General features: G+C 59.3%; 107 protein-coding genes and 14 pseudogenes (1 of these 121 only partly in view). 58 read left to right on the plus strand and 63 right to left on the minus strand.

From position 1 onward, the window contains the following. The 6 genes and pseudogenes from ATY79_RS10635 to ATY79_RS10660 form a co-directional block, all read left to right on the plus strand. Positions 1-260, plus strand: a pseudogene (locus ATY79_RS10635) (hypothetical protein); the annotation flags it as partial. 48 nt (positions 261-308) lie between these two features. Then, entirely contained in the window at positions 309-1106 is a 798-nt protein-coding gene (locus ATY79_RS10640) for a hypothetical protein (protein ID WP_088703817.1), read from the plus strand. 55 nt (positions 1107-1161) lie between these two features. Further along, positions 1162-1560 (plus strand): hypothetical protein, encoded by a 399-nt coding sequence (locus ATY79_RS31440; RefSeq protein WP_088703818.1) that lies wholly within the window; start codon positions 1162-1164, stop codon positions 1558-1560. 161 nt (positions 1561-1721) lie between these two features. Further along, a complete protein-coding gene (locus tag ATY79_RS30475) occupies positions 1722-2072 on the plus strand; it encodes a hypothetical protein (RefSeq protein ID WP_141105718.1) in 351 nt (116 codons plus the stop codon). A 36-nt stretch (positions 2073-2108) separates the two neighbouring features. After that, on the plus strand, positions 2109-2447 hold the full coding sequence (locus ATY79_RS10655) for a DUF2147 domain-containing protein (protein ID WP_088703820.1): 339 nt from the start codon (positions 2109-2111) through the stop codon (positions 2445-2447). A 37-nt stretch (positions 2448-2484) separates the two neighbouring features. Continuing rightward, the gene (locus tag ATY79_RS10660; protein WP_088703821.1) at positions 2485-3249 is read left to right on the plus strand and encodes a DUF4239 domain-containing protein; all 765 of its coding nucleotides are present in this window, start codon (positions 2485-2487) and stop codon (positions 3247-3249) included. Between the two features lie 244 nt (positions 3250-3493). Here the strand turns inward: ATY79_RS10660 and ATY79_RS31445 are convergent. The 6 genes and pseudogenes from ATY79_RS31445 to ATY79_RS10690 form a co-directional block, all read right to left on the minus strand. Further along, positions 3494-3757, minus strand: a pseudogene (locus tag ATY79_RS31445) (chromate transporter); the annotation flags it as partial. Then, positions 3750-4058, minus strand: a pseudogene (locus tag ATY79_RS31450) (XRE family transcriptional regulator); the annotation flags it as partial. The pseudogenes ATY79_RS31445 and ATY79_RS31450, both read right to left, overlap by 8 nt. Beyond that, positions 4051-4119, minus strand: a pseudogene (locus ATY79_RS31885) (antitoxin); the annotation flags it as partial. The pseudogenes ATY79_RS31885 and ATY79_RS31450, both read right to left, overlap by 8 nt. A 136-nt stretch (positions 4120-4255) precedes the next feature. After that, on the minus strand, positions 4256-5509 hold the full coding sequence (locus tag ATY79_RS10680; protein ID WP_088703823.1) for a HipA domain-containing protein: 1254 nt from the start codon (positions 5507-5509) through the stop codon (positions 4256-4258). Beyond that, entirely contained in the window at positions 5502-5813 is a 312-nt protein-coding gene (locus tag ATY79_RS10685; protein WP_088703824.1) for a helix-turn-helix domain-containing protein, read from the minus strand. The genes ATY79_RS10680 and ATY79_RS10685 overlap by 8 nt, the downstream gene beginning before the upstream one ends. Positions 5814-6056: 243 nt before the next feature. Next, positions 6057-6737: pseudogene (locus ATY79_RS10690) on the minus strand (redoxin domain-containing protein). A 182-nt stretch (positions 6738-6919) separates the two neighbouring features. On the opposite strand from ATY79_RS10690, the pseudogene ATY79_RS10695 reads away from it, so the two are divergent. After that, positions 6920-7161 (plus strand): annotated as a pseudogene (locus ATY79_RS10695) (transposase); the annotation flags it as partial. Positions 7162-7273: 112 nt separating this feature from the next. On the opposite strand, the gene arcA reads toward ATY79_RS10695, so the two are convergent. From arcA to ATY79_RS10710, 3 genes are all read right to left on the minus strand, one after another. Further along, positions 7274-8530: an arginine deiminase gene (arcA, locus tag ATY79_RS10700; protein ID WP_088703825.1), complete on the minus strand. Its 1257-nt coding sequence runs from the start codon at positions 8528-8530 to the stop codon at positions 7274-7276. Positions 8531-8544: 14 nt separating this feature from the next. Beyond that, a complete protein-coding gene (locus ATY79_RS10705; RefSeq protein WP_088703826.1) occupies positions 8545-9975 on the minus strand; it encodes a basic amino acid/polyamine antiporter in 1431 nt (476 codons plus the stop codon). Positions 9976-10082: 107 nt separating this feature from the next. After that, a complete protein-coding gene (locus ATY79_RS10710) occupies positions 10083-11510 on the minus strand; it encodes a basic amino acid/polyamine antiporter (RefSeq protein WP_088703827.1) in 1428 nt (475 codons plus the stop codon). A 605-nt stretch (positions 11511-12115) separates the two neighbouring features. Here ATY79_RS10710 and ATY79_RS10715 point away from each other — a divergent pair. Continuing rightward, a complete protein-coding gene (locus ATY79_RS10715) occupies positions 12116-12637 on the plus strand; it encodes a YqhA family protein (protein ID WP_088703828.1) in 522 nt (173 codons plus the stop codon). Between the two features lie 181 nt (positions 12638-12818). Here ATY79_RS10715 and ATY79_RS10720 read toward each other — a convergent pair whose 3' ends face one another. From ATY79_RS10720 to ATY79_RS10730, 3 genes are read right to left on the minus strand one after another with little or no spacing between them, the layout of a single operon-like run. Next, positions 12819-15902: an efflux RND transporter permease subunit gene (locus ATY79_RS10720; protein WP_088703829.1), complete on the minus strand. Its 3084-nt coding sequence runs from the start codon at positions 15900-15902 to the stop codon at positions 12819-12821. 11 nt (positions 15903-15913) lie between these two features. Beyond that, positions 15914-16984: an efflux RND transporter periplasmic adaptor subunit gene (locus ATY79_RS10725; protein ID WP_088703830.1), complete on the minus strand. Its 1071-nt coding sequence runs from the start codon at positions 16982-16984 to the stop codon at positions 15914-15916. Continuing rightward, the gene (locus ATY79_RS10730; protein WP_088703831.1) at positions 16981-18057 is read right to left on the minus strand and encodes an efflux RND transporter periplasmic adaptor subunit; all 1077 of its coding nucleotides are present in this window, start codon (positions 18055-18057) and stop codon (positions 16981-16983) included. The genes ATY79_RS10725 and ATY79_RS10730 overlap by 4 nt, the downstream gene beginning before the upstream one ends. Before the next feature lie 104 nt (positions 18058-18161). On the opposite strand from ATY79_RS10730, the gene ATY79_RS10735 reads away from it, so the two are divergent. Further along, positions 18162-18788, plus strand: a complete 627-nt coding sequence (locus ATY79_RS10735; protein ID WP_088703832.1) for a TetR/AcrR family transcriptional regulator — start codon at positions 18162-18164, stop codon at positions 18786-18788. Positions 18789-19082: 294 nt separating this feature from the next. Here the strand turns inward: ATY79_RS10735 and ATY79_RS10740 are convergent, their stop codons facing one another. The 4 genes from ATY79_RS10740 to ATY79_RS30840 form a co-directional block, all read right to left on the minus strand. Beyond that, positions 19083-19850: an ABC transporter ATP-binding protein gene (locus tag ATY79_RS10740; RefSeq protein WP_088703833.1), complete on the minus strand. Its 768-nt coding sequence runs from the start codon at positions 19848-19850 to the stop codon at positions 19083-19085. Continuing rightward, positions 19847-20911, minus strand: a complete 1065-nt coding sequence (locus ATY79_RS10745; RefSeq protein WP_210421404.1) for an iron ABC transporter permease — start codon at positions 20909-20911, stop codon at positions 19847-19849. Before ATY79_RS10745 ends, ATY79_RS10740 begins: the two co-directional genes overlap by 4 nt. Continuing rightward, positions 20908-22020 (minus strand): ABC transporter substrate-binding protein, encoded by a 1113-nt coding sequence (locus ATY79_RS10750; RefSeq protein ID WP_245312351.1) that lies wholly within the window; start codon positions 22018-22020, stop codon positions 20908-20910. The genes ATY79_RS10745 and ATY79_RS10750 overlap by 4 nt, the downstream gene beginning before the upstream one ends. 294 nt (positions 22021-22314) lie before the next feature. Then, complete coding sequence (locus ATY79_RS30840; RefSeq protein ID WP_189638002.1) at positions 22315-22692, minus strand: DUF2946 family protein; 378 nt, start codon at positions 22690-22692, stop codon at positions 22315-22317. A gap of 393 nt (positions 22693-23085) precedes the next feature. Here ATY79_RS30840 and ATY79_RS30480 point away from each other — a divergent pair, with 393 nt between their 5' ends. From ATY79_RS30480 to ATY79_RS10770, 3 genes are all read left to right on the plus strand, one after another. Next, positions 23086-23313 carry a hypothetical protein gene (locus tag ATY79_RS30480; protein ID WP_141105719.1) on the plus strand — a complete coding sequence of 76 codons (228 nt, stop codon included), beginning with the start codon at positions 23086-23088 and terminating at the stop codon, positions 23311-23313. Next, positions 23313-23507: a hypothetical protein gene (locus tag ATY79_RS10760; protein ID WP_088703834.1), complete on the plus strand. Its 195-nt coding sequence runs from the start codon at positions 23313-23315 to the stop codon at positions 23505-23507. The genes ATY79_RS30480 and ATY79_RS10760 overlap by 1 nt, the downstream gene beginning before the upstream one ends. Positions 23508-23792: 285 nt before the next feature. Continuing rightward, positions 23793-24515 (plus strand): SOS response-associated peptidase, encoded by a 723-nt coding sequence (locus tag ATY79_RS10770; protein ID WP_088703836.1) that lies wholly within the window; start codon positions 23793-23795, stop codon positions 24513-24515. 112 nt (positions 24516-24627) lie between these two features. Here ATY79_RS10770 and ATY79_RS10775 read toward each other — a convergent pair whose 3' ends face one another. The 3 genes from ATY79_RS10775 to ATY79_RS10785 form a co-directional block, all read right to left on the minus strand. Next, positions 24628-24861 carry a hypothetical protein gene (locus ATY79_RS10775; protein WP_088703837.1) on the minus strand — a complete coding sequence of 78 codons (234 nt, stop codon included), beginning with the start codon at positions 24859-24861 and terminating at the stop codon, positions 24628-24630. Positions 24862-25601: 740 nt separating this feature from the next. Then, complete coding sequence (locus ATY79_RS30485) at positions 25602-25820, minus strand: hypothetical protein (RefSeq protein ID WP_141105720.1); 219 nt, start codon at positions 25818-25820, stop codon at positions 25602-25604. Positions 25821-25844: 24 nt separating this feature from the next. Continuing rightward, positions 25845-26471 (minus strand): hypothetical protein, encoded by a 627-nt coding sequence (locus ATY79_RS10785; protein WP_088703839.1) that lies wholly within the window; start codon positions 26469-26471, stop codon positions 25845-25847. 275 nt (positions 26472-26746) lie between these two features. Here ATY79_RS10785 and ATY79_RS10790 point away from each other — a divergent pair, with 275 nt between their 5' ends. The 3 genes from ATY79_RS10790 (at position 26747) to ATY79_RS10805 (ending at position 28601) form a co-directional block, all read left to right on the plus strand. After that, positions 26747-26941 carry a hypothetical protein gene (locus ATY79_RS10790; protein ID WP_088703840.1) on the plus strand — a complete coding sequence of 65 codons (195 nt, stop codon included), beginning with the start codon at positions 26747-26749 and terminating at the stop codon, positions 26939-26941. A gap of 546 nt (positions 26942-27487) precedes the next feature. Beyond that, entirely contained in the window at positions 27488-28084 is a 597-nt protein-coding gene (locus ATY79_RS10800; protein ID WP_088703842.1) for an ankyrin repeat domain-containing protein, read from the plus strand. 13 nt (positions 28085-28097) lie between these two features. Further along, a complete protein-coding gene (locus ATY79_RS10805) occupies positions 28098-28601 on the plus strand; it encodes a YHS domain-containing (seleno)protein (protein ID WP_088703843.1) in 504 nt (167 codons plus the stop codon). 13 nt (positions 28602-28614) lie between these two features. Here the strand turns inward: ATY79_RS10805 and ATY79_RS10810 are convergent, their stop codons facing one another. From ATY79_RS10810 to ATY79_RS10825, 4 genes are all read right to left on the minus strand, one after another. Further along, on the minus strand, positions 28615-30780 hold the full coding sequence (locus ATY79_RS10810) for an adenylate/guanylate cyclase domain-containing protein (protein ID WP_088703844.1): 2166 nt from the start codon (positions 30778-30780) through the stop codon (positions 28615-28617). 481 nt (positions 30781-31261) lie between these two features. After that, positions 31262-31531 carry a hypothetical protein gene (locus tag ATY79_RS10815; RefSeq protein WP_088703917.1) on the minus strand — a complete coding sequence of 90 codons (270 nt, stop codon included), beginning with the start codon at positions 31529-31531 and terminating at the stop codon, positions 31262-31264. A 332-nt stretch (positions 31532-31863) separates the two neighbouring features. Beyond that, a complete protein-coding gene (locus tag ATY79_RS10820; RefSeq protein WP_088703845.1) occupies positions 31864-32055 on the minus strand; it encodes a DUF6494 family protein in 192 nt (63 codons plus the stop codon). Between the two features lie 200 nt (positions 32056-32255). Then, entirely contained in the window at positions 32256-32942 is a 687-nt protein-coding gene (locus ATY79_RS10825; RefSeq protein WP_088703846.1) for a peroxiredoxin-like family protein, read from the minus strand. A gap of 526 nt (positions 32943-33468) precedes the next feature. On the opposite strand from ATY79_RS10825, the gene ATY79_RS10830 reads away from it, so the two are divergent. Then, complete coding sequence (locus ATY79_RS10830) at positions 33469-34434, plus strand: hypothetical protein (protein ID WP_088703847.1); 966 nt, start codon at positions 33469-33471, stop codon at positions 34432-34434. A gap of 470 nt (positions 34435-34904) precedes the next feature. Here ATY79_RS10830 and ATY79_RS10835 read toward each other — a convergent pair whose 3' ends face one another. The 4 genes from ATY79_RS10835 to ATY79_RS10850 all read right to left on the minus strand — a co-directional run bounded on the left by ATY79_RS10835 (position 34905) and on the right by ATY79_RS10850 (position 39539). Further along, positions 34905-35729, minus strand: coding sequence for a glycosyltransferase (locus ATY79_RS10835; RefSeq protein ID WP_088703918.1), 825 nt, complete (start codon positions 35727-35729; stop codon positions 34905-34907). 535 nt (positions 35730-36264) lie between these two features. Next, positions 36265-36633: a hypothetical protein gene (locus ATY79_RS10840; protein ID WP_088703848.1), complete on the minus strand. Its 369-nt coding sequence runs from the start codon at positions 36631-36633 to the stop codon at positions 36265-36267. Positions 36634-37323: 690 nt separating this feature from the next. After that, positions 37324-38151 (minus strand): IclR family transcriptional regulator, encoded by an 828-nt coding sequence (locus tag ATY79_RS10845; RefSeq protein WP_245312352.1) that lies wholly within the window; start codon positions 38149-38151, stop codon positions 37324-37326. Positions 38152-38171: 20 nt separating this feature from the next. After that, a complete protein-coding gene (locus tag ATY79_RS10850) occupies positions 38172-39539 on the minus strand; it encodes an MmgE/PrpD family protein (protein WP_245312353.1) in 1368 nt (455 codons plus the stop codon). A 111-nt stretch (positions 39540-39650) separates the two neighbouring features. Between ATY79_RS10850 and ATY79_RS10855 the strand changes: the two genes are divergently transcribed. From ATY79_RS10855 to ATY79_RS10890, 8 genes and pseudogenes are all read left to right on the plus strand, one after another. Next, positions 39651-39956 carry a 2Fe-2S iron-sulfur cluster-binding protein gene (locus ATY79_RS10855; protein WP_088703850.1) on the plus strand — a complete coding sequence of 102 codons (306 nt, stop codon included), beginning with the start codon at positions 39651-39653 and terminating at the stop codon, positions 39954-39956. Further along, a pseudogene (locus tag ATY79_RS10860) lies at positions 39956-40855 on the plus strand (FAD/NAD(P)-binding oxidoreductase); the annotation flags it as partial. The gene ATY79_RS10855 and the pseudogene ATY79_RS10860, both read left to right, overlap by 1 nt. 70 nt (positions 40856-40925) lie before the next feature. Beyond that, positions 40926-41966 carry an FAD-binding oxidoreductase gene (locus ATY79_RS10865; RefSeq protein WP_245312362.1) on the plus strand — a complete coding sequence of 347 codons (1041 nt, stop codon included), beginning with the start codon at positions 40926-40928 and terminating at the stop codon, positions 41964-41966. A 30-nt stretch (positions 41967-41996) separates the two neighbouring features. Then, positions 41997-42878, plus strand: a complete 882-nt coding sequence (locus tag ATY79_RS10870) for a transporter substrate-binding domain-containing protein (RefSeq protein ID WP_088703851.1) — start codon at positions 41997-41999, stop codon at positions 42876-42878. Positions 42879-42936: 58 nt separating this feature from the next. Next, positions 42937-43713 carry an amino acid ABC transporter ATP-binding protein gene (locus ATY79_RS10875; RefSeq protein ID WP_088703852.1) on the plus strand — a complete coding sequence of 259 codons (777 nt, stop codon included), beginning with the start codon at positions 42937-42939 and terminating at the stop codon, positions 43711-43713. Then, positions 43706-44356 (plus strand): amino acid ABC transporter permease, encoded by a 651-nt coding sequence (locus ATY79_RS10880; RefSeq protein WP_088703853.1) that lies wholly within the window; start codon positions 43706-43708, stop codon positions 44354-44356. The genes ATY79_RS10875 and ATY79_RS10880 overlap by 8 nt, the downstream gene beginning before the upstream one ends. Beyond that, a complete protein-coding gene (locus ATY79_RS10885; RefSeq protein ID WP_245312354.1) occupies positions 44356-45072 on the plus strand; it encodes an amino acid ABC transporter permease in 717 nt (238 codons plus the stop codon). Before ATY79_RS10880 ends, ATY79_RS10885 begins: the two co-directional genes overlap by 1 nt. Before the next feature lie 63 nt (positions 45073-45135). After that, positions 45136-46851 carry a dihydroxyacetone kinase family protein gene (locus ATY79_RS10890; protein ID WP_088703855.1) on the plus strand — a complete coding sequence of 572 codons (1716 nt, stop codon included), beginning with the start codon at positions 45136-45138 and terminating at the stop codon, positions 46849-46851. 173 nt (positions 46852-47024) lie between these two features. Here ATY79_RS10890 and ATY79_RS30845 read toward each other — a convergent pair whose 3' ends face one another. Beyond that, complete coding sequence (locus tag ATY79_RS30845; protein WP_189638003.1) at positions 47025-47354, minus strand: hypothetical protein; 330 nt, start codon at positions 47352-47354, stop codon at positions 47025-47027. Between the two features lie 149 nt (positions 47355-47503). On the opposite strand from ATY79_RS30845, the gene ATY79_RS10900 reads away from it, so the two are divergent. Both ATY79_RS10900 and ATY79_RS10905 read left to right on the plus strand, forming a co-directional pair. Next, positions 47504-49444 carry a DUF4139 domain-containing protein gene (locus tag ATY79_RS10900; protein WP_088703856.1) on the plus strand — a complete coding sequence of 647 codons (1941 nt, stop codon included), beginning with the start codon at positions 47504-47506 and terminating at the stop codon, positions 49442-49444. 124 nt (positions 49445-49568) lie between these two features. After that, positions 49569-50096 carry a nucleoside deaminase gene (locus tag ATY79_RS10905; RefSeq protein WP_280950880.1) on the plus strand — a complete coding sequence of 176 codons (528 nt, stop codon included), beginning with the start codon at positions 49569-49571 and terminating at the stop codon, positions 50094-50096. Between the two features lie 689 nt (positions 50097-50785). On the opposite strand, the gene ATY79_RS10910 is transcribed toward ATY79_RS10905, so the two are convergent. The 5 genes from ATY79_RS10910 to ATY79_RS10930 form a co-directional block, all read right to left on the minus strand. Then, on the minus strand, positions 50786-51571 hold the full coding sequence (locus tag ATY79_RS10910; protein ID WP_088703858.1) for a hypothetical protein: 786 nt from the start codon (positions 51569-51571) through the stop codon (positions 50786-50788). Positions 51572-51691: 120 nt separating this feature from the next. After that, positions 51692-52198: an SRPBCC family protein gene (locus tag ATY79_RS10915; protein ID WP_088703859.1), complete on the minus strand. Its 507-nt coding sequence runs from the start codon at positions 52196-52198 to the stop codon at positions 51692-51694. Continuing rightward, positions 52198-52386, minus strand: coding sequence for a DUF2933 domain-containing protein (locus ATY79_RS10920; protein WP_088703860.1), 189 nt, complete (start codon positions 52384-52386; stop codon positions 52198-52200). The genes ATY79_RS10915 and ATY79_RS10920 overlap by 1 nt, the downstream gene beginning before the upstream one ends. After that, positions 52383-54530, minus strand: a complete 2148-nt coding sequence (locus ATY79_RS10925; RefSeq protein ID WP_088703921.1) for a copper-translocating P-type ATPase — start codon at positions 54528-54530, stop codon at positions 52383-52385. The genes ATY79_RS10920 and ATY79_RS10925 overlap by 4 nt, the downstream gene beginning before the upstream one ends. A 95-nt stretch (positions 54531-54625) precedes the next feature. Next, a complete protein-coding gene (locus tag ATY79_RS10930) occupies positions 54626-54940 on the minus strand; it encodes a hypothetical protein (RefSeq protein ID WP_088703861.1) in 315 nt (104 codons plus the stop codon). Positions 54941-55102: 162 nt separating this feature from the next. On the opposite strand from ATY79_RS10930, the gene ATY79_RS10935 reads away from it, so the two are divergent. After that, complete coding sequence (locus ATY79_RS10935; protein WP_088703922.1) at positions 55103-55639, plus strand: cytochrome c; 537 nt, start codon at positions 55103-55105, stop codon at positions 55637-55639. A 2-nt stretch (positions 55640-55641) separates the two neighbouring features. Here the strand turns inward: ATY79_RS10935 and cueR are convergent, their stop codons facing one another. Together cueR and ATY79_RS10945 are read right to left on the minus strand one after the other, a co-directional pair. Further along, positions 55642-56109 carry a Cu(I)-responsive transcriptional regulator gene (gene cueR / locus ATY79_RS10940; protein ID WP_088703862.1) on the minus strand — a complete coding sequence of 156 codons (468 nt, stop codon included), beginning with the start codon at positions 56107-56109 and terminating at the stop codon, positions 55642-55644. A 53-nt stretch (positions 56110-56162) separates the two neighbouring features. Continuing rightward, positions 56163-58640 carry a heavy metal translocating P-type ATPase gene (locus ATY79_RS10945; protein WP_088703863.1) on the minus strand — a complete coding sequence of 826 codons (2478 nt, stop codon included), beginning with the start codon at positions 58638-58640 and terminating at the stop codon, positions 56163-56165. Positions 58641-59207: 567 nt separating this feature from the next. Here ATY79_RS10945 and ATY79_RS10950 point away from each other — a divergent pair. Continuing rightward, positions 59208-60674, plus strand: coding sequence for a multicopper oxidase domain-containing protein (locus ATY79_RS10950; RefSeq protein WP_088703864.1), 1467 nt, complete (start codon positions 59208-59210; stop codon positions 60672-60674). Positions 60675-60753: 79 nt separating this feature from the next. On the opposite strand, the gene ATY79_RS10955 is transcribed toward ATY79_RS10950, so the two are convergent. Further along, complete coding sequence (locus ATY79_RS10955; RefSeq protein ID WP_088703865.1) at positions 60754-60957, minus strand: heavy metal-associated domain-containing protein; 204 nt, start codon at positions 60955-60957, stop codon at positions 60754-60756. A gap of 144 nt (positions 60958-61101) precedes the next feature. Here ATY79_RS10955 and ATY79_RS10960 point away from each other — a divergent pair, with 144 nt between their 5' ends. Then, positions 61102-61554, plus strand: a complete 453-nt coding sequence (locus ATY79_RS10960) for a DUF411 domain-containing protein (protein WP_088703866.1) — start codon at positions 61102-61104, stop codon at positions 61552-61554. A 203-nt stretch (positions 61555-61757) separates the two neighbouring features. Here the strand turns inward: ATY79_RS10960 and ATY79_RS10965 are convergent, their stop codons facing one another. Genes ATY79_RS10965 through alr form a run of 3 tightly spaced genes read right to left on the minus strand, consistent with a single transcriptional unit; the run spans position 61758 to position 64552 of the window. Continuing rightward, entirely contained in the window at positions 61758-62609 is an 852-nt protein-coding gene (locus tag ATY79_RS10965) for a TIGR01459 family HAD-type hydrolase (RefSeq protein ID WP_088703867.1), read from the minus strand. 27 nt (positions 62610-62636) lie between these two features. Next, the gene (locus ATY79_RS10970) at positions 62637-63470 is read right to left on the minus strand and encodes a DMT family transporter (RefSeq protein WP_088703868.1); all 834 of its coding nucleotides are present in this window, start codon (positions 63468-63470) and stop codon (positions 62637-62639) included. Further along, the gene (gene alr / locus ATY79_RS10975) at positions 63467-64552 is read right to left on the minus strand and encodes an alanine racemase (RefSeq protein ID WP_088703869.1); all 1086 of its coding nucleotides are present in this window, start codon (positions 64550-64552) and stop codon (positions 63467-63469) included. Before alr ends, ATY79_RS10970 begins: the two co-directional genes overlap by 4 nt. Before the next feature lie 133 nt (positions 64553-64685). Here alr and ATY79_RS10980 point away from each other — a divergent pair, with 133 nt between their 5' ends. Beyond that, entirely contained in the window at positions 64686-65849 is a 1164-nt protein-coding gene (locus ATY79_RS10980) for a hypothetical protein (RefSeq protein ID WP_088703870.1), read from the plus strand. 7 nt (positions 65850-65856) lie between these two features. Here the strand turns inward: ATY79_RS10980 and ATY79_RS10985 are convergent, their stop codons facing one another. Beyond that, on the minus strand, positions 65857-66888 hold the full coding sequence (locus ATY79_RS10985) for a C45 family peptidase (protein WP_245312355.1): 1032 nt from the start codon (positions 66886-66888) through the stop codon (positions 65857-65859). A gap of 597 nt (positions 66889-67485) precedes the next feature. Between ATY79_RS10985 and ATY79_RS31455 the strand changes: the two are divergent. Continuing rightward, positions 67486-67710 (plus strand): annotated as a pseudogene (locus ATY79_RS31455) (hypothetical protein); the annotation flags it as partial. Here the strand turns inward: ATY79_RS31455 and ATY79_RS31460 are convergent. The 6 genes and pseudogenes from ATY79_RS31460 to ATY79_RS11020 all read right to left on the minus strand — a co-directional run. Then, positions 67662-67841, minus strand: a pseudogene (locus ATY79_RS31460) (phosphatase PAP2 family protein); the annotation flags it as partial. The pseudogenes ATY79_RS31455 and ATY79_RS31460 sit on opposite strands and share 49 nt — an antisense overlap. Further along, positions 67765-68097, minus strand: a pseudogene (locus ATY79_RS11000) (MFS transporter); the annotation flags it as partial. The pseudogenes ATY79_RS31460 and ATY79_RS11000, both read right to left, overlap by 77 nt. A gap of 57 nt (positions 68098-68154) precedes the next feature. Continuing rightward, positions 68155-68904: an isoprenylcysteine carboxylmethyltransferase family protein gene (locus tag ATY79_RS11005; RefSeq protein ID WP_088703871.1), complete on the minus strand. Its 750-nt coding sequence runs from the start codon at positions 68902-68904 to the stop codon at positions 68155-68157. Positions 68905-68915: 11 nt separating this feature from the next. Then, on the minus strand, positions 68916-69743 hold the full coding sequence (gene cmoA, locus ATY79_RS11010; protein ID WP_245312356.1) for a carboxy-S-adenosyl-L-methionine synthase CmoA: 828 nt from the start codon (positions 69741-69743) through the stop codon (positions 68916-68918). Positions 69744-69933: 190 nt separating this feature from the next. Beyond that, positions 69934-70287, minus strand: a complete 354-nt coding sequence (locus ATY79_RS11015) for a response regulator (protein ID WP_088703873.1) — start codon at positions 70285-70287, stop codon at positions 69934-69936. Between the two features lie 47 nt (positions 70288-70334). Beyond that, positions 70335-71975 (minus strand): phosphoethanolamine--lipid A transferase, encoded by a 1641-nt coding sequence (locus tag ATY79_RS11020; protein ID WP_088703874.1) that lies wholly within the window; start codon positions 71973-71975, stop codon positions 70335-70337. A 524-nt stretch (positions 71976-72499) separates the two neighbouring features. Here ATY79_RS11020 and ATY79_RS11025 point away from each other — a divergent pair. The 4 genes from ATY79_RS11025 (at position 72500) to ATY79_RS11040 (ending at position 74907) form a co-directional block, all read left to right on the plus strand. Continuing rightward, positions 72500-73228, plus strand: a complete 729-nt coding sequence (locus ATY79_RS11025; RefSeq protein ID WP_245312357.1) for a LuxR family transcriptional regulator — start codon at positions 72500-72502, stop codon at positions 73226-73228. A 75-nt stretch (positions 73229-73303) separates the two neighbouring features. Beyond that, positions 73304-73933, plus strand: coding sequence for an acyl-homoserine-lactone synthase (locus ATY79_RS11030; protein ID WP_088703875.1), 630 nt, complete (start codon positions 73304-73306; stop codon positions 73931-73933). Between the two features lie 15 nt (positions 73934-73948). Then, on the plus strand, positions 73949-74158 hold the full coding sequence (locus ATY79_RS11035; RefSeq protein ID WP_245312358.1) for a hypothetical protein: 210 nt from the start codon (positions 73949-73951) through the stop codon (positions 74156-74158). Positions 74159-74460: 302 nt separating this feature from the next. After that, a complete protein-coding gene (locus ATY79_RS11040) occupies positions 74461-74907 on the plus strand; it encodes a helix-turn-helix transcriptional regulator (RefSeq protein WP_088703876.1) in 447 nt (148 codons plus the stop codon). Between the two features lie 110 nt (positions 74908-75017). On the opposite strand, the gene ATY79_RS11045 is transcribed toward ATY79_RS11040, so the two are convergent. Further along, on the minus strand, positions 75018-75488 hold the full coding sequence (locus ATY79_RS11045) for a helix-turn-helix transcriptional regulator (RefSeq protein ID WP_088703877.1): 471 nt from the start codon (positions 75486-75488) through the stop codon (positions 75018-75020). A gap of 202 nt (positions 75489-75690) precedes the next feature. On the opposite strand from ATY79_RS11045, the gene ATY79_RS11050 reads away from it, so the two are divergent. Beyond that, the gene (locus ATY79_RS11050) at positions 75691-75930 is read left to right on the plus strand and encodes a hypothetical protein (RefSeq protein WP_141105721.1); all 240 of its coding nucleotides are present in this window, start codon (positions 75691-75693) and stop codon (positions 75928-75930) included. A gap of 99 nt (positions 75931-76029) precedes the next feature. On the opposite strand, the gene ATY79_RS11055 is transcribed toward ATY79_RS11050, so the two are convergent. The 5 genes from ATY79_RS11055 to ATY79_RS11070 all read right to left on the minus strand — a co-directional run bounded on the left by ATY79_RS11055 (position 76030) and on the right by ATY79_RS11070 (position 79055). Then, positions 76030-76410, minus strand: a complete 381-nt coding sequence (locus ATY79_RS11055) for a transcriptional regulator (RefSeq protein WP_088703879.1) — start codon at positions 76408-76410, stop codon at positions 76030-76032. 17 nt (positions 76411-76427) lie between these two features. Then, entirely contained in the window at positions 76428-76739 is a 312-nt protein-coding gene (locus tag ATY79_RS11060) for a type II toxin-antitoxin system HigB family toxin (RefSeq protein WP_088703880.1), read from the minus strand. 343 nt (positions 76740-77082) lie between these two features. Then, entirely contained in the window at positions 77083-77631 is a 549-nt protein-coding gene (locus ATY79_RS30495; RefSeq protein ID WP_141105722.1) for a hypothetical protein, read from the minus strand. Positions 77632-77652: 21 nt separating this feature from the next. Continuing rightward, a complete protein-coding gene (locus ATY79_RS11065; RefSeq protein WP_141105723.1) occupies positions 77653-78426 on the minus strand; it encodes a thermonuclease family protein in 774 nt (257 codons plus the stop codon). Further along, complete coding sequence (locus ATY79_RS11070; protein WP_245312359.1) at positions 78423-79055, minus strand: hypothetical protein; 633 nt, start codon at positions 79053-79055, stop codon at positions 78423-78425. Before ATY79_RS11070 ends, ATY79_RS11065 begins: the two co-directional genes overlap by 4 nt. Positions 79056-79185: 130 nt before the next feature. Here ATY79_RS11070 and ATY79_RS11075 point away from each other — a divergent pair, with 130 nt between their 5' ends. The 16 genes and pseudogenes from ATY79_RS11075 to ATY79_RS11155 form a co-directional block, all read left to right on the plus strand. Continuing rightward, on the plus strand, positions 79186-80058 hold the full coding sequence (locus tag ATY79_RS11075; protein ID WP_088703883.1) for a lytic transglycosylase domain-containing protein: 873 nt from the start codon (positions 79186-79188) through the stop codon (positions 80056-80058). Positions 80059-80075: 17 nt separating this feature from the next. Further along, positions 80076-80414 carry a TrbC/VirB2 family protein gene (locus ATY79_RS11080; RefSeq protein WP_088703884.1) on the plus strand — a complete coding sequence of 113 codons (339 nt, stop codon included), beginning with the start codon at positions 80076-80078 and terminating at the stop codon, positions 80412-80414. Between the two features lie 89 nt (positions 80415-80503). Then, on the plus strand, positions 80504-80716 hold the full coding sequence (locus tag ATY79_RS11085) for a VirB3 family type IV secretion system protein (protein ID WP_245312360.1): 213 nt from the start codon (positions 80504-80506) through the stop codon (positions 80714-80716). A gap of 2 nt (positions 80717-80718) precedes the next feature. After that, on the plus strand, positions 80719-83133 hold the full coding sequence (locus tag ATY79_RS11090; protein WP_088703927.1) for a VirB4 family type IV secretion system protein: 2415 nt from the start codon (positions 80719-80721) through the stop codon (positions 83131-83133). Continuing rightward, positions 83130-84239: a lytic transglycosylase domain-containing protein gene (locus ATY79_RS11095; protein ID WP_088703885.1), complete on the plus strand. Its 1110-nt coding sequence runs from the start codon at positions 83130-83132 to the stop codon at positions 84237-84239. Before ATY79_RS11090 ends, ATY79_RS11095 begins: the two co-directional genes overlap by 4 nt. A gap of 14 nt (positions 84240-84253) precedes the next feature. After that, the gene (locus ATY79_RS11100) at positions 84254-84955 is read left to right on the plus strand and encodes a type IV secretion system protein (RefSeq protein WP_088703886.1); all 702 of its coding nucleotides are present in this window, start codon (positions 84254-84256) and stop codon (positions 84953-84955) included. A 4-nt stretch (positions 84956-84959) separates the two neighbouring features. Further along, a complete protein-coding gene (locus tag ATY79_RS11105; protein WP_088703928.1) occupies positions 84960-85172 on the plus strand; it encodes a hypothetical protein in 213 nt (70 codons plus the stop codon). Between the two features lie 11 nt (positions 85173-85183). Next, the gene (locus ATY79_RS11110; RefSeq protein WP_088703887.1) at positions 85184-86218 is read left to right on the plus strand and encodes a type IV secretion system protein; all 1035 of its coding nucleotides are present in this window, start codon (positions 85184-85186) and stop codon (positions 86216-86218) included. A 25-nt stretch (positions 86219-86243) separates the two neighbouring features. Further along, positions 86244-86936: a VirB8/TrbF family protein gene (locus ATY79_RS11115; RefSeq protein WP_088703888.1), complete on the plus strand. Its 693-nt coding sequence runs from the start codon at positions 86244-86246 to the stop codon at positions 86934-86936. 14 nt (positions 86937-86950) lie between these two features. Beyond that, entirely contained in the window at positions 86951-87745 is a 795-nt protein-coding gene (locus ATY79_RS11120) for a TrbG/VirB9 family P-type conjugative transfer protein (protein ID WP_088703889.1), read from the plus strand. A 26-nt stretch (positions 87746-87771) separates the two neighbouring features. Continuing rightward, positions 87772-88980 carry a type IV secretion system protein VirB10 gene (virB10, locus tag ATY79_RS11125; protein ID WP_088703890.1) on the plus strand — a complete coding sequence of 403 codons (1209 nt, stop codon included), beginning with the start codon at positions 87772-87774 and terminating at the stop codon, positions 88978-88980. After that, positions 88946-89971: a P-type DNA transfer ATPase VirB11 gene (virB11, locus tag ATY79_RS11130; protein ID WP_088703891.1), complete on the plus strand. Its 1026-nt coding sequence runs from the start codon at positions 88946-88948 to the stop codon at positions 89969-89971. Before virB10 ends, virB11 begins: the two co-directional genes overlap by 35 nt. Further along, on the plus strand, positions 89968-91950 hold the full coding sequence (locus tag ATY79_RS11135) for a type IV secretory system conjugative DNA transfer family protein (protein WP_088703892.1): 1983 nt from the start codon (positions 89968-89970) through the stop codon (positions 91948-91950). Before virB11 ends, ATY79_RS11135 begins: the two co-directional genes overlap by 4 nt. Before the next feature lie 78 nt (positions 91951-92028). After that, positions 92029-92991, plus strand: a pseudogene (locus ATY79_RS30500) (IS110 family transposase). A gap of 551 nt (positions 92992-93542) precedes the next feature. Next, positions 93543-93866, plus strand: a complete 324-nt coding sequence (locus ATY79_RS11150) for a DUF736 domain-containing protein (protein ID WP_088703895.1) — start codon at positions 93543-93545, stop codon at positions 93864-93866. A 135-nt stretch (positions 93867-94001) separates the two neighbouring features. Beyond that, positions 94002-94103, plus strand: a pseudogene (locus ATY79_RS11155) (DUF736 family protein); the annotation flags it as partial. 45 nt (positions 94104-94148) lie between these two features. Here the strand turns inward: ATY79_RS11155 and ATY79_RS11160 are convergent. From ATY79_RS11160 to ATY79_RS11180, 4 genes and pseudogenes are all read right to left on the minus strand, one after another. Then, a pseudogene (locus ATY79_RS11160) lies at positions 94149-94280 on the minus strand (DUF736 family protein); the annotation flags it as partial. Between the two features lie 270 nt (positions 94281-94550). Beyond that, complete coding sequence (locus ATY79_RS11165; protein WP_088703929.1) at positions 94551-95606, minus strand: Fic family protein; 1056 nt, start codon at positions 95604-95606, stop codon at positions 94551-94553. A 137-nt stretch (positions 95607-95743) separates the two neighbouring features. Beyond that, positions 95744-95824, minus strand: a pseudogene (locus ATY79_RS11170) (DUF736 domain-containing protein); the annotation flags it as partial. A gap of 477 nt (positions 95825-96301) precedes the next feature. Then, positions 96302-97492, minus strand: coding sequence for a DUF1173 domain-containing protein (locus ATY79_RS11180; RefSeq protein WP_088703897.1), 1191 nt, complete (start codon positions 97490-97492; stop codon positions 96302-96304). A gap of 276 nt (positions 97493-97768) precedes the next feature. Here ATY79_RS11180 and ATY79_RS30855 point away from each other — a divergent pair, with 276 nt between their 5' ends. After that, positions 97769-97933 carry a hypothetical protein gene (locus ATY79_RS30855; protein WP_189638006.1) on the plus strand — a complete coding sequence of 55 codons (165 nt, stop codon included), beginning with the start codon at positions 97769-97771 and terminating at the stop codon, positions 97931-97933. A gap of 49 nt (positions 97934-97982) precedes the next feature. Here the strand turns inward: ATY79_RS30855 and ATY79_RS11190 are convergent, their stop codons facing one another. Both ATY79_RS11190 and ATY79_RS11195 read right to left on the minus strand, forming a co-directional pair. Beyond that, positions 97983-98375 (minus strand): hypothetical protein, encoded by a 393-nt coding sequence (locus ATY79_RS11190; protein WP_088703899.1) that lies wholly within the window; start codon positions 98373-98375, stop codon positions 97983-97985. Then, positions 98372-99082, minus strand: a complete 711-nt coding sequence (locus ATY79_RS11195; RefSeq protein WP_088703900.1) for a ParA family protein — start codon at positions 99080-99082, stop codon at positions 98372-98374. The genes ATY79_RS11190 and ATY79_RS11195 overlap by 4 nt, the downstream gene beginning before the upstream one ends. A gap of 487 nt (positions 99083-99569) precedes the next feature. Between ATY79_RS11195 and ATY79_RS11200 the strand changes: the two genes are divergently transcribed. The 3 genes from ATY79_RS11200 to ATY79_RS11210 all read left to right on the plus strand — a co-directional run bounded on the left by ATY79_RS11200 (position 99570) and on the right by ATY79_RS11210 (position 102996). Continuing rightward, positions 99570-99944, plus strand: a complete 375-nt coding sequence (locus ATY79_RS11200) for a mobilization protein (RefSeq protein WP_245312361.1) — start codon at positions 99570-99572, stop codon at positions 99942-99944. Beyond that, positions 99944-102244 carry a conjugal transfer protein TraA gene (locus ATY79_RS11205; protein ID WP_088703901.1) on the plus strand — a complete coding sequence of 767 codons (2301 nt, stop codon included), beginning with the start codon at positions 99944-99946 and terminating at the stop codon, positions 102242-102244. Before ATY79_RS11200 ends, ATY79_RS11205 begins: the two co-directional genes overlap by 1 nt. Before the next feature lie 488 nt (positions 102245-102732). Then, positions 102733-102996 (plus strand): DUF982 domain-containing protein, encoded by a 264-nt coding sequence (locus ATY79_RS11210; protein WP_088703902.1) that lies wholly within the window; start codon positions 102733-102735, stop codon positions 102994-102996. A gap of 150 nt (positions 102997-103146) precedes the next feature. On the opposite strand, the gene ATY79_RS11215 is transcribed toward ATY79_RS11210, so the two are convergent. Both ATY79_RS11215 and ATY79_RS11220 read right to left on the minus strand, forming a co-directional pair. Beyond that, the gene (locus tag ATY79_RS11215; protein ID WP_088703903.1) at positions 103147-103980 is read right to left on the minus strand and encodes an FkbM family methyltransferase; all 834 of its coding nucleotides are present in this window, start codon (positions 103978-103980) and stop codon (positions 103147-103149) included. 234 nt (positions 103981-104214) lie between these two features. Continuing rightward, positions 104215-105294, minus strand: a complete 1080-nt coding sequence (locus tag ATY79_RS11220; protein WP_088703904.1) for a glycosyltransferase family 4 protein — start codon at positions 105292-105294, stop codon at positions 104215-104217. Positions 105295-105962: 668 nt separating this feature from the next. Here ATY79_RS11220 and ATY79_RS11230 point away from each other — a divergent pair. Continuing rightward, positions 105963-107930, plus strand: coding sequence for a hydrolase (locus tag ATY79_RS11230; protein ID WP_088703906.1), 1968 nt, complete (start codon positions 105963-105965; stop codon positions 107928-107930). 118 nt (positions 107931-108048) lie between these two features. Further along, positions 108049-109488: an oligosaccharide flippase family protein gene (locus ATY79_RS11235; RefSeq protein ID WP_088703907.1), complete on the plus strand. Its 1440-nt coding sequence runs from the start codon at positions 108049-108051 to the stop codon at positions 109486-109488. A gap of 20 nt (positions 109489-109508) precedes the next feature. Here the strand turns inward: ATY79_RS11235 and ATY79_RS11240 are convergent, their stop codons facing one another. The 3 genes in view from ATY79_RS11240 to ATY79_RS11250 are tightly spaced (each overlapping or abutting the next) and all read right to left on the minus strand, a layout consistent with a single transcriptional unit that may run on beyond the window. Then, positions 109509-110543, minus strand: a complete 1035-nt coding sequence (locus ATY79_RS11240) for a glycosyltransferase family 2 protein (protein WP_088703908.1) — start codon at positions 110541-110543, stop codon at positions 109509-109511. Then, positions 110540-112198, minus strand: a complete 1659-nt coding sequence (locus ATY79_RS11245; RefSeq protein ID WP_348627566.1) for a Wzz/FepE/Etk N-terminal domain-containing protein — start codon at positions 112196-112198, stop codon at positions 110540-110542. Before ATY79_RS11245 ends, ATY79_RS11240 begins: the two co-directional genes overlap by 4 nt. Further along, positions 112198-113226, minus strand: partial view of a glycosyltransferase gene (locus tag ATY79_RS11250; RefSeq protein WP_088703931.1) — the 3' portion only. The gene runs 999 nt beyond the window's last position; only the last 1029 of its 2028 coding nucleotides appear in the window; the start codon falls outside the window, past its right edge; it ends in the stop codon at positions 112198-112200. The genes ATY79_RS11245 and ATY79_RS11250 overlap by 1 nt, the downstream gene beginning before the upstream one ends.

Here is a 113226-nt window from a genome sequence, read left to right on the forward strand (position 1 = left end):
CGACCTGGGTCGACGCGCTGGCTGGTGTCCGGGGCAATTACTTTTTCACGCCCGAAATCTACGTGACGGGATGGGGCCTGGTCGGCGGCGGTGGCGCCGATCTCGATTGGGATGTCTCCCTGGCGCTCGGCTACAAGTTCACCGACACGATCTCGGCAGTCGCTGGCTACCGGGCGGTCGGCGTGAACTATAACAACGACGGGTTTGTCTTCGACGTCGTCGAGCAGGGACCGATTATCGGCGTCGCGTTTCACTTCTAGGCGGACACCTTAATCTGCTCTGATCTTGGTTCAATGGAGACGGCATCGATGGAGAAAACGGCTTACATCGCGACCCTGCTGGCGCTCGGGCTCGCTCCGGGGTTGGCGAACGCCCAGTCGAATGAAGACCTGGCGAAGAAGCTCTCCAACCCGATCGCCTCGCTGATCAGCGTTCCCTTCCAGTTCAATTACGATCACGGTTACGGCCCCGACGACGGCGACAAGGCGACGCTGAACATCCAGCCTGTCATTCCGTTCGCAATCAACGAGGACTGGAACGTCATCTCGCGCACCATTCTTCCGGTCACGTGGCAGAATGACATCGCCGGCCCATCGGGAACGCAGTTCGGCCTCGGCGATACGACACAGAGCTTCTTCTTCTCTCCTTCTAAACCAACCGAGAGCGGCATTATCTGGGGTGCGGGACCGGCGTTCCTCATTCCGACGGCGACGGACGAATTCCTCGGCACCGGCAAGTGGGGCGCGGGCCCGACCGCGGTCGTCCTCAAGCAGGAAGGGCCATGGACGGTCGGGATGCTCGGCAACCACATCTGGTCATTTGCAGGTCAGAGCGATCGGCCGGACGTGAGTTCCACATTCCTTCAGCCATTCATCGCCTACACGACCAGGGACGCCTGGACGTTCTCGCTGAATACCGAATCCACTTACGACTGGGAAACGAACGACTGGTCCGTTCCGATCAACTTCACGGTCGCCAAGCTGATCACCATCGACAAACAGCCGATCAGTCTGACGGCTGGCATTCGCTATTGGGCGGATGCGCCGGATAACGGCCCCAGTGGTCTGGGCTTCCGTGTGGCTCTGACGTTCCTATTTCCGAAGTAAGTCGTGCTACCGCCAAAGGCGGTCGAGCACCCGCTTATCCAAAGTGAGATCACTGATGAACTTTCTGAAGTCTACCGCCAATCTACTCGCAACGATATCGATTCTGACGCTAGTCTCTGCGCCAATATTCAGCCCCTCGCCCGCAGAGGCGAGACGGGCGGCCGCCGCGTGCGGACCGAGAGGCTGTGCGGCGGCGGCGTGTGGACCACGCGGCTGTGCCGCCGGGGCACGACCAGCTCCAGCCTATCGTCCGGTACCGCGCCGTGGCGTCGTTGTCGTCGCTCCCCATCGCTACTGGAGGCCAGGCGGCGCGATCGCTGCAGGCGCCGCGATAGGCTTTATCGCCGGCGCAACAGCGGTATCGATAGCCGGCACGCCTCCCAAACCGGGATATTGCTGGTATTACACAACTCCTGCCAAAACGACCGGCTTCTGGGACGTGTGCCCCTCATAAATTGGGAGGACACAGCTCGGATGAAGACTTCGCGGGCACGATATTCATGGCTCCTGACCACGCAGGCGATTGGGTCCGCAGCTCTGCTGAGCCAATGTTATCCCTTGTATACTCGGTTGCTTGACGATCCAGGTCACGTGCAGGTGTACGCGGATACGCCGATGGTCGCGGTCATTGCGCTGAGCGTCACGCTGGTGCAAGGCGCGCATTGGTATCGGGTATTCAAGGTCCCCTTGCCAGTGCGAGACACCCACGTTGTGTCGGGCCAGCTAGTCCTCTTCGTCAGCCGCCTCGCCTTCATCATCGCGAGCGCCCTGTTTTCGTTGGTGCTCTTCCGTCATCTTCCCGAGATTGATTTCGGGCTGCACGGGAACGGATTCGTCTGGCGCGGGCTCCTCCTTCTTGCGGTCCTGTTTTCGGTTTTCTGCTTCACTACCGAATTGGAACGTCTCGGCCTGGCCCTCCGAGGTCAGGAGCAAACGCCAGACAACGACGACCGTGCCCGACATTGAAACTGATTGAATTTCAATCCAACAAAGGAAAACGCCATGAAACGCATGTTCATTGCCATCGCCGCGCTCGCGGCCATCCCCACCATCGCCCATGCAGAAGATCTGATCGTCGGAAACTGGAAAACGGAGCTTGGAGACACCGCCGCGATCACGCCCTGCGGCGGCGGCTACTGCATCACCCTTAAATCCGGCAAGCATGCCGGAAAGCAGATCGGCACCTTCAGGGGCAAGGACGGCAGCTACGAAGGCAAGATCACCGATCCCGACGCCAACAAGACATACGACGGCTCTCTGACGGTATCAGCCAATGCACTGAAGCTGAAGGGTTGCGTCCTGAAGGTCGTCTGTGAATCGCAGACCTGGCCACGCCTCTGAGACCATCAGGAACCACCACGACAGGGAGATTGTGAAGATGGGCTCCATCTTGATCGGCGGGGCTGTCTTTGCGTGCCTTGTCGCCGCCACGCTGATCGGCATGGGGTTGCGTGCCCGCCTGCCGGAGCACCATCTGGACGCCGCCTCCAAAGACGTGATCCGATTGGCGACCGCTATCGTTGGAACATTGTCGGCGCTCGCGCTCGGCCTCCTCATCGCTTCTGCGAAGACCGATTTTGACAGTGCGGACGCTGAACTTCGAAGCTCGGTCGCCCGTGTCGTTCTGCTCGACCGCATCCTGGCCCAGTACGGCGAGGAGACCTCGGATGCGCGCGGTCGTTTGCATGAGCTCATCGAGACCAGGCTGAAAAGCAGTTGGAGCGGCAGGAATGAGGGCCAGGCGCCTGTCGATCCATATGACGTATCGCAGACTGTCGAGCCGGTGCAGGTCGCAATCCGGGCATTGACACCAGCGAACGAGGCTCATCGCACACTTCAGTCCCGCGCCTTGGTGGTCAGCGGCGAAATCGCGGAAGCGCACTGGATGACCGTGGAGACCGGCACGGAAGGACTCCCAACCGCGTTTCTTGTGATCTTAGTGTTCTGGCTGGCGTGGTTGTTCGCGACGTTCGGGCTTCAGGCGCCGCCGAATCTTACGGTTGTCTGCATCATCCTTGTATGTGCGGTCTCTGTTGCGGGAGCGGTATTTCTGATCGTGGACATGGCGCATCCGTACATCGGTGCCGTTCATGTCTCGGACGAGCCGCTGAGATCCGCCCTCGACCATATTGGCAAGCAGTGAAGGCGATTGGATTGGACGTTGTTCTGATCCGCGGTACGCCATCTTCTGTGCAGCCCACGGTGCAATGGCTCCGTGGCAAGACGTCCTTAGGCGTCGTCGGTCAAAACCCCTGAAATGCCTGCCGAAGTTCCACCCACAGGGGACCGCCGTGCCGTTCAAGCGAAGGCTGGGAACCTTGCATTAAGACGCATTCGCCACACACGCTAGGGCGCAAGGCATTACCGTCCAACCTCCTATTTGCGCTGGCGCTCGTCCACATCTGGCTATAGAGCGCGCCCCTAAGATATCGACGGCTGCCGCATTTGTTCCGCGCATGATCGCCTGCGCCGACGGATAGGTTCTGAAGGCGTCCCAGAAGGGCAGCGCTCCGGGAAGCAGCAGGAAGCCCGTAAAGAAAAATGAAGACAAGCTCGATCGTCGCGCCGACGATGCCGTTTGGCTCTTGGCTGGAGACGAAACCGAGATATGCGGCGGAGGAGAACACCGGACCGGGAACGGCCTGTGTTGACGGTGACGCGCGAAACGCCGAGCACGCCCGCGAACACCTCCGCGCTCAGCATATCGTCCTCAGCGAGAATCTCCGCCACGCGACGCCGTCCGCGTTCCCGTGCGGCAGCCAATGCTGCCTGAAGCTCGTCATCCGGCTCTGGCGCCTTTTCTACCGGAAACGTATTCTGATGAAGCAGCGGCCCTTTCAACGACTGAAATCGTCTGTGCTCGGGCCAGCGGATCCACCACCACGCGGAAACTGACCTGATGGCCGCCGGCCGCCTGGCTCGCTTAACCGCCCTTGCGTGCTGCCTGATCAGCTGCCAGCGCCTTTAGGCTCTGATGTTGCTGATCCGTTATGTCGATCGTCAATCGGCTCATCGGGCTACTCCGTCAACTGAGAAAACCCACATCGCACAATGCCTCTGGGGAATTCAGCAACTGCATTCCCGATCATTTCCACTCATCACGCATCGCTTCGGTGGTGGTGGGGACGTCGATCTTCACGATCACTTTTCTAGCCCGCACACGTGCCAAGGATCGGCGTCATCAGCTTCACATGTGTATCGATCCGCTCAAGCACTTTTGTCGGAACGACGTCACGCTCCGGCAGCGACCACCAAAACTGATTTACGCGCTCAACGGTCCCGGTCACTGCTTTAAGGACAGCAGCTTCCGGCAGACGTGCACGATTGGCGAAGGCCTTCCATCGCTGCGCGTTCATTGCTTTGAAGGAACGCTCGCCGGCAAGCGACAGCGCCATGGCATCGGCGGGAATATAGGGAACGGTCGAGAGTATGTCGTAGACGGGTGCGAGCGCTGGTTTGTCGCCCGCGCCACGATAGATCAGCGACCAATTCTTGAGGTGCATGTCGCCATTGCCGGTAATGGTAGCCAACGCCAACCGGCAGACGAATTCAAGCGCGGCAGCCAACGAGATGGCAACGCTCAGGGCTGCGGCAATATCGTGATAGGCAGCACCTTCATACTTGCGCGAAGGATAGATGCCGAACACCTGGGCGAAATCCTCGATGTGGATCCGCTCGCCGCCGGCGCCTCTATCGAAGCGTTTGACGAGCAGGGCTTTTCCATCAGTCAGCGTATTGAATTCCTCCGGGATTCCCTCGAATTCCGATTGCTCGACGAGCTCACGCTCCGGCACGTCCATGCCGATCGCTTCGGCCAAAGCGAGATTGGCATATTCGTTTTCCGAGACGCCGGGAAACAATGTCGATGGAAACTTGGCGATATACGAGCCTTGCTCATCCCCGAGTGGTATGGTCAGACTACCACCTTTGCCCGTGTTCTTGATGACGGAAAGCTTCATCTGCACACCCGCAAGCGAAAACCTGGCCTTCGGCTTCAAAGTTGGCAGCTCGCCCACACGAACATGCGTCCCTTCGCTGGCCATGACGCGCACGGCCCCCGGCAGATCCGACCCGAGTGCGACCAGCAGATCGAAATCGTTTCCAGCGCGAACACTGCCTGCGTGGTGCTTCTCCATCGCTTCGCGCAGCTTGTCCTCGGGAAGGAGGTTGGCAAAAAACGCCGGCAGAGCCCTGGCAACAGGTTTGGGATCCTTGCGCAGCCCTCCCGTGGCCGCGCGGAAAGACAGACTGAGCACAGGCAAGCCACCGGTCGCGCGATAGGTATCCTCGAAGCTGAACGCGTTGAAATCGCCTGGTGTCCTGACAATCGTGCCGACCTTCAGATCGTTCAGAAGCACCTCAAGTGATGAGATGGATATGGGATCAAGATATGCCTCAGGCATAGGCATCACCTTCCGGGAGGGACACGAAGGCAGGTAAGTCGTCGTCGTCATCATGCGGCTGCAGCAGAGCATTGATCGCTGGAACCATGGCCTGCGGAATGAGCATCATTTCGAGGCCGAGCGCGCGAGCAATGTTGACCAGGGTCGTCGTGCGGGCGGCTGCGCTCCCTGCCTCGATCTCGCGATACCGGGGACGCGATATGCCTGCCATGTTGGCAACCTGCTCTTGAGTTAGCCCCAGGCCTTTACGCGCCACCTTCAACAGCCGCCCAATTTCCAGCAAGGCCTCTGACTCAGGCCCCATTTTGATATCCTAGCATATCATTCTCCTCAAGATGATATGTCTGCATATCAAAATTTACACAAATGGTCAAGAAAATGATACGCAAGAGGATCATAGTGGCAAGAATGATCCGTTTGCAGTTCATCCTGATCGCTGACGATCCGGCGATTGCGAGCACCGCGGCTGAAACATCTCTCTTCGATACATATTCTATCTAAGGCAGCCTCCTATTCCCGCTCTCCCTTGGGGACGGTTCGCTGCAGGTCAGCGTCCAAGGTCGCCCGCGGCGGCGATGATCTCCGCCGCGGTCGGGAAGATGGCGAGGCTGTTCGGTCCGTCGAGCGACTCAATTTGTGCCCAGCTGATGGTGCCGTTCGCATCGACCAGGAAATGCCCGACGAGCTGGCTAGCGTGGTTCGCGAAGATCGCATTATCGGCTTCATCAAGCTCGAAGCGGTCCTTGGCGTTGAGCACCGTGTTGGCTTCCATCGGGTGTAGCGGTTCCGGCAACTCGCCCGTGGGGTTGATGCGTGCCGCCTGGAACTGCGCCATCGTCGCGCTATAAGGCCATTCGGGCTGTTCGCTGCTCTGATCGGGCAGGAACTCAGCATGCGGCACACCGTAGGCCCGATGCGTGTGGCAGTCCGGATCGCATAGGAGCGTTACTGGCGTCGGACGGTGGCGGAAATACAGGCGGGCGCGTTCCACCGGCGTGTTGATAACGGCCACCGTCTCCACCCCGGCGGCGCGCAGGGTGGGCTGTACGCCGGCAAGCTATTCTACCTGACGCCGGCAGAACGGGCAGTGCAGCCCGCGAAAGAAGCCGATCAAGAATGGGCGACCGCGCAAGTCGGCGAAAGAGACCGTTCCGTCAAAGTTGGCCGTGGCCGGTGCGAACGCGGGGGCGGTTTCTCCAGGTTGCAGCGGGCGCTTTTGGTCTCCCATGGAATAATTGCCTTCTCGTATCGTCTAAGGTGAAACGACTGAAATTTAACTATATCACTTGCCACAAGAAGGCCCATCGCTCGATGTAGAGAACGCCGAGAGTGGCTAGGCACGCTGTTCACCGCGCCGAGCGGCGTCACCAGGCCGAGCCGATGCGCACAATCCAAAGCACGCATGTTCGCGCAATGTCGGACGATCCAGACTCGGAATATTACCCGATTGCCGATTCCACCATCATCCGCGCCCATCAGCACGCCGCCGGCGCAAAAAGGCTGAAGATCAGGCCCTTGGCCGTTCGCACGGAGGACCCGGGTACCAAGATCCACATGGCAGTGCGTGGTCTTGACTGCCCGGTCCGTTTCACACTCACCGCAGGACAGAAGGGCGATGACCGCAAGCTGATGCCCTGATCGACGGCCTGCCGCCGACAGTTCCGGCGCGTCGCAACCGGCTTCGAGAAACGAAAACTACCTCGCTACCCGTTGCGGACGCCTTCAACGGCTTGCCAACGATGCCGTTGGCAAGCCTTCGGTGGGTCAATAATCGACAGGGTCCCTGATAATGGGGCAGGTCATGCAATGGCCGCCGCCCCGTCCGCGCCCAAGCTCGGCGCCAGTAATGGTGATGACCTCGATACCTTCCTTGCGCAAGAGCGTGTTCGTATAGGTGTTGCGGTCATAGGCATAGACGACGCCCGGCGCGGCGCAAACGAGATTGGCGCCGCTGTCCCACTGGGTGCGTTCGCGGACATAGTCGTTGCCGCCGGTTTCGACGACCCGAAGCTTTTTAAGTCCCAGAGCGTCACGGACCGTCTCGACAAAGCTGCCCTTGTCCTTGTGCAGTTCGACACCCCCCTTGCCGTTCGGCCGGTAGGAAAAGGCATCGATGCCATCGACAATATCCGGATAGAGCAGCACGCAATCTCTGTCCGCAAAGGTAAACACCGTGTCGAGATGCATGGCGGCGCGCAGCTTCGGCATGGCCGCGACAATCACGCGCTCGGCTGCCCCCTTCTCGAACAGCGCCGCTGCGACCTGGCTGATGGCCTGACGCGACGTGCGCTCGCTCATGCCGATCAGCACATTGCCTTTGCCAATCGGCATAACATCGCCACCCTCGAGCGTGGCAAGGCCCCAGTCCTTGGTCGGATCGCCCCACCAGATGTTGACCTTGCCAGCGAAATCCGGGTGGAACTTGTAGATTGCGGTGGTGAGGATGGTTTCTTCGTGGCGCGCGGGCCAGTAGAGCGCGTTCAGCGTAACACCGCCATAGATCCAGCAGGTCGTGTCACGGGTGTAGAGCGTGTTCGGGAGTGGCGGCAGCAGGTATTCGTTGACGCCGGCTGCATCGCGAATGAGAGATAGCTGCTCGCCTCCGATTTCCTCCGGGAACTCGTAGGTCGACAGACCGCCGATCAGCGTTTCGGCGAGATCACGGTCAGACAGGCCTTCGAGATAGGAGCGCACCTCGTCGATGAGCCCGAGGCCGATCTGGTTGGGGACGACCTGATGGTCGAGGATCCACTTCTTGGCTTCGGGCACGGCGACCGTCTGTGCCAGGAGATTGTGCATCTCCACGACGTCGATGCCGCGGTCGCGCATCTTGGTCATGAAGTCGAAGTGGTCTCGCTTGGCATTGTCGACCCACAGGACATCATCAAACAGAAGCGCATCGCAATTGGTCGGTGTCAGCCGCTGGTGGGCACGCCCGGGAGCGCACACCAGCACCTTGCGCAACTGCCCAACTTCGGAATGGACGCCAAGTGCCTGAGGGGTGGAAGTTGCAGAAGACATGCGTTTCCTCCTTTTCAGATTGTCAGGTATCCCGTGGCCAAAGCAATGATCGCGACAATGCAGCCTGTAACGGCGGCGGCGAAGATTACCCAGTCTGCGGCTGTGTTGAAGATCTGCTTGCCCTGCTCGCGCCGCGCCCAGAAGTAGAGAACTGTTCCCGGTGCATAAAGAAGGGCCGATAGCAGGACGAATTTCATGCCGCCGGCGACGATCATGAAGATCGTGTAGATGGCGGCAATGCTCGCGATGGTCAGATCCCGGTTGCGTTCCTGCGGTCTGAGGTCATAGGTCAGTCGCCGCTTTGCCAACAGGAAGCCGAATGCAGCGACAAAAAGATACGGGATGAGCGACATGGCGCTGGTGAGGTTCAGCATCAGCGCGAAGGCATCTCTGGACCAGTAGGTACTGATGACGAAGAGCTGGACGATGCCATTTGTCAGCCAAAGGGCAGCCGCTGGAACCCTGTTTTCATTTTCCGTGCCAAACAGTCGGGGCATGTCATTCGTGCGTGCGGCAATATAGAGCACCTCGGCACACACCAGTGACCAGGCGAGATAAGCGCCCAGCACCGAAACGATGACGCCGATGCTGATGAACACCGCGCCCCAGGGGCCAACGACGGCTGCAAGCACGCCCGCCATCGAAGGTTGGCTCATGGCGGCGATTTCAGGACGCTGAAGGACGGCATATGGCAAGAGCGTGACGAGGACCATCAACGCGCTGACGCCGATGAAACCCATGATCGTGGCGGTGCCGACGTCAGTGCGCGTGCGTGCGTAGCGCGAATAGTTGCTGGCCCCCTCGATCCCGATGAAGACGAACACGGTCGCCAGCATCGTGGCCCGCACCTGCTCGAGCAGCGAGGCTTCGGGCATGCCTTCGCCACCCCAGAAGTTCAGCCGGAACAGGTCAAGCTTGAAAAAAACGAAGAGGATGATGATGAAGGCGATGATCGGCACGACTTTTGCGACTGTCACAACCGTGTTGATGAGGGCCGCCTGCTGAATGCCCTTCAGGATCATGAAGTGAAACAGCCAGATCCCAATCGATGCGACGACGATCGCAACCACCGTGTTGCCGTCGCCGAAGACCGGAAAGAAGCCACCGAGCGTTGATTTGATCAGGACCCAGTAGGAAACGTTGCCGATGCAACTGCCGATCCAGTAGCCGAAGGCCGACAGGAAGCCTGGATAGTCGCCAAAGCCTTCCTTGGCGTAGGCATAAACACCGGCATCAAGGTCGGGCTTGCGTTCGGCAAGTGCCTGGAAAACACGCGCCAGCATGTACATGCCACCGCCGGCGACGCACCAGGCAATGATCGCGCCGAAAGGACCGGTTGCGATACCAAAAGTACGCGGTAGAGAGAAAATTCCGGCTCCGACCATGGAGCCGACCACCATTGCGGTCAGAGAAAACAGTGAGAACTTCTGCTGCGAGTCTGCCATTTGAGAAAACCTCTCAGTTCAAGCATTATCTCTGTTCAGCTGTCAGTTTGATGTAAGGCTTTTGCATTCTGGCAGGGCGTGGTTTTGCCCCTATGAGTTGTCTGACGCTATATGCTAATTCTCCCGTTTGCAATTTCGAATATAGTCACAGCTGCACTTAGAAATAGCAGGCCGAAAGCGGCCTTTTCCCAATGGTTAAAGACACGCTCGCCCTGCTCCCGTCTCGCCAGGGAAAAAAGAACCGTACCGGGACAATAAAGAAGAGTGGTGAGAAGCAGATGCTTTGCGCCAGCTGCATATATCAGGCCACTCGTGTAGATCAGCGCCAGCAGAGATTGCATAAATTCTGCGTGACCGGGAAATTGCCTTGTTGCCCTCCGGCTCCAGGAGAGTTTGACGCCATAGGCTGCAACAAAAAAATAGGGGATCAAGATCATTGAGCTTGTCATCGCCACCGCCAATGTGAAGGCGTACTGGGTGAAAAGCGTAAGGATCAGAAATAGCTGAACCAGGATATTTGTCAGCCACAGCGCATTGGCGGGCACGCCCTTGCTGTTTTCCCTCGATAAAAACCGGGGCATCGTTTCGTATTTCGACGCCGAGTATAAGATCTCTGCGGCAAGCAGGACCCAGGCGAGATAGGCACCGGCGACGGAGATGATCAATCCGACGCTGACGAAGACGGCACCCCACGGGCCCACGGCCGCTGCAAGGACACCTGCCATGGAGGGATTGCGAAGTTGGCCAAGCTCACCGGGTGAAAGTATGCCATATGACAATAGTGTCACGGCTAGCATCAAGCCGAGGACGATCAGAAATCCGCCTACCGTGGCGATCCCGACGTCTGACCTCTTCATTGCATATCGCGAATAGACACTTGCACCCTCGATGCCAACGAAGACGAATACTGTAACCAGCATCGTACTGCGCACCTGATTGGCGATGGCGGTGACGGTGCGATCTCCCTCTCCCCAGAAGCCGCCGCTGAAGGCCTCCCACTTGAAGGCAAGCAGCACCAGTATGATGAAAACCATGATTGGAATGAGCTTTGCGGCTGTAACGACTGCATTTAAAGCCGCGGCCTGGCGGATGCCTTGAAGGATAAGCCAGTGCATCGCCCAAAGCAGGCACGAAGAGGTCGCAACCGCAACGACCGTATTTCCATCTCCGAAGATTGGAAAGAACAGGCCGAGGGTCGATTTTATGAGAACAAAATACGATACGTTGCCCAATAGAGCAGCACTCCAGTAACCGAGCGCCGATAAGAAGCCTGCATAGTTGCCAAATCCCTCCTTGGCGTAGGCATATATGCCCGCGTCAAGGTCAGGTCGCCGCTCCGAAAGGGTCTGGAACACAAAAGCGACCATCAGCATCCCGACACCGGCAATCGTCCAAGCAATCACCGCGCCCAGCGGCCCTGTCGCCCTGCCGAAGGCTTGAGGCAGCGAGAAAATTCCCGCGCCGACCATGGAACCAACCACGATTCCCATCAGTGTCCAGGCCGAAAACTTGGTCTGAGGAGAAGAACTGGGCATCGTTGCTCCTTGAACTGGCTTTCGCCGCGCCTGACGAATGAAGCTTGGCTTGGCATTCGCAATCTTGTTTCTTGAGCCCGAACGGCCGCGTCTTGGGGCCTCGCCCGGGGTCCGGATCAGGACATTAAGACGTGGAATTGGCGCCAAACAAAGCACCGACAAGAAGACCTCCAGACACCGACACGCCATCGCCCGGCTGTGAGCCGCGCCGGCTCCGCTTGCGGCAGCCAGAGGCACCATTGCGGGCCTGATTGCCGTTGGCGAAGCCAATTTATTCATTCGCTGCGGAACCATGCCCTGAGGCTCTATTTCTGCGTGTATGAAATATTGTGCGGTGCCTTAAAAAATCAAATGCCTTGTCAGACTGTTCAAATCCGACATCAGGCCTGACGGCACCATGCGTTCCAATCAGCAGCCGGCGGCCTGGCCTTCTTCACTGCCGCCCAAGCATGACCAGCCTCGGTCGGGATATTCTGAACGAGGATGGCACCCGAGGCGGAATGGACAGCAATGGCGAGATGATGGTACTGATTGGCTCGCGCCAAACGTGATTTCGTTTTCTGAAACTGACCTGCGAGAAAGCCGCCTTCCGGGGACGAGACGAAATGATCGCTGTGTTATTGAGTTTGCGTTACGTGATGGCGCTGGCATCTGTCGGTGTCATCGCCGCGTCTTTCTTGATGTTCTGGGAAGGCCTCCTGACAATCTGGGATGCGTTCGCATACATCCGCACTGATCCGGATCAAGCCGTCGTGACTGCGGTCCTGCAGGGTACGGACAAGCTGTTGTTCGGTATCGTCCTGGTGATCTTCGGCTGCGCGATTACCGTAGGATTCGTCATCAGCCCGTCTTCGCGCAAACAATTGCCGGAATGGATGGTGATTGAAGACATCGCCGAGCTCAAGAATCTCTTTTTTCAGATGATCATTCTCTATCTCGTCGTCCATTTCGTGACATTGGTTGCCGAGACCGCCGATGCGATGCCCCAATGGAATGCGCTGGTCTTGCCTGTCGCTATCGTCTTGTTGGCCGCAGCAATGAAAATAATCGCATCGGTTTCCTCGCACCCGCGGCCGGCTGAGATCAAGACAGACGCAGCAAGTGGCGATGTCACATCAGGCGCTTAGGCCCGCCTTGCAGTCATTCCACCTGGCACCCCGGATAACGGACCTCACCGAGCCTCTTGGCGTCTCGATCGAGGCCCTCGCCTCTCCTGCTGCATCCTGTTAAAATCCGCAGCAAGCGCGACCTCGACGAAACGGATGGCGAAGGAAAGGCGGGGCGACCACAAACGGCCGCCCCTCCCTCTCAGGCATGTGCAGGCGCAGGTGCCGCTTGCCGCTTTTCGGCCTCGGCATCTCTCGGTATCCGGAACCAGGCGACGTAAAGGGCGGGGAGAAAGAGAAGCGTCAGAACCGTGCCGACAACAATGCCTCCCATCATCGCGTAGGCCATGGGCCCCCAGAAGATCTCGCGCGAGATCGGGATGAGCGCCAGCGTTGCGGCAGCCGCCGTCAGCATGATTGGGCGCATTCGATGCTCGGTCGCTTCGATGACGGCTTGCCATGGTGGCACGCCCTCGCTTCGAAGATGTTCTATCTGGACGACAAGGATGACCGAGTTGCGGATCAGGATGCCGATCAGCGCGAGCACCCCCAGTATGGCGACGAACCCCAATGGGGCATTGCTGAGCAACAGGGCGGCAACCACGCCGATCAGCGCCAGAGGTGCAACGGCAAAGACCAGGAAGAGCCTGCTGAAGCTTTGCAGCTGGATCATCAGGATCGTCGCCATGACGAACAGCATCAGCGGTGCGACGGCAGCGATCGGCCCCTGCGCCTTTGCGCTTTCCTCGACCGCGCCGCCGGTGGCGATGTGGTAGCCGGCCGGAAGCGTCTTTGTGAACGCGTCGACCTTCGGCTGCAATTCCGTGACGATGGTCGCCGGCTGTGTCGGTCCGACAACGGCAGCCTTGATGGTGATGGTCGGCGTGCGGGTTCGCCGCCAGATCGTCGGCTGCTCCAGCTCGTAGCGGAAGTTGGCAACCGCCGAGAGTGGCACGGAGTTGCCGTTTGAACCGGCCAACTGAAGGTTTTGCAGCGTCTCGATCGACCCCCGCTCCGAGGCCTGGGCACGACCGACAACATCGACGAGATAGATGTCGTCCCTGATCTTGGTGGCCGCGGTCCCCTCCACGATGCCGCTAAGCGCGGTCGCAATGTCCTGTGAGGAGACACCCAGTTGCCGCGCCTTGTCCTGAAGGACATCGACCTTTACGACGCGCGACGGTTCGTTCCAGTCGAATGTCATGTTGGAGAGCAAGGGGTGCTGGCCGACAATGCCGGCAAGTTGCTGGGCAATGTCGCGGACCTTCTGGATATCCGGTCCGCTGATGCGGTATTGCACCGGCTTGCCAACAGGAGGGCCGATGTCGAGAAGCTTTACGAATGCATCGGTTCCGGGAAAGGTTTTCGTCAGGTAGTCCTGCAGTTCGGCCTTGACCTTGTCGCGAACATCAAGCCCCTTGGTGACAATAACGGTTTGACCGACCGAGACGTCGGGGGTTTGAACATCGAACGACAGGATGAAGCGGGGAGCACCTTGTCCGACATAGGTCGTCCAGTGCTCGATGTCCTTGTTGTTGGCAAGCATCTCCTGTTCGAACCTGGCCATCTGCTTGTTCGTCTCCGAGATCGAGCTGTTATGCGGCAAGTTCCAGTCGACGATGAGTTCCGGTCTGTCGGAGGAAGGGAAGAACTGCTGTTGCACCAGGCTCATTGCGCCGATGGAAAGGGCAAATGCCGCCACAGTCGCGCCAATCGTAACCCAGCGCCAGCGCATGGCCACGCTAAGGAGCCATGTGAAGGCTCTTGCGAAGCGGCCCTTCTGATCATGATGGGACTTCATCGTCTTCGGGAGGATCGTTACGCCCAAAAGCGGTGTGAACAAAACCGCGACAATCCATGAAACCAGAAGCGAGACTGCAATCACCACAAAAAGGGTGAAGGTAAATTCGCCGGCCGCGCTGCTGTTCAGCCCAACCGGGATGAAGCCTGCCACCGTCACGAGCGTGCCCGTCAGCATCGGGAAGGCTGTCGAGGTGTAGACGTATGTTGCCGCCTTTTTGAGGTCGTCGCCCGCCTCCAGGCGGGCCACCATCATTTCAACGGCAATCATCGCGTCATCGACCAGAAGGCCAAGGGCGATGATCAGCGCGCCAAGAGAAATACGCTGCATCGAAATGCCTGAATAGGCCATGACGAGGAAGGTGATCGCCAGCACGAGCGGGATGGAGATGGCAACGACAAGCCCTGCGCGCGCGCCGAGACTGATGAAACTGATCGCCAGCACGATGATGATTGCCTCAAACAGCGCGCGCGTGAAGCCCGATACCGCCTCGTCGACGACGGCGGGCTGGTCGGAGACGCGCTTGACGTCGACGCCAACAGGCAGATCGGCAACGACCCTGTCTATCTCCTGATCCAGCGCCTTGCCAAATTCGAGGAGATTTGCGCCGACCTTCATGCCGATGGCAAGACCAATCGCCGGCTGGCCATTGTATCGGAACAGCGACGAGGGCGGATCGACATAACCGCGCTTGATCGTGGCGACATCGGTCAGCGGAAAGAAGCGGTCGTTGACACGCAGGTTGATCGATTTCAGACTTTCCTCCGATGTGAACTGGCCGCTCACCCGCAAGGCAATACGCTCGGGCCCGGCGTCGACGAAACCCGATTGTGTGACGGCATTTTGCGCCTGCAGCGTCTCGATCACGGATTGCTGGTTGATCCCAAGCGCTGCGATCTTTCGCGTCGAGAACTCCAGATAGATGGCCTCGTCCTGCGCACCGATGATGTCGACCTTGCCGACGTTTTGAACCGTCAGGACTTTTGCGCGGGCATCCTCGACGAGATCACGCAGCTGGCGTTGTGTCAGGCCGTCGCTGGTAAAGGCGTAGATATTGCCGAAGACGTCGCCGAAGCGATCGTTGAAAAATGGCCCCACGACGCCGCTCGGGAAGTCTGCCTTGATGTCGCCGATCATATTGCGGACGCGCATCCAGATGGCGTTCACATCCTTAGCCTTGGTGGTCGGCAGAAGCTCTACGAAAATCGTCGTTTGCCCGGCGACCGTCTGGCTCTTCGTGTAGTCGAGGAATTCCAGCTCCTCGAGCTTCTTTTCGATGCGGTCAGTGACTTGCTTGGTGACCTCTTCGGCCGATGCACCGGGCCACTTAGCCTGAATGATCATGGTCTTGATGGTGAAATTCGGATCTTCCTCGCGGCCAAGCCCGATATAGGAAATCGCGCCGGCCAGAATGAAGACGATCATGAAGTACCAGACGAGCGAACGGTGCTCGAGCGCCCAGTCGGAAAGATTGAATTTTTTCACGAGCTATTCCCTTAATCCACCCTGACGGCCTGGCCATCAACAAGCGTGTGGACCCCGGCGACGACGACGCGGTCGCCCGCATTGACGCCATTGGCGATCAGAACGGAGCCCTCTTCGACCATGAATTTGTCGATCGTGATCGCGCGAATGGAAACCTTGGCGGCGGCAGCGTCGACCACAAAGACATTCGCCTTTCCGTCCTTCATCAGGATGGACGAGGACGGCAGCTGGATCATCGGCTGAGCGGCAACGGTTGCGATTGCGGTGACGACCGAGCCCAGGCGAAATGCTGCTGGCGGATCGACGAGCGTTATCTTCGTGCGTCGCGTGCGCGTTGCAGCCTCGGCTTCCGGGGCGATCTCCCTGATGACGCCTTTCGTACGGATGGCCGGGTCCAATTGGAGAGCGACCTCGAAAGGCGATCCCACCTTGAGACCGTCGAAGCTTGCGACCGGTATGTCGATCACTGCGTCGCGCTGGTCGGGACGGGCAATCGTGGCGATGCTCTGGCCGGCAGCGACGACCTGGCCGACTTCCGCTGAGGTTGCCGTCACGACGCCATCGAATTCTGCGCGAAGCTGCGTATAGCCCAGCTGCTCCTCGGCCTTGTCAAGATTGGCCTGCGCCTTGGCAACCGCTGCACTCGCACTTCTGCGCCCGAGTTCAGCCTCCTCATAGGCCGCCTCGCTTCCCGATTTCGTTTCGGCAAGTGAGCGCTGGCGCTCTTCCGTGGATATTGCGTTTGCAAGCTGCGCCTGCGCGTTCGACAGTTCTGACTGGGCGCTCTTGACCGCAAGCTCCAGCGAAAGAGGATCTATGGCAGCAACGACATCGCCCTTCTTGATCACGTCGCCGACGCTGACCTTGCGGGCGATCACCCTTCCCAGCACGCGAAACCCAAGCTGGGTTTCGATCTTGGCGGCAACCGTGCCCGGCAGGCTGAGAGACGAGGCAGCGGTCGATTTGGCGACAACCGAAAGGACCGGGCGGGGTGGCTCCTTGCGCGCCTCATCCTGCTTCTGGCAAGACGCAAGCAGCACCGTTGCAAGGAGCAACAGGCCAGATGTCGAACGGATGCTCATTTTTCGGCTCCTTTGTCATATGAGACGACCTCGCCTGACCGTAAGAATTTGGCGCCGTCGACGACGACGATGTCGCCCTGGCTGACACCCGCTCTAACCGCAAAGCGGCCGGTCTCGTAGCCGGAGACATCGATTGGCCGCATCGACACGCTTGACGACGACGGATCGACGATCCAGACAGCCGGCTGGCCGCCCTTCGAGGCCATTGCCGACCACGGCAATTCGATTGCGTCTTCGGCGAGCGAGCGGAAGGAGCCGACGACTGGAGCGCCGAGCTGCATGTCTGCGGCACCTTCGAGACCCACCTTGACCCTGATCGTTCCGGTCGACGGCTCGATCGTCGGCGAGATTTCGCGTACCGAAGCCTCTGTCGTGCGAGATGACCCCGCAAGCAGGCTGACAGCAACTTTGCTTTCGAGCTTGCGCCCGAGGTACAGGGATTCAAAGACGTTGAAGACAGCGTCTCGCGGCCCGTCATGAGCAAGCGTGAATATCAGTTGCGCGGCTTGTGCGACCTGGCCGACCTCGGCATTTCGGGCAGTGATGACGCCGTCGGCATCGGCGCGTAATTCTGTATAGGAGAGCGCGTCTTGCGCCGTATCGAGCTGGGCCTCAGCCGATTTCAGGCTTCCTTGGGCTGTCAACAGCGCTTCCTGCGCCTGATCGAGTGCAGCCCGCGTCGTAACCTGCGTCCGGAAGAGGTTTTGCTGTCGCTCGAAGGCCAGCTTTGCCTGCGTTTGCTGGGCAAGCGCCGACTGGAGGCTGGCCTTGGCGACGTCGAGATCTGCCCGCTGCTCTTCGGCATCCATGCGCGCAAGCACCTGCCCCGCCTTTACGGGCAACCCGACATCGACAAGGCGCTCGACGATGCGTCCACTGACCCTGAAGGAAAGGTCGCTCTCGACGCGTGCCCTCACTTCTCCGGTGATGGCGCTGGTGTCGACGACAGGCAGAGCCTTCACCACGACGGTCTCCACCCTTTTCGGCTTTGCCTCACCTGCGGCCTGCTTTTCGCATGAGGCAAGCGCTGTCACGCTGACACAAAGCCAGACGGCAACAAGGATAGTTCTCATGAATTGATCCCTTGAATCGGTTTGCAGCGTGGATATTATTGACTTACCCGTTAGTCAATAGAAATGTCTTGACGCGACGTCGTCAATCACGCTCAAGGTGGGACATGCCCGATATGAAAAAGCTGACCCGTGCGGAGCAGAAGGCCCGCCGCCCGACACAGATCCTGGATGCGGCCTTTGAAGAGTTCATAGAGCGCGGCTACGTCGCGACCCGATTGGAGGACATCGCAACGAGGGTCGGGGTGACGAAAGGGACGATCTACGTCTATTTCGAAACCAAGGAGCAGCTTTTTGAAGCGATGATCAGGCACATTTCAGTGCCGTTCGAAGATCTCCTGGCGAGCGCACAGGAACTTAAGGGGACGGCCGCCGGGCGGCTCGAGAGACTTTTGGAACTGGTCTACAACCGGATTGTCGAGGATCGCCAATTGCGCGAACTCATGAAGTTCGTCATCGCGGAAGGATCGCGGTTTCCCCAAATCGTCGACCGGCACCACGAGGCGTTCATCGACCCTCTCGACAGCTACGTTCAATCGCTTCTCGACGAGGGCGTGGAACATGGCGAGTTCCGAGCGATGCCGGCGGCGTTCGCCGATGCCGTCGTTGCACCTGCAATCGCCTTTCTGGTCTTCAAGCTTATCTTTGACGAGCGAAGAACCCTGGACAAGGCCACGTACCTGAAAGCCCATGTCGATCTGGTTTTGAACGGCTTGTTGGTCCAGGTCGCCTGAGCGTGTGGGCGCTGCCCAGCCGTTCGTTCGAATGAAACGAACGGTTCAAACTCTACCAGTGGACGGCATGAAAGTGCCCTCCTGTTGTCACGTCTGAAGCACTTGTCGATGAGGAATCTCACCTGGCAGGCCAAGAGACGCTCTGTCGAATTCCGTGTCCGATCCTCACGGTGCTCGCGCATTTCGTCCGCCGGCAAGGATCCCCTCCGGATCAGGACTTCCACGGCGACCGTCGGCTTGCCAGGGGCTTTCGCTGTCTGAAGCCTGCGGTGACCCCGCAGGCGAGCCGGTGGTTTAATCGGATGCCAGAGCGCACGAAGAGAGCGGAACGATGAGGCGAGTTCCGGATCGCGAGACGAGGAACTCGGCCTCAATACCGTAAACGGATCGCAGCGTTTGCGGCGTGACGGCTGCGTCGAACGCACCTGACCCGGCGACCCTGCCGGAATGGAGCAAGAGCACCGTGTCGCTATAGCGGGCCGCCAGGTTGAGATCGTGGATGGCGATCAGGACGAGCGCCCCGGTTCTTGCGACGTAGTCCCGAAGCAGGCGCAATACGTGCATCTGATGGCGGATGTCGAGCGCGCTCGTCGCCTCATCGAGCAGGAGCAGTTTCGGCTCCCGCAAAAGCCGCTGCGCCAGAAGAACGAGTTGTTGCTGGCCGCCGGAGAGCGTCAGCATACGGCGTCCGGCGAGATCAGCGATTCCGAACGATTGGAGGATTGCCGCGGCAAAATTCAGCGCATCTTCGTCAATCTGCCAGCCAAGCCGCTCATGGCGCCCCAGAAGGACGACCTCGAGCGCGGTCAACTCTGCGCGAACGGCGCATTGTTGCGGCATCAAGCCGACCTCGCGGATGTCGAGGCGGTCGCCGCCCCATGTGATGGTTCCGCTGTGCGGCACAAGTCCGGCAATGGCATTCAGGAGCGTCGACTTGCCTGTGCCGTTCGGCCCGACGAGACCGACGATCTGGCCAGCGGCGACCGAGGCGGTGATGCCGGAGAGGACCGTTGCCCGTCCGCGCTGCACGCCGACGTTTTCCAGGAGAAGGTGCTTCCTCATGCCACGCCTCCCCTTCCGCGGCTCGCGATGACCGCAAACAGCATCGGCACCCCGGCAACAGCCGTGATGATACCGACCGGAATGACTGCGGCTGGCGAGATGATCTTGCCGAAGACGGAGGCGCCGACAAGGATGATCGCACCTATGATGGCCGCAAGCGGCAGGGAAAACCGGTGATCTTCGCCGACGAGCGTGCGGGCGACATGCGGGGCGATCAGCCCGACGAAGCCGATGGTGCCGACGAAGGAAACCGCTGCTGCCGTCAGCAAGGCGACGACCAGGAAGGTCTGCCTGCGCACTGCCTCGACCGACAGGCCGAGGCTCCTGGCGTTGGCGTCGCCGAGCCGCAACGTCGTTAGGGCCCAGGTCGTACGAATGACGAAAGGGACGCAGGCAAGGAGGATCAGGCCGCACACGGTCACGCTGGTCCATGTGGCCTTCAGCAGGCTGCCGAATAGCCAGAAGACGATCTGCTGCAAGACCTCGGGCGACGCCAAAAACTGCAGGAGCGACTGCATAGACTGGAAGAAGAACAGCACCGCGATGCCGGCGAGCACGAGGATTTCCGGCGTGGCGCCGCTGAGACGCGCGATCAGGTAGACAAGGCCGCAGGCGATGAGCGTCATGGCAAAGGCGGCCGCCGGGACGACGAGGTATGGCGGCACGGGGATCAACTGTGCGAACATGATCGCCAACGCCGCTCCGAAACCAGCCGCAGCCGAGAAGCCGAGCGTAAAGGGGCTGGCAAGGGGATTGGAGAGGATCGTCTGCATCTGCAGGCCCGCGAGCCCGAGGCAGGCACCGACGAGCACCCCCATGATGGTCTGCGGCATGCGCAGGTGCCAAAGGATCGTTGCAATCGTCCGGTCGGCCCCGTTCGGCCCGGCTTGAAGTCCATGCCAGACCTCCGAAAGCGGCAGGCCCGATGGACCGGTCGTCAGGTCCAGGACCATGAAAGCGCAAAGGCAGACCATGGCAACGAGAAGGCAAACGCTGCGCCGGGCCGATGCGCGGCGATAGGTGGCGCGCATCGCATCAATGTCGTCGATCGCGATCGTCATTTGCCGCTCGCTTCGTAGGGCAGCACGAACACGCCGTCCGCCTTGATCGGTAGCCAGGTCTCGTAATAGCGGCGAATGTTCTCGGCCGGATCGACATCCTTGAAGGCATCGGGGTAGAGCTGCTTGGAGATATATTGCGCGTAGACGTAGTCCGAGAGCGTGCGCGCCCCGCCGTGGTAGATGGCATGCACTCCGCCGTTCCTGACGGCAGGAAGATCGCTCCAGCCGGGACGGGTCAGATAGGCGCCCATGCGTTCCCTCGCCAAAGCCGGGTCCGCCGCAAAACCGACACTCACGGCTTGCGGTTTGTTCAGCCATTCAGAGCCCGCCAGGAAGATCAGATCGGGCTTCTGGGACAGTACGTATTCCGGGCTGAGCGGCCCCCAATTGCCGATCTGCCCCTTGGCGATGTTGATGCCGCCGAGTTTGTCCACCAGTGCGCCCCACATGCTGTCCCCATAGGAATTTCCGACTTCCATCGGTCCCTTTTGCGCCAGTTCGATGTAGACTTTCTTGTTCGAAACGCCGGCCTTATTGATGCGGGTGTCGATGTCCTGCATCGCGGCCCTGTAGTTCTCCGCCAGCTTGTGGGCGCGATCTTCGGTGCCCATCACCTTGCCGAGCACCTCTGTCGACAGAACGTGGTTTTCAACCGTCTGGGCATTGTAGTCGAGGGTGACGATCGGAATGCCGGCCGCCTCGATCTGCCTGGCGCCGTCACCGAGCGCGTCATAGGACCAGGCCGCGAGGATCAACAGGTCGGGCTTGGCGGCAATCACCTTTTCGACCGAGAAGGTGCCGTCCTCCGTGTTGCCGACATCCGGGATCGACGCGAGCTTCGGCAGCGCCTTTTCGTAGGCGGCAAACTGGCTCGGGCGCCAGTCCTTCCAGGTGGAGAGCGACAATGCTACCACCTTGTCGATCGCGTCAGGACCGGCGACGGCGAGGTAATCCTCGTAGTAGAAGCCGAGAACGACGCGTTCTGCCGGTTTCGGCAGCGTCACTTCCCGCCCCTTGACGTCGGTCACCTTGATTTCGGCAAGAGCTTGGCCCGCCAGGGCCACGAGGGCTGCGGCGGCGCCGAGGAAAAGCTTCTTCATTCTCAGCATGGTGGGGTCTCCTGATTTCGTCTGCCGTCTGACTTGCGGCACCTTGGGACTGGCCAAAGGTTCGTCCCGCTGATGATTGGGAGGCCCGCGATGTTCGCGGGTGATGGTCGCGCAGCAGGAAACGTTCGCTCTTTTCGAGGTCGCGCCTGCGTGGAACCGCTCTGTCGGATGATCGTGGGCGCGCCGTCCCTGGATGAGCCGAAGAGGCGCAATCCAACGTTATGGCGGGTCGGCCGCAGGTCATCACCCCGATAACGCGCGAGGAATCGCGCAAAGGCCTGGAGCGGAAAGCAATCAGGCAGTCAGCAATGGAGGCGCGCGGGGACAGCCCGGATAATGATCACGGGCAGGCAGGCGAGCCGTCCGCGGTGGACGTTGGCGGGCCCCGCACGATACGGGGATCGGAAGAAGCCAGTCCGCATCTAAGTGGGCCGCCAGCAAATGCGACGACATCTGGCATCCGAGCAAGCAGCAGTCGGCTGGCTGGCCGTGGCCGCCGTCGTTATGGCCGCTATCGGAGTGCTCCGCGCTTATGCACAGCGGGTTGCCGAAAGCGTCGAGTTGCGGAAAGGCCGGCATCCGCTCGAGGACGACTGTGCCGAGAACGGATTGCAAGACGAACATCAAGGCGGCGACAAGCGCCAGTCCCCATCCGTTGCGTCGTCTCGTCACGATCCGATCTCCCCTTCCGCCTCGACAAGATGCTGTCGAGAGCGGATAACTATCTCGGACTGGTCCACGCTTCATTGCTCCATATCAACATTCCGAACGCAATCTGAGCAGGCAGGAAGTCGTGCGCTAAGGCCGGGTAGAGCGACATCGCCGTCTCTAACGGGCATGACCATTTGCAGATCAACCAGCACGCAGCCGGCGATCAACGTTCAGGGCCGAAGCGGTCGCCGCCCCTCGTTATCGTCGCTGCTCCCGGGCTCTCCCCATAAAATGGGTCCATCGCTCATAAGCTGTAGTGGCGGGCGGGCATCACAGCAGCCAGATCCATGCTCAGCAAGTAGACGCGCGCGGTCGATCACCAAGCCGCCGCTCCCCATGAAAAGGAGCGCCGAGGTGGGGATTGACCTCCCGACAAAAAGAGAACAAAATAAGAACATTCCTATGGAGGTTCTTATGACCCACACAGAACAAGTCATTGCAAATGCGCTGGCAGTCGTTGCCGCCAGCCGCGCGGAACGCGAGCGCGATGCAGAACGCCGCAAACGCGTTTTTGGCAAGATCGAGATCGGTCGGCCACTGCCTGTGCTCAAAGGTCAGCAACTGAGCCTGGATCTGCACTGATGCTCCCGATGACCAAGGAAGACGTCAATTTCGAAGTGCAAGCAGCGCTCGCCTGGCACGACGACGACGTGAATGCGACCATTGCCACACTGCTTGAGGACATCAGGCATCTGCGCCACCAACTTGCCTTGACCGAGGGCGTAATGAGCCGTGGCATGACGCGTGGATGGAAACCGGCTTTTGAACGGAAATGACCATGCGTCACCGCAGGGGCATCGACCTGGCGCCTCCTGCTGACTATGCGGTCGATCAAGATCGTGAAACGCTTGGGTCGCTGCCTGAAATGTATGTCCTGGCGGCAGCATGCCCGGCATGCCAAAAGCGCGCACCGATCGATCGCTGGGCGCTTGGCCGTCAGGTAGGCAAACGCATTACCCTTGCCAAGTTGGCCAAGAGGTTGGCATGTTCCGGATGCGGAAACCACGCCGGCAACAGGCTGCTTCTGGGCACGTTGCCGCGAGACTGATGGGGGACCAATCGTGTGCGGACGCATCTACATCAAGGCAACCCTCGAAGAGATGCTGCAGAACTTTGCTTTCGCCGCACGCGGCGACGTCGAAGCTCTGAGCAACCAGTTCCCACGATTTAATGGCGCCCCTTCCCTCTATTATCCGATCATCATCCGCGACATGGTGCGCGAGCCCGACATCATGGGTCCGCTTTTCGTCTCTGCCCGTTGGGGGCTGCAGCCAGCCTGGATGAAGCCGGGCGGCCGCCCGGCGCCAATCAATGCCCGTTGCGAAGGCATTGCCACCAACGGATTGTTCAAGTTTGCCTACCGATCACGCCGGTGCCTGGTGCCGATCAATGGCTTCTTCGAATGGAAGGACATCTACGGCACGGGCAAGAACAAGCAGCCCTATGCGATCGCCATGGCCGACGACAGCCCTTTCGCACTCGCCGGTCTATGGGAAACCTGGAAAGACACACAAACGGGCATCGACATCCGAACCTTTGCCGTCGTGACATGTCTGCCAAACGACATGATGGCGACGATCCATGACAGAATGCCGCTTGTCCTGCATCGCGAAGACTACGACCGGTGGCTGTCGCCGGAACCGGATCCAGCCGACCTGATGAAGCCCTATCCTGCCGAACTGATGAAGATGTGGCCTATAGACCGTAAGGTGGGAGCGCCACGCTATGACAGTGCTGACATCCTGGACGAGACGGCCCCCGATCCAGGACCGATCACGATCTGACGCCAGTCATCGTTGCGAGGCCAATGGGCAAAGGGCCCCTGACTGGTGGCAAGATCATTGTCACGATAAGCCGCGCGGGAGTGGAGCGGACGTCTTCCTCCAAACGTGCGGCTCATCGTTCATCGCAAAAGCCGCGGCATATCCTGCGAACATAGGCTGCCAGCACCGGATCGTCGGCAAGGTGCTGTTGAAACAACCATTCTTCCATCTGGCCCAAACGGTAGGCATTGATCACATGTTGTTGCTCCAACGTTAACGAGGGCAGATGAGACGACGCGGCCCTTTCGATCAAGGCGGGGTTGACGTCTGCAGTCTTCGTGGTTTCTTTGCCATTTTGATGAGACATCGATGTTCTCCTTCTTCTGCAAGAACTGATGCCGGAAAGATCAGTTCCCGCTAGGCGGCATCACTCCTCCAAAAGCTGAACTTGACCCCGGTCCGATGCGCGTTAAGTTGGATCTACTGTATTTCCAACGCTGACCACGGAGGTACTGGCAGTTGTTGTCGAGATGCACCGAGGAAGGCCGGGCACGAGTGTTCGTTCCGGCCTTTTTCTTGTCCGCGCGCTTCGGATTTTTATGACCGCCCGGCCCTGCGAGGTAATGTCGGCCGATATGCCGGCAATTTGTCGAATCCGCAGTGCGCATGCGGTCCATCGGCACGGCGCCTGATGAGGTTCCCGACGTTCGAAATGGACAACGGAGACGTTTCTTCCAGCGCTGCGTTACCGACGCTGGTGTACAGGCCGCGCCTCGGTTCGGACCGCAAAGGGTGCCATCAGACTGCCATCATGAGCATGACCGAGGTCAACGACCAGGCCAACCACGCTCCGAAACGAGCCTCGCGCAAATGTCTGGGACAAGCGGACTGACGCGATCGACATTCCAGCCCAAGCCTCACCACAAAGGGCGATGCCAAAGGGAACCAATCGGAAGCCTGGAAAGGCCTAATGTCCGATCCCCAGCCACCAGGCTTCCGTAGTATCCTCGGGGAGAGGACAGGAGAATATTAGCTTGTTTTGCAATGCGGGCTAGTTGGACCAAAGGCCCAACTGAGAAGCCTGACCATGGGATCGGAGCCCATCATTCATTGCAGGCGGGTTTTAGCACCCACCTCGCCTAAACGATGCTGGTTGAGAATATAGACAATCTGGTCGGCCTCCTCGCGGGTGAGATCGTCCAGGAGCAGGCCGTTCGAATGGGGCGGCCCCAAAGTATCGGTGACGCCGTAGCGTCCGGAGAATTCAGAGCTTCCCCGGACCTGAAAGCGAAGATGGGGCCCTATATTGGTCATGTCCTTTAACAAGCAAGCGGCCACATCACCTGCCCCCTATTCGTCAGGCGTTTCCGGAGTGGACTTTTCCAGCGACTGACGGATTTGATCGATCTTTCCGTCGGCATCACCAACCCCAAGGATGGCCTTGGCTTGATTAAGAACAGCGGGGCTCACCTCGCCGGACTTCGTCGCCGAGGCCAGCGCATCCTCCAAAGCCTCGTCGCCGAGAAGCGGATCATTGACCGACGGCTCTGTTCCATTGTCGATCTCATACTGGGCATAGGCCACCGCATAAGCGGCAATGGCCGTCATTCGCGGGTCTGAGGTATGCATGTAGGCCTTGTAGCTCCGCTTCAGGGAGTTCAGGCCCGCAAGCTGTGCGGAGGCATTCTTTTCCCTGGTGACCGTTCCTGCCGTACCCGTCTTTGTAGACTGGGACTTGCTGCCTGCCTCGCTGGACTTGCCCTTCACGGCACCTTGAGACTTGTTGCTGCTGTTGGCACTGCCATGGTTGTCGCTGCCGTTTCCACCACCATTGCCGCCGCCGTTACCACCACCGTTTCCGCCGCCATTTCCGTCGCTTTTTGCCATGGCGGAGATATCTGCGCCGGCAATCGTCAAGGGGCTTGCGGCAACAGCCAGGGAAAGAGCCGCCACGGACGCTAAAGTCGAAATACGCATCGCTTCCTCCAAACAGATCAAAATATCGAGCCAATCGACAACACGGCCGACGATGCTCGTCTGGGCTGATTCGGAAGTTAGACGGTGAACGCGGATCGCACATCGGGCGGAGGTCCAATACCGGTCGGACTATGGTCTTAGGGCACTTGATATCATCAACAAATGCGAAGAGCCTGAGATGGCGATCTCCCGTTGCGCGACCAATCGACTGAAAGCTGATCTTCGGGGCAATCGCGTCTTATTGGGTTGGCTCTTATGATGTTGTGGAGCCCAAAATGACGACCGGCGACGACAATCAAGATCTCGACCCAGGCTCCACGCCGCATCGATTTGGTCGAGATCATGCCATCTGGTGGGCCTTGTTTGCGATTCTGGCAATGTTGGTGGTCGGCGCTTATGCATACGGTGAGCTGCGGTCCGCAATCACCGTTCCGCCCGAACCTGCGGCTTTGACGCCCGTTGTCGACTGACGACTGGGGAAACGTGCTTTTGGCCGTTCACGGGCGTGGCAACTCCTCCAGGATGTCTTGCCGGATTGCGAATTGCAGCGCCGGCAGATCTCCTGAAATGCAATCGCGACAAGAGGATGCCGAGCCAACTGCCGCACCTCGGCCGAAGCCGAGAAAATTGTTGGCCAGCGGTGCGTCTTGCTGAAGACGTACCAGGTGTCCGGTTGCGGCAGCGCGAAGCGGCGGAAGCGCCAGGCGGCAGGTGACCCTCTTGCGATCAAGGGGCTCTTATCGATGACGGCTCGGCACAAACCTTTTGAAGAGGTCTGGCTTTCCTGTCGCGGAGCTGCCCTGGCGGTCATCGTCTCAAGCAAGGAATGCTTTCTTGCCGGCTTTGGACGTCCGCGGCATCAACCGCAAGCCGGCATCGCAACCGGGCAGCCCTGGTTGATCGATCGAGCCATCTGGAATGCAGTTTGCGAGCGTCGCCGCGGCGAAACGAGTGAGTGCTGACTATCCCAAATCTGGGGGCTGTGCTATTGTTGATTGAAATTGCGAGGTGAAGCCATGCGCCGGCTGCTTGCATCGGTAGCGTTGTTTTTCTCAGCGACGGTGGCTGCCGCGGGCGATCCCTTGTTCGATGCCATTTCAGCGGGAAACGCCGTGGCCGTGAAGCAGTATCTTGCCGCGGGTGCCGATGTCGACAGCCGCGCGAAAGACCAGGCAACGCCACTTATCAATGCCGCCCTTTCAAATCAGATCGCCATAGTTGAACTGCTGATCGGCAAGCATGCCAACGTCATGGCCCGCAACTCTGGCGGCTTCACTGCGCTTCACGCAGCCGCGTATTCGGGCAGCGTCCCCATCAGCAAGCTGCTCCTCGACCACGGAGCAATTCTCGACGATGCGTCCAACAAGGCGGGCGCCACCCCACTCATGGTTGCGGGCGAACAAAACCAGGTCGCTCTTGCCGAGTTCTTGTTGGCCAAGGGAGCCGATATCGGCCACGCTGAGGTTCATGGCTACACGCCGATCACCAGGGCCATCTGGAAAGGCAACACAGATATCGTCCGGCTATTCAAGCGGCATGGCGTCGCGTGTCCTCCGCTCAGCGTGCTCCGCGAGGAGGAATTTTACGCCAAGTGCATGGAAATTCACGACTGAACAGGAGGCGAAGATGCACTCTGCAATTGCAACGCGATGCAATGGTTGCTTTTGGGCGGCGATCGCTTTAGCCGTGGCGTCAGCGTTCGCTGGGTCGCCGGCGTTGGCCGACGACGCAGTCAACACGGGATACTTCGGCGGCGTCGCCATCATGGGATACGACACTGTCGCCTACTTCACCGAAGGCAAGGCGACAAAGGGCTCAGAAAAATACTCCTACGAATGGCTCGGCACCCCCTGGCATTTCGCCAATTCGAAGCACCGCGAGATGTTCATGAGCGAACCGCTCAAATACGCGCCTCAGTACGGCGGCTATTGCACGGGCGAGGTGAGCGACGGGTCTGTCACGGTCAACATCGACCCCGAGGCCTTCAAGATCGTCGAGGGCAAGCTTTATCTGATGTATGACAAGGCGGACGCCGAGGGGTTTGCCGCTAATCCGGCCGACACTGTGGCGAAAGCCGATGGCAAATGGCCGAAGGTCGCCGCCGATCTCGAACTGGATCAGTATCACTGACTTTGAACGCCCCCTATCTGGCAGCAGAGAAATAGAAGACCTTGGTCGAGTTCACGTAAGCGTAGGTGGTGTCCTCGCCAGTGGTTGCATGTCTGTAGACCGGACCGCAATCGGGCTGGCCAAATGCGTTTTCGCTCTGCTCGCAAAGAAGGTCGCCTTTGACGGAAACCGTCTCGGTCATCATCTGGGTTGCTGAGCGGAATGCCGCCTTGCCGTCCATCTGAACCTGCATGACCGCAGGACTTTCGGTGGGCTCGGTCTTTCCCCGCAGGACCTTGCCCATGACGGCAGCCGCGATCTCGGCAGCCTTCAGCCGATCTTGCTCATCTGCGTGGAAGCCGAACGGCCACTCTGGCAGGCCAGCCTCGCGCAGCGCCTCGAGGGTGAACGCCAAATCCTGATTGCGCAAATGGGCATTGGCGAGCCGCCACCCCGCCAGGCATTCGCGCCCAGCGCGAAGCCGTCCCACCTCTGCCACAGTCGCACGGGCGTCTTCGATACGGCCGATGCTGACATAGGCCATGGCGAGAGGAACAACGAAATCGCCATTGCCCTGGGATTCATCGCGCGCGCGTTGGAAGCTGTCTATCGCCTTTGCATAGTCGCGCTGCAGATAGTAAACCATGCCGGCCGTGTATCGGTCGATGGCCGACGGGTTTGGGTCGTACCTTAACGCCGCCTCGACAGCCGCCGCAGCGGCGGCATGATTGCCCCAGACCAGTTGAACATAGGCAACTGCCATATGGGCTTCGGCGTTGGCGGGGCCAAGCTGCACGGCCTTCTGTGCCGAGGCGATTGCCTGCTCGTAACGTCGGTCTACCGCCTGCATGATGGCAAGGACCGCGTAAGGCGAGGCAAGTTCCGGGTCGAGGGCAAGGGCACGACTTGCCTTGTCGTAGGCTCTTTTTCGCGCAAGCGCGCTCTGGAGTACGTCGTCATATGTCATGCGCCAGACAAAGGACGTCGCGTGCGCATCGGCGGCGAATGCTTCGGCAAACCCGCCATCCAGGGCCTCCGCCTTGTCAAAGAGCGCCAATGCCTCCAGCATGCGGGTGCGGCGCCCGGTACGGGCCGCCTGCTCGGCCCGCAAATAGTAGTCATATGCTTCGAGATTGGCAGTCGGAGGACGGGCGATGCGCTCGGTCTCGCTTCGTGTCAGTTTCAGTCCGAGCGCATCGGCGATCTGGCGGCCCATCTCGTCCTCTACGGCAAACACCTCTGCCGCGCCGCGGTCAAATCGATTGGCCCAAAGATGGACCCCGCTCGACGTATCGATCAGTTGCGCGTTGACGCGGATCAGATCGCCGCTGCGCTGAACGCTACCCTCAACGACGAAGCGCACGCCGAGCTCACGTCGTATCTCTTCCAGGACGTGCGGCTTGCCTTTGTAGGCGAACACGGAATTCTGGGAGATGACGTCAAGGTTCGAAAGCCTGGTGAGATCGGTAATCAGATCGTCCGTAATGCCATCGGCGAAATAATCCTGGGATTGATCTTCGCTCAAGGTGGCAAAGGGAAGTACTGCGATGGATGGGCGTTTCGCAATAGCCCATTGCCAGGCAAGGAAAGCCCCTGCGGTCGCGATCAACAGCGCTGTGAGCGCTAGCAGCATGATACCAAGCGACCTTGATCGAGGGGCTAGGACGACCTTGCCGATCTTGGCTGGATCAAGCAGAACGCGATAGACGCGAACCGGGTCGGCAATGTTCTTCAGTCGCTTCTCGCCGAGCGCTACGAAGCCAACGTCAACCTTGTGGGCGACCTGGTCGAACACGGTGCCGGATATGAAAACACCCCCAGGCTCTGCAATTGCCTGCAAACGGGCGGCTATGTTGACGCCATCGCCGTAGATGTCGTCGCCCTCGACTATGATGTCGCCAAGATTGATCCCGATGCGAAACCGGATGCGCATCTCCTTGGAAACGCCATCGTCGCGCCCGGACATTTTCCGCTGGACCACCGCAGCACATTGGACTGCATCGACGACGCTCGGAAATTCGACGAGCGCGCCATCGCCCATGAGCTTGATGATCCGGCCGTGGTATTCTTCAACGGTGGGTCCGATCAGCTCCCGGCGGCAGGCTTTCAGCCGCTCGAGTGTGCCCGCCTCGTCTACTCCCATGAGGCGGCTGTAGCCGACAACGTCAGCCGAAAGTATCGCGGTGAGACGCCTCTCCATCCTCTGCCCACCCCTCTTGATGCAGGGAGCCAGGCATCTTACCACGGGCGACGGCGCGCAGGCATCGCAACCTTGGTCTTTTACAGCTAAGTTGGAGCACAACGAAGAATGGCCGCAGCAGAGGGCTGAGCCTGCTTGATCGCCGTTCCTGTCGTGATCTGAACCGGATCAGACGCTGGAAAAGCCAGCCTCCGGTGCTCATGAAACCTGGGCGGTTTACGCAAACCCCGAGGTTCGATCACCGCCGGATGAAAGTTCAGTGGCGGGTCGGATACATTGTCGGGATCGAGCCTGATTTCCGAAGCGCCGATGATCCGATTGGATGCAGGTCATATGCGCGGTGGCGCTGATTACCCTGTGTGAACAGTGCCGTTGGCAGATCTGTTAGGGCACAGCGCTTTCTCGCGCAAGCGACACAGCGACTTCCAATCGGCGCGACCGGCGCAGCGCAGCAAGCGCACTGGTCATTGAAAGCGCGCTCTTAGTCGCAAACGTTCCTGTATCTCACCACCCGGTGGCCATAGCGGTATCCATAGTATCTCTGTGTCCAGCACCGCTGGCCATAGCGGTATCCCGGGCCGTCATCGTCGTCGTCATACGCGTAGCGTGGCGGGTAACGATAGTACCGTGGCACTGGCCGGTCATCGTAGTAGCGAGGTCCAGCGCCGTACTCAAAGTAGATCTGAGAAAATGCCGGCGACGCTGACAACACAGTCGCAAACGCCAGCGCTGCGATAGCGAGTTTTTTCATGTCTCGTTCCCATTCCGGTTTAAGCATCGTCATCTGCAAGGCCGTACCTCACACCTCGGATCTAATACGTCATTCGCCTTGCTCCTGAACATTGGACCTAAGTCCGATCAATCAGGGACTTCGGCTCTGGTGCGCAAAGGACTTTGGTCCAACTGTTAAACTCGGCCGGGTCCTGCATAATTTCAGCTGTCCCAACCCCTCGGACACCGGAACGCTCCGCGCGCGCCTCGCGTGCACCCCCTCGGAGCCTTCCGGACCCGGGTTGGGCTCCTCGATGAAGACGACCGTGTTGCCGCGCGTCTGAAGGCGGGGTCGACGCTGACGGGCTCGACCTATGGAAGCTCGATCTCACCCTCCACCACGTGGTTAAGGCCGGTGTCTTTGGCCGTCAGCGTCATGCGGACTTTCAGCCTTTTGCCGTCGATCTTCCCATCACGCACCGTCTCCTCGATCTTGCGCTGTGAGGTAACACCGACTTCCTTCAAAAACTTGCGGATAGACATGTTGAAGGCATCTTCGCTCATGGCGAACTCCTTTGCATCCGGCAGCGATTGTAATGGATGGCGAGTGGCCAGGGAAGCTGGACGGGGCGCATGGCGCCAAAGTGCGAGCTGCGGAATTTGAAAGCCTTGCTGAAACCGAAGAGCGCGCAATCGCGCCCACCCGGCCGGTTTGGCGCAAGGCAGCGCACGACCTTTGTGGCATCTACACCAACGCCCGTACGTCATTGCTCATCGGCGATTTGCTGCGCGACCGACAGCAATTCTTCGGGGTTGAGCGCCCGGCACACATTTCTCCCCTCGTCCTCGACTTCCGTGAAGCTCCAGCGCACGACACCTTCTCGATCGAGCAAAAAGTGACCGATAAGCTGCATTTGTCCGGCCAGGCTCACCTGCCGGTCGGCTTGCGTGATCTCGTATTGGTCCTTCTCGTTGAGAAGATCACCTGCCAAGGGCGGGGCCATCGGTTCGGGCAACTCTCCCGGTCGATCGACCCGCATTGCCATGACCACGTCCATTCCAACCTTGTGTGGCCAGTCGGTCTCATCGTTGGTGAACGCGAGGATGGGCAGGCCGAAGGCGCGATGCGAGGCTCGTTCCGGGTCGGATGCGGCAAGAAGATTGGGTATCGGTTGGTAGCGGAAGTAGAGCCGTGCCCGTTCAACCGGTGTGCTTACAACCACCAGGGATTCGACGCCCTTCTCGCGCAGGGCGCCATTGAGTTGGGCCATTGCCGCAACGTGTCGACGGCAGAACGGACAGTGCAGGCCCCGAAACAGACCGACCAATAAGGGGCTGCGGCCGCGAAAGTCGTCAAGTGCGATCTTCCCTTGGTGCGAGATCGCATCCAGCACGAAATTGGGCGCCTGGTCGCCCGGTTGCAACAGATGCTCGACATGGCACGTAGACATGGACAACTCCTTGCCGCGTCGGTCGTCAAGAAAGGCACCACGTCAAGTGCTTCGAACTCGAGCCCGCATTGGCGCTGCTAAGCCCGAGATCAAGCGCTGCGGGCTCGACCTCTCATCTTGGCGGACTGTCCTGAGAATGACCCTACAATGGCCAACGAGCAAGCACTAAACAGCGATATGCGATAACGCTGCGCGGGGAACCGTCTGGCGGCCGCAGTCGACTGTAACAACGAGGGTCATACGGCAACTCAGATCGGTGGAGGAGACCGGACTTAAGCCGCAGGCCTGAGAAGAGGACATTGGTCTCGTCCTTAGCTGAACTGGCCAAAGGCTCACTGGGAGCTGGCACCCTTCACGGTGTCCGAGCTTCGTTGCGGCCAGCACCCATGACAGCGCAAACCTCAGTCCCGCATCACAAAAAAGGCATATGTTGCATTGCATTATAATTCCGCCCAGCTTACCGTACGCTGGGGTACGGAAACAAGAAACGCCGTGGGTAATAGCCATGAACGCATAAGGATATCAAATGCTTGATACGCCGAACTCTAAGCCGAAAGACCTCGAATCCATCGCACGAACGGCAGGACCTCTTCGCCGCATGGCAGCGCGCGTACCGACCTATTTGACAGACTTGCGGGAAAATCCCGCCTGGTTGCCGATGTTCGTTTTGGCCCGCACGATACCGTTTCGCCGGGCACACTGGCTGACCGCCCGGCCGGTGCCACGGCCAGCACAATCTGCAGCGTCGATGTTTGGTGACATCAAGGCGGCCGATGTGGCGGCGGAACTGAGAAGAACGGGTATCTTTTCCGGCCTCGATCTGCCGCCGGCGATCCATCAGGAAATCGCGAGATTTGCGCACGAGACCCCGTGTTTTGGCAATTTCGAGCGCAGCCTGGAGTTTCTGGCAGACGATCATGAAGACGCAGAGCGCCGTTTCGGGCGCACGTTATTGAGCGGCCATCATTTCGAGCGCGTGCTGCAATGCCAAGCCGCAGTCGCCGTCCAGCAAGATCCGCTGCTCATCGACATTGCCAGACATTATCTCGGCGGCGAGGCGAAACTGATTACCACGCGCACGTGGTGGAGCTTTCCGACGAAGTCGGCCTCGGAAGCCGACCTGAGCCGCGCCTCGTTCAAGTTTCATTTCGATCTCGATGACTGGCGGATGCTGAAATTCTTCTTTTATCTGTCAGACGTCGACGCGGATGCAGGCCCCCACATCTACGTCAAGGGCAGCCACAATCGCCGGCGGCTGAAGCATCAACTGACGTTGCTCGTCGGACATTCAGCCGAGGAGGTATTGGGCTTTTATGGCGAGGACAATGCGGTCACGATGAACGGAAAGGCGGGCACAGGCTTTGTCGAGGACCCCTTCGGCTTCCATATGGGCACGCTTGCGAAGCAAACGCCGCGTCTGATGATGGAGGTCGGATTTGGCGTGTCGAAACCGTCAAAGCGCCGCTACCACGGCGAGCCGGTCATCCGATAGCCGAATTTGAGCGCCGACGGAGCGGCCACAACGGCTAAGAACTAAGCCCTGCAAGGCTTGTTGACTGGTGAGGGCAAAGCGGCGCGTTGCGTTCGTCCGTAACATCACGGGTGAGGAGGGCACGTCAGCGCGGGCCTTGATCATCGCGCTGTCGGTGCTGGCTCTGCTTCCATATCGGCGACTTCGTGGACCCGGGGCATCGTCGTCGTATCCGCATTGTCGGATATGACGAAGTCGTTCACCCAGAACGCAGACGGCTGGTCTTATTGACCCGGAACTGCACGCGTCCACGGCGTCGAACTTGGGCAGCATCATGTACTTGCTCTTTTGCGTCGATTGTTCCGGTCGCCAGCGCCGATTTGGCAAGTCTTGGGCCGGCTTGGCGTACACATGAAGCACCAAGCCCCTGTTTTCGTCCAAAACGGCTCTCGTTGTATTTGGGCAAGCCGGACGGCAGCCAGCTGCAAGCATTACCGCCAGACATTGAAGTGGGTCTGCATATATTCGATGCATCGCCGATTTGCCTCACCGCGGCCGGCACCCTCGATCGTCGCCTTGTAAAGCGACGAAACCTCGTGGGCGTCCGTCGAATACGGTTCGGTCAGCCCTGCTGGCAGATAGATCGGGACGCCCTTAAGGGCGAGCATACCGGACAGCCAGTAGTCATCGACCGCCCAAAGGACCTTCGGGATATCGTAGGCAATGTCATCGAAGAACTCGGGCCGGATCACAACGCCGCCGAGCCCCTGCAAGATATCGACGTAACCGCCCTTCTCTACGAGGCTTGGCATCGGCCGCAGCCGATCGGCGCTGGAAACCTTCCTGGCGACCTTATAATGAAGCCTGCGGGCTCGAAGCCCCAAGCCCAACTTGCGTTTGAGCACTGCCTTCGGTAGGAACGGCGTCGATCTCGCAAACTCGCTCGGGACATCCTTGCCGATCAGAGCGACGCACTCGTTCGGCCGTTCCTTCTGCGCCGCAAACAGCCGGGACGCCCAATCAGGCGAAAAGACCTTGTCGTCGTCGCAAAACAGGATCTGGGCGCCCTTCCCGCGAAGCTCGCGAGCAGCGAAAAGGACTTTGGACGCCGGGCCGATATCATCTTCGGGCCGCACAACCGTGACGCCGTCAGGAACGGCCGGCAGCGACCCGTCATAGTCCCGAAACCGACGGTACCGCTTCGGAATGTAAAGTCGGATTTCGTTGATCGGGCCGATCTGCTTTGTCAGGCTGTTGAGGGTCGGCGCGAGTTTGTCGAAACGCGGGGGGATGCTTGAGAGAGATATGATACGCAATGCTGGTTGCTCGAAAAGTCGCATTGATGAGGGCTGCTTGCCGCCGATGCCATTTTCAGTTGCGAAAAGTCAATGACATGATGGCAACATCGAAACAATATCATGGCCGCGAGATCGCTCGGCCGATGGCGTAGAGCCATTCAGGTGTGTTTCGGAGCGCTGGAGAGACCACGAAACGGCGAAGCCGCCGGCCATTTCCCTCACCTCGGGGTTGATTGCTTCTCATTGCTGGACGTGAACGGAGATCGGCGCGCCCTGGCGTTGAATTGCCTGATCGCATAACGCGTTTACGGCGGTCGTTGCAGTAACGTGCTTGTTTGCAATTGTCCAATTGGCGTTCACTTAAATGTCTGCTCTTCCAGGGTTCAGACCCATAAAGTGGTTGTCAGCTCCAAGTCAAATATGGCTCACGATCTGCGAGCGGAGATCGGCAAGAATTACGGCCTGTCTTGGTTTTCCGACGAGCAATACAAACTGATTTCGCCGTATCTGCCACATGATACGGGAGGGACGCCAAGGGTCGCTCACCGCCGCGTTATCGCGCGGGCGGAAGCATCTGGCCGATGGGACCGAGCATCCGCGCAATGATCACAACCGCGCAACCGGCGCAGACGGCATAGACGCAGAACCACAGGACAAGGCGCGGCGGGCGGGCGAGATCGGGGCGGCCTTCGGGATAGACCAACTCGCACACCGTGCAGACGGGCGGCCGGGGCGTCGCCTCGTAAACCGCATCGATCACCTCGTGATGGCCGCTCTCGTCAGTGAAGGCGTAGATCGCCGAATAGGAAGGGCGTCGTCGCGGCTCACGCGGTGGCCGGTGACGCTGGCCGTGACGCGGCGTCTTGGCCGTGTCAGCCGCAACCAGTCGCGCCGGCCGAGCAGCCAGAGGGTGGTGAGGCAAAGGAACACCCCGGCAGAGAGGATCGCAATTTCCATCCTCATCATCCTACCCGGATCCGGTTAAGGTTTGGTGGGGCGTTTCGGCGCGCCGCCAACTGGCGGAAGATGTCGCGCGGCACGACGTTGTGACCCCGGGAATGGATCGGCGGGCCTCAAGAAGGGCGAGGCGAGAGGCCGGCCCCACTTCCGCCACCAGATGATCGCTCCTTGCCTGAGGTGCGACTGGACGCGATCCGGGAGAACCCGCAATGCCGCCTCCCCGATCCAGAGAGGCGGCATCGCTGAGGGATCGCACAGACTACCGAGCATGGCTCGGTGGGGATGGGGAATCGTGCACGACCATCGTCCAGGCACCAGAAGCCAGCGACTATTTAAAGTACCTGTTGGTACTTCAAATTGCTTGGGCCGAGGTTACCAATTGCAGTGAAGACGCTTCTTCAGGGCAACCATCGATCCGGCAATGCCCCGCCGTAGCCGCCTGTCCCTGTCTTCCGTCAGTGTTTTTTCCAGCCGGATTGGCGCATGAACAGCAAGCAACCAATAAGAAGAGACACGCAGCTTGTTCATCAAAAGTGGCCGGGATGGGCAGCTTCTCGCGGCGGTGCCGCACTGGCTGGAACCAAGATCGGCAAAAGCGTCGGGGCCAGCGTCGGTTGTCCGGTTTCTTGTTAAACCGATTGCGCTTGCAGCGTCAGGTGGCGAGCGGATTGAGCTGCTGTTCGATCTCCCGCACCTCTTTGGTCAGCAGTCCGACCAGTTCTGGCCTTCTCTCAGCCGTTAACCTGGGGCTCGTGAGATTGATGGCAATCGAAGCGATTGCATCGCGGCCCGGTGGCAAGATCGGCACTGCGATGGAGGCAATTCCCGCGACAAGCTCTCCATCGTCGACAGCGTATCCCTGCTCGCGGATCTTCTCGAGCCCGTCCTTGATCTTGCGTGACGTGAAGCTGCCAAATTTCTTGTAGAGCATTGCATTCGTGTCGAGGATGACGTCGGCTTCTGCCGGCGGAAGAAAGGCAAGAATGGCCTGGCTTGCCGGCCCAATGCCCATCGGGATCTGTCCGCCGATATGGCCGGTCAGGCTGTCGATCACATAGGCGCCCTGCTGGCGGTCAACACAAACAGTGTTGAAGCCGGCACGCGCCATCAGATACACCGAGTCGCTTGTTGCTGCCGCAAGCCGCAGCAGTGCCGGGCGGGCAAGTTTTCGAAGTCCTGTCCCATCGGCTGCCGACACCCCCATTGCGAAGAGCGCAAGCCCCAGCCGGTAGCGCTTTGTTTCCCGCTCGCGGTCGACCAGGCCATGACGCTCAAGGGCGGTGACAATACGATGAACCGTCGGCTGCTTCAGGCCCATGGCCTCGCCAATTGTCGCCATCGAGGCACCGCGCTGGCCGACATCACCGAGATATTTCAGGATCGCGACCGCCCTGTCCAGCAGCTGAGTTCCTGTTGCCGCGATCTCGTCCTTCGCCATGCGTTGTCCCCAAACTCCAAGTTCGAGGAATTCCTTATACATCCGGGCGTCATTGTAAACGTCTAGCTGGAGCTGCTTAATGTCTCAATTAGCGCCGCCGGGTCATGATGGATGCCGAGCCCGTGGACTGCCTTTACGATACCCTCCGTCTGCTCCTGGCTGAGAGCCGATGAGAGTTTCACGAATTTTTCCTGCAGTTCCCGGGCAGTCAGCGGATTTTGCGGTTCGCCCCTTGGATGCAGCACCTCGATCGTTTCGCGTTTTCCTTTCGCCGTCATCGTCACACGTGCCGGCGTGCCGGCAGGAAAAGAATCGAAATAGTCGATTGCGCGCGACAAGCGGATGCGTCCGGCAAGCCCGGTCACGCGCTTGTCGAAAAGGTGCGCATCGTCCATCGGCAGCAGCGCCTGTTCGCCGTGGATCAGTGCCAGGGCGACACAGAAGGGAATGCTATATTGTGCGGCCTCGGCCGATTGGGGTTGACTTTGGTTCGGCAGCGTCAACGCACGGTCGAAGGTTTCAATCAGCAGGCCCTCGATATCGTCGGGACCCGCTTGCAGCCTGGCAGCAAGAACCAATGCTCCATCAATTGCGGCATGTCCCCATCGGCAACAACTGTAGAGCTTGAAGTATGCCTCATTGATCGCCCAGGTCTTGGAATAGCCGTCGAGCAGACGCTGCCGGTCATAGAGCGCGGGATCGTCGAGAATATCGAGGGGGCCGCGATGGCCAGCGGACGCAAGCGCCAGCGCCTGAAGCCCGTTCGCCGTTGCCCAAGGTATGCCTTCCTTGACGGTATGGCCGAGCCTCGTCCAACCGGTCGCCGCCTGAGAGGTCGCGGTCTGTCCCGCGATCGCCATTGCGTTGGCAATCACCGATGTCGACAGGCCTTTGAGCCATCCGCAGGCAGCCGCAACCCCCGGGCCGCACCACAGTCCCGTGTCCGTCGTGCGGATCGTCCTGATATCGCGCGCAGCCGAAATGCGCACGGCAATCTCGTAGCCAAGGACGATCGCGCAAAGCAGCCGGTCGGCACTACAGCCAGTGGACCCGGCAACGGCAAGTACGCCGGGCACGATCGCGGCGGCAGGATGACCTGATGCCTTGCGGTGCCCATCATCGAGATCAAGGGCGGCCGCGTAGGTGGCATTGACGAAGGCCGCCCCGACAGGCGGTAGACGCCGTTTTGTAAACCAAACCGGCGCTGCGCCGTCTCCCCATATCTCGGCGGCCGCCTTGAGCGAGGCCCGGCCCGCATCGGTCGCAGACCCTGCCGCCGCAACGCCGAGCGTATCGAGGAGTGTGCGCCGTGCGGAACCGTCAACGCCTGCAGGAACGCGTTCGACCCCGTTGCAATGGGCAGCCAGAACCGAAGTGGCACATTCGCTGTGGCGGGTCGTCGTCAAAATACCTCCTGTGGTAGTATTCAAGTTTCGAGCATCCTTCTGTTGAACTTTCATTCGTGGATTTCCATTGGCGTTGACATCCATAATATGGACGCATAGCCTGTCAACATCAAATCCGGGAGGAAGGATACAAAGATGGTAGATCAGGCCAATTCCGGCCCGAAGAGGCTTGCCGCCGCTGGCGCCGAGACCATCCGGATCATGGTCGATGGTCTCCCCTACGCTGCCCGGCAAGGCGAGACCGTGCTGACGGCCATCAGGATGGGGAGAGGTCACGCTCGCAACTTTGAGTTTCTTTTGGAGAAGCGTGCAGGCTTCTGCCTGATGGGCGCCTGCCAGGATTGCTGGCTGTGGCGGAAGGATGGACGCCGCCTGCGCACCTGCACCAGCCGTGTCGAAGCCGGCATGGAACTCTTGACGACCGCGCCGGAGGCGATGTGATGGACACTACCCCAGTCATTATCGGTGCCGGGCCGGCAGGCATTGCAGCCGCAGCCGCTCTTGCGCAGCGCGGGTTGCGGCCGGTCGTCATCGACGAAGCGGTTCAGTCGGGCGGGCAGATCTTCCGCCATCCACGCGCCGAGCTCAAGAGAACCGACGACGAGCTCTACGGCTTCGACGCAAGAAGGGCGGTCGAATTTCGGGACGGTTTCGCTGCGCTCGCACCGAAGATCGACTATCGACCCGAGACCCATATCTGGAGCGCATGTGAAGGCAAGCTGCATGTCGTCAGTCGCAGCGGGCCCGCAGTCCAGAACTGGTCCCATCTGATCATCGCGGCGGGCGCGATGGACAGGATCGTGCCGGTGAAGGGATGGACCGCCCCAGGCGTCTACAGTCTCGGGGGCGCCCAGATTGCGCTCAAGGCCGAAGCATCCTTGATCGGCCAGCGCGTCGTCTTTGCCGGTACCGGCCCACTCCTCTACCTTGTCGCCTACCAATATGCCAAGGCGGGCGCGAGCGTTGTCGCAGTTCTCGAAACCGGCAATCCCTTCGGACATATGGCGCTGCTGCCTGCGCTCGCTTCGGGCCGAGCCGCCTTCGCAAAAGGCCTGTTCTACATGGCCGCGCTTCGCAAGCACGGCGTTCCGCTATTGACGGGCGTCCGGTTGATCGAGGTCCTGCGCGGCGCCGATGATCATGTAACGGGCGTTGCCTATCATTGGCGTGGACGCGACAAGGTTGCGATCTGCGATGGCCTGGCAATCGGTCACGGCCTGAAGGCAGAAACCCAGGTCGCTGATCTGCTCGGGCTTGAATTCTCCTTTGACCCTGTTCAGAGACAGTGGTTGCCCCACGCCGATCGCGACGGCCGCTCGTCAATGGCGAAAGTCTATCTTGCTGGTGACGGGCTTTGCCGGCTGCTCAACGGCGCTCCATGCCCGCCTCAAGGGCGCCACTGTGGTGCTGGTGGAGCGCGGCCGCTGCGGCGCCCAGGCAAGCGGCGTCAATTATGGCGGCGTCCGTCAGCAGGGGCGCCATCCGGCGGAGCTTGCCCTTGCGCGCAGAAGCCGGGCAATCTGGGGCAGCCTCAAAAGTTTGATCGGAACGGATTGCGAGTTTACGCCCACCGGCCATTTGAAGCTTGCCCGCAACGATGACGACATGGCCGAACTGACTGCGCATCATTTGCTCCTTGGCGCGCACGGCATCCATACGACTGTTCTCGACGCAGACGATCTCAAGAGCCGGTTCCCGTATCTTTCGAGCCGTTTTGCGGGCGGCTCTTTCTGCGCCGAGGACGGTCAAGCCAATCCGCGGCTCGTCGCGCCTGCCTTTGCGCGCGCTGCCCGTGCACTGGGAGCCGACATTCGCGAGGGTTGCCGGGTAATCAGCGCCGAACGTTGCGACAACGGATTTTCCATCCGGCTCGATACGGATCACGCCGTGGTCAAAGCGCGTCGCCTCGTCAACACCGCCGGTGCCTGGGGCGCTCAGATCGCCGCGCAATTCGGCGACCAGGTCGATGAGACGGTGATGGCGCCGAACATGTGCGTGACCGAGCCGATCGCCCCGTTGATTGGTCCAAATCTCGGCATCTGTGGCGGCGGCATCTACATCCGCCAAACAGCCCATGGAAGCATCATCTTCGGTGCCGGCCTCGGTACCGCCGATCGAGAACGCCTTCGCGCCAGGCCGCTGGCCGAAATCACCATGGAGGCGGCCGCAGCTGCCGTCGCCATGGTGCCTGAGCTCAAGAACGTCCTCATCTTGCGAAGCTGGACGGGCATTGAGGGACGGATGCCCGACGGACTGCCGGTGGTCGGGCCAAGCCCCAGCGTCGAGGGTCTCTTTCACGCCTTCGGCTTTTCCGGCCACGGGTTCCAACTCGGGCCGGCCGTCGGTGCGGTGCTCGCAGAACTTGGTCTCGATGGCCATTCACCGACGTCCATATCCGGCCTCGCGCTAACCCGGTTCAAGCAGGCTCCGGCGCCGGCCATCCAATCCTGAGATCTACAAGCAAAACGAAAGGGAACAGACATGCGACATCCGCTTTACCAATTTCTCGGCGGCGCTGTGGCGCTCGCAACCAGCCTCGCATCGGGTCCGGCCGCGGCCATCGATCCGTCCTACCATCTGAGTGAGGAAAATGTGCTCTCGGTCGCCATCACCGGCGACATGCCGGGACTGGTGGCCCGCGATGGAAAGCTTACCGGCTATGACGGCGATATCCTCCAGATCGCCGCCGACAGGCTCGGCCTGACGATCAAGCCGGTGCCGATGGAGTGGTCGGGCGCGATCGCGGCGGTGCAGACCGGCCGGGTCGACATCATCGGCGGCAATGTCGCCTGGACGAAGCAGCGTGCCGATACGCTCGCCATGACGGATCCGACGGGCTACTTTCAAAATGGCATCACCTCCAAGAAGTCCTCTGGATGGCACACACTCAAGGATCTTGAAAACCGCAAGGTCGGCTCGATGACCGGCTTCTCGTTCCTGCCAGAGCTGCGAAAGTTGCATGGGTTGGAACTGTCGCTTTATGACAGCACCGACGCGGCACTTCGCGATCTCCTGGCCGGACGCATCGAGGCGCTGGTTGGCGACCCGCCGGTCATCGATTATGCCCTGTCGCAGAATCCCGACTGGGGCCTCGTCAATCTCGCCTTCACCGACAACGATCCTGACTTTCCGCTGCTGACCGGTCTCGGGCGACAGTATGTTTTTGGGTTGTCCAAGGAGAATTCGGCCCTTGCCGCCGATCTCAGCACCCAGATTCGCGCGCTCTGGACCTCGTGCGAAGTGAAGGCAATCGGCAAACGCTACGGCAACATCGGCGAGGCGAACTACACGCCGTCGGCAGAAAACTTTCGCGTCGGTGCCGATCGCGCCGCCGGCTGGACGCCGCCAGCCTGCGAAAAATAGCCAAGAGCGGTGGCCGGGCGACCGGCCGCTTCCACTACTCGAACATGGAGAGCCCAGCATGGCCGCCGACACCCTTCTGGAGGTCGCCAATCTCGGCAAAGCCTTCGGTCACCTGACAGTGCTCAAGAACGTCTCGTTCAACCTTTCCCGCGGCGAACGTGTCGCTCTGATCGGTCCGAGTGGCTCGGGCAAGTCGACCTGTCTCAGAGCCATCAACTATCTCGAACCACCGACGGAAGGCGACATCCGGCTCGAAGGTCAGTCGATCGGCCGTAGACCGAATGGGCAGCGGATGACCGATCGCGAGATGGCGCCGCAGCGCGCGGAAATCGGGATGGTCTTCCAGCATTTTCACCTGTGGCCGCATCTGTCTGTTCGCGAAAATGTCGCGCTGCAGCCGCGCAAGGTCAGGGGGATGAGCCGCAGCGACGCCGAGATGCTTGCTGGCGATCTGCTCGGCAAGGTCCATCTGGCGCACAAGGCCGAGGAGATGCCGCAGCGGCTCTCCGGTGGCCAGCAGCAGCGTGTGGCGATCGCCCGTGCGCTGGCGCAGCAGCCAAAGCTCCTGCTCTTCGACGAACCGACATCGGCGCTGGATCCAGAGCTCGTAGGCGAGGTCCTCACCGTTATCAAGGAATTGGCAGCCGAAGGGCGGGCAATGGTTCTCGTCACCCACGAGATCGCCTTTGCGCGCGAGGTCGCCGATCGCATCCTGTTCATGGATGGCGGACAGATCGTTGAAGAAGGCCCGGCAAAGTCGGTGCTCGACCAGCCGCAGTCACCCCGCCTGAAGCAGTTTCTTGCCAGTCTGCAGCTTGGAGGGCCAGATGAGTGACGCGTTGCCAGGACTGATCGTCGAGGCGTTTTTTGCCGGAGCCCTGGTTACCGTCAAGGTAACGGCAGGCGCGCTCGCCGTCGCGCTCGCCATTGGCATGGCGCTGGCCGCAGCCACCGTCTTGACAAACAGCCGCATGCTCCAGACCGCCATCCGCATTTATGTGGAAGCGCTACGCAACGTGCCGAGCCTGACCTTTCTGTTTCTTCTCTACTACGGGCTTGCATCGCTTGGGCTCCGGCTCTCGTCGATGGTCGCTGCCATCGTCGGGCTCGGCCTGATCGGCGGCGCGATCACCGTCGACATATTTCGCTCGGGGTTTCGGTCCATTCCGGTCGGCCAGAGCGAGGCGGCGACATCGATCGGCCTGACGCCCTTCGCCGCCTTCCGGCTGATTGTGCTGCCGCAAGGATTGAGGCAGGCGCTGCCCTCGATCGGCAACTACGCGGTCGCGCTTGTCAAGGATACATCCCTTGTCGCCGCCATCGCAGCACCCGAAATCATGTTCAACGCCCGGCAGCTCGTCAACGAAACCTTTCAAACGGGCTTGATTTATGGAAGTGTCGCCCTCGTCTACCTGGTTCTGACCGGCGCCGTCGCGCAAGTTATGTCCCTGGTCGAACGGCGGCTGGAGACCCGATAATGTTCTTCCAAACCATTGCCGACAATATCGCCGACTGGGGCCCGCGACTGCTGGCGGGGCTGCGATTGACGTTTTCAGTGACAGCGGGCGGGTTTTGCCTTGCCTTCATGCTGGCCCTTTTGATCGAATTTCTGCGCACTCGCCGCCATGCCGCGGTGAGGTTCATCGCACGCCTTTACATCGTATCGGCGCGCGGCGTACCGATTCTGGTGATCCTTTATCTTCTTTATTTTGCGCTGCCCGGCGCGGGCATTACCCTGTCGGCCGTCGCTGCTGGAACAATCGGTCTTGCGGCAGTCTATGCGGCCTATCTCGCCGAAGTGTTCCGCGCCGGGCTTCACGCCGTCCCGGCGGGACAGCGCGAAGCGGCGCTTTCGAGCGGTATGTCACCATTGCAGGCCTTCCGGCTTGTGCTTTTGCCGCAGGCGGTCCGGCACACGATCGCGCCGCTGTTGATCAATCTGGTCTCGCTCCTGAAGGACAGCTCGATCTGCGCCCTCATCGCCGTTCCGGAACTGACGCTGGTGTCGCGGGAGCTCATGTCGGAGAGTTTTCTGCCGCTCCACGTGTTCGCGCTGACCGCCCTGCTTTATTTCGGTCTCGCATGGCCGGCTTCGCTCGTTGCCCGCGCGCTCGAGCAGCGCCTTCATCAACAGGGCCAGCGTGATAGCGGCCGCGGCAAGCGCCCTGTCGTCGAAGTCGCGGCCGTGGGATAACCGCAACCGTATTTGCCACAGACCCGCGCGGTCTGGTTTTCTTGCATAGTCATGGGAGTGAAGATGAAAAAACTGATCAACAGGCCCGAAGATGTCGTCAGGGAAATGCTGGAAGGCGTTGTTGCACTGTCGCCGGCAACGGCAATCCTCTGCGACGAAAACATCATTGTCCAGACGGGACTGGCCGAACCGGGCGCACGCCAGGTCGCGCTCATCTCCGGCGGTGGCAGCGGCCACGAACCAGCCCATGCAGGCTATGTCGGGCCGGGGATGCTGACCGCAGCCGTGGCAGGCGATGTCTTCACCTCGCCCAGTGCCGATGCTGTGCTTTCGGCAATCCGGGCGGTCGGCGGCCCGGCCGGCGTCCTTCTCATCGTCAAGAATTACACTGGCGACAGGTTAAACTTCGGCCTTGCCGCCGAGATGGCGCGTGCCGAAGGCATCCCCGTCGAGATTGTCGTCGTAGCAGACGATGCTGCGCTCCGTGACACGGTCCCTGCCGAACGGCGCCGCGGTATCGCCGGGACGGTCCTCGTGCACAAGCTCGCCGGCGCGGCCGCCGCAAAGGGTCTTCCACTTGGCCGCGTCGCAGCGATCGCCGGCGCTGCCGCAGAGCGGATCTCCTCCATGGGGGTTTCGCTTGGATCCTGCACGCTTCCCTCGGTCGGCAAGCCGGGCTTTACACTGGGAGAGGATGAGATCGAGGTCGGACTCGGCATCCATGGTGAACCGGGCGTGCGCAGGATGGCGCTTGCTTCGGCCGATGCATTGGTCGACCTCGTCGTCGATACAATTATAGCCGACGGAAAAATCAAGCGCGGAGACGATGTCGCTCTGCTGGTCAACGGCCTCGGATCGACACCGCCCCTGGAGCTTGCAATCCTGGCGCGCGCCGCGCTTGCGCGGCTTGAGAGAGAAGGCATGACGGTCGTTCGCGGCTTTGCCGGAACATTTCTCTCCGCTCTCGACATGCCCGGATTTTCTCTGTCGGTTTTGCCGGTAACACCAGATGACCTGACGCTCCTTGATCACCCGGTCCAAGCGCTCGCCTGGCCAGGTGGGGGCAGAGTCAACAAGAGCGGGGCAAAGATCACCATTGCTCCCCATTCCAAGCCCGCCGCCGATGATGACCATGACGCCATTGTTCCTGAATCAGGCCGGCATTTGCGTCAGGTGTTCGCCGGGGTTGCCAGGGCGCTGATCGATGCAGAGGACGAGTTGGCAAGACTCGATGGCATCAGCGGTGATGGTGACCTTGGAGCAAGCATGCGACGCGGCGCGAACGCTTTGCTGTCCCTTCCCGACGCCGCATTTTCAAGCGTCGCTCGAGCACTCTTGGAAGCTGGCGAGCAGGTCAGGAAAGCAATCGCTGGAAGTTCCGGCCCGTTCTATGCCACCGCACTCATGCGCGCGGCACGTCGCTTGTCCGGAATTGACGAGCCGTCCGCCGCCGATATCGCGGGCGCATTTGCAGACGCGGTTCAGGCAATCATGGATCTTGGTGGGGCACGTCGCGGCGATCGCACCATGATCGACGCATTGGAGCCCGCAGCCCGGACACTCATGGATCAACTTGGTTCGGACGTGGCGTTCAGCACCGCTTGGCGAAAGGCCGTCGAGGCAGCCGAGGAAGGCATGAAGCGAACCAGTAACATGCATCCAAGACTTGGACGCGCGAGTTATCTCGGCGAGCGCGCGATCGGCAGCCCCGATGCAGGCGCAGCCGCTGCCGTCATATGGCTGAGAGCCACGGTTCAATCCTTCGCGGCAAGATCGTAAAACGCGCCCGGCCGATGCAAAGAACGCCCCGCGGCTCTTCTTTCGAGGGGATCGTCATGTCAGCGGCATCGCCCATGGCCTTGTTTTTGGCGTGTGGTGCCCTGGTCGGGGCGAGTGACAGCAACAGCCATGATGCCTTGGGCGGCTGGTCATATCCACTGGCATGTTGCAAGTCATCGACGGTCGGTGGTGATTGCGAAGCGATGCCAGACGGTCGAGTTACGAAGGGGCCGCGCCGCTTCCGTGTAATTATCCGTCCCGGCGACCATCATCTTGCAACCCATAGTCATCTGTTCTTTGTGCCCTACGGCGATGAAATGCTGTCGGGAGACAAGGACTTTGATATTTGCCTCCATCCAACAGAACACGATGTTAATTGCTTTTTGCACCGGCCGACGGCGCATGATGAGCGTTTCCAACTCATGAGGTACCAGTCGAAGTCTGCCGATTACTTTTCGACCGTATGAGGTGATGTGAATGAGCTTCGCCGTTCGCACCTGCATCGATTTTCCTGATCGTTATCGACAGCCCCACAAATAACAATGAAATCCGCAATTTGCGTGCAATTTCGCCAAAAACTACAATGATAACGGGAAACGGCGGGCGTAGTACCTGCCATGGCGTTCAGTCGTAACAAGCCCGGGGAGATTTCATGAGCATCAGCAAACCCATTCTTCCAGCCCTTTTGATCACACTTCTTTCCACAACCGCCTTCGCCGCAGTGAACGGTCCAGTAAAATCGATCACCCTTTCTTCCGGTGGCCTGGCCGAGATCGTCCGCACCGCCGACGTCGGCAAGGAAGCGGAGATCACCATCGATGTGCCGCTCGACCAGATTGACGATGTGCTGAAGAGCCTGATCGTTCGCGATGACAAGGGGGCCGTGAAAAATCTCTCCCTGTCCGGGCCCAATCCTCTGGAGGAAACCTTCCGGACATTGCCGTTCAAACCAACAGACCTGACGTCAATGCCAAAGCTGCTGGATGCCATCAAGGGAACGCAGGTTACCGCCGGTGACAAGCAAGGGGTTGTCCTGGGGGTTACGGCAATCGACGGTGAGAAGGAGCCAAAGAGCTGGCAGCTTTCGTTGCTGATGTCGGGCGGCGAGATCGCGATGCTCCCGATCCCGGGCACGAAGATCGAAATCCTGGATGAGACCGTGAAGGCAAAGCTACAGACCGCAATGTCAGTCATTGCCAAGGGCAATACCGATGGTGCGAGAACGGTGACAATCAAACTTGGCGGTGAAACGTCGCGCCAGGTGGACCTTTCCTATGTTGTTCCTGCTCCGATCTGGAAGACTTCATATCGTTTGGTCACGGGCGCGGACGGCAATGTCCGCCTGCAAGCCTGGGCGGTCTTCGAAAACGCTTCGGGCGAGGACTGGAAAGACGTCAACATCACGCTCTCCTCGGGAAAGCCTGTGACACTGAGGCAGGCACTCTTCCAGCGCTTCATGAAAAACCGTACGGAGGTCGCAGTCGATACCAGTGCGGTCCAGTTTCATCGCGCTGGGTCCGATGTCGGCGGAGCGTTGCGCAGCCAAGGCGCAGCAAAGGCGGAAGCCTTCCTTCCGGCTCCCGCTCCGATAATGGAAGCGGCAGATTCGTCAAATTTCGCGATGGCTGGGGTCGCTGAGGCCGCGAATGCCACGGAAGGCGATGTCACCTCCACCTTTGCTCTCCCAGGCGTTTATGACGTCAAGAACGGCGAAACCGTTTCATTGCCAATCATCGATAAGGGCGTGAAGGCGGAAATGGTCTCCCTTTATCGGCAGGACCGGGGGAGCGAACACCCGGTTGCCGCTGCGCTCATTGAAAATGACTCTGGCATCAGCCTGCCGCAAGGCATCCTTACGGTTTACGACGGCAAGGCGGGATATGTCGGTGACGCGCAGATCAAGGGCCTGCCGACGGGCGAAAAGCAGGCGATCACCTATGCGATTGACCAGAAGGTCAGCATCACCACGGATTCGAAACAGGCCCAGACCGTGGTCAGCGTGAAGGTTGTCGACGGCATGATACATGCAAAGTCGACCTTACAGGAGGCAACCGACTACGCGATCAGCGCACCGACCGATGCCGAAAGAACGGTCCTGGTCGAAGTGCCACGGAGGAATGGCTGGACGTTCTCGGCCCCTGACGCTGTTGACCCAACGAGCACGGACTACAGAGTAAAAACGAAGCTCGGGGCGGGTGAGAAGAAGGTCATCAAGACCAAACTGGAATCGGTCATTGATGAAGTCTACGCGCTTGCCGAGGCAAATGCTCAAGACATCCTTCGGTGGGGTACCGCAGCCGACCCCGAGACCAAAGAGAAGCTGGAAGAGCTTGCACAAGCTCGAAAGGACCAGAACAACGCCCAGGTGAAGCTCGACATGCTAGATCAGGAGTATCAGCGGGTCTCCGAAACCCAGGCGAGGTCACGTCAGAACCTTCAGGCATTGCGGGAGGGGGATCACCGCACCCGCTTCGAGAAGCAATTGGTTGAACTTGAAAACCGTCTTCAGGAGATCGAGAGCGCTCGGGCGGAGCAACGCACTGTTATCGACGACTACAACAAAAAGGTCGAGTCGATTATCAGAATGTTCTGAACCACAAGCCTTAATACCGGGTTCTGTTGGAAGTTCATCGAACGTGGCGTTGCCCCCCGCAATCGGAGCGTTCTCGTTTTCACGTCCGATTAAGCGCACCAAATCCAGAGCAAACGTCATGCCAATGAACACAGACGAACATATGATGGACCACGCACTCGCTGAGGCCCGGCTTGCGCTGGACATGGGAGTGTTTCCGGTTGGAGCCGTTCTCGCATCCGGATCGCGGTTAGTAGGACGCGCTCATAAGACGATGGCTTCCAACCATCTTAGCCATGCCGAAATGAACTTGTACCATAAGGTGTTCGTCGGCGAGTATGCCTATACGCGTGACGAAAACCTGACCCTCTATACGACATTGGAACCCTGCATCATGTGCCTGGGGACCACTCTCCATCTTCCGGTGACGCGGGTGGTATATGCGATGAGTGACGACTACGGCGGGTGTGGGGCCACAAAGTTGGAACCCGTTCCACCTCGTCACCTTTCGCGCCAACTGTTGATCGAAGGAGGCGTCCGCCGCCGTGAGGCTTGCAAGCTCTTTGGGGAATTCTTAGACAACACGACAGAGCCATTCTGGCAGCAAGGCGGGGCAAATCACTTCCAGGCCGCAGTGCGTGCTGAATTAAACACTGCGGCCCCTCCTCGATAGGCTTCTGCTGAAGAGACCATTGGGCGGCTGTGGTTCACAGCGGGAACAACGTGATAACTAGCGCGTTGTTTGGGCAGTCGGGCGTGAGCGTAATCGGAGTGTGGCGCTCTCCTACCCTCGGACACCCGAGGTTGCTTCCAGCCTTCGAGCTGTGACGCGGGGTTCGAATCCCTGCCCCGGCTACCATCTTCGATTTCGATCTTCAGCGTTTGTCTCAGTCCATTTGAGTACTGCTGGCCCACGTCTTTCCGACCAGGAAAGGAATACGGCTCCTCGGCGTGACACTCTCCTCGCTAGAGCCGATGGCCGGAACGAGCATCGAACAACTGGCATTGGTTCCCTGACGAGCACCGCGTCCTGCGGATTTGCATCGCTACCAAGCGGTACGTGCCGTGCCCAACGCAAATGAATTCATCGACTGCACATGGGCGACGTGGGGTTTCACCGTCACGACGCAGTTCCCTGGGCAGCTAAGCTTATGCTGGGCAAGATGCTTCAGCAATTCCTCCACATTGCGCTTTTCGGTAAGCGGAAAGGTAAAGGTCATCCAAGTTCCTCCATATGGCAGACTTCACTAGCCACTTAGGACTTGAATTCCTCCGCATCGCAACATGAAATGTTTAATAAGAAAATTAAAATCGATTAGGTTTTCGATTCAAAATATTTAAATCGATATATTGGCCACTCGCCTATCCACACCACGGTCGCGGCGTCGGTGGGCATCCTGTTCCACCACACACGAACGGCACAGCCAGCCCCTCGCCCACCAAGATGTTGCTGACATCCCGTCCACCCGCATGAAGAACGGCACAGGAGCGACCGTAATTGCATCGCTTTGTTCCTTCAGTCCCCGGCTTGCACGCGCAGGGAACCCTCGTAAGCTCGACCGGTCCGGCTGCGACGAGTTCCTTCAGGCGGTCCGTTGCACGGTCGCCGAGCTCCTTCTCAGACGTGCAACGCGGACTAAAGACCTCGGGTGCATTGTATCCAACGAGCCGGGTGCCGTTGATTTCGCCTTCCACATGAATCGTATCGCCATCGGTGACCGAAAACCTTGACGAGGCAAATTCGCTCTTAGTGGATGACGACGGCGAACTCACCGCATCGAACTTGCTGCTGCCCGTAACAAACTGAAGGCATGCAATCACCGCCAGGACCACAATTGCCGTCAGGAATCTTCTCTCGCCCCAAGTCAGGCGATGTGAACGCCGCCTGGTAAACTTCGACCGAGAATACTTTGGCGGCCGACGATGTGGGGGCAGCACCGTCTCCCGGGGCTGAAACTGGACCACATTTGAGCGACTTCCGAGAATCTCGAAGACCTTTTTCCACTGCTTGTCCGTAAGAGTGAACCCGTCGCTATTGCGGTCAATGCGCGTCAGAATATCGGACAGGAATTTCCGCTGCCAGTCATTGAGATCATGGCGGCGTAGTGCGACCTCGATATCTCTTTTGAGATTGATTGCGGTTTCCATTGTTCACCCAATGCCGATTGATTGAGCTTAGTCTTCAAACCGCTAAGGGATGCTTTCAGCGACAAGTCGAATTGTCATGCGCTGCAAAGGCGAAAGCACCGCGTCAAATTGGCCCTCCCGCTATTCACCGTTCCGTGGGGCCTGAGCGAAGCGATTTCCCGCCTCCCTCGTCATTTTCGATACGCACCACCTTGCATAGGCTTTTGCCGGAATGCCGCCCAGCCTGCTACCCAGCGGGCTGTGAGAGTACGAGTAATCGATTTTGACGATTACCCGAGAGCCTACCGAGATAGGTTTGACGACAAATCCCATGTGGTAGGTATCGATCACCAACAGCTTTGGATGGCCGAGCGTCTGCCAGGATTTCCGCCAGGGCGGTTGCCACTCCGTAACGATCTCCTCCACGAACAGGTTCATGCCCAGAATTTTGCCGCGCATCTTTATGATGGAGCCGACAACTTGCCCATTTCCCTGGTCGACGTCGTATTTCATGGTGGCCCCAAACATCATCAAAGAGGGCCGCTGCATGTGGGCTCCAACGACGGATGGATCATCGAGGAAGGCAAATACCTGCTGGGGCGGAGCCAGCAGGTCGATGCTGCTTGATGCGGACGCCTCGTAACTCATCACGCGCCGTCCCGGTGGTCATGTCCGCCATGTCCGCCATGTCCATGAAACAGATGCATGAGAGGGCATGCGAGAAGCAGAATATAGGGAGCGATCCCAAGCGCGTGGGCCCAATGCTCCCGCAAGACGAAAAACAACACGATGATGCCCAGTGAGACGGCCATCAAAGTCCAGGCGCGTGAGTTCATAGTCCGATCCTCCTCAGTCTGAGGGAATTGCCGATAACGCTGACAGAAGAGAGTGCCATGGCAGCGGCTGCGATGATGGGGGAGAGCAAAATGCCGAAGGCGGGGTAAAGAGCACCCGCTGCTATCGGCACGCCAGCGGCATTGTAGATGAAGGCGAAGAACAAGTTCTGCCGGATGTTGCGCATCGTTGCCCGACTGAGCTGTCGGGCCCTGGCGATCCCCTGGAGGTCGCCTTTGAGCAGGGTGACGCCTGCGCTTTCGATGGCAACGTCTGTTCCCGTTCCCATAGCGATGCCGACATCGGCTGCGGCGAGTGCAGGCGCATCGTTGACCCCGTCGCCCGCCATCGCGACAACGCGTCCTTCGCTGCGGAGTTGCGCGACAATCTTGCTCTTGTCCTCCGGAAGAACCTCGGCCTCCACCTTGTTGATGCCAAGCTTGCGAGCAACGGCGGCGGCGGTCGTGGTGTTGTCTCCCGTCAGCATGACAACCTGGACGCCTTCCTTGACCAGTTGCTCGACGGCCTGAGGTGTTGTTGCCTTGATCGGATCGGCGATGGCCAGAAGGCCTGCCAGCTTTCCATCAGCAGCCATGAAGATCACGGTCGCACCTTCGTCCCGCAAGTCCTCGGCATGATCCGTCAAGTCCGACACGTCGACATGGGAATCCTCCATGATCCGGTGGCTGCCCAGAATGAGCTTCTTGCCATCGACAGTTCCAATCACACCCCTGCCGACGGGGCTGTCGAAGTCTTGTGCGTCGGTCAGTGCAAGTTCGCGTTCCTGAGCCGCTTTGACGATGGCATGCGCCAGTGGGTGTTCACTGGAGCGTTCGAGACTTGCTGCAAGCCTTAGGAACTCCTCTTGAGTGGAGCCTGCGTGCGGATGGATTGCAGTGACCTTGGGACGTCCCTCGGTCAGAGTTCCCGTCTTGTCCACCACAAGCGTGTCGATCTTTTCGAAGCGCTCCAGCGCCTCGGCGTTCTTGATCAACACACCCATTCTCGCGCCGCGCCCGACGCCGACCATGATGGACATCGGCGTTGCGAGGCCGAGGGCGCAGGGGCACGCGATGATCAGGACGGCAACAGCCGCGACGAGTCCGTAGGCAAAGCTCGGTTCGGGTCCGAAGAGCAGCCAGGCGGCGAACGCAACAATCGCGACGACAATGACGACCGGTACGAACCAACCCGATACCTGGTCCGCCAGTCGCTGTATTGGAGCGCGGGACCGCTGGGCCTCGGCGACCATCCGCACAATCTGCGAAAGCATCGTGTCGCGGCCGACCTTGCCTGCCTCCATGACGAACCCGCCAGTCTGGTTCATCGTGCCGCCAATCAGTTTCGAGCCGACTTCCTTGGTAACCGGCATGGATTCACCCGTAATCATGGATTCGTCTACGGAGCTTCTTCCTACCAACAGGACGCCATCGACGGGCACCTTTTCACCGGGGCGGACGCGAAGGCGATCTCCAACGGCGACGGCGTCCAAACCGACGTCCTCGTCGGAGCCGTCTGCTTTCACCCGCCGGGCCGTTTTGGGCGCGAGATCGAGAAGCGCCCGGATGGCTCCGCCTGTTTGCTCGCGGGCTCGAAGCTCCAGAACCTGACCCAACAGGACAAGAACTGTGATGACTGCGGCCGCTTCGAAATAGACCGCGACAGCACCTTCATTCGAGCGCACGGTCTCGGGGAAAATGTCGGGACGCAAAGTCGCAACGGCGCTGTAGACCCAGGCGACCCCGGTACCCATGGCAATCAGGGTGAACATATTGAGGTTCCGGGACACAAGCGACTGCCATCCCCTGTGGAAGAATGGCCAGCCCGCCCAGAGCACGACGGGTGTCGCGAGCACCATCTGCACAAAGTTGGAGGTCTGCGCTCGAAAAAGCATGTGAAGGTCCGCAAGATGCCCGCCCATTTCCAACGCCAATACGGGTAGAGTGAGAACGAGGCCGATCCAGAACCGACGTTGCATATCGACAAGTTCGGCGCTCGGACCGGTCTCGGCGGTCATGACTTCCGGCTCAAGGGTCATCCCGCAAATGGGGCAGTTGCCTGGACCAGGCTGCCTGATCTGCGGGTGCATGGGACAGGTGTAAATGACCGGTTCTGCGGTCACGGGTGGCGGTGGCGATGCCACCATGTGGTCATGGTTGTGATGATGTGGCGATGTCACGGGATACTCCGCGTCTGTCTGGTGCCTGTTTCGTGCGACCGATTTCAGCCGCTCTCGATTAATCAGGCGACGGCGCGGGGTGGCCCGACGGAAGGAGGCAAAGCGATGCCGGTCAGATGTTCAACAGGTTCCACATAGGCGACGTCCACAAAACTCGGGAGATGGCGAACTTCGGTCAAAACCGCTTCCGCAACAAACACCAAGCACTGCGGAGCGCAGCATTGGCCGGGCTGATTGTGCGGCGTTTTGCTGTCGCAGTCCTCGCGGGCAATTTCGGCGGCCGAAATATCTGCATGCGCTGCAGCAGACGACACGGCTGTGAAGCCTGGCATCACAGGGGAAAGGAAGAGCAGGACTGCGACGAGAACCGCGACCATGACGTTCCGACTATGAACCTCGTAGCTAAACCAACGGGCTGAATCTTGCCAATGTCTCGAGATAGCTGAGAGGCAAAATTAGACATTGATCTTGATCAAATTCAAGTCGATACGGGAAGACGCCTTCCGGGCTTGCCCGATGTTATGCAAAGCGAAGCTTCTATGAATGCCAAATTTCTTGTCTGTTCAGTGATTTTTGGAACTGTCGCATCAGCGGCGGTTTGCGCGAAAGACGTCGTGACGGCGCGACAGGCGGACATGAAGGCAATGGCCGCCGCGACCAAGTCCATCGCAGGCATGTTCAAGGAGCCTTCGACATACCGCCCGGTCGAATTCAAACATTCAGCCGACCTCATTGGCGACAAGGCTGGCCGGGTTTTGATCGACCACTTCGCGCGGGAAGCGGCCACTTCCTCGGATTCGAAGGCCAAGCCCAATATCATAGATGAACGCGAACGCTTCGACCGTCTTGCAAATGATCTGAAATCCTACGCGGGAGCGCTCGCTGCCGCAGCCGAGAACAATCCGACGACAATGACCGACAGCATGCGGATGAAGCCGGGTGAGGCGATGGGCGGTGGGCCGCTCGGCACCCATGTCCGAAGCGAAGAGCAACTCTCATCCATTCCCGCAGAGCATGCCTTCCATTTGATGCTGCAGACCTGCACGACCTGCCACTCTCGGTACCGAATGGAATAGGACTATCGGCGCATCGATGGATCAGGCCCGAGGCCGTTGACACCAAAACGAGTGTTCATCGGTAGAACGTCGTCTCCACCTGCTGCGTTGGCGAACTCCTCGATGATCGGGCAATCAGGGCGGTCGTCGCCGTGGCAATGATGCGCCAGATGCTTCAATGTCTCCGTCATCTGATGAATGGCGGCTGCCTTTTGTTCCAGCTCGGCAATGTGCTCCATCGCAATGGTCTTGACGTCCGCACTCGCGCGTGACCGGTCCCGCCACAGAGCAAGCAGGGTCTTCATCTGCTCTACGGAAAATCCAAGATCGCGGGCGCGGCGAATGAAGCGCAGTGTGTGGATATCATTGTCGGTGTAGGTGCGGTAGCTCGCTTCGGTGCGAAGAGCAGGCGAAATCAGCTTGATCCGTTCGTAGTAGCGGATCATTTTCGCCGAAACGCCGCTCGCCTTGGCCGCTTCTCCGATATTCATGTCGATCTCCTTGAATGTGGGCGGCCTTGATGGGCCAGCCCGCTTTGCATGGGTTATGGGTTGACAGAGCGGAGGCGCAAAGCGTTTCCAAGTACGAAGACGCTGGACATCGCCATGGCTGCTGCTGCGAAGATCGGCGACATCAGTGTGCCGTTGACCGGGTAGAGCACGCCTGCCGCCACCGGAATCAGGCTGACGTTGTAAGCAAAGGCCCAAAACAGGTTCTGCTTGATATTTCCGATTGTCGCCTTGCTGAGGGCGATTGCCTTGGGAAGCCCGGTCAGGTCGCCGGACATCAAGACGACATCGGCGCTCTCGATTGCGATGTCCGTGCCTGTGCCGACTGCAAGACCCACGTCCGCCTCGGTCAATGCCGGAGCATCATTGATGCCGTCTCCAATGAAGGCGACGCTGCGCCCACCGGCCCTCAGGCGCTTGACGGCGTCGACCTTGCCGTCGGGCAGCACCTCGGCCACGATCTCGTCAATGCCGAGCTTACGGGCAATGGCTTCGGCCGTGCGTCTGTTGTCGCCTGTGATCATCGCAACCTTTAAGCCGAGCGCATGCAGCGCGGAGATGGCAGCTGGAGTTGTTTCCTTTACCGGGTCGGACACGGCGATGATCGCCGCTGGATTGCCGTCGATCGACGCGTAAAGCGGCGACTTCCCCTGATCGCCAAGGCTAGCAGCCTTCTCGCCAAACCTGCTGACGTCGATGCCTGCCTTCTGGAATGCGCGATCAGCGCCCACGAGAAGCTTGCGGCCGTTGACCGAGCCTTCAATACCGAAGCCGGGAATGGCCTTAAAGTCGCTGACCGGAAGAACCGGAATTCCGCGTTCCCAGGCGGCTGCGGCCAGCGCCTTGGCAATCGGGTGTTCTGACAAGGTCTCGACGCTCGCGACCAGTTGCAAGACGTCCGCCTCTGCGTAGCCATCCTGGACCTCGATGTCGGTCAGTTCGGGCCGTCCCTTCGTCAGCGTGCCGGTCTTGTCGAGCGCTACAATGTCGGCTTCGCGAAGGCTTTGCAGTGCTTCGCCCTTCCTGAACAGGATACCGAGTTCAGCGGCGCGTCCTGTCCCGACCATAATCGATGTCGGTGTGGCCAGGCCCATGGCACATGGGCACGCGATAATCAGCACTGCGACCGCGTTGACGAGGGCGAAACTCAGGGCGGGCGACGGGCCAATCACAAACCAGGCGGCAAAGGTGAGTGCTCCTGCCAGAATGACTGCCGGTACGAACCAGCCGGTGACCTTGTCGACGAGAGCCTGGATCGGCAGTTTCGACCCTTGCGCAGCCTCGACCATCTTGATGATCTGCGCCAGCAGCGTGTCACTGCCGACCTTTGTGGCCTTGAAGGTGAAAACGCCATTCGTATTGATCGTGCCCCCGACGACCTCACTGTCGAGCGCCTTTTCGACCGGAACGGGCTCGCCCGTGATCATCGATTGATCGACATAGGAAATGCCGGTCACGACGACACCGTCGACCGGCACCTTCTCACCCGGCCTGATGCGAACGAGATCGCCGACGACGACGTCTTCGATCTGGGTTTCGACAAACTCGCCGTTGCGCGAGACGAAGGCGGTCTTTGCCTGGAGGCCGATCAGCCGCTTGATGGCCTGGCTGGTTTGGCCCTTGGCCCGAGCTTCGAGGAAGCGACCAAGCAGGATCAAAGTGACGATGACAGCTGCGGCTTCGTAATAGACGTTGACGGTTCCGGACGGCAGCACCCCCGGTGCGAAGGTCGCCACGACCGAATACAGCCAAGCCGCCGTCGTGCCGAGCACGACCAGCGAGTTCATGTCAGGCGTCCAACGCAGGAGGTTAGGCACTCCCTTCTGGAAGAAGCGCAGGCCGGGACCAAACAGGACGATGCTCGCGAGGACGAATTGGAGGTACAGGTTGTTCTGCATACCGACGGTGTCCATGATCAGCTGATCGACGCCCGGAATGAAATGAGAGCCCATCTCCAGAAGGAAGAGCGGGAGTGTCAGCGCCGCTGAGACGACCAGCAGTGCCTTGAGCTTCGGAATTTCGGCTGCGCGATGGTCCTTGGGCTCTTCAGCTGCGGATGCTGCCAGCCGACGGACATCGTAGCCAGCATTTCTTATCGCTGTTTCGAGTGCCGATGTCTCAATAGCGCCGGTCGCGAGCCGAACGGTTGCCCGCTCGGTTGCCAGGTTCACGGATGCATCTATGACACCGGGGACGGCTTTGAGAGATTTTTCAACTCGGGCGACACAGGAGGCGCATGTCATGCCTTCAACGTCGAAATCCCGGGTCTCAGTCTTCGCTTGGTAACCGGCGCTTTCAATGGCGCGCAAGACCGATCCGGTGTCGACAACGTCCTTGAACGTCACCGTCGCTCGCTCGGTGGCGAGATTGACCGATGCGGTGCTGACGCCTGGAAGAGCCGAGATCGCCCTCTCCACGCGGGCGACGCAGGAGGCGCATGTCATGCCCTCGATTTCGAACTCGGTCGCAATGGGTATCGATGTGCTTTTTTCGAACTGGGAGAGTGCAGTCATGGGAGAAACCTCATTTCACTGCACAGATAAGTAATCCTTCCCATGATGGGAAGGTCAAGGGCCGTCTTTCACCTGTTTGATGTGGATCAACGCCGCGTCATGCCGTCCTGTTTACTCTGGTGGCAGGTCCATAATAAGCTGGATGGCATGGCAGCGAATTTCTATCGAGCATTGGTGCAACTAGCCGGAATGGTCATCCTGGCCATCGGCCTGCTATTTGCGCCGTTTGCCGCCGCACATGCTGCCCCATGCGCCGACGGATCATCTGGCACGCACGTCCTGTTGCAGGAGCACCCTGAAGCGATGCCGGCCCATATCCATCGCCACTCCGACCCGTTGCAACTGGCTGCCGGAAGCTGCTGTGTCTCGGTCTGCTCGATATGCACACCGCCCGTCGGTTCGGGAACTTCCGAGTGCCGGCTGGTCTCTCACCCTGTTGTCTATCCCGTTCAGGTATCTCCCTTGACGGGAAATTCGGTGCCGCCTGGACTCGACCCACCCCGTATTGCTGTCTGACGTCTCTCCGCTGGCGCATTGCGCCCAGGTTCACGAAATCGGACAACGAATATGTACAGACGCGAATTTCTTACCCGCACGATGGCTGCGGCGGCCGCTTATGCTCTCGTCAATCCTGTCACCAGCTCGGCAAGTGCCGGGACCAATGCTGTGGCGGGATCAACCGGGAAACTGAACATCGTCAGGAGAACCATCGAGGTGAATGGAAAGCCTGCGAGCGTGCTCGGCCTGACGCGGCCAGATGGCTCGCCAGGGCTGATTGTCGACGCCGACGCGGCTTTCAATGTCGAGCTGTCCAGCCAGATCGACGCGCCAACACTGATCCACTGGCATGGGCTGACACCGCCCTGGGACCAGGACGGGGTACCCGACAATCCTGCCGCCCTCATCAAACCAGGCGACAGCCGACGCTATGACTTCCCCCTTGCATATGGTGGAACGCACTGGATGCACGCCCACACGCTGCAGGAGCAGAGCCTCCTTGCCGCGCCGTTGATCATCCACACGGCCGATGACAAACGACGCGACGAACAGGAGATCGTCGTTCTGCTGCACGACTTCTCGTTCAAATCCCCCGAGGAGCTGCTTGCCGGTCTGAAAGGAATGGGCAGCGCAGGCATGGACATGTCGGGGCATGACATGGGGTCCATGATGAATATGTCCGGCGGTTCTATGAAGATGGACATGGGAAACATGCAAATGGGCCACGCAATGGCGGCGGGAGGAATGGACATCAACGACATCGAATACGATGCCTACCTCGCCAATGACCGCACGCTCGATGATCCCGAAATCTACCAGGTCGAGAAAGGCGGTCGGGTTCGAATCCGATTGATCAACGGCGCGACTGCGACCGGCTTCACCATCGACACGGGCGGAATGGACGCAACGCTCGTTGCTGTCGACGGCCACGATATCGAGCCGGTTCAGGGACGGCAGTTCCCGGCCGCGATGGGCCAACGTCTCGATATTGTCGTGGAAATTCCAAAGGAGGGTGGCAGCTTCCCGGTCCTTGCTCGTCGGGAGGGTGCTCCCCAACAAACCGGGTTCATCCTTGCCACACCTGGCGCAAACATCTCAAGAATTGCCACAAGCGGTGATGCGCAAGCGCCGCTGCTCGGGCTCGATTTTGAACAGCGTCTGCGGCCACTCAAGCCGATTACGGATCGCCGGGTCGGCAAAGCCTACGCGGTCACTCTCACCGGAGACATGGCAAAGTATACCTGGAACATCGTCGGTGACCCGCTCAACGTCGCTATCGGGGATCGGGTCGAGATCGAGATCAGGAACATGTCGATGATGTCTCACCCGATGCACCTGCATGGTCATAAATTCCAGGTCGTTGCGGTCAATGGACGACAGATAAACGGTGCAGTGCGCGATACTGTCTTGTTGCCAATGATGTCGACGGTGACTGTCGCTTTCGACGCCCTCAATCCAGGGCATTGGCCATTCCACTGTCATCACCTGTACCATATGGCGAGCGGGATGATGGCCTATGTCGGGTACGAGACCTGACGGGTGCGGATGCCCCGGTTCACTTCGGGGCATCCGTTACTCTTGCCGAGACAATGCGCTGGCGTCTGCTCCTCAAGACTTACAAGGTCTTGAAGGTGTTTGGATATCCGGCCTTTTCGATGGCTGCCGCGACAGTGACAGGGTCAATTCCGGTCTGCACCTTTGCCGTCCGGCTCGTCAGATCGACCTGTGCCTGCGCCGCGGGATCGGCGGATTTGATCGCTTTCTCGACCGCGCCTGCGCAGTGACCGCAGGTCATGTTCTGGATGTTGAATTCGTACATGCAAGGTCTCCAATTTCTGTGACGGGACACATGTGGGGCTTCCCATGGTGGGAAGGTCAAGAGTGACGCAAGCGGTTTAAAGACAACAGGTGCCGCCCGAGGTTTGAGCCAGGGCAATAAGCACAAGAACAAGGAAAGACGAAGATGAAACGAAGAGCTTTTATTTGCCTGGCGGCCACTGGAGCGATTGCTGTGGTCGCCCGGCCGGTCTTCGCATCGCAGGTTCGAATGGATGTGTACAAGGATGCCAGTTGCAGCTGTTGCGGTGAATGGGCCCGCGCGATGACTAAGGCTGATTTCAACGTGGTCATCCACGAGGAAGGGGATGTCGCGGCTATGAAAGCGAAGCTTCGCATTCCCGACGCCATGCAGGGATGCCATACCGCTGTCGCAGACGGCTACTTTTTCGAGGGGCACGTACCGCTGGAGGCCGTCTGGAAGGTGCTGAATGAGCGGCCGCGGATTGCCGGACTGACTGTTCCCGGGATGCCGGGCGGATCGCTGGGCATGGGCGATGATCCCAACCCCTCCTACGATGTCTTCAGTCTCAACAAGCCGGACATGAAACCGTCGCTGTTCATGCGCGTAGGCGGCTAGGAGCCGATCAACGCATCCCCCCAAAGGTCAATATCGCAGCGTTCACGACGGGCGCAGCGATAACGGCCATCTGGCGGTCGGCCGCAAGCGTGACACGCGCCCTTCGGGCGACGTCGTTCTCCAGCGCCAGCCCGGATTGCTGCGCTGATACTTACGGCGAGCCGACGTGGCCATTCCTCGCAAGCCGAAGCCGTCGATTTTTGTCAGGCCCATGAGAACCTCTGTAGCAGGAAGTCGGGCACTGCCTGATACTGCTCATAGAGAGCCGCAAGTGCTTTATGATCTGGCGCATTGTTCCGACACGCTTCGGCGTGGTGAACGCCGGTCATCACAAGCGCCGAGGAAATGCCGGCCTGGTTGGCGCCGGAAATGTCGGTGGCAAGACTGTCACCAATGGCGATCACTTCGGTCGCCGGCAGATCGAGAACTTGCAGCGCGCTGGTATAGGCAGACGCTTCCGGCTTTCCGAAGCGGATCACCCGACCGCCGATTGCTTCGTATCGGGCGGCAAGAGAGCCGGCACAAAGCATCCGTTGCCTGGCAATCATCATCTCAAGGTCCGGGTTGGCGCAGACCATTGGCAATGCCTTTTGCCGTGCCTGTCGCAGCAGATCATCACCCTTTTCCATGTTGCCGGTCGCCAGGATGAAATCTGCCTCCTCGATCCTCGCGACAGGCTCAAGCGCCAGCCCATCGAGAAGGTCCGCCAGCTCGGTCGGCCCGGCGTGCCAATAGCGCCGGCCGCCAGGCACCGGGAACGTCGCGCCACCTGCAAACGCCGCACGCGTCATCTCTCCCGAGGTGATGAGACCGTGATAGAGATCAGGTCCGAGGCCCATGTCAGAAAGGCGGGATTCGACGGCGCCAGCGCGCCGGGGCGCGTTGGACAGCAGGCAGATACGCATGCCGGCCGCACGCATTCTGGTGAGCGCCGCGTGAACCGGCTGGTAAAGCCTTGTGCCGTCATGAAGGACGCCGAAGATATCGAGCACAACACCGCGAAAGAACCCGGCCAATTCCTCTATCGTGCGCTCATCGGGCTGTCCCGTCTGCATCTTACAATCCTCATTATCGCGGCTGTGCTACTTGGGCGGTGTTGCCAGGTAAACAAGAACGGCCGTTAGAATGATGCCCGCTCCGGTGATGGTTTCGATTGCCGGCACATCGGCAAAGGCGAGCCACACCCACACAGCCGACAATGGCACCTCGGCAAGCAAGATCAGCGCAGTGTCGGCAGGTGGCAACCTGCGCGATCCGACGGCGAAGAACAGCAGGCCCAACGACATTTGAACAAGGGCAAAGCAGGCAAGGATTAAACCCTGCCCGGCCGAAACCGCAAGTGAAGGGGCAAGCATCGCGCCGGCGATCCCGGCAAACCCGTTCGAAAGCGCCACCAGAATGAGGCTTGATGCTTGCGATCGCCGGAACGCGATCGTCATCAACGCCATGAGGATCGTCATCAGAAGCGCAAGGCCATCTCCAGCAAGCCTGAGCCCGGATGATGCCGAACCAGAAAAGATCACCGCAGTGCCGATCCCAGCCGCCGCGCAAAGACCGGCAGTAGACAAGGAAAAGGGTTCCTTGATCGTCAACCGGGCGAGCAGCGACGTCAACAAGGGCAAGGAGCCGTGAATAACCGCAACATTGGCAACCGAGGTGAGGCGCAGTGCCGGAATGAAAGCGAGCATCGCGGCGGCCGACAGCATGGCGCCAGCAAGACCGGCTGGATCGAGCCTTGTAAAACCGCGATCGCGCGTGACCAATATAAGCGCAGAGGTAAAGACAAGAGCAAAGAAGCTGCGCCAGAAAACGACCGCCCAGACGCCAACCTCGATCAAGCCCATGTATAGGCCCGCTGTGCTGAAAAACACGGCAGACAAGAAAAGGTGAAACTGCGCTTGCCGTTCTACGCTCATGGGTGTTGCCCCGAAGGCGCAAAGCGATATCGGCGGGCGCATGCCCCACCCGTGCGGATCAGGATCTCCTGAGCCACCGTCGCTGCCGCACGAGCAAGGTTTTCGGGCGGTGCCGTCGCACTGATGAAATCCACGAAGGCGCCTATACGCGCGAGCCTGGCCGGTATGTCGGTCAGGTCGATTGCGCAATACTCCATCGAAACACGTCCGATGACCGGCACGGACCGCCCGGCAAACTCAGCAGACAGGCGGTTTGCGACCTGCCAGGCGAGGCCGTGCCTATAGCCGATCGCGACGATGCCGAGAACGGTCGGCCGATCTGCGAGAAATGTTCCCATATATCCGACGGCCTCGCCTCGCTGGACGTGTCGGATGTCGATCAGGCGGGCACTGAGCCGGACAACAGGTTTGAACGGGCTCGGCTCGAGGCCGGTATTGTTGAGCCCATAGAGTGCCGAACCGGTGCGCACCCTGTCGAAATGATAGTCGGCACCGAGAAAAACACCTGCCGAGGCAGCCAGACTGCGCGGCGTCGACGGCGCCAGCAGAGCGCACATGCCGACAAAGCGGTCCTTCTGCAGCCGATTGCGTGAATTTCCTGTGTCATCGGCGCAGGCAAGATGGCTCATGACCAGTTCCGGCACCCGCGGATTTGTGTGAAGGAGCGAACGGAGCTCGTCAAACCTTAAACCAAGTCGCCCAAAGCCCGTTTCGAGATTAAGAACATAGGGGATTGCCGCCAACGTGGCCGCAGCCACCTCCGCCGGCGTGCTGCAGACCGGCGTGAGGCGCCTTTCCCGATAGGCCTCGAGGCTGCCGTTGCGCAAGCCTTCGAGGATGGCAATATCGGCCCTCGCCAGACGACGGCGAAGGCGGATTGCTTCCTCCATGCTCGCAACAAAGAAGCTCCTGCAGCCAGCCTCCCACAGAGGCCCGACGACGCGCTCAAGTCCCAGCCCGTAAGCATCACTCTTGACGACCGCGCTGACAGCTACAGCCGGGCTCAGCAATGACCGCACGACCGTGAAATTGGCCTGGATGGCCCTCAGGTCGACCGAGAATACGGGCTTATACGACTGCATACGTAACCACCTATGATAGCGTACAGGATGCGAAGTATCTTTTGGTTGCAATCTATCGCGAACTGATCCATGATGCAATCATTAGATGCGAACACAATCGAATATCCGCTATGCGAGCATAAGGAGATGACTGATGGCACGGAAGGAACATCGAAAGAAGATCCTGATTGTCGGACAAGGCGTCCTCGGAGGAGACGTTCTCGACTTCCTGTTGCAGAGCGGCGCAGACATCGAGGTTGCCGTTGGCGCCCGCGACCCCGACAAGGCGCTTCATCGCGTCAATCTGGCGCGTTACACAGCCATGAACCTTGGTTTCTCGAACGCCGTCGACATCGTTCCGATCGATCTCAAGAACGTCGAAGCAACGGCCGAGCGCCTGTTGCAGGTAAAGCCTGACATTGTCTTTAACGCCACGACCCTGCACAGCTGGTGGGTCATCACCAAGCTTCCACCAGAGGCTTTCAAGCGCCTCGACGAGGCGCGTGGCGGAATATGGACGCCGATGCATCAGGTTTTGATCCGCAGACTGATGAAAGCCGTGCGGCTGGCCAATTCGGATGCGGTTGTCGTCAATGCCTCCTATCCCGACGTGGTCAACGCCTCACTTGCCGCCGAAGGATTGGCGCCTGCCGTAGGCATCGGCAATATTGCCAATGCGGTTCCTGGCATCCGGCTTGCCGCGGCCCACATGCTGGCTTTGCCGCCGTCCGCAATCGACATCAGGTTCTTCGCGCACCATTATCTCAGTTACCGGATGCCAAGCACCGGAGGAACGGATGGCGCACCCTATCACTTGAGCGTTTACGCGAACGGTTTGGAGGTGCCCCGCGACGAGATCGATCACGCAGCGCTTTTTTCCCTGGTTGCCGGACGCTTTCGCCGGATCAAAGGCCTTGCAGGCCAGTCGGTCACGGCCTCGTCGGCGACCGCCATGCTTTTGGCGCTGGCGCGTCGATCGGGAGACGTCGTCCACGCTCCGGGCCCCTTCGGCCTGGTCGGCGGATATCCGGTGAGAGTTTCACCGGACGGCCTGCTCGTCGATCTTCCCGCCAATCTCACTCTCGACGAAGCGATCGCTATCAACAGAGAATGCCAACGCTACGACGGGATCGAAAGCGTTGACGAGGATGGGACGGTGCGCTTTACCGAGGTCGCTGCCAGTGTCTTGAACGAAGTGCTTGGCTATGACCTTCAGGCCTACCGGCCGCAGGAATGCGAGGCGCGCGCCGAAGAGTTGGCGGCACACTTTGCACGGTTTGCCCGCGACAATGGAACGCCGGATGCAAGGGCAAGCTGAATATCCGCTAGACATCCGCCGGCTGCCGCATTCGGATACGCCGATAGTCCGTCTGGTCCGGGCGGCCAAGCGCGACCATCGCCTCCCGCTGCTGACAATCAAAAATGACCGAGAAAGCCGTCCCGGTCTGTTCGCGCGCCGACGGCGATTTGCAGATGGCGTCAGGCGCCCCGGAGCGATCCCTCAGCAATGCCGTAACGTCTACGATATCGCTCAAGGAAAAACGGCGCGCGGCGCGAAGGCGAGAGCGGCTCGACGGATAATGACGCGCGACCTCCTCCACGTCCTCCCACATGGCAGGTTTTGGGAAAAGCGGATGGTTCGTATGAACAATAGTGCGCACGGCGCGATCGGTCACTCCGGCCGAGGGCCCCAGTTCGACAACATGCAGATTGCCATATGCATCGCCAATGAGAAAGCAACGGCCGGACATATGTGGATGTGCGCGAAGAACACCAATCGCTGCGTCGACGCAGCTTTGTTCCAGCATCATGCGCCGGATCATGAGGCTCGGCAGACCGTCTTTCTTTGTGTCGAGTATCAGGTCGTTGTTCACCAGGGCAAGGCCATGCCCATTCATGCCCACCCAGCCAAGGGTACCTGCCGAGGCTATGGTAAGAAGATGCGATCCTGCACCCTCGTGGACGAAGACCGCCAGATGGCGTTCGGTGCCAGGCGGGGCATCCCAGTTCTGGGCAACGACGGCACCGTCGCCCCGAACCAGTCCGACCGACGTACAGCCCGTCCGACCCAGGGCAAAGTACTCGAAGGCAGAGAGCAGACAGACATCCAGAAGGGTGAGCTCGGTTGCTTCGGCAATACCGCAGAGTTCGGCGACGAGGTTCGGGGCGATGCTGGAAAGCCGATCAATGCAGACCGCTGCGCGACCCTCCGCCAGCGTCCAGCCTCCCCCGCCAGTCGACCGCCGCAAGTCCGCGTAAGCCTCGAGGATCATGCCGCGCAGTTGCGTGCCATGTTGGCGCCCTCGTTCTTTCGGCGATCCGCGCAGTGTAATGATCGGCAGTTTGGCTTGGTTCATGGGACCGTTCGGAATGGTTTATGCCTACATGGTCCATATTGTGGATATCGGAGGCAATCTAGTGTTTGCTCGTGTGGATTGTGCGAAACTTCAATGCAGCGCGGCGTGGGCCTTGGTATAAGCTAGCCGTTTTCGGGTCGCAGTGGCCGCCCCTGGAAGGGATGGAATGACAAAAATACACGGTCTGGATCACCTGCCGCCACGCAAGCAGGAAGAACTTGCCGAGGTCGCGCTTATGCAATGATGCGCTGAGATCACCAATTCCCGAACCTCGGATGGGTGACGCTGCCTGACCGCCTCAACCTCCGCCGCGTTGGAGCGCAATCCAACCTTGGTCAGGTAGTGGAATCCACGATGAATCTGTCCTGGTAGACGGTAGCTCGGTTTGCCGTTGGCAACAGAGTCAGGGTAGTCCCGCCATTATGGAAGCTGCGTCGCGGGACGGGGAACGCCGACCGCGCAACATGTGATGGGTCCTTGAAGCAGTCGATCCGCATCTCGGTAAGCACACGTACTTTACGCGCCGGATGCTAGCCCGGGGCCGGACCACATAGATGCCGCGTTCAGGGACGGGATAGCGCGTCATCACTGGCAATCGCCGGCACGAACGTGATGAGCGTGATGCCGCTCGCTGGCGAATGGCAGCGCGACTGGGCGCGCACCGAGCATGTCGAGGAACTGACCGAGATTTTCATCCAGCACTTCGGCGACAGCGACATCGCGTATCTTTGGGAACATCAGCTTCTCAGTCGCTACCATTCCGGGCCGCCTCCTCACAAAATCCTTGTAATCGGCCGGTCCAGTCGCGTTCCCTCCCAATAAAGGGTGCGGACCGCGATCGCGGCAATAATGCCGGTCAATGCTCCTCCAAGCACATCACTCACATAATGCGTACCGATATACACCCGGGAGACGGTAACCAGCAGGGCAGCGGCAAGGAACCATAAACCGATGCTGCCCTGCCAGATCCCAAAGCGCACCCGCAATGACACTGGCAAGCAGAAAGGCCAATCCGGTGATCAGATTGAACATTCCGAAGGCCGCGCCGCGCAGTTCTGCGGGCGCGGCATCCGCAATCAGCTTTGCCATCAACCCCTGGGTAAACCCCATGTGCAGTCCCCAGAGCACGACACCTAATCTGGCGCCAACAATACTTCGCGCAAACGCCGCGAGATCGGCGCAGACAAGCAGCGCCAGTGATCCCGAGACCGGAGAATTGGTCCGTCTACGGCGCGGTCATCTCGCGCCGGTGACGAAGACGTGCCTTCAATGGGCCGTCGTCAACTCGTTGAAGATGCCGCGCTTCTTCAGCGCGCTCACCAAAGCCGTAAGCGCGAGCACAGATGCAAACAGTGCGACCAGTAGAAGTGCATAGGACCATTCCTGTTCAGAAATGGAGTCCGCCGACACACGATAGAACTCCGTCACCAGAAGAGCAATCAGTGTCGACGATGCCGTGGAATAGTCCTTGGCGATTACCCGCTTCACATTGAACGTCATTCCCTCGGTCGACGCCGAAAACGCGCTTAGCTTAAGGCCCCATCGGGGGACGTCTCGGCAATAGGCACGATAGGCTCCTCCGAATTTTTCAGCGAGGAATTCCTCTTCCGCGTAGATAATACATTGATAGATGAAGCCGAAGAGTAGGCAACCTATAACGACGACTGCGGGGTTGCCGTGGAACAGGAAAAGCCCTGAATAAATGAGCATGTTCCCTACATACAGGGGATTCCGGCAGACACCGAACATGCCTTCGGTGACGAGGTCTTTAGCATAGACCCGCTTGTTGAGGCCGCCTCGCTTTATGTACGCATAGCCGATCACGGTCGCCCGCAAGACCAGTCCGCTGAGCACGACGAGTAAGGCAACAAGATCCTTCCCCTGCTCGAGCCCAATGCTACCCCAAATCGCGGTCGCCGGAGGCGCAGAGATGAACAGCACTAAGATGATCAGTGGAAACGCCTGGTTTCGGTACTTGAAGAAGAAAGTCCCGATCGTAAGCATAAGATTCTTCATGACAATTCGTCTCACTTTATCGCGACGATGCCGCAGAAGTTATACCATCGGAAGAATACTTCCGTACTCTTGAACCCGACCTCTCGCAGCAACTGGATATTCTCCTCGAGCCGATAGGGAATCAGGACATTCTCCAGTGCTTCGCGCTTTTTCGAAATCTCAATGGAGGAATATCCGTTCCGGCGTTTGAAGTCGTAGTAGTGATCAATAAACAGCCGGTTGAAGGTCGTGTCTTCGCTGGTCAGCTTTTCAATGAGCAGAAGACACCCGTGCTCGTTGAGCCCCTGGTAGATTGTCTTCATAACGCGCTCGCGAAAGAGCGGCCGGACAAATTGCAGGGTCAGGAGCATCGTGACGACGCTTGCGTTTTTCACGGAGAATCCGCGATGAATGTCGGCTGTGATCAGGTCGATCGATCGGTTTGTTCCCGAAGCTTCGATCTTCTCCGCGGCCTTCTTCAGCATTTCCGGCGCATTGTCGATTCCGACAAAATCCACATGGCTGTCCACGATGTGATCCAGCGCGAGCAGGGTCGTAGCTGTCGAGCAACCGATGTCATAGAGGTTTGACTGGGGCTGCGCAAAATCCTGTGCAAGCTCGCAAACCATTCGCTGCATCTCCCCGTAAAAGGGGACAGAGCGGCTGACCATGTCATCGAAGACACTGGCCACTGTAGAGTTGAACGAAAAGTCCGCAACCGGATCGCGCTCGTCGGCAAACACTTCGTCACGCGAATTAGTGTGCAGAATTAGACGGTTAGACTGATCGGCCATTTCCGCTCCCGAGGTATAACGATGTAGATGGGCATGCTCACTTCCCCAAGAGCGGGCCCGGCGCACTGCGAATTGCTCATAGAAGTCTGACGGCGACCTGAACGCTACCAGTCAAATCGGATGACGGAGGAGCCGCTTGACGTCGAGGTATGCGCCCCGAACCCGATGATGGCTGCAAGCGCAACCGCCACGCCGAACAAATATGCACTAAGCGCATGGGAACTGTGATTTCCCCAAAAATGGCTCCATCGATCGTTCACTGTTGGATTCGCCGTATGCGCGCCGAGAGTTCGTCCAAGCCAAACGGCTTGACGAGAAAGTCGTTCGCGCCTCCCCTCATTCCGTTCCAGCGATCGCTTATCTGGTCTTGAGCCGTCATGATGATAACCGGCACCTGATTGTCGCCATCCCGGATGTTTTGGAGGAGCGAAAGACCATTGCCGTCAGGAAGCCGCAAATCCAGGAGCACGAGGTCGTATTTTTTTGACACCAGCTTGCGGGTGGCATCCTTCAAATTCACGGACCAGTCGACTCGATGCCCATCAGCGACGACATGCGTGGAAACTGCTTCCCCGATGTCGATGTTGTCTTCCACGACAAGCACATTCACCGGCTCGCGCTCCTATTTTCCGCGTTGTCGGGCCGCGATCGCATTCGTCAAGAGTTTCCACTCCTGCACTTCGCAAACACGTCGAGGTCGCGCTCGTAAACGGATGTTGCTACGTTCATCATTCCGAGCACGCTGTGGAAAAGGTTGTCGTGTGACTTTTCGGTCGTGGTTTGCTGTTGAAGGCATGAAGCATCGAGGGCGATGGATTTGGCAAAGTCGTCGTCAAACCACGTGAGGAATGGCACATGTGTCTGTTGCACTGGAGCAAAAAGATAGGGCGTTCCGTGTAAATAAAGGCCGTTTTCGCCAAGGGATTCCCCGTGATCAGACATATAGATCAGCCCGGCCGCCATCTGTCGGGATCGAGACTTAAGCCGATCGATGATCGTCGCGAGGAAGTCGTCGGTGTAGAGGATCGAATTGTCGTATGCATTGACAATCTCCTCCGGGGAGCACTTGCCAAGTTCGGCGGTTCTGCAGTCCGGCTCAAACTTGCGTTGCGCTTGCGGATATCGGAGATAGTAAGCAGGTCCGTGGCTCCCCAGTTGATGGAGTACCAGGACACTGTCGCCTTTGACTTTGTTCAGCCAGTCATCCAGCTTATCGAGGAAGATCCCGTCGAGACACTCTCCCCCCTGACAGAACCGTGGGTCTGTTGAGTTCGCCAGGTCAATGTATTTAATCCGATTAGCGACGCCCTTACTGCCGGTGTTGTTGTCGAACCAGGCAACGTCAATTCCGGCATGTGCAAGGACGTCAACGAGCGTCTCATTGGCCACGGCCTTTTCATGACTGTATTCGGAGCGAGTGAAGCGTGAGAACATGCAGGGAATTGACGTGGCGGTAGCCGTTCCGCAGCTCGTCGTATTCGGGAAATAGATGACGTTCTCCGCTTTTAGCCGCGGGGTGGTCTCCCGCTGATAGCCTCCCAGCGAGAAATTTTGAGCGCGTGCTGTTTCGCCCGCGACGATAATTGTCACTCGGGGTTTATTGATTCGTGTCACAGGCGGCTTCACAACGGCGTCGGAACCGACGGGCTGAACAACGATGGACGCTTCTTTCCCGGCACTGAGAAAATATCGTACGGTGCTGACGATCGGCGTGACCGGATTGACGCTCTTGGTGATGTCCCGCCGCTCTCTAACAGCTGCCGTATACTCTCGCGAATACGTTAAGCCGCAGATGCCGAAGATCGCGAGCGAGGCAGCGATGGCTATCAGATTGCAGACAACCTTGCTGATGAAGGGACGGTGATCGACCCTGACCCAGGCTATAGCCAACGAAGGCAGAACACCGAATATTGCAACATGAATGGCAAGATCAGGCGTTATCAGATGCTGCGCTTCTGCCGGCGTTGTCTCCATCGCGTTGCGGATCATGTCGCTGTCGATGACGACGCCGAACGTGTCCGTAAAATGCGACGCCACCGCCGCTACAAGGACAAGAAAAATCAAAAACGGCTTGATGAGAAACTTTATCGAGAACGGGGTAACAGCCGCAACAAACAGAGCCAGCATTGCGACGTACAATGCCAACAAGGGGCCGCTTCCATTCCCGAGATACGCAGTAGCCTTCTGCCAAAAAGCGTTGTTGCAGAAGACAAGGACATAGCAGGCTGTTAGAACGCAGAGCAGGATGCTGCCGAGCTTTGGCCGCAGATCGCTCAGTTTTGTGGACGATACCGTCACTTTTTACCTCTCGACGCAAACCCATCTTTTGAAGAGGGTTGCTGACAATAGCCTGAAACCCGAAGTGATGAAGGGAATGTTCAGGTTCGGTGATTAGCCGCTTCCCATTGCGACGCACGACGGCCACAAACGCGACCGGCTGCCTGGCAAATTGCTGGGCATGATCTTGATTGAGATGTGTGTCCGAGTTCCCTTAGCGAGCAGGCATGGAGCCGATTCGGTTCGAAATGCACCAGGATCCCAAAAACGCTGCCTCGCCGTCTGATGTTCTGGCAGCGTGGATTTCTTTCCGTCAGCCATCGTGATCAAATCATGGCTTTTGTCGACGGTCCGGCTTGCGGTTCCTCCGGCAATCTCTGGCGGCCATAGCGAACTAGGTGGCGTCATCGGTTAGCAGCGCTCCCAGATTTACGTTCCCTCCATTGAGGTGTACAAGCGGCAGTAGCATTATCCGTACTGCAACCTGCTCTCAACCATCCGTCGGCCAGGCCTTTCTGAGTTGAGATCAATCTGCGGGGCTTTCGATGAGCACTTCCCTGATGGATATCTTGGCGGATTTCTTGGATGCATCTGAGGGAAACGTCGACAGAGGCCAGTTGATGGCTGCCCTTGAGCGGGCGACGGGCCGGCTTGGCATGCAGCACTTTGCGGCGACATTCCTTCCCCTCCCCCATGAGCGGCTGGACACCTATTTCATCTGGGAGAATTGGCCCGGCCAGTGGTTTGAACGCTATCTGAAACTCAACTATTTCCACGCCGATCCGGTCGTCCGTTTTATCCGGCGCTCCGGGCGCTCGGTGATCTGGTCACAGTCGCTAAAGCTGCAAGCCCTGCCGTCAAAGTCAAAGCGGATCATGGACGAGGCGAGTGATTTTGGCCTTGTCGACGGGCTTACCATCCCGCTTCATTCGCAAAACGGCATCGACGGCGTCTTCTCGGTTGCAGGCAGACGCGCGAGGCTCACGCCGCCAGAGGTTACGCTATTGGAGATCGTTGCAACGCGCGCTCACCGTCGCCTGCTCGACCTTGCCCCCTCGCCTGAACCACCGCGCGAAGACCTTACGGTCACAAAGACCGAGAGCGAATGCCTGACATGGTGCGTTGCCGGCAAGACCGATAAGGAAATTGGAGCCATGACGGGCCGCTCGCCTCGCACGATCCAGACGCACATTGGCAACCTTCAGCGCAAGCTTGGTGTCGCCAACCGAGCCGAACTTGTGGCGGAAGCGTTTCGCAGGGGCTTCCAGCGCTAAAAAATACGACATTTTACGAATAGTTTTTAATTATCCGAGGTTGCATCCTATCCGAATGCACGCGGGGATCTTGGAATGTTGAAAGTTATTCATGAGGCAGATGACCCTGAACTTATGCATGAGGTCTGGCTTTTCCGGCACCAGAGGTTCGTTGAGCAACTCGGCTGGGAAGAACTTCGCCGAAAAGACGGCCGCGAACGGGATCAATACGATACCGCGGATGCCATACATGCGGTTCTGATTTTCCGCGGGAGAATAGTTGGGTATTCGAGGCTCATTCCAACGACACGTCCGCATTTCGCTGGCAGCTTGGGCGGCCATCTCTCGGCCAGGATGCCCACAGGGCCCTCTATATTCGAGTGGAGCCGCTGCGCAACGGTTCTCGACGCGCCACCGATCGGCGCTCACGCCGCTTCTGATCTGCTGATGACTGGTGTCCTCGAATGCCTCGTACAACTGAACGCCAGGACGATCGTCTTCGTGACCTACACGCCCCTCGTCAAAATGATGCAGCGGCGCGGGTATCCGGTAAAATGCCTGGGCACCGTTCCGCTCAAAAATGGTGACCGGGTTGAGGTTGTCTCCTCAAGCTTACCGCCGAACCTCCTTCCACTGCATCGGCAAAGGCACGATATCAAGCAATCATTGTTGGTTTGGGGGCGTAACGGCGGTGCCACTGCTCAGCGTCCTCCGACCGCTGCGTAGCGTCGGTGCCGGGCGGTGGTCCGCCGCGGGAAATCCCTGCTGGATGATGGCGATGCCCGCCGCTTCGCGATCGCGACCGTGCATGAGGAGACGTCAAACCTGCTCAGGATCATCGAGGAGATCTGTCATCGCTACCCCCCGAATGACGACCTGAATTTCGTGCGTTATCTGCTGCGCATGATTGTCGCCGAGACGAAACGGACGATGCGTCCAGACGATCCATGATTTCTCGATACGTTGCCCGACAAATGCATCCGCTAATGTTAGGACACCCTCCTAAAGTTCTTTGCAAACGTGAATCCTGTTGATAGACTACAACTCAGGCGATGCATTCGCCTTGGGGCGTGGAAACCCCATTCAAGCTTATTGCTCTTTATTCGAGCGTATTCTTCGCGACCAATTCGTCGGGGAGCCTATGGCGTATGCAAGAGGCGTTCGCGCTAAAGACCATGGGGCCGCCAGCTTGACGGTTTTTCACCTCCCCGGCTTCTGGTTGCCAGCCTTGTCTGGCCAGCGGGAGCGCTTTTATGTTGCAGAAACCATTGGCTGATGCCGCATCGACCCTAACCGATGCCACAAATGAAACAACCGCCCAGCATATTGCCGATATTGAGGTCGGCAAGCGCATCAAGAAGCGCCGGCAGCAACTCAGGCTGTCTCAAACAGCGCTTGGCGCAGCGGTCGGCGTGTCGTTTCAACAGATCCAGAAATATGAACGAGGCGCAAACCGCGTAAGCTCGTCGACCCTTTACGAGATCGCCCATGTTCTCGAGACGCCGATCACCTACTTCTTTGAAAGTCTGGGGCAGCGCTCGACGCTTGCAAACTGCGAATTGAACCGTAAGGCGGCCGTCCGGGAAGAGTTCGTCGCCACCGATGAGGGGCAGCGACTGGTGGATGCGTTTCTCGCAATTCCGAAGAAGATGCGGCCGAAGTTCATTTCGCTGCTGGCGACGTTTTCAAGTGAGCTTTGAGGCGCCGTTCTGCCGAATATAAGCGGTACCGCGGCGGCGGCTTCGCACATCTCTCACCGGCGGACCAAGTGACCGCCGGCGCGGCCATATGTCATTGCAGCGGTGACCGTCTACGCACCCGGTTCCTTTTGAAGCGCAAATATCGAATCCAGGATCGTTGCGACCGTCCGCAGGGTCTCGGGCGGAAGAGCCTGTATCATCTTCGTGATGCGCCGACGTTCCAGGGCTTCTTCCCTCGTATGACCCCAAAGATGGGGAGCCGCATCGAAAAGCAGATCATCTGGAAAAATGCCAAGGACTTCGCAAAGGTGTAGCACCTGGGTGGCGTGAAGCTTCGTCACCGCCCGCTCATAGCGTCCGTAGACCGCCTCGATTGAACCGATAAGCATGGCGAGCTCGGCCCGCGACAGGTCTTTCTGCTTTCGAAACCTGCTCAACGCGTCGGCAATGGTTTCGTCCATCGCCTGCGTGGACGCAATTCCGTCAAAGCCTGGGCGGCGATAGACCGGTCGATCCACTTTCGCGTCGGCGGTTGGCTCGAGTCCTGTCTCGGTGATGTAGCTGTCAGTCCTAGCTGTCATGCATTCCCGCTCAAATCGATGCGTTGGTTTATAGCACTCATCCGGCGATTGCCTATGCGGTTTTCCCGACAACCGCTTTTCCACGAACCTCTTTCCGGTCCTGCATTTTCATGAGGTGAGCTAAAGAAAGGGTAACGATGTGAGAGCCGAACTGCTGAAACGGATCAGGGCACACGAACGTTCTCTATCAATGGTGATTGAAATGAAAGGACGCGTCACCGGCGGCAACTCCACACGCCTTGCAATAGACGAGGTGCTCGCAAGCGAAGCTGCAACAAGAGATGACCTCATCGACTGGGAAGCACCGACGGTCACGCTCGCGGTCGAAAAACTACTTCACCTTCTCGCGCACGTGCTTGCAGGCCAAATCGCTCTCGACGAAGAGGCGCTGGCGAAAATAAGGGCGCAAAGCCGGCGTTTGCAAAGCGAGGCCGAAAACTGACTCCGCAAGGCGGAGCTCGCCTCGTTGATCGCGACTTTCGACGGTTCTCGCGACTATCGACTGTTGTGTATGTCGGCTCTGATCCGGGCCAGTTCCCCCTTAAGCAGCAACGTCGCCAATCAGTGAGCCGGCGGGAATATTCCATGCTTTGCTAAGCTTTCGAATCTGGTCCAAGTTGATCTCTCGCTTGCCGTTCAGAAGATCGGCCGCTCGCGCCTTGGAGCCAATGACAGCCACAAGGTCGGCCCGGCTGTAATTGTTCGCAACCATCACCGACTTGATTACCTCGACCGGACTCGCCGTCGGGATGGGGTAATGCTTGGCTTCATACTGTTCAATCAGAAGGACGAGCGCGTCAAAATGAGCAGCCTCATCGGACCCATCGTCGGGCTCGTTCTCGAAATACGGCCGAACCGCCTTCAACGCAGCATTGTATTCGTCTTCACTCTGAAGCGTCCGAAAAGCTTTCAAATTCAACATATCGATCTCCCTTCACCTCAGAGTTTATTCACGTCGATCGCATCGTATTGGGCGTGGGTTCCGACAAAAAGGACGTAAATCCGCCTTGAGCGAAAGGCGACCAACCCCACTATGCGGTGCTTGTTGCCGCCAACATCGAAAACAACCTTGTTGCCAATGACGATATCAGCCGAGTTGAAGGTTTTCTTCAATTCGCTGTAATTGGCCCAACTCGCCTTGGACGCGGTGGCATACCATTCCGTCATTGCAGCTTCAGCAGTCGCTCTTGGTGTCCCTTTGGGCAAGCCACTCCAAAACTTGACCAAGGCGGATTTGGCGATAACGTTCATTCTCACTCCCTAGCTAACGCGTTCCCAATCTGGAAACAAGTCCCGAAATTCCCAATTTGGAAACTTTCGCGGTGCGTGCGCTCAACCGGCCACCAACAGCGGCGTCGGAAATCGGTCGGGCGCAGTTCAAGCGGCATCTCGCGTCGCCGGCACGCCGCACGCGGCAGAAACCGCATGCGGGGTGTCAGCATGCCGGCAGTCAATTGCCAACCTCGGCAGCACCATCAGCGTCGACCAGATTGCATCTGCATATCCGTTCGCCGGCTGGTCGCCCCTTTCGGGAAATTCCGCAATTTTGACCTGGCCACCGTCGCCAAACAGATGCCAGCGACGCAGGCACCGGTCAGCGCGTCAAGTCGAAATAGATCCGCGAGTGTTTGTCACCCGTCTCATCACGGATATCGAAGTAGTAGGGCTGTTCGCGACGTGGTCGCGCCACGTACTCGGTGTAGGCGCAAGACCGGTTATCGTGGTAGACGCGGGAGGTGCCATCGGGCCTGACCTCAGTTCGATCTTTATCGGCAAAGCCACGAGACGTCCACGCACCGCCCCGGCAATCGTTCACCGGTCGCATGCAACGCGACAGTTCAGTGCGAGTGCCAGCGCGCCCGACGCCGCCTTCCGTTGCAGACCATCCTGGAGGACAATTGGCAAAGGGCTCATACCCCGGTTTTCCAGCACGAGCTTCAGGGCAGGTCGGCCAGGAAAAGCCTGGGGCTTTCATTGCCTGGATCAGGCGGTCCATCGGCGGATGGCATTCGGGCACACCGTGCCACGACGGGTTAGACGAGGCCACGCAAAGGAGCACCTCGCAACCCCATTCGTCAGCAGCAGCCAAGCGCGGGACGAACGAGACCACAAGCACAGAGACGGCGACAAGAATAGACTTCATATTCTCAGTCTCCTTACCTGGTTAGCGGTCGGTACGCCTCGGCAAGCGCTTGGCGTCAGCAAAGGGTGGCGAGATTTCCGAGCGCCGGTCGACCAGCAGATTGTAGTCGGCAATGGGACGCCGGCGCAGGGTGCGATCCACGGCGCTTGCCCGCCACTCATTCATGTCGAGAACATACGTGCCCCACATCCCGTGTCGAGCCGCCATGGCGTGCTTTTCGGCCGATCGGTACAGACTGTCTGGAACCCCGTCGGCGGCGACTTTCGCAAGACCGACCCTCAAAAGCTCGAGAGCCAGATCACGTCCGCCAACCAAACAACGCCCGAAGAGCGAACGGTTTGCGCTCTTGACAAGACAGTTGACCGGACGGTCTTGCATCGTCCTCTTCAGCCAGGCCCGGGCAAATGCGCCGCACGGCACGGGCTCCAGCCGATCGCCCGTCTCCGCTCGCAGGTCGGCATCAAAAGACCACTGCGGCAGTGCGCAAGCGTCGATACCGGCGAGCGTGACGTCGAGGCCCTCTTTTGCAAACCGAAGGGTGCGGCCATCGACGGCAGATGCTCTGCCGTCAATTCTTGATATGGCCGCAGATGACAATGAGCGAAGCTGGCCAGGCGCGAAATCAGGCGGGCAGGATTGGACAGCATCGAGCCGGTCGGGTCTTTTGCTCTCAGGCCAGATATCGCCGGTCTCCCGTCTCAGGCCGGAATGCGCCAGGATTTCGCGGGCTTCAGCGACTGTGGCGCTTCCGTCGCAGAGCATGATCGCCAATGCGAAGCACCCGCCCCATCTCATCGCTTTGTCCTCGGATCAGCCCACATGCCGTACCCCTGGCGGCCGATCCTTTCTTCCTCCGCGAGATCCGGACGCATCGGCGATCCATCAGGCCCTGTTGCCAGACGAAGTGCACCCAAAGACACCAATTCCTCTTCGAAATTGCTGATGCTGTCGAGCGATCCGGGGAAATAGTAGTAACCAAAGCAGGTCACATCCTGCTTTGGCGCAGTCGCCTCGGACAGAAAGGCCCGGCAAAGGATGACCTTCGGGAACTTGAGGAGGATTTCCAGTTGCTGCCGGGCAAAGTCCTGGCAGCGTCCGGCAAAACCTTCCTTCCGGTTGACCATCTCTCCCTGGCAAGGCTCCACGCCAAAGAGATGCAGGATGGTCTTGCCGTCGATCCTGATATCGGTCGGCGAACTGGCGCGAAACCCGGTCGCCGAGGCGTATCCTTTGCGCGAAACGACCGTCCTGTTCCCGTCGTAATATTCGACGACCAAGACCGTTTTTCCCGGCGCGGCAAGAGACTTGATATAGCCGGGGTCGACGGGCCCAGCAGCAAGGGCGTCAGACGTAAGTCCGGATATCCCTGCAAGCAGCGTGACGATCGAGACCATTCGGCTTTGAACGATACCAGTTTGCTTCATCCTCACACCCCCGCAACATCACTCGCAGATCATGCCGGCTTCATTTGCAAACTATATTAGTTCCTTTTTATGGTTGACAGCAAGCAATTTCTGATGTCGTTTACCTCCCTAACGAACGCATAGGTGTCCGATGATCAGCAAGTACCGGATGGCATTGATTGCGACGCTTTCGTGCCTGCATTCATTAGCGGCAAAATCTCAACATATTGAGATCACGTCACAATCATACATGCCTTTGCATGCGCCAGCCCCTCGCTCCGCGAAGCAAGGGCCACAACGTTCGTATGTCCAGATCAGCCCTGAAGGGAGTGTCGCTGCTTCGGGAGCACACGACGACTGGTATCGCTTTATGGACTATTATAGTTCTTTCTCTGGTCCGTTTGCGCAAGGCGGACGGGGAGCGCCAGGTTTCCCGCAATCGGCGCGGTCCCAAACCAAATCAGTTCATCTCGGTCCCGGCCTGGCCTTAGCCTCGACACCGGAATGTGGCGCCTCGCCGTTGTCGGTGGAAGACATCCAGGCATTGGTTGCAGCAACCGCTGGCCGTTATGGTGTGGACCTGAGCTTCGCATTGGCGATCGTGTGGACCGAAAGCCGCTTCGACCGGGTCCGTAACAGCCCCAAGGGTGCACGCGGGCCGATGCAGTTGATGCCGGAGACTGCGAAGCGCTTCGACGTGGCTGATGTCTGTGATCCCGCCGACAACATCGACGGCGGCATGCGCTATCTGCGGGCGCTTCTGGACAAATTCAAAAGCCCGATCATTGCGGCTGCGGCCTACAACGCCGGCGAACAGGCAGTCTACGACAGCGGCGGCATCCCAGCCTATCCCGAGACCGTCCGTTACGTCGCCTCCGTGATCAACCGGCAACTTGGGCTCGACTTTCCTGCGAAACGAACAAGCCGTAGCCGCAATCAGTCAACCGACATCGACAACACACTGGCGGGCGATGTGCTTTGGGCGACAACACCGAAGTTCATCGGTGGGGTCATGCAGTTCTGAACCGAAAGGAGATGACCATGAAGCTTCTACTGTCTCATCGTCAAAGGAGATGGGCGCGCGGCGCTGCCGTTCTCGGCGCTCTTTGCCTGATGCAGTTTGCCGCAGCCGACCTCGCCATGGCGCAGGCGACCAATCAGGCCTTTGCTCCCCTGCAGACCGTCGTGCAGGCCGTCGTCGATTTCATCACCGGGCCATTCGGACGTCTCGTCGCCATCATTGCCGTCATCGGCCTCGGGTTTCTTGCCTTCGCAGGTCGCCTCAGCTGGTTCACGGCAGGCGCGGTCGTTTTAGGCATCGGGCTCGTCTTCGGTGCGCCCGCCATCGTCGACCAATTGATATCGACGGTCGGAAACTAAGCCATGGCCGCCCCGCAGGAAGAAGAACCCCACTTGACCCCCTGGTGATCGGCCTCACGCGTTCACCGACGCTATGGGGCGTACCCTACATGGCAGTCGTCATCGTCATCGGGCTCACAATCATCGCCTGGCTGATAACCAACGAGCTGTGGGCGCTGATGACGGCGCCATGCGCCTACGCCGCTCTTTTCACTCTCTGCAGCTTTGACGCGCGCGTCCTCGATGTGCTGCAGGTCTCCACGCGGTTGACGCCACGGACGCCGAACAAGGCGTTCTGGGGCGCAAACTCCTACGGGCCATGATCATGCTCAGCGTCATCCGCGAAGAACTCGGCTTCGGATCCGTGCACCATCGCGAACGACCGATGGCCAGACACATCCCTTACCTGCGTCACGTCGCCGACACCGTCATCAAGCTCGAAGATGGCGCCCTCATGAGCGTCATCAAATTGGACGGACTGTTCTTTCAGACCGAGGACCAGGCCGAGATCAACATGCGCGCGGTCGTCCAGAATACGTTGATCCGGGCTCTCGGCTCGAGCCGCTTTTCGCTGTGGTCGACGGTGATCCGCCGACAGGTCGATACCGTCATTGCCGGCGAGTTCGACGATCCGTTCTGCGCCGAACTTGACCGCCGCTACATGGGTTGCCTTGGCCGCAAGCGCATGTTCAGAAATGAGCTTTACCTGACGGTATTGCGCTCGGGCATGCGTGGCGCGCTGGCCGTCGGTGACCGCGTCAGGCGTCTCCTCGGGCAGGCTTTGGGCCGAAACGCAGAGGAAGATCAACTTGTCGAGGCCGTTGGCGAGCTCGAAGAGCTTGTCGGCAATATCGTGCGCGACCTTAGCAAGTACGGTGCGACAGTCCTTGGTATTTCAAGCGTCAACAACGAGCCCTACTCGGAGCCTTCGGCGTTCTTGAACACCATCCTGACCTGCGGCGTGGCCCGCAAGATGCGTCTTGCGCGCATGAGCCTTGCCAATTTCCTTGGGACATCACGCCTTCATTTTGCACGCCGCACCATGCAGGCCCAGGGGCCGGTGACGGAAGATGATCGCTTCGGAGCGATGCTGTCTATCAAGGAATATCCGCCGTTCACGGGTCCGGGAATGCTGGATGGCCTCTTACAGGTGAATCACGAGTTCATCCTAACCCAGTCCTTTACACTCGCCGACAAACCGATTGCTCAGGAACGCATTTCGAGGCTCAAGCGGCAGATCGGAGCGTCAGACGAGGCCGGCAGCGATATCGAAAACGATATCGATTTTGCGTTGAACAGCCTGCTCAACCAGGAGGCCGTCTTCGGCTTCCATCATCTTTCGCTCTTTTGCCTGTCGCGCGACCTCGATGGCGTCAACAAAACGATCGCAGATCTCGGTGCCTGCCTCACCGACATGAACATCAACTGGCTGCGCGAGGACCTGAACCTTGAGGCAGCCTTCTGGGCGCAACTTCCGGGCAATCACGCCTATATCGCCCGGCGGGCGATGCTTTCGAGCGCCAATTTCTCCGGCCTTTCGTCGATGCATAATTTCGCGAGTGGCCAAAGCGATGGAATGCATTGGAAAAGGCCGGTCACCATTCTGGAAACCTCCAGCCAGACACCCTACTGGTTCAACTTCCACCAGCGTGATATCGGCCATTTTCTGGTGACCGGGCCAACCGGATCCGGCAAGACCGTCGCTCTTGCCTTTCTGCTGGCACAAGCGTTCAGGGTGAAACCCTCGCCGCGCGCCGTCTTCTTCGACAAGGACCGGGGTGGCGAACTCTTCCTGCGGGCGATGAACGGCTCATACGAGATCCTCACCCCGGGCGTGCCGACCGGTTTCAATCCCATGCAGATCCAAAACACCGGTGAAAACCGGCAATTTCTGCTCCGCTTGCTCAAGGCAATGCTCAGCAGGGACAAAGACCACACATTCGATCAGGAAGAAGAGGACACGCTTGAACGTGCGATCGTTCGGCTCATGCGCGAGCCTGCGGCCGAGCGAACGCTGACCAACCTGGCCGGGCTCCTCACCGGACGCTCACGCGCCGGGCCGGACGACCTTCATGCGCGGCTGCGCCCCTGGATAGAAGGCGAAAAGGCCTGGCTCTTCAACGCGCCCCGCGACGTCCTCTCGTTCTCCGAACGGCGCGTCTTCGGCTTCGACATGACGAACATCCTGGACAACGACGATCTGCGCACCCCGGCGCTGATGTACATCTTCCATCGGCTGGACGAGCTCCTCGACGGCAACCCGGTCATGATCTTCATGGACGAGGGCTGGCGCCTGCTGAAAGACCAGATCTTCAGCGATTTCATCGTCGACAAGATGAAGACCATCCGCAAGCTGAACGGCATTGTGGGCTTCGCCACCCAGTCTGCTGCAGATATCGTCCGCTCACCGGCCGCCCACACGCTGATCGAGCAGTCTGCCACGACGATTCATTTTCCCAATCCGCGCGCCGACGAGGAGAGCTACATTCACCGTTTCGGGCTGAGCGCCAAGGAATTCGGCTTCATCCGCAACACCCCTCCGGAAAAGCGATCCTTCCTGATCAAGCACGGTCATGACAGCGTCATTGCCCGGCTCGATCTCGATTCGATGCCGGACCTGATCAAGGTGCTTTCCGCACGCAAGGAAACCATCGAGGAATGCGCCCTGCTTCGCAAACAGCACGGCGATGATCCCTCCGGCTGGCTGGCAAGGTTCTGCGGTTGGGAGGAAGGCCGGTGACGAGCGAGGCAGCACAACGGCCGCCATGCGCCGCCCTCCTCCTGCTTGCCGCCTCAGCGATCAGCCTGAGTGCGGAGCTCGCAAGGGCAGAGGTTCCAACCTTCGACAAGAGCAATCTTGATCCGCGTGCGCAGCGCGACAAGACGACCGCCGCGCTCGAGGACACCGATCATGATCGCTATACGATCCACACCTCGGTTACCTGCTCGATGTACCGGCCAGGCCGGCGCAATGACCCAATCGGCGCCGCCCAAGGCAATCCGGAAATCTCCGGTCTCGTGCGTCGCGTCGCCCGCGAATCTGGTGTCGACGAAAACCAGTTCCTCGCCCTCGTCTATCAGGAGAGCCGCTTCAATCCATGCGCCAAGTCCGGCGCCGGAGCGACCGGGCTTGCTCAGCTGATGCCGGACACAGCCGCCCAGCTTGGTGTCGACGAGAACAATATCGAAGAAAACCTGCGGGGCGGGGCGCGCTATTACAGGCAACAACTATCCAATTTCGGCGGCAACATGAACCTCGCCCTTGCGGCGTACAATTCCGGCCCGGGAAATGTCAGCAGGTATGGCGGCATTCCACCTTTCAAGGAAACACAAGGCTATGTGGCGGCAATTACCAAGGACTGGCTGCCGGCCTTTGGTGGATCAGACAAGTCGGGTATTCCCTTGAATTTCGGGGGTGGGCAAACAGCCTATACCGGCATGCGCAGCTCGACCCTGAACGCCATGGCGATCAGTACGTCGACGTCTGCCAGCCTCGACAACGTCGCAAGCTGGTACCAGCAGCTCTCAGCGTTGCAGACCGGAACCATCCAGGACAGCTGGGATCACAATTCGACGGCCCGCAACGCCAATCTCGAGATGATGAACAACATCATCAGGCTCGGCGCTGCCATGGCGGATCTCTTGAATTCGCGCAATGCCATGGCATCGGCCAATCTCTCCGGCTCCTCGCAGACGAGCAGCAGCAAGGAAGATCACCCGGCAGCGCCAGACACACCGGGTCTCTGCGACCCGCGACAAGATCTGGTCTGGAGTGCCGCGGACCAGGCCTGCATCGAAAAACGCCCCGATGTGAACCAGGTGCAGCTGATGCTGCGACCGCAATGATGGGAGAACGAAAAATGAGAGCTGACGTCCTGACAATGTCCATGCTGCTGTCCATGCGGTCGGCTGTTCTCGCCGACGTGCCGGTCATCGACAAAACCAACTATCAGGTCGCCAAAAAGACCGCCGAAACGACAGACAGGATCCTTGACACCAACAAGCACATCCTTTCGACGGTAGAGGACACGCTGAAGGCCGTAACCGGAGACCGGGCCAGCACCGCAGCACCCCTCAACAATCTGGCGATCGGAAAAGGCTTCAGCGTCTCGCAGATCCCGTCGTTTGACAACATCGTGAAGGAGGGTGCGCCGCACTTCGGGTCGATGAGCGGCGACATCGCCAAAACAGCGACCTTGTTCATCAATGGCCTGCAGCTGGTCAAGAGCCTGTCAGGCAAAGACAACAGCAGCTTTTCGGGCGACAAGTCCTATGAGCAGCTGGTCAACACCGTGCTCGGCGTCCAGGCCCTGACCAACGGTGCGCAACAGGCAGCGCAAATGCGGCGCAGCGCCTTCGAAGGCGCCGGCGCCCGGATCGGGACTGCCGAGGATATCAAGGGCTCGATCGATCAGAACACCCAGTTGCAGGTGCAGTCTGGTCTGACCCTGAACGAAATGATCGGGGTGATGAACGGAGCGGTTTCGTCGCTGCAGGCCGAAAACCAACGCCGCCTCACCGATATCTCCAACTCGCGGAAAACGCTGACCTACGGCCATTAGCATGATGATCGGGAAAATGCTTGGCATTGCCGCGCTCGCCATCGCTTTGCTGACAGGATGCGGCACCATCAAGGAAAAGACGGCGCCGTGCAAACGGCCCTTAAGCCTCGCGCCCTTTGCCCGCGAAACCAGACGGGATTGCGGCGTCATGCGGCGCGTCAATGACCCAGCCGCAGCCTTTGCAGCGATCGGCGTCATTCTCACCGACGAACAATAGGGATTAAAGCCATGCAGGATTTTCTTGGCGATCTCCTCCAGCGCATCGAAGACTCCGGTTCGAGCTTTTCACAGCAGGCTTACACGGTGGTCGGTAACGAACTGATGCCGCTCCTGCGGGTGATGTTCATGGTCTATCTCGCCTGGTACGGCCTGCAGCTGGTCATCGGCACGTCTCGCCTTTCGCTCGGCGATATTCTTGGCCGGATCGTCAGAATGATGATTATTCTTGCATTGGTCAGCTCCTGGGCCAACTTCAACAATCTTTTCTATCGCTGGCTCAACGATACGCCCGAAGACGTCGGCCGGGCGATCCTGGCAGCCTCTGGAACGGGGATCACCGAGCCGACGAACGGTCTGTCGCAGATATGGATGCGGGCCAACGAGGCAGCCTCGGCCTTTGCGGAGCAGTCCGGCTACTTTTCGATCCTTCCGAGCATGGTCGGCATCCTGATCCTGGTCGGCGCCGGTATCTTCATCGCAATCGCACTTGCCGTCCTCATCCTTGCCAAGGTGATGCTCTGGGTGCTGATCGGCACCGCGCCCATCTTCATTGCCTGCATGCTGTTCGATCGAACGCGTGGCTATGGCATGGGCTGGTTCAATCAGGTGCTGACCTATGCGCTCATTCCTCTCTTCGTCTACGTCATCGCCGCTTTCCTGATCGCAGCTGTCAACCCGGAGCTCAGCAAGATCGATGCTGCAAGCGGCTCGCGGACCCTAACGCTCGCCGACATCCCAGGCTTCCTGCTTCTGTGCATCGCGGGTGGGTTCGTGATGCTCTACATCCAGTCGATCGGCCAGGGGATTGCAGGCGGGATTGCCGTCGGCGTTGGCAACGCAGCCGCTGGGATCGCGCGCCGGCTTGGCGTCCAATACCCATTGGCCGCGGCCAAGGGCGGCGTACGCGCAGGCGTCGCCGCCTATCGCGGCGGTCGATGGCTCTCGAACCGCTTCAGCGGCGGCGGCAGTAAAGGCGAGGACAATGCCTCCGGCACCCGCTCGGCCATGCAAACGAAGATCTCCCGCCAGAGCCTGCCTCGCTGACGACCCGGAAACGAAGAGATAGACGATGGCTGACACGAAGGAACTCGAGCTTCGCACCTATTACCAGAGCGGTGACGCCTGGGAGCAGGAAATCGTCAGGAAGGCCAATCGCTCCCGGACATTCGCGTGGTTCGTGACGACGATTTTTGCCGGCATCACGCTGCTTAGCCTGATCGCCTTGGTGATGCTCGTGCCACTCAAGAGTTTCGAGCCATATATTGTCGAAGTCGACAAGAACACCGGCTATCTCGAGGTGAAGAGTGGCCTGACCCGGCCCGCCAATCTCACCGACCAACAGGCCGTCACGCAGGCCAACATCGTTCGCTATATCAGATCGCGCGAGGGATATGACCCCTATGCGATCGAGCAGAACTTCAAAATTGCAGCACTCCTTTCCACTGGCAATGCGGCCCGCGAGCTACAGGACCTCTTTAGCGCGGCCAATGCTCGAAATCCCGCGAAGCTTTACGGAAAAGCCAAGCGGGTGATGACCGAGATCGCGTCAGTGACATTCCCAAACAGTTCAACCGGCATCGTCCGTTTCGCAACAAGCGAGGTCTCCGACACGGATGCAATCACGCGCCATTGGATTGCCGTTGTCCGCTATCGCTATACCGATACGCCTGCGACCAACGAGTGGCGCTTTGAAAACCCGCTGGGATTTCAGGTCTACGACTATCGACGCGATCAGGAGACAGTGACGGAGAGCAATCCGTGAGACGATGCATTTTAATGGTTGCAATCATCGCTTCGCTCTTGCCTGCATCATCATCGCACGCTGCCAGGACGCCGTTGGCGGGCCGGCTTGATCCCAGGGTGACGAGCGTGGTCTATCAACCGGACGACGTCGTGCGGGTATTTGCCACCTACGGCATTTCGACGATGATCATCTTTGACGAGGATGAGACGTTCGAGACGATCGCTGTTGGCGATACCGACAGCTGGGACATCGTTCCGACGGACAAGGCAAACATCCTGTTCGTCAAGCCGAAGGCGAAGAACGTCGCCACCAACATGAATGTCGTGACGACGAAGCGGATCTATTACCTTGAGCTCAACGATTATGCCCCGGAAGACAACAAGAAGGTCTTCGGTATCCGCTTCGTCTACCCCGACAGGGATTTGAACGCGTCACTCCGGAAGCAAGCCGAAGCCCGGGCCGCCTACCCGAACATGTCCGGGATCGACAAGGCCAACGTCAACATCGACTATTCCTTCTCTGGCGATCCGGCCATGAAGCCGCTGATGATCTTCGATGACGGCAGGAAGACCTTTTTCAAGTTTGGCCAAAAGGTGCCGGCAGTCTTTGCCGTCAATAGCGACTTCACCGAGACACTCTTAAACTTCCGTCGTGAAGGCGACTATATCGTCGTTGACGGAACAGCCTCGCAATACACGCTGCGCGACGGCAATCAGTGGACCTGCATCTTCAATCTGAGAAAGCCAGATTTCGGTCGGCCAGATCCCGCGCTCCTTGCTCCCTCTCCCGATGAGAAGGCGATGAACCGCAGAAGGAGTGGCAATTGACTAAGCGCTCACCTGAGCTCGAAGCCATGCTTGCCGCCGACGAAACGGAAGTGGGCGACAAGCGTGTCCGTCGGAAGCAACTGCTTTTCGGGGCTGCCTTGCTCGTTGCCGGTACCGCTCTTGCTTATCTTGTGGTCTTCGCGCCTCACAAGACAACACCGGATGGCCTGCAAGGTGATGAGGAGTTTACGACAACGACCTACAGTCCGCCGTCGTTCTTGCGCGAAGAAAAGACGCCTGAACCAAAGCCCACCGACAATATTATCCAGATCCCGGAGCCTCCCCCCGACCAGCCCGAAGCGCCTCCGGATACGACCGAATTCAATGTGCCACCTCCACCGGATATCGTTGAACCGGCCGCGGCCCCTGATCCCGAGCCGCAGGCGTTCCCCGACCGATATCGCTCAAAGCAGATCGTCGTCGACGCCACCAGGACCAGCAGCGATAAGGCAGCGCCCGGCAGCACCGGTAGCGGGCCGAGCGTTGCCGGCGAGGACCGCAACAGCAAATTCCTGTCGACGGCGTCCGCGATCGGTGACCGGTCGGCAAAAGCCCGTCGGATTGGCCGGATCGATGCGATGATACCCGAAGGCACGCTGATCCCGGGCATTCTCGAGACCGCCATCAACAGTGATTTGCCGGGGCAGATCCGTGCCATTACCTCGCAAGATGTCTATTCCTTTGATGGGCGCCGCCTTCTCATCCCGACCGGCACGCGGTTGATTGGCGAATATCAATCTGACGTGACGCGCGGCCAAAAGCGGATCTTCGTCATCTGGACCCGGCTGCTGCGCGACGACGGCGTCTCGGTCCGGCTCGATAGTATTGGCGCCGACAGCCTTGGCCGCTCGGGCCTTACCGGCATCGTCGATACCAAATGGCGCGAGCGGTTCGGCTCCGCCATCCTGCTTTCAGTCGTCGGCGCAAGCTCGTCCTATCTGATCGGATACGGCAGCAACCAGGTCGGCTCTGCCGATGGCAACGGCGAAACCAATGCCGAGCGGGCTGGCGAACTCGCTCGCCAGACCGTCGCACAAACGTTCTCCGACATGGCCAACCAGGCCCTGTCGGAAAACCTCCGTATCCCCCCGACAATCAACGTCCACCAGGGCGAGCGGATCTTCGTCTATGTCCGCCAGGATCTCGACTTCTCCGCGATCTATCCGGATCCGGTCGAGGAAGCACTGAAGGAGATCAGGAATGCGCGAGGCCTCGATCAAGGTCGCACCCGATAGCAACGCCCATTATTTTCTGCGGCGCGCGCTTGCGCCGCTTGCCGATCTGCTTGCCGATTCCCGCGTCATCGAGATTTCGGTAAACCGACCCGGCGAGGTGTTCGTTGAACGCCTGGGCGCCTCCGCCATGGAGTTTCACGCCATCGCCGAACTCACGGTCAGAGAAATCGAGCATATTGGCGAGCGGGTTGCTGCCGCAAGCAACCAGTTCATCAGCCCTGTCAATCCGCTGCTGAGTGCAGCACTTCCAACCGGCGAGCGGATCCAGATCGTTCTACCGCCAGCAGCACCCGACGGCGGATCGATCTCAATTCGAAAGCAGGTCGTCAACGACCTCACTTTGGCAGAGTTTCGCGATAGCGGTGGATTTGACAAAGTGTCGGTGACTGCCGACGGCCTATCCGCGACCGAAGCAAGCCTTAACGCCCTTCTCGAGGCCGGACTGGTTCACGAATTCATCGAAACGGCCATCCGCGAGCGGGTCTCGATCCTCGTCAGCGGCGGCACGTCTACGGGCAAGACCACATTCCTGAACGCTTGCCTGAAGAGCATCGATGAGCGCGAGCGCATCCTGACGCTCGAGGACACGCGTGAACTCTTTCCCCCGCATCGCAATAGCGTGCACCTGTTGGCATCGCGGGGCGACCAGGGCACAGCGCATGTGTCGATCCAGACCCTGCTGGAAGCATCATTGCGCATGCGGCCTGATCGGCTGTTCGTCGGCGAAATTCGCGGCGCCGAGGCATTCGCCTTCCTGCGCGCAATCAATACCGGTCATCCCGGCAGCATGTCGACCGTCCATGCAGACACGCCGATGGGTGCCTATGAGCAACTCGCGCTGATGATGATGCAGGCTGGCATGTCATCGGGCTACTCCAAAGGCGACCTCATAACCTATATCCGCATGGTCATTCCGATCGTCGTCCAGCTGCGCCGTGATGGGGGCTTGAGAGGCGTTTCTGAAATCTACTACGCCCGGCGTGCGACATGAGCCGTGGATACCTCGCCGTCTACCTCATCTTTTGCGTAATCATCGCAGTCGCGGTCTGGATGCTCGCCTACGGCCTGATCCTGCAAATCGTCTGGAAGGACGGGCGGATCCTGCACCTGATGACGACCACCAATCCGCTTGCACCGCTCCTGCAGTTTGCCGCCTATTCCGGCAACCGATCGCTGCGGCTCGTGGCGCTGTCAGCGACACTGCCTGCAATCGCAGCAGCAGTCATGGCGGCTGTGTTCAGCCTTCGCCGAGCAACTGCTCCGCTCGGCGACGCCGCCTTCGAGGACATGTCCGCGTTGCGGCGCGGCGGCTGGTTCGGCAAGCAGGGTCATATTTTCGGGCGTTTCGGCACCCGCATCCTTCAGCGACAGGACGATCGCCACCATCTGATCGTTGGTCCGACACGTTCGGGCAAAGGCGTTGGTTATGTCATTCCCAATGCGCTGATGTTTCCGGGCTCGATGATCGTCACCGATCTGAAGGGCGAGATCTTCGAACTGACGGCGGGATATCGGCTGGCCAACGGTCACCAGGTCTTCCTGTTTTCGCCGGGCTCACAGAAGACGCATCGCTGGAATCCCCTCGACTTCGTGCGTGCCGACCGAGGCAGCCGCACGATCGACATTCAGAACATGGCTGCGATCCTCATTCCAGAGGCCATTGGTTCTGAGAACGCCGTCTGGCAAGGATTGGCGCAGCAGGTCATTGCGGGGGTGATCAGCTATGTGCTCGAGAGCCGGCACTATCGCAACCGTCGCAATCTTGGCGAGGTCAATGCCTTCTTCAATGCAGGCGTCGACCTGCAATCCATGATGAAGCTGATCAAGGAGAACGAAGTCGATCTCTCCCGCTTCACCATCGACAGCTTCAATGCCTTTATCTCCTTGAACGAGCGCGCCGCCCGCTCCGCGCTTCTCGATATTCACAAAGCCCTGGGCCCATTCCGCAACGAGCGCGTGCTTGCGGCAACCGCGGTGACCGACATGGCTATTTCCTCGCTGCAGCGGCGCCCGGTGACGATTTATCTCGCACCGAACATCACTGACATGACCGTCCTTCGGCCATTGCTCACCCTCTTCGTGCAACAAGTGATGGATTTGCTGACACGCGAGCACAATCCAGATGCCCTCCCCGTCTACTTTCTGCTCGATGAGTTCCGGCAACTGAAGAGAATGGACGAGGTCCTCAACAAGCTCCCCTACGTCGCCGGTTACAACATCAAGATGGCCTTCGTCGTTCAGGACCTGAAGAGCATCGACGAGATCTATGGGGAGACGTCCCGGCATTCTCTGCTCGGCAATTGCGGGCTTCAGCTCATCCTCGGCGCCAACGATCAGGTCACGGCAGAATACGCTTCGCGCGCGCTTGGAAAACGCACGATCCGCTATCAGTCGGAAACAAGGACCCTCGAGCTTTTCGGTCGGGCGCGGCGCACGAAAGTCGAGCAGATCCGTGAGCGCGACCTGATGATGCCGCAGGAGGTCCGACAGATGCGGGAAGACAAGGCGATCCTGTTGGTTGAAGGTCAACGCCCCATCCTCGCAAGCAAGCTTCGCTACCACGCTGTCGAGCCGTTCAAGGCTGCTGCTCTTACTTCTCGCCCGAACACCGTACCAGTTCCAGACGTCGAAATGGACCTGGCCTTGCCGGTGCCTGCAACATTGCCCGACTATGGGGTCGATGGACCTGCACCGAGAGCTGCTACGATGGAACTCGATCGGCATGAGGTCATCGATAATACTGCGATTAAAGGCTCGTCTGATACCGAGCGAACGCCCCGTGCGGCACGACCAGAAAACGTCGACGCTGCTGCCAGTTCGAAGGAAAGAATGCTTATCACCGCACGCAGGCTGAAGTCTGTCATCACAGCCTCCCTGACAGCTTCGGAGATGCCGATGAACCAAAGGACCAGCATAGAGGATATTCTGGCCAAGACCATTCCGGATCCAAAAGACGTCGGCCTGGATTGAGAAATCACACCCATTATCGTCATTGCGGCGACCTCCTCCGGATGCACACCAGCCACCGAGGAGGGAGTTACTAGGCCCTTGGCTGGACCGACGGCACCCGGCCGTCAGTATCCATTCGTTATCATCCAGGAGGCCGGCCTCGATGGCTTCTGGGTTCACCGCGCGCTGACAGCAGAAGGCTATGAAAGCCATGTTGTCGACGCAGTCTCTATTGCTACACCACGCGCAAGGGGCGGGTGAAGACCGATAGGTTGGACGGGGAGACTTTGATCCGAGCATTACTTGCGTTCAAACGCGGAGAGCCGAGGGTCTGCTCGATGTTGCGTGTTCCGAATCCGGATGAAGAAGATCGTCGGCGCATCGTCCGGGAGTGCAAAGTTCTGATGGAAGAGCGTATCCGACACAGCAACCGTATCAAAGATCTGCACTTCTCGCAGGGCATCACCGGTTACGATCCCTTGCGTCGCGATCGACGAGAGCAGCTGGAGATGCTTCGCACGGGCGACGGGGCGACCTTTGCCGCCAAACATGAAGCGGCAGGTCCTGCGAGAGGTTGCCCGCATGGAGCTGCTGATTGACCAGATCAAGGAGGTCGAGGCAGAGCGTGACGACATGCTTACCGAAGAACGACAGTCTGCGCGAGAGGTGGCTTTGCTGTCTAAGGTCGTCGGCATCGGGCCCGAGTTCGCCGCTGTGCTGTGGGGCGAGGGTCTGTTCCGGCACTTCGACAACCGACGGCAGGTTGCTGCCTATGCGGGTTTAGCACCAACGCCTTGGCAGAGTGGTTCGATTGATCGGGAACAGGGGATCGGCAAGTCCGGGAATCCTCGGCTCCGATCAACTCTGTCGGAGATGGCCTGGCTTTGGCTGAGGCACCAGCCATTATCAACGCTCAGTCGTTGGTTCAATGAGCGGGTCGCGCAAAACGGCGGCCGCTTCAAGAAGGTGATGATCACGGCGCTGGCGCGTAAGCTGGTGGTGGCACTTTGGAAGTACGCCAGCGCGGGCGTCGTGATCGAAGGCGCGGTAATCAGGCCGTGACCACGTAACCGCATACCAGTTCGGCACAGGCCTGATCAGCCTCGCCGGAACCAGGTGGACGACCGAATTGCGGCCTGGCTTCAACGCCGTCATCGAGAATGGTCTCGTCCTCCTGAGCCCTCGCCGCCACAGGCGGGATTATGGTGCGGCCGTTGGAACGGCGACCGGATATGAGGTTGATACGTGCGTGGCGCGGATCAGAAACGGGCTCAGACCAAAGTTCACCGGACGAACTCAGATCTGCCAGCAGCGCCGGCTCACGATTGGAAGTCCGTTGCCAGCATCGTTCTCGCGAGACCGGTGTCCGGAAGCCGCCCCTTGCGACCTCTCTTCAGGCGGGTCTGGCGCCAATCTGTCCTGATCCTGCAACGGCTTCGCCGAACTTCTTCCCCTGCAGCTTTGCTGCATTCCTCGCGGGACAACAAGTCCGGCTTTCGCCGTCCTGCGCTAGCGCTGCGGTCCCTTTGGGATGCAGTCGGCCAGATCGGCGCCCCACGACCGCTATCGAGGTCGCAAGGGGCGGCTTCGGCAACTCAGTAAGGAGAACGACAATGGCTACCATCGGAACCTTCCAGCAATCCGGCAACGACTTCAACGGCGAGATCGTCACCCTTTCCCTTCAGACCAAGAATGTCCGCATCGTTTCCGATACGCGCTCCAGCGGCGAAAACGCTCCCAGCCACCGCGTCTTCGTCGGCCGCATCGAAATCGGCGCAGCCTGGTCCAAGCAGTCCAACGAGGGCCGCAACTACCTCGGTCTCAAGCTCGACGACCCGAGCTTCACCGCTCCGCTCTACGCCAATCTTGTCGAAGACGAAGATGGCAAAGCCTTCAGCCTCATCTGGTCGCGGCCAAACCGCCGCTCCGGTGACTGACGTCTCCCAGAGTGACGCCCCGTACCTGGGGCGTCACGAAAAACCGCAACCCGCCGCTCGAACAACAACTTGACGAGTGGTTCCTCATATGAGGCCGCGATGGGCGCGGCCCCGAGCAACGAAAGAAACAAGACAATGGCAACGATCGGCTCTTTCCTCGCATCCGAAAACGGCTTCTCCGGTACCATCAAGACCCTGAACCTCAACGTCAATGCCAAGATCGTCCGCGTCGAACGCTCGTCAGAAGACGCGCCAGACTTCCGAGTTCTGGCCGGTAACGTGGATACGGTAGTGCGGACCCTTGTCGGAGAGCTTTTCGATGCGGGCGATGCGGGCCTTGACGTTGAGGGCGAGCGTGCGGATCGATCCGTTGAAGCCGGTTTCGGTGGAGGTGAAGGTGCCGATGGTTGCCATTTTGGTGTTCCTTTCGTTGGTTTCGGGCCGTGCCCTTCGCGGCCTCGATGGCTGTCGCAAGATCGGAGACAATCGGACCGCACCGGCCGGGGTAAGAAATCTGCGGACGCCGTTGCGGGAAGACGACCGAGGCGCAGCCGCTCTCCGGTCAGACATGCCCCCATCGCGATGGAGCGCCGGAAATAGGGGGAAAGGACATGGCTGTGGCGGTCTTGCACGGTTGAACGACGGCTTCGATACTGGTGCGCCGGCCGGCCCTTCACACTGGTTTCAGCTCAGGCCATACCAGGTTCCGCGACCCGCTCCGTGCAGGGTCAGGTGTCCCTCATCGGTCAACGCGCGCAAATGATCCTTGACGGTATTCCGGCTTGCGCCCGTGGCTTTGGCCGCGTCCATCACGGTAACTCTACCACGCTCGCGTGCCAGCTCGAGGATAGAGACCGACAACTCCGGCAGGTCGCCCAGAAGGATGCGCTCACGCTCCATCTTCCGCTCGAGGCGTTGCTTTTGTCGCTGCAGGCTTCGCAGGAAGAATTCGACCCAAGGATTCCAGTCCTGCCGATCCGTGCGGATCGTGCCTTGCGTGCGGCGAAGCGCGAGGTAATAGGCTTCCTTGTTCTGCTCGACGATGCTTTCGAGCGAACTGTAGGGCACGTAGGCATAGCCGGCGCGAAGGAGCAGCAGGGTAGTCAAAGCCCGCGACAGACGGCCGTTGCCATCCTGGAACGGATGGATTTCCAGAAAAACCACGACGAACACAGCAACGATCAGCAGAGGATGAAACGTGCCAGCTGCCTCCTGAGCCTGCTGCCAGGCAACCAGTTCCGCCATTCGACCGGGCGTATCGAACGGCTGGGCCGTCGCAAAAACGACACCAAGGCTCAGACCGTTCTCGTCGAAAGCCTCGACATTGTTGGAAAGGGTCTTCCAATCCCCCCGGTGTCGCTCATCCTTGGTCGAGTGGGCGAGAAGATCCCGATGGAGTTGGCGTATGTGATTTTCGTTGAGGGGGATCGCCTCGAAGGCTGAGAAGATCGTCTCCATCACCTCGGCATACCCTGCAACCTCCTGTTCGTCGCGGCTGGAGAAAGAGCCGATCCGGAGGTTTACGAGCAGCCTTTCGACCTCGCGGTCGCTTAGCTTTGCGCCCTCGATGCGGGTCGACGATCCAATGCTCTCGATCGTCGCAACCCGGCGCAGGCTGGACAGGCGATCGGGCGCAATGCGGCCAAGTGCGCGCCAAGCGCCTTTGAACTCGTCGATCTCAGCGATTAGTGAGAGGATCTCGGGCGTTATCCGCAATGTCGAGAGATCGAGAACCGTCATCCAATGTCCCATCCGTTTCCATCCGAAACGGTATGCCACACTAGGATCCATTACTCCATCCATTTTCATCCGATAGCGGATATGGATGAGCTGAAGAGTCCGAGAAGGCCCCGCCTCGCGGCGGGGCCGCCGGGATCTTAGTCCCGGTTGGGGCGGGACCAGATCAGCTGGTAGCCGTCCTCGCCTTCGATTTCGGTGAGGGTTGCGTAGATCGGAGCGGCTCCGATCTATGCCACTCTGGCCGAGGTCCAGGGGCAGGAAGGTCTCCAGCTGATCTGGTCGCGCAACACCCGCCGGTAAGCCAACGCAGAGAACCCCGCTCCACCAGCGGGGTTTTCTCCTCTCACAGTTCAGCACAGCACTCCCTGGCCTTGGCCGGCTGGACGCTCGGCGTCTTCGCGGTCCGCGACCATGAAGGTCGCGCCGGCAGAATGATTGCACCCTTGCAGCACGCGAGAGACGCTTCGTCATCGGCAACGGCGGCCGCTGCAATCGGGGCGGGTGGAACCTCTTCAATCGCCCTCTTGCCCGTGCTCACCGCCTCGTTTGCCAGTCAGACGCCAGCCTGTCACCCTCGGCAAGGCGCCGAACAGTTGCCTTGAATTGGCAGTGCGGAAAACCGAAAGGAGCATGGCTCCACTTCGGCGAGGCGCCCTGCGGCGGCGATCAGTCAATCGCTTGCTGCGATGATGCGTCTAATCGGTGATATCAGGCATCTCGTCCCGGCCGACGTGCCAGATCCATGCGGCAAGATCGGGTCTTGCCTCGACCATCTCCTTGAGACCCGCCTCGAAGTGAGAATCGGCACCTGCCGGTACGATGTAAAGCACCAGTGGCTGAGGCCGTTCCGGCAAGATCGCCGCCGCATAAGGCTGGGCCTGCGGAAGATCGAAACGAAGGCCCTTGACCGTCTTCTCACGCTTGCGGGCAAGGATCTCCAGCACGCGTTTTTCGTAGACGCTTTCCACAGGCAGCCATTGTTCCGTTACCGTCATCAAGGCGATCTCGTGGGCCATGACGACACCCGATGGACTGCCGCCGATCGTTGCAATGGCGATCAGGTGAGCATCGTCGGCGCTTCGCCACAGCATCAGCTCGGTTTCGAAGCGTCGCTGCAGACGCCGCCACGTCGCATTCTCAAGGTAGAGCCGGAAACCTGGCATATGCTTGATAACGACCTGCTGTCCGGTCCTAACCGGTGCCAGTTCCTTGATCTCCCCGACCAGGATCATCAGCTGTTTCGCCCCAGCCTTGTTTTCGAAAAGCGGCGCCAGGGCAAGGGCGCGGCGCTGCTCGATCGCGGTCTTTTCTTCCGTGCGAAACGGCTCGGGCACAAGGACTCGTGCGGCGAGACGTTCGCCCCTGACCGACATGGTTCTCGCTGCCTCAACCAGGTGGCTATGGACCTGCCGCCAATGGCGCTTTCCCGCCCAACGCGCCGTCCACTCGGTCAGTCCACCCTCATGCCATAAAAAATGCAACAGACCGCGAAGCGACAGCTTTCTGCTGTCGTTGCTGACGCTCTCCAAGGCCTGCGCCCCCGCTGACGGCGCAGCGCCGGCATCCCTCTTCGACAACGAAAAATCGAGCCTGAGGGCAGCTCTGCCATCACCATCCAGTTTGATCGCGTGCCCCATCAAGGCGCCGAGCCCCGACAGTTCATAGGGTGGCTCATAGGAAGGGCAAGCCGAATGATGCTCGCCACCCGTAAGAGGCATCCTCTTGATGGTGGGCTGATCGGCGATCATCGCAATATACATCGGGATCCCCGGATGGCTGCACAGGCATAACGGGCGCGAGTGACTGTCATAAGCTCGTGCCAGCCGGCTGCCGAAGTCTTCAGCTTCGTCAAAGATCGTTTCGCCGTCGATTAGAAACGCGCGCATCAGTTAGGCTGCCCTTGCGCCAGCCGCACTGGAACGGGTCCGTGCCATACGAGAGCAAAACCTGTCTGCTGAGATCGGCCAATTGTGCCGTGCAACAAGAGCCAGCTCAAGGCCGCGCGGCCCCTCCGATTTTCTCTCCACTTCGTTTTACTACGCTCCGACAAAATCGGTTCCTCCGCGCGCCGGCTCTGCCGGTCGTGGTCACGAGCCTTGACCTGTCTCTCGCCGCCCCGCTCGGCGCCGTCATCTCTCACGTCTAGCAAGGAGACGACGACCATGACCATCGACCAGCACATCGAGGAACTCCGCGCCGAGGCCAGAAACGCCGAGACGCTTCAGGAGCGTCGGGCGATCGAAGCTGAACTCGCGCTGATGATTGCCGAGCGCGAATTCATCTGGGCCGAGCTCGACGGCCGCATCGATCCCGCGCCGCCTTTCTAAGGCGGCCGATCATTGCCACACGCTTCGACGCGCAGGAGCAGGCTTTGGCTCAATATCCATTGTCTTGCAAATAGGTATCGATCGCCGCCTGCATGATGACCGTCATGCAGATATCGTTTTCATGGGCGGCCCGTAAAAGCCTTGCCTTGACGTCCTGTTCGAGCGGCACGTTGACATAAAACCTGATGCTCCGCTCTTTCATCCGCTTCAGGTTCTTGAGCCGTCGTCTCGTTTCCTGCTGCTCGGCCGCGCGCTTGGCCGAATTGCGCAGTCTTTCTTCTTCGGGAAGTCTTGGCAGCAGGGTCTTGGCATCTGCCGGTCGAGGAGGGTCGACGACGGCAGCGTTCGAACCATCGCCGGCAGACATGTCTTTCAGCATGTCACCCTGCTCAGGCTGCTTGCGTCTTGGAGCAAGTGAGAAATCAATGGTATTCTTGGTCATGCTGCAATCTCCGCCAAAGCCCTCGTCCGCCGAAGCTCGATCTCGTCCACCAGCGCCTTGACTTCGAAACGCGCCTTGCGGACCGGTTCTGTCGGCTCCTGCATTTGCAGCGTTCCGAGGCCATTTTGGATTTCCCGGTAGACATTGCGCTCATAGAGTTCGGTGTCGAGCAGCATGGTCTGGTAGTTGGCTTCAATAAGCCCCGCCACAAAGGGCCTTATGTAGCGATAGGCCTCGAGGCTTCGACCCGTCAGTGTAATGCGGGTGCGCACATTCATATGAAGCACGGAAAGACCCAGTTGGTCGTTGACGTCGTTGACCTCCGCAATCGTCTGGCCGGCCGCCTCGATCTCCTTGATTCCAGGCTGCACCGGCGAAAGCACGATGTTGGAGGAGCGGATGATGGTGGTCTGCAAGGCGCTGTCGACGCCGGGCGCATCGATAATGACGACATCGAACGCTGGGGCATAGGTTCGAAGCACATCTTCGATCGCCCGCTGGTTGGCCGCAATTGCCACCTCGATATTGCCTGGGACGTTGCCCTTCTTGTGACACAGCTTCCACCAGCCGGCGAGGTTTTGCCGGCTGTCGGCATCGATCATCAGGATGCTCTGTTTGGCCAGCGCATATTCGCCCGCAATCAGCGTCGCCATCGTCGTCTTCCCGGCGCCACCCTTGTTGCTTACCACCGCATAAGTCCGCGTCATGAAAGCTCTCTCCGATGATTGTGGTCCAAAAGCACTCTTTTAATTTGAACTATATTAGTCCATTTTCCGCCATCGTCCAGCCCCTTCATCAGGGGGCCTTTCATACGGCTGCGTGGTCATCACGTGTAAACTCGCCAATTGGCGACAGCATGCCCCTGCACCAAACTGAAAAGCGTCCGTTGGCCACATATATTTGAAATGTCGTTATATTACTTCCGTATGCCCATGGGCCTCGGCGCTACGCCATTGCCACACGATATTGACATGGCGCACGGCGCCATCTCATTACTGCGAGCATTCTCGATCGAACAAAGCCCGGATGAGAGACTTGCATTGATGAACTGAAATAGTCTATATTGGTTTGGCAGGATACGCAATTTTGTGATACAAAATTGCTGACGATCGACGGACAAGCCGTCGATGGCGCCTGCGGCGATCAATGACGAAGGCAGGTGACGTGGCTCGAGCGAGGCGAACAACACCGATCATGACGGCCGCGAAAGAGCCGAAGGCCCATGTCGTGCACGCTCGTTTCACCGCGTCGGAGTTGGCCGCTGTTCACAATGCGGCAGAGCAAGCGGAATTGACGGTGTCAGCTTTCATGCGCTCGCTGACGCTCGAAGGTGCCGGGGTCCAACCGTTTCTGACGGCGGAAGATCGGGCCATTTTCGAATTTCTTCACCGCGACTTGCGAACAATCGGTGTGAACTTGAACAGTCTAGCGCGGCTCGCCTACCGGCAGTTCAACCCTGACGAAGTGGGCGAACTCGTGAAGGGCCTCCTGCCCGTCACAGCCGGTCTGGCCCTGGAACTGAGCAGACTTAAGAGGAGACGCGGCCGCAAAGTTGGAGGGCGTGCCTGATGGAGATCTTTCTCGGTGCGTTTACCGAGGAATGGGAGCGCCGAAGGGCTGCCTTGCTGCATGAGCGGCTGACGGGAAGGGCAAAGGACGATGAGGACGATCGTCGCCGCCGCGGAGGTACTGTGCCTGTTGGTGGATCGAGCCAAACGCACTCGAGACGTTTCAGGAGAGATGCTGGTCGACCCCCGGCGCCAAATTCCTCGTCGCCGCGCCGGTCGATGGGAACGCGGTTTGCCGGACTTGCAAGTGGAAGCCAACCGGCTGTCGTGAAGATGGCGTCCTTTGGCGGTGGTGGCCGGCTCGGGGCAATGGCAGGCTATATCTCCCGCAACGGCGAGGTTTCGATGGAAAACCAGTCAGGGCAGGAGTTGCGGGGTCGGGACGCGATCGCCGCGCTCTCAGACGACTGGGCACATCTGATGGGCAATCGCACGGAAAGCCGCGATATTGGGCTTTTCTGCGTAGACATTGCCGGTGGTCCTGAGCAAGGGCAGCCAATGCATGAACGAGCACCTGACATCGTCAGATCCGCTGTCGGCGATCGATCCTTTGCGTTTGGGATCGCGGAGCGCGACGGCACGCACCGCATCGAAGGGGTTGTTGTCTTGCGCTCGAAGGATGGTGAACGGCTGACAGCCGATGCCAAGGCAACCGAGATCGTCCAGGCACGTATGGCTGCGAGCGGAGGTGACGTCGGCTACGCGGCGTTTCGCTTCACGGGTTACGGCAATGGCGTCGAATATGGCGCGAGCCGTCTGCGCAGACTGGTGGCGAAGTTCGACGGTGCCGTCGAAAACGATCGTGGTGAAAAGATTGCCGGCGCCAAACAGGCCGGTGACCTTGTGCAACAGCAATGGCGCGGTGAGCTCCACAGTCGCAAATCGCGCGACGTCATGCATCTCGTCATGTCGGCGCGTGCCGGCACCGATGTCGAAGCGTTCCGGGCGGCGGCGGGCGCGTTTCTGGCAGCCGAGTTTGCCGAACACCGGTATGTCTTTTCCCTTCATGATCCGATGGGCGATCCGAAGGGGGAACAGGACGGAGGCAAACGCCCGCACGTGCACGTCCACGCGATCGTTGCCATGCGGTCGGAGAACGGAACCCGGGTTGAGACATCGATTGCATCGTTTCGACGCTGGCGCGAGAGGCTTGCAGAGCAGGCGCGAGCCCGCGGCATTCTGATGGAGATGACCGATCGTCGGGACCAGGCAGGCGCGCCGGCTTACACCCGCAATCAAGTCCGGCCGATCAGCCGCAAAGGCCGAACGGAGCATGCGGGCACGTCGAATTTCGCGGCACTTCGGTATGATCAGAAACGTCGCGAGGAGCCAACAGCGCCGGGGACCATGAGGAGCCTGGAGTACACCGAGAGAGTTCGCTCGCAGTGGTTGGAGGTTGCTGCTCGCCAGGCAGCGAATTCCGACGCCAAGAATTTTGCCAAGGCTCAGCTTTCCCGGATAGAGATCGCAGAATCTCACCTCGAAAGAAGCCTTGCCATGCCCGCTGTCTCCAACGGGAACGGCTCGCAAATCCGGACTGCATTGGCTGGACTGTCAACGCTTGTGGAGGTTGAAAGCATGAAAACCATGACGCGAACCGAGTTCGAGGCCTATGAAAAGCGCGTTGAAGCTTCCCTGTTTCAGGCCGAACGCCTCGTGCCGGAAAGTTGGCGGAGCCGGTTCGAGGAGATTGCTTCGGCAGCCCGCGACCATGTCGAGGCCCGCCGCGAGATGATGGAACAGGCCGAGCACGCCGGTAACCACATGGGCGAAAATCTCCGCACCAGACAGGCAGACGCCAACCGGGAATGGGACGACGCTGTCGCACGCCATGGGCTGGTATCAGTCGAGGCGGGAAACGAGATCATGATGGCGGTCGAGCATTACCGCCAGCTGATCCAGTCGTCCGGCGATGATCAGACCCGCCCCGATAAAGCGTCGCTGCAGGCAAGCCTCAGTTTCGAGCTTGTCCGCGCAGGGGAACTTGGTGCCGATGGGAACACGTATATTCGTCAGATCGCTGAAGTCGACCATGCGTTGCGGGTTGCGATCGAGGCCGCTGAGCGATCGGCCGAGCGGATGGGGTACAAGACCGGCGCTGCTGATGAGCTGCACAGCGCATCGCGTTCCGAACATGGGATGGACGACCACGAACCGAAATCCGGTGAGCTCATGCGAGCTGATCGCCTGAAGGATACCGCAGACTCACGGATAGATCCCGCCAAACAGCGCGTCTCACCGTTGGAGGAGCTTCAGCGCGAAGCCGAGCGCGAACGCGATCAGGACGGGTCTGAGCGATAGCAGACGGAGCGCATGGCGAACGCCGACTATCATTCCTGATTTCGCCCAGAGAGCCGGAGATCGATGTGCGGGCTTTGCCGCGTTGCGTTCAGGTCGAAGAATAACGCTTATCTTCCTCGATCGAGGCTGACGACAACGGGGAAGGGGACGGCGGGGCTAAAAGCGGCTGCGACATGCATGGAAGCCAAGTGGAAATCCATCGCCTTGAGTGCTGGGTCGCTTCGAAGGTCGGACTGTGGCTGCACATTGCTTGCCGCCGATGTCATCTTCAGTTGCGAAATGTCAATGACATGACCGCCGCCCGCAAAGAATAATATGGACCGCGAGACGGGCTCTGCGCATGGCACTGGAGCAGTGCCTGAGAGCGCCGGAGAAACGGGGTCATATCCACTCGCGAATTCGCGGGTCAGACCTGCTCGAGACTCCCCCCACAAGGAATGCTTCTTGCATGGTTACGAATCTCTAAGGCCGCAGCGAGGAGCAGTGTAATGAATTGGCACAGAAGCGGAGATTTCATCCCTCTGATGCTTATGATGGGTGGGCCGGAAAAATACAGGCTCATTACATCCCTTGGCGACGTTGCCGAGGCGCTGATTGCCGCATGGCCAATCGACGATGGAGAGGACTATGTCGTGGCGGTTAAAGCCTGCCTGGATGCAATTCATGGAAATGCGTCGCCCCACGATGCTCGCGCGGCACTCATATCAGCGGCAAAGGAGGCAGGAATTCCAGTGATTACTGTCGCGCATTGAGCTGTAGCGGCGTTTCTGCGCAGACCGGCGCGCCGTCAAAGCCGCATCTTCGACCCCATCGTCAAGCGACTTGCCGCCAGGACTAGCAAGCTTTCACCCGCCGGGCGCACAAACCGGTCCCAATCTCCGCTTTCGCCGCTCAAACGGCCTTCATGACGCCGGGGCGACGATTTCAATTTTTCGTCCGTCGCGCCGCCTGGCAGATACGTACCAGCCGTCCCACTGCGAGAAATGTTCGAAGACGCGGCGATAGCCCTTGCTCTCCAACACTTTCTGCATCGCGGCCTCGGTCTTCGGATTGTTCTCTACTGAAATCAGGTCGAACATGCGCTCAAAGCTGTAGGCGGACAAAATATCCAGTTCACTGCCTTCCGTATCAATCGATAGATAATCCATGACGGGTGGCGCCTGGTACGTTTCGAGCAAATCGTCCAGCGAAATCGTCTCCACCTGTATTTGCCTTCCCTTCCTGCGGACCTCGGAGAAATGATCCCCTTGAGCGAAATCGGCAATTGAACTCAGCTCCGGGTCGACGTTGTCGGTTGCCAGGAAAGTGACCGTGTTGTGAGATTGCGATGAGACGCATCGATGGTCGATAGACGCATTTCTATTTGCGGCCAACTCCGGATGCCAAATAGGGTTGGGTTCAGCGAGGATACCCGACCAGCCGAATTTCTTCTCGAGCAACCACGTATTGCTGTTTTTCAGACCATTCGTCGAACCGAACTCGACGAAGAAACCATCTCGTTTTTCGGATAACTCGTAGCAAACCCACAGGTCCTGTAAGATCTGTGCCCTCGACCAATCACGCCGCGCCAAGCAGTAACCGATAAACCTGAGGTCATCGTCCAATATGGCGTCCGCGACCTCCGGTCTGTTGAGGCGAATTGCGTTGAATACTGCTTTCTGCAAATTCCTGTTCTGACGCAATCTGTTGAATATCACCGCCATAGTCGAAAGTGCGAGTTTTCGTGCATCCAGCATTTGGCTATCCGTTTATAGGTTGAGCGGCATTTTTGTCGCATGGCCTTTGCACTCAGCGAACGTCGCAGGGCTGGTTCCAGTGGACAGAAAGGCATCCCCTGTCCGGGCACGACATACACTTCGGCTCGATCAGGACGTGTCTCGCGCTATTAAGTTCACGAACGTCGCTGTGGCCGCCAGTCTCAGCGAGCTTCTCGTAGAGGAATGAGTATCCGGCCAAAGGCCCATCTCGCCTCAAAGAGCCTGCGTCTTCACTCGCCTTGGAGCCACCGCGGCCAAGTATACCTGCATCGTCTCGCGAGCGACACGTTCGATCGTCAGGTTCTCGATGCGCAGTTGGCTCTTGGTCCTCCACGCTGCAATCTGTTCGGGCGTCCTCAACAGATCGCAGATCGCATTTGCAAGCGATGACGGGTCTCGCGGGGGCACAAGAATTCCAGCTTTGCCGTACTCTAAAAGTTGCGGGATGCCATCGACTTCAGTGCCTATTACCGCACAAGCTGCCTCGCGTGCCTCCGACAATACGAGCGGCGCGGGGTCGGCATGCGAAGGCAGGACAAAAATGTCGGCCGCCAGCATATGCGGATAGGGATCGCTCACCGACCCAAGGAAGGTGACAGCCCGCGCGCAGGCGAGAGACGAAACCATTTGCTCGTAGGAGCCGCGAAACGGACCGTCGCCGACCACATAGAGATGCGCGGCAGGAAAGCTCTCATGGACGATATCGAACGCATGAAACAAATCCGGGAGGCCCTTGCGGGGGTGAAGCCCCCCGACAAAAAGAATGCTCGGCGACTTTAGCGCTGCCGGTTCCTCCACGCGTGCCTCCAGTCGGCTCGAACCAATCGTACCGTTAAGGACAACGTGCAATTTCGAAGCGGAGATACCTCTCTGTTGCATTGAGGCCCCGACCGCGTCGCTGACTGCAATCACACGTGTTCCCAGTCCCATCAACGTCGCGCTCTTCTCGAATTCGTTGTGAACGGTTGTGACCAGAGGTATCCGCGCGATCTTGCAAATCGGAAATGCCAGGACAGCGCTGGTCATCATATGCGCATGGACCACCTCCGCCCTAAATTCGCGAACATGGCCATGCAGGCAAAGAGCAGCCTTGGCCAGGCTCGGGATGCTTCGCTTATGATCGACGCGCACGGTGCCTACACCCTTGCTATGCAAGAGCGCGTCAAAGTCCCCTCCTCCACTTGCGATGCAAACATCATGCCCGAGCGCGGCCTGAGCGCAGGCCAGGTCCACCGCGGCATGAACATGCCCGTTCTGGCGCTGGGTATGGTTAAGGATATGCAGGATCCGCATCGTCGACCCTTCGTCGTTTTTACTCTCTGGCGAGCCAAGCTCGCATCTCTGGTATCGGCGGCGTCGACAGTTCCTGTCACTTGCCGAGATGGCCATCAACCCCGATTACCGCCACCACCTTGTTCGTGGATACCCCGTTGTGTAGGCGAGTCGTGTTGGAAAATGAGGCTCAGCGTCAAAGCAATATCCCTCTTGGTCTGTCCAACCCATGAGGGTGCCGCCAGTGTTGCCGAAGTCAGGGACGACCTCCCGCTCACCCCTGCTTGCAACAATGGATGCTGCGACAAGGCCGGTGATCCTCGCGCCGAGAACAATCACGCCGAAATGCTGGAACGCAGACAGCTGCACCGCCTGATGGCTCGCGTCATCCATCGATTTCGCTCCACATGCCCTCTTTAGCTGCGATGCGATGATAGTATCTATTTTCCTGCCAGTCGACGACGCAAAGCAACGGATCAGTACATCCGTATAATGTTTTCGTATTTTCAACATGATAGCTGCGCGCCAAAAGACCAACTATCCTTTTGCCTTGCTATCAAGCAAGCGATGTCGTTACATATCTTTGGCCCCGCGGTCGTGGGCACCGCATTTTGCTCTGACAAGCACAAGGCTGTAAGCGCCTCTTCTTCGCGCGCGGGACCAGATTGATCGATGGCGAGGGGTATGCGGTGTTACGGCAAGACCTCGATCTTCTTTGCAGCCCATTGAACGGGATTGGCCTCATTTCCACCGACGTGTTCGACACGTTGTTGCTGCGTCAACCGAAATCACAGCGTTCGCGTATTATGGAGGCAGAGCGACGTTTTGCACGCCTGTTGGAGCAGCAAGGGTTACCTGCCGACGCCGAGGAACTGTTTCGGGTGAGGCTGCTCGCCGAGAAGTTTGCCTATCGAGCGTTGAACGTCGGAGGCTGTGTCGGAGAAGTTCGCCTGTTAGACATTGTCGCGCGGCAGCTGGCAATCCTTGGCCTGCCGCCAGAATTGTTGCATCGACGCATCGGCCTCGAGACGGACATCGAGAAGACGTCGCTTTCGGCCAACAGCCGGCTGGCAATCGCGCTACGACAACAGCGCCAGGCTGGCATCCGGATCATCGCTGTCTCTGACACCTGCCTTCAAGCCAGCCAGCTTTGCGAATTGATCGACCACTTCCATGGCCCTGGCCTCATCGACAAGATCTATTCGAGTGCCGACTTAGGAGCGACCAAGCGCTCCGGACAACTGTTTTCTGCCATCCTTCGTGCCGAAAACATTTCCCCTTCGGAAATGCTGCACATTGGAGACGACGAAATTGCCGATCAGGCGGTGCCTCGCAAGATGGGCATCCATACGGTTCACATCCCAACAGGCCGCATCCGGCGCTATGTCACGCGCGCCGATGGCGCCCGTAGCGCGGCACTCAGAACCTTTCGCCGTCGGCTTGCGCTTTCTCGTTCCGCGTCTTGTACCGTGAATGACAGGAATTCATTTGGTCGTGAGGTTTTTGGACCAATCGCAGCGCAATTTTGCCTCTTTATCTGGCTTTACGCGACACAAGCGCAGGCGCAGGGCGACTACGCGCTGGCCTTCTGCGCCCGCGGGGGCATTGGCATTCGCCAGGCGTTTGAAGCGCTCCTTGCAAGGTTGCAACTGCCTCTCGACATGCTGCGCGAAAACATCCTCGTTTCGAGACTGGTTGCCGCACGCACTGCCCTGGAGACAGGCAATCGCGCCGTTCTGGATGAGCTTGGTCGGGAGTTTGCAAAAAGCAGCTTCGCGCAGGTGGCGCATGCCGTGGGTGGCGGCACATACGAATTGCCCCCTCGTTGGGATGCCACGTTTGCACCGGCGCACTTCTTCGACATGTTGAAAAGCCCGTGCGGCCTGCCGGTGCTTGACGACGTCGTGAGGCAAAACCAGCTCTTCAAGCGCCATCTCGATACGGCCTTTGGACCTGCCAGGCCTATTATCCTTTGCGACACCGGTCTGTATGGAAGCACCCAGCGGCTGCTGGCGGCGGGACTGCCGGAACGGCATTTCGAGACCATTCAGTTTGCCCGCTGCAATTACAAGAGGTTGAGCGAGGACCATTTTCCCGACGTGACCGGACTGGTGGTTGACGCCAAACTTTACAATCCGCTCAGGATTGAGACGGTTGTCCTGCGCTACTGGCACGTCATAGAAAGCCTCTTCGAGCCCGCGATACCTTCGGTGCGCCACCTGACGGAGTGCGAAGATGGCACAGTGTCTGGCAATGCTGGAGCGATCGCTCACCATGTCATCGATGCCACGGCAGGCAATGAGCTGCTTTCGGGCGTCCTGGACTATATCGCCCGTCTCGAGAGCGGCGGGCAGGTGATGCGGCAAGCCGACATCGCTTGGCTGCGGCTGAAGCGAGCCATCACCAATCCCAGCGCCCTTGACATGGTGGCTCTTGGGGTTGGACCGCGCTCGATCGATTTCGGTCGAAGTGAAAGCATTCATGTCTTGGCACAAACGGATCGGGCAGGCCTCGCCGCACGCCTGAAAACGACGAAGTCACAGCTATGGCGGGAAGGGGCGATCGCGCGCGACTTTCCTCACATGAAGTTCGCGCTCCTTCCTGCACTGGAGCTGGCGCATATCGCGCGGGGAGTGTCGGCTCGTCTTTATCGTTGAGCACGGTTGAAAAGCGGCCACCGGATTTAAGCGAAAGACAGACGTCACAAAGGGGAGTTCGCTTGGCTGTTATGCGCAGCTATCGGCTCGCTGCGCCACCGCCGGGATGGAGTGTGCAATGCTGGCATTCAAGGCAATGCAAGGTGCCGGATGGCTTGTCTTCTCACGCTTCGTGGGTCGTATCATCGACGTCTTCACATTATTCGTTCTTGCCAGAATCCTCGCACCGGCTGATTTCGGTCTGGCGGCCCTTGCAACCTCTTTCGTCGTCATCATCGACACGGTGCTGGAAATTCCAGTAACCCAGGCGCTTGTGCGCCTGCCAGCGATCGACAAGAACCATCTCGATACTGCATTCACGATCGGACTGATCAGAAGTGCTCTCATTGCAGTTATCGTTTTCGCAGCCGCCTGGCCGTTTGCCTACTTCAATCAGGAGGCTATGCTCCTGCCACTCGTTGCCGTTCTCGCGCTTGGCCCGATCTCCAGAGGCCTCGCAAGCCCCGCGATGGTTCAATTCGCACGCGAACTCGGCTTCCGGCAGACGTTCATCCTGGAATTTTCCGGCAAGCTTAGCGCCAGCATCATTGCCACCCTCATTGTCCTTGCAGGGGGTGCTTATTGGGCTATCGTTGCCAATTTCGTGATCGCCTCGGCCGCCTCCACCATCGCGTCCTACGTGCTCGCCCCCTATCGGCCAACGCTGTTTTTGGGGCGGCTGACGGATTTTGTCGGCTTTATCGGCTGGTTCAGTTCCGCACAGTTGATCTCTGCACTGAACTGGCAATTTGATCGGTTTCTGATTGGATCGCTCGCAGATCGGTCGACATTCGGACGATACGCGGTCGCCAGCGACGTCTCCGTTATTCCAACGCAAAGCATCATCGGACCCGCCTTGCAGCCAGTGATGGCAGCATTTTCCCAGATCAGTGATGACCGCGTCCGAACCAGGATCGCCTTTCTCAAGGCTGCGCGGTTTGCCATGCTAATCTGTGTACCGCTTTGCATCGGCATGTCGTTGACTTCCGATCTCACGACCACCCTGCTGCTTGGACAAAAATGGAGCGAGGCGGCTCCAATCCTCAGCCTGCTTGCCCTTTCGGTGGCGCCGATATCCTACTTCCAGACCCTCTATTCCGTAAGTCTCGCGCTCGACCGGCCAGACGTCGTCTTCCGCCTCAACGCAATCGACCTTGGCATCAGGCTGCTGCTACTTCCACTGGGATTCTACCTCGGCTCGATCATGGGCGTGAGCGTCGCCAGGATTCTACTGTCGTCTTTGATGTTCGCGTTCTACCTGGGCGCGACCCGAAGCCTTCTTGCGCTTGGCATTCAAGAACAACTGCGCAATCTCTGGAAAGTCGCATTTGCGTCAGCGGTCATGGCGATTTCGGTCCTGTTTCTTCGCGAGGGCCTTGGCGCACAGCACTTCCATCCCGTCGTCGAACTGGCATTCGCAACGAGTATGGGCGCAACGGCCTATATCGGGACCTTGCTCCTTCTTGGCATCAGGTTGATCGCCGGACGGGGGCACCTCGATCTCGTCGACAAAAGTTGAGCTCGCGCCTGACCTGACCTTCAAAGCAACGAACGTACCAGGCCGCTTATCGAATGCTGGTTGGTATTCAGCCGGTACGTGAGCCCCTGTTGGGCGCGTCCATTCGGCAGGATCGCCATCAAAATCAAGAAGGCTGCGAGCGCTGCCCTGGTATTGACGGGTTCGTCGCTCTCCCAGACACGTTGGAGCAGACGCGTAAAGGTTTTGATCGGAACTGGCCGGCCCTCTGCGACAGCCAGGTAGAACGATCGCTCCAGATAGAAATGCGTATCCTCGGCCCGCGCAAGGCAATTTGCCAGTGCCATCGGCTCCAGAATTCTGCGCAAGTGATCCATCCGAGCCAAAAACCGGGTCAGCTCTCCCCGCAGCAATGTTGCGTCAAGGGGACGGCCAAGGCCCGACTTGTTCCGGTCGTGGATCCTGTAGCGGCCGAGTGCTTCTGACAGGCTGACAACGTCGCCAAGGAAAGGCGCGGCAAAGAGAATGACGCCATCAACGGCGCTATCATAAGCTGCCTCCTCGAGGAAACGGCAGGCGTCGCGGCGAAAGACATTGCCCGACGTCGGCGGGGAAGCATAGGTGCCGGTTTTCAAGACGCGCAAGGCAAGTGCCCTATGGGCGCGAAAGGCTTTCAGTTTCGGAACCGGCTTTCCAGTGACCGCACCATCGCGATCGATCCGCTCGAGGGGAAATTGCAGCTTTGCGACACGATCGTCGAGTTTTGAGAGGATAGTGGCCAGAGCCCCAGGCCGCAGCTCGTCGTCGGCGTCGAGAAAAAGCACAAACGGTGCCCGCGTCTTCTTCAGGCCATAAAGACAGGCCGCGCGTTGACCACGGTTCTTGATCCGGTATGAACGAACGTCATGTTCCTGGATCACGCTCCAAGAGGTGTCGGTCGATCCGTCGTCGACGACAATCAATTCACACTCGTTGCATCTCTGATCAAGGACGCTCCTGATTGCGAGCGAGACGTATTCGGCGTAGTTCCAGCACGTGATTATGACCGCAAGGCGCGGTACCGCCGCAGCCTCGTCGGCCAAGCCGGTCCTGGTCATGACCGCGCCCGGTTGATGACGGTCCCAATCACATTGGCGCCTGCCCGGCGCAGTAGCCGAATGGAGTCTCCGACTTCATCGATCGTCGTCTCGCCCGCCAACGCCAACACGATCACGGCGTCAGCAAAGCTTGCCAGAGCCAGAGCATCCATCGAACTGTCGAGGGGTGGCAGGTCGAGGACCACGTCGCCCTTTTGCTGCGCAGCATCGATGATCTGCTGAACTCTAGCGTCGTGAAAATCGGCGAACAGGTTTGTGTCGGCGTCCTTTGAGTGGATCGGCAGGACCGAAACCAAACCAATGTGATCGAAAGACAGCTGACTGAACAGGACGTTTGCGAATGCCGCACCGGCCAGCGACGTCGTTGGCGGGACCGAACCGTCGAGCGCCCTTGGAACCTCGCGCGTTGCCGCCGCCTGGAAGAGCGTGACGCCACGGCCGCTGCGGCTCATTAACTGGGCAAGAGCGGTGGATAGTGTGGTTACTCCGGTCTTCTCGGACCAGGAGACGACCGCCACAGCCATGTTGCGGTCGTTGCGAACGCTTCTACAGGCAATCTCGACTGACGTGCGGAGGTCGTGAACGGCCGCAACAAAGCGTTGTTGGCGCGGGGTGTCGACGCGCCACGGCACGGCATTGGCGCCTGGAACATCGGGAACCGAACCGAGGCAGAGTATACCTGTATCACGCGCAAGATCCCCCGCGTCCCGCACTTTCCGGTCCAGCGCGAGATTGACCGCAATGAGACCGAGGCCGCCGAACAGTCCCAGCAGGCCACCAAGCGCCAGAATGAGGGATTTGCGCGGGCCGGAGGGGCTTACCGGTGGTAGTGCTGCACCAATCACCCGGGCGTCCGCGTCTGGTATGGGGATCGCCGGCAGGGTACCGGCGTGCATACCATCCCGAGCTGCGTCAACCTGCAATGCAAGCGCATCCAGACGTCCCTGCAATGCGTCCGTCCCTGCGCGCGCCGTTTGCTCCTTGAAGGACACAGCCTGAAACAAGTAGGCTGAGACGATGCCATTGGCGACACGCGCCGGAAGAACCGGGTCGGCAGCGGAGTAGCCGATCTCGATGACAAAGGATTGTCCAACACGCCGCACATCGAGGCGTCGTACGAAATTCAAGAATGCGGCACGCTCGGCATCGTTTGCAAGATCTGCTGCTTCGCGCGACGCTTGTGACACCTTGCCGGTCTCCAGGCCATCGGCTGGCAATAGCATTCGAACAAAAGACAGGATCGGATCGAGCGCACCGGGCGGGCGCGGGCCAAGTTCCGGTGTGTCCTTCAAATCGAGGCTGTCGAACACCGCGGAAAGCAGCCGCTCCGATTTGATGGTCTGCAACTCACTGTCCACACGAGCGCTGTCCAGGGTTTGCTGAGCCCCCCATTCCTGGCCTGAAGCGGCCGACTGGCGCGGCTCAAACAGGAGGGTTGCCGTGGCATCATATGTCGGCGGCAGCGAGCGGGCATATAGGCCGGCCAGCAAGAAGCCGGCAAGCGTGCACACCAAGAGTGGCATCTTGTAGCGATAGCCAAGGGCAATCAGGTAGCGAAGCAGGGCGATTGGGCCATCGTCGCTAGCTTCGGATTGAACCTCGTTCAGCCGGAAGAACCGGGCTGCTGGATCCAGGGGCCTCGGATTGTTGAACATCATTGGGCCTCATGCCGTTGTCCGCGAAGTCTGATCGCTTTTCCCGGGGAGATGGCTGCCGCCCGTTCCGGCTCCAGCCGCCCCCGCAATATGTCCGCGATCGCAAGAAGATTCCCCTTGGCGCGTCCCTTCCGGTCGATGAAGGGCTCCGGCCAGACGGCTCTTGCGAAGTTGCTTGCTGTGTTGCGCAAGATGTGGTCGGCGACATTGACGAGGGTCATCGTGCCCTTGCCCATCATATAGAGCGGATTGACGACCTGCGAGTAGCCGAGCCGCACGCCGCTGACCCTGGCATTCTTCGCGCCCATATGCGCACCGTAGGCGAGCGACCATTTGATCAGACGGCCGCCGCCCTTTGCAAGGGTCGCCGCGAAATCGCGGTCTTCAAGCCAGCCGTAGAGAACCAGCCGCTCGTCGAAGCGCATCTCCCTGATGGCTGAAACACGGAAGGCCATATTGCAGCCGTAAGGGCTGTAGGGCTCTGTCCATCGAGGTTTCGGCGTTCGGGCCTCCGCGACGAGACGGACAGCCTCGTCAAAGGCAATCCCTGGCCCCTTGATACCATCGGCAACGACCTCGCCCGTGACGGCGACCACCTGGCCCTCGTCGCAAAAAACCTGTGCCGCCGAAGCCAACCAGTTCGCATCGGCCACGAAATCGTCGTCGAAGAATGCCACGATCTCAATCCCCGGCGGCAGGCTTGCCAGGCCGGTATTGCGCTGGGCTGCAAGTCCTGGCGGGCCGGTCACTATCGTGACCCTGCAAAGTGAGCCAAGATCGCCGGCATCAGCAAGCTCAACACATGACACAATGACGGCCGCGGGTTTCAGGCTTTGCGTCGCCACGAAGTGACGGACTGTGGCCGAGGCGATTTCAGGTCGGCCGCGCGTCGCAATTATAACGGCGACCTGAGGCATCTGCCCCCTTGCCGGCGCAAAGATTGCCAGGTCCGCGCCGGGCGATTTCAGCAGGGCCAGATATCCGCTCGCGGTCTGCCTCCAGGAAAATCGTTTAACCTGTCTAAGGCC

Origin of the sequence: Rhizobium sp. R693 (assembly GCF_002211315.1) — a bacterium.
Lineage (GTDB): Bacteria > Pseudomonadota > Alphaproteobacteria > Rhizobiales > Rhizobiaceae > Rhizobium.

Excerpts from the sequence above, each read along its gene's own strand:
- ATY79_RS10640 (WP_088703817.1), top strand. The coding sequence starts at position 309 with ATGGAGAAAACGGCTTACATCGCGACCCTGCTGGCGCTCGGGCTCGCT.
- ATY79_RS31440 (WP_088703818.1), top strand. The coding sequence starts at position 1,162 with ATGAACTTTCTGAAGTCTACCGCCAATCTACTCGCAACGATATCGATT.
- ATY79_RS30475 (WP_141105718.1), top strand. The coding sequence starts at position 1,722 with ATGGTCGCGGTCATTGCGCTGAGCGTCACGCTGGTGCAAGGCGCGCAT.
- ATY79_RS10655 (WP_088703820.1), top strand. The coding sequence starts at position 2,109 with ATGAAACGCATGTTCATTGCCATCGCCGCGCTCGCGGCCATCCCCACC.
- ATY79_RS10660 (WP_088703821.1), top strand. The coding sequence starts at position 2,485 with ATGGGCTCCATCTTGATCGGCGGGGCTGTCTTTGCGTGCCTTGTCGCC.
- ATY79_RS10680 (WP_088703823.1), bottom strand. The coding sequence starts at position 5,509 with ATGCCTGAGGCATATCTTGATCCCATATCCATCTCATCACTTGAGGTG.
- ATY79_RS10685 (WP_088703824.1), bottom strand. The coding sequence starts at position 5,813 with ATGGGGCCTGAGTCAGAGGCCTTGCTGGAAATTGGGCGGCTGTTGAAG.
- arcA (WP_088703825.1), bottom strand. The coding sequence starts at position 8,530 with ATGTCTTCTGCAACTTCCACCCCTCAGGCACTTGGCGTCCATTCCGAA.
- ATY79_RS10705 (WP_088703826.1), bottom strand. The coding sequence starts at position 9,975 with ATGGCAGACTCGCAGCAGAAGTTCTCACTGTTTTCTCTGACCGCAATG.
- ATY79_RS10710 (WP_088703827.1), bottom strand. The coding sequence starts at position 11,510 with ATGCCCAGTTCTTCTCCTCAGACCAAGTTTTCGGCCTGGACACTGATG.
- ATY79_RS10715 (WP_088703828.1), top strand. The coding sequence starts at position 12,116 with ATGATCGCTGTGTTATTGAGTTTGCGTTACGTGATGGCGCTGGCATCT.
- ATY79_RS10725 (WP_088703830.1), bottom strand. The coding sequence starts at position 16,984 with ATGAGCATCCGTTCGACATCTGGCCTGTTGCTCCTTGCAACGGTGCTG.
- ATY79_RS10730 (WP_088703831.1), bottom strand. The coding sequence starts at position 18,057 with ATGAGAACTATCCTTGTTGCCGTCTGGCTTTGTGTCAGCGTGACAGCG.
- ATY79_RS10735 (WP_088703832.1), top strand. The coding sequence starts at position 18,162 with ATGCCCGATATGAAAAAGCTGACCCGTGCGGAGCAGAAGGCCCGCCGC.
- ATY79_RS10740 (WP_088703833.1), bottom strand. The coding sequence starts at position 19,850 with ATGAGGAAGCACCTTCTCCTGGAAAACGTCGGCGTGCAGCGCGGACGG.
- ATY79_RS10745 (WP_210421404.1), bottom strand. The coding sequence starts at position 20,911 with ATGACGATCGCGATCGACGACATTGATGCGATGCGCGCCACCTATCGC.
- ATY79_RS10750 (WP_245312351.1), bottom strand. The coding sequence starts at position 22,020 with ATGCTGAGAATGAAGAAGCTTTTCCTCGGCGCCGCCGCAGCCCTCGTG.
- ATY79_RS10760 (WP_088703834.1), top strand. The coding sequence starts at position 23,313 with ATGCTCCCGATGACCAAGGAAGACGTCAATTTCGAAGTGCAAGCAGCG.
- ATY79_RS10775 (WP_088703837.1), bottom strand. The coding sequence starts at position 24,861 with ATGTCTCATCAAAATGGCAAAGAAACCACGAAGACTGCAGACGTCAAC.
- ATY79_RS10785 (WP_088703839.1), bottom strand. The coding sequence starts at position 26,471 with ATGCGTATTTCGACTTTAGCGTCCGTGGCGGCTCTTTCCCTGGCTGTT.
- ATY79_RS10790 (WP_088703840.1), top strand. The coding sequence starts at position 26,747 with ATGACGACCGGCGACGACAATCAAGATCTCGACCCAGGCTCCACGCCG.
- ATY79_RS10800 (WP_088703842.1), top strand. The coding sequence starts at position 27,488 with ATGCGCCGGCTGCTTGCATCGGTAGCGTTGTTTTTCTCAGCGACGGTG.
- ATY79_RS10805 (WP_088703843.1), top strand. The coding sequence starts at position 28,098 with ATGCACTCTGCAATTGCAACGCGATGCAATGGTTGCTTTTGGGCGGCG.
- ATY79_RS10810 (WP_088703844.1), bottom strand. The coding sequence starts at position 30,780 with ATGGAGAGGCGTCTCACCGCGATACTTTCGGCTGACGTTGTCGGCTAC.
- ATY79_RS10815 (WP_088703917.1), bottom strand. The coding sequence starts at position 31,531 with ATGAAAAAACTCGCTATCGCAGCGCTGGCGTTTGCGACTGTGTTGTCA.
- ATY79_RS10820 (WP_088703845.1), bottom strand. The coding sequence starts at position 32,055 with ATGAGCGAAGATGCCTTCAACATGTCTATCCGCAAGTTTTTGAAGGAA.
- ATY79_RS10825 (WP_088703846.1), bottom strand. The coding sequence starts at position 32,942 with ATGTCTACGTGCCATGTCGAGCATCTGTTGCAACCGGGCGACCAGGCG.
- ATY79_RS10830 (WP_088703847.1), top strand. The coding sequence starts at position 33,469 with ATGCTTGATACGCCGAACTCTAAGCCGAAAGACCTCGAATCCATCGCA.
- ATY79_RS10845 (WP_245312352.1), bottom strand. The coding sequence starts at position 38,151 with ATGTATAAGGAATTCCTCGAACTTGGAGTTTGGGGACAACGCATGGCG.
- ATY79_RS10855 (WP_088703850.1), top strand. The coding sequence starts at position 39,651 with ATGGTAGATCAGGCCAATTCCGGCCCGAAGAGGCTTGCCGCCGCTGGC.
- ATY79_RS10870 (WP_088703851.1), top strand. The coding sequence starts at position 41,997 with ATGCGACATCCGCTTTACCAATTTCTCGGCGGCGCTGTGGCGCTCGCA.
- ATY79_RS10875 (WP_088703852.1), top strand. The coding sequence starts at position 42,937 with ATGGCCGCCGACACCCTTCTGGAGGTCGCCAATCTCGGCAAAGCCTTC.
- ATY79_RS10880 (WP_088703853.1), top strand. The coding sequence starts at position 43,706 with ATGAGTGACGCGTTGCCAGGACTGATCGTCGAGGCGTTTTTTGCCGGA.
- ATY79_RS10885 (WP_245312354.1), top strand. The coding sequence starts at position 44,356 with ATGTTCTTCCAAACCATTGCCGACAATATCGCCGACTGGGGCCCGCGA.
- ATY79_RS10890 (WP_088703855.1), top strand. The coding sequence starts at position 45,136 with ATGAAAAAACTGATCAACAGGCCCGAAGATGTCGTCAGGGAAATGCTG.
- ATY79_RS30845 (WP_189638003.1), bottom strand. The coding sequence starts at position 47,354 with ATGCAGGTGCGAACGGCGAAGCTCATTCACATCACCTCATACGGTCGA.
- ATY79_RS10900 (WP_088703856.1), top strand. The coding sequence starts at position 47,504 with ATGAGCATCAGCAAACCCATTCTTCCAGCCCTTTTGATCACACTTCTT.
- ATY79_RS10905 (WP_280950880.1), top strand. The coding sequence starts at position 49,569 with ATGAACACAGACGAACATATGATGGACCACGCACTCGCTGAGGCCCGG.
- ATY79_RS10910 (WP_088703858.1), bottom strand. The coding sequence starts at position 51,571 with ATGGAAACCGCAATCAATCTCAAAAGAGATATCGAGGTCGCACTACGC.
- ATY79_RS10915 (WP_088703859.1), bottom strand. The coding sequence starts at position 52,198 with ATGAGTTACGAGGCGTCCGCATCAAGCAGCATCGACCTGCTGGCTCCG.
- ATY79_RS10920 (WP_088703860.1), bottom strand. The coding sequence starts at position 52,386 with ATGAACTCACGCGCCTGGACTTTGATGGCCGTCTCACTGGGCATCATC.
- ATY79_RS10925 (WP_088703921.1), bottom strand. The coding sequence starts at position 54,530 with ATGGTGGCATCGCCACCGCCACCCGTGACCGCAGAACCGGTCATTTAC.
- ATY79_RS10930 (WP_088703861.1), bottom strand. The coding sequence starts at position 54,940 with ATGGTCGCGGTTCTCGTCGCAGTCCTGCTCTTCCTTTCCCCTGTGATG.
- ATY79_RS10935 (WP_088703922.1), top strand. The coding sequence starts at position 55,103 with ATGAATGCCAAATTTCTTGTCTGTTCAGTGATTTTTGGAACTGTCGCA.
- cueR (WP_088703862.1), bottom strand. The coding sequence starts at position 56,109 with ATGAATATCGGAGAAGCGGCCAAGGCGAGCGGCGTTTCGGCGAAAATG.
- ATY79_RS10945 (WP_088703863.1), bottom strand. The coding sequence starts at position 58,640 with ATGACTGCACTCTCCCAGTTCGAAAAAAGCACATCGATACCCATTGCG.
- ATY79_RS10950 (WP_088703864.1), top strand. The coding sequence starts at position 59,208 with ATGTACAGACGCGAATTTCTTACCCGCACGATGGCTGCGGCGGCCGCT.
- ATY79_RS10955 (WP_088703865.1), bottom strand. The coding sequence starts at position 60,957 with ATGTACGAATTCAACATCCAGAACATGACCTGCGGTCACTGCGCAGGC.
- ATY79_RS10960 (WP_088703866.1), top strand. The coding sequence starts at position 61,102 with ATGAAACGAAGAGCTTTTATTTGCCTGGCGGCCACTGGAGCGATTGCT.
- ATY79_RS10965 (WP_088703867.1), bottom strand. The coding sequence starts at position 62,609 with ATGCAGACGGGACAGCCCGATGAGCGCACGATAGAGGAATTGGCCGGG.
- ATY79_RS10970 (WP_088703868.1), bottom strand. The coding sequence starts at position 63,470 with ATGAGCGTAGAACGGCAAGCGCAGTTTCACCTTTTCTTGTCTGCCGTG.
- alr (WP_088703869.1), bottom strand. The coding sequence starts at position 64,552 with ATGCAGTCGTATAAGCCCGTATTCTCGGTCGACCTGAGGGCCATCCAG.
- ATY79_RS10980 (WP_088703870.1), top strand. The coding sequence starts at position 64,686 with ATGGCACGGAAGGAACATCGAAAGAAGATCCTGATTGTCGGACAAGGC.
- ATY79_RS10985 (WP_245312355.1), bottom strand. The coding sequence starts at position 66,888 with ATGAACCAAGCCAAACTGCCGATCATTACACTGCGCGGATCGCCGAAA.
- ATY79_RS11005 (WP_088703871.1), bottom strand. The coding sequence starts at position 68,904 with ATGAAGAATCTTATGCTTACGATCGGGACTTTCTTCTTCAAGTACCGA.
- ATY79_RS11025 (WP_245312357.1), top strand. The coding sequence starts at position 72,500 with ATGAGCACTTCCCTGATGGATATCTTGGCGGATTTCTTGGATGCATCT.
- ATY79_RS11030 (WP_088703875.1), top strand. The coding sequence starts at position 73,304 with ATGTTGAAAGTTATTCATGAGGCAGATGACCCTGAACTTATGCATGAG.
- ATY79_RS11040 (WP_088703876.1), top strand. The coding sequence starts at position 74,461 with ATGTTGCAGAAACCATTGGCTGATGCCGCATCGACCCTAACCGATGCC.
- ATY79_RS11045 (WP_088703877.1), bottom strand. The coding sequence starts at position 75,488 with ATGACAGCTAGGACTGACAGCTACATCACCGAGACAGGACTCGAGCCA.
- ATY79_RS11050 (WP_141105721.1), top strand. The coding sequence starts at position 75,691 with ATGAAAGGACGCGTCACCGGCGGCAACTCCACACGCCTTGCAATAGAC.
- ATY79_RS11055 (WP_088703879.1), bottom strand. The coding sequence starts at position 76,410 with ATGTTGAATTTGAAAGCTTTTCGGACGCTTCAGAGTGAAGACGAATAC.
- ATY79_RS11060 (WP_088703880.1), bottom strand. The coding sequence starts at position 76,739 with ATGAACGTTATCGCCAAATCCGCCTTGGTCAAGTTTTGGAGTGGCTTG.
- ATY79_RS30495 (WP_141105722.1), bottom strand. The coding sequence starts at position 77,631 with ATGAAGTCTATTCTTGTCGCCGTCTCTGTGCTTGTGGTCTCGTTCGTC.
- ATY79_RS11065 (WP_141105723.1), bottom strand. The coding sequence starts at position 78,426 with ATGAGATGGGGCGGGTGCTTCGCATTGGCGATCATGCTCTGCGACGGA.
- ATY79_RS11070 (WP_245312359.1), bottom strand. The coding sequence starts at position 79,055 with ATGAAGCAAACTGGTATCGTTCAAAGCCGAATGGTCTCGATCGTCACG.
- ATY79_RS11075 (WP_088703883.1), top strand. The coding sequence starts at position 79,186 with ATGATCAGCAAGTACCGGATGGCATTGATTGCGACGCTTTCGTGCCTG.
- ATY79_RS11080 (WP_088703884.1), top strand. The coding sequence starts at position 80,076 with ATGAAGCTTCTACTGTCTCATCGTCAAAGGAGATGGGCGCGCGGCGCT.
- ATY79_RS11085 (WP_245312360.1), top strand. The coding sequence starts at position 80,504 with ATGGCAGTCGTCATCGTCATCGGGCTCACAATCATCGCCTGGCTGATA.
- ATY79_RS11090 (WP_088703927.1), top strand. The coding sequence starts at position 80,719 with ATGCTCAGCGTCATCCGCGAAGAACTCGGCTTCGGATCCGTGCACCAT.
- ATY79_RS11100 (WP_088703886.1), top strand. The coding sequence starts at position 84,254 with ATGAGAGCTGACGTCCTGACAATGTCCATGCTGCTGTCCATGCGGTCG.
- ATY79_RS11105 (WP_088703928.1), top strand. The coding sequence starts at position 84,960 with ATGATCGGGAAAATGCTTGGCATTGCCGCGCTCGCCATCGCTTTGCTG.
- ATY79_RS11110 (WP_088703887.1), top strand. The coding sequence starts at position 85,184 with ATGCAGGATTTTCTTGGCGATCTCCTCCAGCGCATCGAAGACTCCGGT.
- ATY79_RS11115 (WP_088703888.1), top strand. The coding sequence starts at position 86,244 with ATGGCTGACACGAAGGAACTCGAGCTTCGCACCTATTACCAGAGCGGT.
- ATY79_RS11120 (WP_088703889.1), top strand. The coding sequence starts at position 86,951 with ATGGTTGCAATCATCGCTTCGCTCTTGCCTGCATCATCATCGCACGCT.
- virB10 (WP_088703890.1), top strand. The coding sequence starts at position 87,772 with ATGCTTGCCGCCGACGAAACGGAAGTGGGCGACAAGCGTGTCCGTCGG.
- virB11 (WP_088703891.1), top strand. The coding sequence starts at position 88,946 with ATGCGCGAGGCCTCGATCAAGGTCGCACCCGATAGCAACGCCCATTAT.
- ATY79_RS11135 (WP_088703892.1), top strand. The coding sequence starts at position 89,968 with ATGAGCCGTGGATACCTCGCCGTCTACCTCATCTTTTGCGTAATCATC.
- ATY79_RS11150 (WP_088703895.1), top strand. The coding sequence starts at position 93,543 with ATGGCTACCATCGGAACCTTCCAGCAATCCGGCAACGACTTCAACGGC.
- ATY79_RS11165 (WP_088703929.1), bottom strand. The coding sequence starts at position 95,606 with ATGACGGTTCTCGATCTCTCGACATTGCGGATAACGCCCGAGATCCTC.
- ATY79_RS11180 (WP_088703897.1), bottom strand. The coding sequence starts at position 97,492 with ATGCGCGCGTTTCTAATCGACGGCGAAACGATCTTTGACGAAGCTGAA.
- ATY79_RS30855 (WP_189638006.1), top strand. The coding sequence starts at position 97,769 with ATGACCATCGACCAGCACATCGAGGAACTCCGCGCCGAGGCCAGAAAC.
- ATY79_RS11190 (WP_088703899.1), bottom strand. The coding sequence starts at position 98,375 with ATGACCAAGAATACCATTGATTTCTCACTTGCTCCAAGACGCAAGCAG.
- ATY79_RS11195 (WP_088703900.1), bottom strand. The coding sequence starts at position 99,082 with ATGACGCGGACTTATGCGGTGGTAAGCAACAAGGGTGGCGCCGGGAAG.
- ATY79_RS11200 (WP_245312361.1), top strand. The coding sequence starts at position 99,570 with ATGACGGCCGCGAAAGAGCCGAAGGCCCATGTCGTGCACGCTCGTTTC.
- ATY79_RS11205 (WP_088703901.1), top strand. The coding sequence starts at position 99,944 with ATGGAGATCTTTCTCGGTGCGTTTACCGAGGAATGGGAGCGCCGAAGG.
- ATY79_RS11210 (WP_088703902.1), top strand. The coding sequence starts at position 102,733 with ATGAATTGGCACAGAAGCGGAGATTTCATCCCTCTGATGCTTATGATG.
- ATY79_RS11215 (WP_088703903.1), bottom strand. The coding sequence starts at position 103,980 with ATGCTGGATGCACGAAAACTCGCACTTTCGACTATGGCGGTGATATTC.
- ATY79_RS11220 (WP_088703904.1), bottom strand. The coding sequence starts at position 105,294 with ATGCGGATCCTGCATATCCTTAACCATACCCAGCGCCAGAACGGGCAT.
- ATY79_RS11235 (WP_088703907.1), top strand. The coding sequence starts at position 108,049 with ATGCTGGCATTCAAGGCAATGCAAGGTGCCGGATGGCTTGTCTTCTCA.
- ATY79_RS11240 (WP_088703908.1), bottom strand. The coding sequence starts at position 110,543 with ATGACCAGGACCGGCTTGGCCGACGAGGCTGCGGCGGTACCGCGCCTT.
- ATY79_RS11245 (WP_348627566.1), bottom strand. The coding sequence starts at position 112,198 with ATGTTCAACAATCCGAGGCCCCTGGATCCAGCAGCCCGGTTCTTCCGG.